Origin of the sequence: Kocuria sp. HSID16901 (genome assembly GCF_003989425.1) — a bacterium.
Lineage (GTDB): Bacteria > Actinomycetota > Actinomycetes > Actinomycetales > Micrococcaceae > Rothia > Rothia massiliensis.
Map to the genome: position 1 here is coordinate 115,343 of NZ_RBLM01000004.1, position 115,343 is coordinate 230,685.

Annotated in this window: 103 protein-coding genes, 2 tRNA genes and 1 riboswitch (2 of these 106 running past the window's edge); of the genes, 42 read left to right on the forward strand and 63 right to left on the reverse strand. The window is 61.9% G+C overall.

All coding sequences use genetic code 11. From position 1 onward, the window contains the following. Both metX and D8M21_RS07160 read right to left on the reverse strand, forming a co-directional pair. On the reverse strand, positions 1-637 hold the 5' portion of the coding sequence (gene metX / locus D8M21_RS07155) for a homoserine O-acetyltransferase MetX (RefSeq protein ID WP_048679408.1). It extends 554 nt beyond the left edge of the window; only the first 637 of its 1,191 coding nucleotides appear in the window; it begins with the start codon at positions 635-637; its stop codon lies off the left edge, out of view. Between the two features lie 15 nt (positions 638-652). Continuing rightward, positions 653-2,047 carry a bifunctional o-acetylhomoserine/o-acetylserine sulfhydrylase gene (locus D8M21_RS07160; protein ID WP_048679410.1) on the reverse strand — a complete coding sequence of 465 codons (1,395 nt, stop codon included), beginning with the start codon at positions 2,045-2,047 and terminating at the stop codon, positions 653-655. Between the two features lie 122 nt (positions 2,048-2,169). Beyond that, positions 2,170-2,283, reverse strand: a riboswitch (SAM riboswitch). Positions 2,284-2,455: 172 nt separating this feature from the next. Here D8M21_RS07160 and D8M21_RS07165 point away from each other — a divergent pair. Together D8M21_RS07165 and D8M21_RS07170 are read left to right on the forward strand one after the other, a co-directional pair. Then, positions 2,456-3,889: an amino acid permease gene (locus D8M21_RS07165; RefSeq protein ID WP_048679413.1), complete on the forward strand. Its 1,434-nt coding sequence runs from the start codon at positions 2,456-2,458 to the stop codon at positions 3,887-3,889. A 41-nt stretch (positions 3,890-3,930) separates the two neighbouring features. After that, positions 3,931-6,153, forward strand: coding sequence for a S9 family peptidase (locus D8M21_RS07170; protein WP_048679415.1), 2,223 nt, complete (start codon positions 3,931-3,933; stop codon positions 6,151-6,153). Positions 6,154-6,238: 85 nt separating this feature from the next. Here the strand turns inward: D8M21_RS07170 and gatB are convergent, their stop codons facing one another. The 9 genes from gatB to D8M21_RS07215 all read right to left on the reverse strand — a co-directional run bounded on the left by gatB (position 6,239) and on the right by D8M21_RS07215 (position 17,065). Beyond that, positions 6,239-7,741, reverse strand: a complete 1,503-nt coding sequence (gene gatB, locus D8M21_RS07175) for an Asp-tRNA(Asn)/Glu-tRNA(Gln) amidotransferase subunit GatB (protein WP_048679417.1) — start codon at positions 7,739-7,741, stop codon at positions 6,239-6,241. Next, on the reverse strand, positions 7,742-9,346 hold the full coding sequence (gene gatA / locus D8M21_RS07180; RefSeq protein ID WP_082156667.1) for an Asp-tRNA(Asn)/Glu-tRNA(Gln) amidotransferase subunit GatA: 1,605 nt from the start codon (positions 9,344-9,346) through the stop codon (positions 7,742-7,744). A 4-nt stretch (positions 9,347-9,350) separates the two neighbouring features. Beyond that, positions 9,351-9,647: an Asp-tRNA(Asn)/Glu-tRNA(Gln) amidotransferase subunit GatC gene (gene gatC, locus D8M21_RS07185; protein ID WP_048679420.1), complete on the reverse strand. Its 297-nt coding sequence runs from the start codon at positions 9,645-9,647 to the stop codon at positions 9,351-9,353. A 268-nt stretch (positions 9,648-9,915) separates the two neighbouring features. Beyond that, the gene (locus D8M21_RS07190) at positions 9,916-10,632 is read right to left on the reverse strand and encodes a transglycosylase family protein (protein WP_446720494.1); all 717 of its coding nucleotides are present in this window, start codon (positions 10,630-10,632) and stop codon (positions 9,916-9,918) included. A gap of 401 nt (positions 10,633-11,033) precedes the next feature. Then, the gene (gene ligA, locus D8M21_RS07195; RefSeq protein WP_048679425.1) at positions 11,034-13,253 is read right to left on the reverse strand and encodes an NAD-dependent DNA ligase LigA; all 2,220 of its coding nucleotides are present in this window, start codon (positions 13,251-13,253) and stop codon (positions 11,034-11,036) included. Between the two features lie 93 nt (positions 13,254-13,346). Continuing rightward, the gene (locus D8M21_RS07200; protein ID WP_065424224.1) at positions 13,347-14,423 is read right to left on the reverse strand and encodes a PP2C family protein-serine/threonine phosphatase; all 1,077 of its coding nucleotides are present in this window, start codon (positions 14,421-14,423) and stop codon (positions 13,347-13,349) included. After that, entirely contained in the window at positions 14,420-15,601 is a 1,182-nt protein-coding gene (locus tag D8M21_RS07205) for an adenylate/guanylate cyclase domain-containing protein (protein ID WP_082156668.1), read from the reverse strand. The genes D8M21_RS07200 and D8M21_RS07205 overlap by 4 nt, the downstream gene beginning before the upstream one ends. A 79-nt stretch (positions 15,602-15,680) precedes the next feature. After that, entirely contained in the window at positions 15,681-16,106 is a 426-nt protein-coding gene (locus D8M21_RS07210) for a PH domain-containing protein (RefSeq protein ID WP_126855762.1), read from the reverse strand. Between the two features lie 65 nt (positions 16,107-16,171). Further along, on the reverse strand, positions 16,172-17,065 hold the full coding sequence (locus D8M21_RS07215; RefSeq protein ID WP_161970375.1) for a biotin--[acetyl-CoA-carboxylase] ligase: 894 nt from the start codon (positions 17,063-17,065) through the stop codon (positions 16,172-16,174). Positions 17,066-17,166: 101 nt separating this feature from the next. On the opposite strand from D8M21_RS07215, the gene D8M21_RS07220 reads away from it, so the two are divergent. From D8M21_RS07220 to D8M21_RS07255, 8 genes are all read left to right on the forward strand, one after another. Then, positions 17,167-17,451 carry a YciI family protein gene (locus D8M21_RS07220; protein ID WP_048679437.1) on the forward strand — a complete coding sequence of 95 codons (285 nt, stop codon included), beginning with the start codon at positions 17,167-17,169 and terminating at the stop codon, positions 17,449-17,451. A 139-nt stretch (positions 17,452-17,590) separates the two neighbouring features. Then, positions 17,591-19,222 (forward strand): acyl-CoA carboxylase subunit beta, encoded by a 1,632-nt coding sequence (locus D8M21_RS07225; protein WP_048679440.1) that lies wholly within the window; start codon positions 17,591-17,593, stop codon positions 19,220-19,222. 9 nt (positions 19,223-19,231) lie between these two features. Continuing rightward, positions 19,232-19,474, forward strand: coding sequence for an acyl-CoA carboxylase subunit epsilon (locus D8M21_RS07230; RefSeq protein ID WP_048679443.1), 243 nt, complete (start codon positions 19,232-19,234; stop codon positions 19,472-19,474). A 156-nt stretch (positions 19,475-19,630) separates the two neighbouring features. After that, a complete protein-coding gene (locus D8M21_RS07235) occupies positions 19,631-21,055 on the forward strand; it encodes a dicarboxylate/amino acid:cation symporter (protein ID WP_238651131.1) in 1,425 nt (474 codons plus the stop codon). Between the two features lie 46 nt (positions 21,056-21,101). Next, positions 21,102-22,625, forward strand: coding sequence for an acetaldehyde dehydrogenase ExaC (gene exaC, locus D8M21_RS07240; protein WP_048679447.1), 1,524 nt, complete (start codon positions 21,102-21,104; stop codon positions 22,623-22,625). Between the two features lie 53 nt (positions 22,626-22,678). Further along, positions 22,679-23,389 (forward strand): Maf family protein, encoded by a 711-nt coding sequence (locus D8M21_RS07245; protein ID WP_238651133.1) that lies wholly within the window; start codon positions 22,679-22,681, stop codon positions 23,387-23,389. Between the two features lie 161 nt (positions 23,390-23,550). Then, positions 23,551-25,260: an acetyl/propionyl/methylcrotonyl-CoA carboxylase subunit alpha gene (locus tag D8M21_RS07250; RefSeq protein WP_238651168.1), complete on the forward strand. Its 1,710-nt coding sequence runs from the start codon at positions 23,551-23,553 to the stop codon at positions 25,258-25,260. Positions 25,261-25,443: 183 nt separating this feature from the next. Next, the gene (locus tag D8M21_RS07255) at positions 25,444-26,871 is read left to right on the forward strand and encodes an MFS transporter (RefSeq protein WP_082156670.1); all 1,428 of its coding nucleotides are present in this window, start codon (positions 25,444-25,446) and stop codon (positions 26,869-26,871) included. Between the two features lie 77 nt (positions 26,872-26,948). Here the strand turns inward: D8M21_RS07255 and D8M21_RS07260 are convergent, their stop codons facing one another. Next, positions 26,949-28,373: an NAD(P)H-quinone dehydrogenase gene (locus tag D8M21_RS07260; protein WP_048680006.1), complete on the reverse strand. Its 1,425-nt coding sequence runs from the start codon at positions 28,371-28,373 to the stop codon at positions 26,949-26,951. 190 nt (positions 28,374-28,563) lie between these two features. Here D8M21_RS07260 and D8M21_RS07265 point away from each other — a divergent pair, with 190 nt between their 5' ends. The 4 genes from D8M21_RS07265 (at position 28,564) to D8M21_RS07280 (ending at position 32,289) form a co-directional block, all read left to right on the forward strand. Further along, on the forward strand, positions 28,564-29,370 hold the full coding sequence (locus D8M21_RS07265) for a purine-nucleoside phosphorylase (protein WP_048680009.1): 807 nt from the start codon (positions 28,564-28,566) through the stop codon (positions 29,368-29,370). A 36-nt stretch (positions 29,371-29,406) separates the two neighbouring features. Then, on the forward strand, positions 29,407-31,143 hold the full coding sequence (locus tag D8M21_RS07270) for a phospho-sugar mutase (RefSeq protein ID WP_048679452.1): 1,737 nt from the start codon (positions 29,407-29,409) through the stop codon (positions 31,141-31,143). Between the two features lie 52 nt (positions 31,144-31,195). After that, on the forward strand, positions 31,196-31,867 hold the full coding sequence (gene deoC, locus D8M21_RS07275; RefSeq protein WP_048679454.1) for a deoxyribose-phosphate aldolase: 672 nt from the start codon (positions 31,196-31,198) through the stop codon (positions 31,865-31,867). A gap of 107 nt (positions 31,868-31,974) precedes the next feature. After that, on the forward strand, positions 31,975-32,289 hold the full coding sequence (locus D8M21_RS07280) for a hypothetical protein (RefSeq protein WP_048679456.1): 315 nt from the start codon (positions 31,975-31,977) through the stop codon (positions 32,287-32,289). A gap of 126 nt (positions 32,290-32,415) precedes the next feature. Here the strand turns inward: D8M21_RS07280 and mfd are convergent, their stop codons facing one another. Continuing rightward, the gene (gene mfd / locus D8M21_RS07285; RefSeq protein WP_048679458.1) at positions 32,416-36,045 is read right to left on the reverse strand and encodes a transcription-repair coupling factor; all 3,630 of its coding nucleotides are present in this window, start codon (positions 36,043-36,045) and stop codon (positions 32,416-32,418) included. Between the two features lie 262 nt (positions 36,046-36,307). Here mfd and D8M21_RS07290 point away from each other — a divergent pair, with 262 nt between their 5' ends. From D8M21_RS07290 to D8M21_RS07305, 4 genes are all read left to right on the forward strand, one after another. After that, positions 36,308-36,808: a DUF2505 domain-containing protein gene (locus tag D8M21_RS07290; RefSeq protein WP_048679460.1), complete on the forward strand. Its 501-nt coding sequence runs from the start codon at positions 36,308-36,310 to the stop codon at positions 36,806-36,808. Between the two features lie 116 nt (positions 36,809-36,924). After that, entirely contained in the window at positions 36,925-38,292 is a 1,368-nt protein-coding gene (gene nhaA / locus D8M21_RS07295; RefSeq protein WP_065424225.1) for a Na+/H+ antiporter NhaA, read from the forward strand. A 57-nt stretch (positions 38,293-38,349) separates the two neighbouring features. Then, on the forward strand, positions 38,350-39,303 hold the full coding sequence (locus tag D8M21_RS07300; RefSeq protein ID WP_048679463.1) for a glycosyltransferase family 2 protein: 954 nt from the start codon (positions 38,350-38,352) through the stop codon (positions 39,301-39,303). Between the two features lie 29 nt (positions 39,304-39,332). Next, positions 39,333-40,163, forward strand: a complete 831-nt coding sequence (locus D8M21_RS07305; protein WP_048679466.1) for a hypothetical protein — start codon at positions 39,333-39,335, stop codon at positions 40,161-40,163. Positions 40,164-40,186: 23 nt separating this feature from the next. Here the strand turns inward: D8M21_RS07305 and sufU are convergent, their stop codons facing one another. The 6 genes from sufU to rfbB all read right to left on the reverse strand — a co-directional run bounded on the left by sufU (position 40,187) and on the right by rfbB (position 46,002). After that, positions 40,187-40,648 (reverse strand): Fe-S cluster assembly sulfur transfer protein SufU, encoded by a 462-nt coding sequence (gene sufU / locus D8M21_RS07310; protein WP_048679469.1) that lies wholly within the window; start codon positions 40,646-40,648, stop codon positions 40,187-40,189. Positions 40,649-40,671: 23 nt separating this feature from the next. Then, a complete protein-coding gene (locus D8M21_RS07315) occupies positions 40,672-41,982 on the reverse strand; it encodes a cysteine desulfurase (protein WP_048680013.1) in 1,311 nt (436 codons plus the stop codon). Between the two features lie 53 nt (positions 41,983-42,035). Continuing rightward, on the reverse strand, positions 42,036-42,614 hold the full coding sequence (gene pth / locus D8M21_RS07320; RefSeq protein WP_048680015.1) for an aminoacyl-tRNA hydrolase: 579 nt from the start codon (positions 42,612-42,614) through the stop codon (positions 42,036-42,038). Positions 42,615-42,749: 135 nt separating this feature from the next. Further along, on the reverse strand, positions 42,750-43,400 hold the full coding sequence (locus tag D8M21_RS07325; protein ID WP_048679473.1) for a 50S ribosomal protein L25/general stress protein Ctc: 651 nt from the start codon (positions 43,398-43,400) through the stop codon (positions 42,750-42,752). Positions 43,401-43,555: 155 nt separating this feature from the next. Then, a complete protein-coding gene (gene rfbD / locus D8M21_RS07330) occupies positions 43,556-45,007 on the reverse strand; it encodes a dTDP-4-dehydrorhamnose reductase (protein WP_048679476.1) in 1,452 nt (483 codons plus the stop codon). Beyond that, a complete protein-coding gene (gene rfbB, locus D8M21_RS07335; RefSeq protein ID WP_048679480.1) occupies positions 45,004-46,002 on the reverse strand; it encodes a dTDP-glucose 4,6-dehydratase in 999 nt (332 codons plus the stop codon). Before rfbB ends, rfbD begins: the two co-directional genes overlap by 4 nt. 119 nt (positions 46,003-46,121) lie before the next feature. Between rfbB and rfbA the strand changes: the two genes are divergently transcribed. Beyond that, positions 46,122-46,985: a glucose-1-phosphate thymidylyltransferase RfbA gene (rfbA, locus tag D8M21_RS07340; RefSeq protein WP_048680018.1), complete on the forward strand. Its 864-nt coding sequence runs from the start codon at positions 46,122-46,124 to the stop codon at positions 46,983-46,985. On the opposite strand, the gene D8M21_RS07345 is transcribed toward rfbA, so the two are convergent. Next, a complete protein-coding gene (locus D8M21_RS07345; RefSeq protein ID WP_161970376.1) occupies positions 46,982-47,470 on the reverse strand; it encodes a VanZ family protein in 489 nt (162 codons plus the stop codon). The two genes, rfbA and D8M21_RS07345, sit on opposite strands and share 4 nt — an antisense overlap. A gap of 194 nt (positions 47,471-47,664) precedes the next feature. Here D8M21_RS07345 and D8M21_RS07350 point away from each other — a divergent pair, with 194 nt between their 5' ends. From D8M21_RS07350 to D8M21_RS07360, 3 genes are all read left to right on the forward strand, one after another. Then, on the forward strand, positions 47,665-49,026 hold the full coding sequence (locus D8M21_RS07350; RefSeq protein ID WP_238651140.1) for a polysaccharide biosynthesis tyrosine autokinase: 1,362 nt from the start codon (positions 47,665-47,667) through the stop codon (positions 49,024-49,026). 83 nt (positions 49,027-49,109) lie between these two features. Continuing rightward, positions 49,110-49,979, forward strand: a complete 870-nt coding sequence (locus D8M21_RS07355) for a nucleotidyltransferase family protein (protein ID WP_048679489.1) — start codon at positions 49,110-49,112, stop codon at positions 49,977-49,979. A 6-nt stretch (positions 49,980-49,985) separates the two neighbouring features. Further along, on the forward strand, positions 49,986-50,276 hold the full coding sequence (locus D8M21_RS07360) for a hypothetical protein (protein ID WP_048679492.1): 291 nt from the start codon (positions 49,986-49,988) through the stop codon (positions 50,274-50,276). On the opposite strand, the gene D8M21_RS07365 is transcribed toward D8M21_RS07360, so the two are convergent. The 12 genes from D8M21_RS07365 to D8M21_RS07420 form a co-directional block, all read right to left on the reverse strand. Then, positions 50,273-51,433, reverse strand: a complete 1,161-nt coding sequence (locus tag D8M21_RS07365) for a glycosyltransferase (RefSeq protein ID WP_048679496.1) — start codon at positions 51,431-51,433, stop codon at positions 50,273-50,275. The two genes, D8M21_RS07360 and D8M21_RS07365, sit on opposite strands and share 4 nt — an antisense overlap. 10 nt (positions 51,434-51,443) lie before the next feature. Next, complete coding sequence (locus tag D8M21_RS07370; protein WP_048679498.1) at positions 51,444-52,394, reverse strand: glycosyltransferase family 2 protein; 951 nt, start codon at positions 52,392-52,394, stop codon at positions 51,444-51,446. Next, positions 52,391-53,500 carry a glycosyltransferase family 4 protein gene (locus tag D8M21_RS07375; RefSeq protein ID WP_048679501.1) on the reverse strand — a complete coding sequence of 370 codons (1,110 nt, stop codon included), beginning with the start codon at positions 53,498-53,500 and terminating at the stop codon, positions 52,391-52,393. The genes D8M21_RS07370 and D8M21_RS07375 overlap by 4 nt, the downstream gene beginning before the upstream one ends. Continuing rightward, entirely contained in the window at positions 53,497-54,738 is a 1,242-nt protein-coding gene (locus tag D8M21_RS07380) for an O-antigen ligase family protein (RefSeq protein ID WP_048679503.1), read from the reverse strand. Before D8M21_RS07380 ends, D8M21_RS07375 begins: the two co-directional genes overlap by 4 nt. After that, on the reverse strand, positions 54,735-55,868 hold the full coding sequence (locus tag D8M21_RS07385; RefSeq protein WP_048679505.1) for a glycosyltransferase family 4 protein: 1,134 nt from the start codon (positions 55,866-55,868) through the stop codon (positions 54,735-54,737). Before D8M21_RS07385 ends, D8M21_RS07380 begins: the two co-directional genes overlap by 4 nt. Next, positions 55,868-58,111: an N-acetylneuraminate synthase family protein gene (locus D8M21_RS07390; protein WP_048679506.1), complete on the reverse strand. Its 2,244-nt coding sequence runs from the start codon at positions 58,109-58,111 to the stop codon at positions 55,868-55,870. The genes D8M21_RS07385 and D8M21_RS07390 overlap by 1 nt, the downstream gene beginning before the upstream one ends. Then, positions 58,108-58,848 carry an acylneuraminate cytidylyltransferase family protein gene (locus tag D8M21_RS07395; protein WP_238651180.1) on the reverse strand — a complete coding sequence of 247 codons (741 nt, stop codon included), beginning with the start codon at positions 58,846-58,848 and terminating at the stop codon, positions 58,108-58,110. The genes D8M21_RS07390 and D8M21_RS07395 overlap by 4 nt, the downstream gene beginning before the upstream one ends. 6 nt (positions 58,849-58,854) lie before the next feature. Next, positions 58,855-59,925 carry a hypothetical protein gene (locus D8M21_RS07400; protein WP_048679509.1) on the reverse strand — a complete coding sequence of 357 codons (1,071 nt, stop codon included), beginning with the start codon at positions 59,923-59,925 and terminating at the stop codon, positions 58,855-58,857. Next, entirely contained in the window at positions 59,922-60,593 is a 672-nt protein-coding gene (locus D8M21_RS07405; RefSeq protein WP_082156674.1) for a glycosyltransferase family 2 protein, read from the reverse strand. The genes D8M21_RS07400 and D8M21_RS07405 overlap by 4 nt, the downstream gene beginning before the upstream one ends. A gap of 118 nt (positions 60,594-60,711) precedes the next feature. After that, on the reverse strand, positions 60,712-61,698 hold the full coding sequence (locus tag D8M21_RS07410; protein ID WP_048679514.1) for a ribose-phosphate diphosphokinase: 987 nt from the start codon (positions 61,696-61,698) through the stop codon (positions 60,712-60,714). A gap of 3 nt (positions 61,699-61,701) precedes the next feature. After that, positions 61,702-63,180: a bifunctional UDP-N-acetylglucosamine diphosphorylase/glucosamine-1-phosphate N-acetyltransferase GlmU gene (gene glmU / locus D8M21_RS07415; RefSeq protein ID WP_274542919.1), complete on the reverse strand. Its 1,479-nt coding sequence runs from the start codon at positions 63,178-63,180 to the stop codon at positions 61,702-61,704. A 53-nt stretch (positions 63,181-63,233) separates the two neighbouring features. Further along, a tRNA-Gln gene (locus tag D8M21_RS07420) sits at positions 63,234-63,304 on the reverse strand. A gap of 88 nt (positions 63,305-63,392) precedes the next feature. On the opposite strand from D8M21_RS07420, the gene D8M21_RS07425 reads away from it, so the two are divergent. Continuing rightward, on the forward strand, positions 63,393-65,207 hold the full coding sequence (locus D8M21_RS07425; RefSeq protein WP_238651142.1) for an ABC-F family ATP-binding cassette domain-containing protein: 1,815 nt from the start codon (positions 63,393-63,395) through the stop codon (positions 65,205-65,207). 198 nt (positions 65,208-65,405) lie between these two features. Continuing rightward, positions 65,406-66,047 carry a hypothetical protein gene (locus D8M21_RS11365; RefSeq protein ID WP_085528656.1) on the forward strand — a complete coding sequence of 214 codons (642 nt, stop codon included), beginning with the start codon at positions 65,406-65,408 and terminating at the stop codon, positions 66,045-66,047. Here the strand turns inward: D8M21_RS11365 and rsmA are convergent. Genes rsmA through D8M21_RS07450 form a run of 4 tightly spaced genes read right to left on the reverse strand, consistent with a single transcriptional unit; the run spans position 66,044 to position 70,044 of the window. Next, positions 66,044-66,964: a 16S rRNA (adenine(1518)-N(6)/adenine(1519)-N(6))-dimethyltransferase RsmA gene (gene rsmA / locus D8M21_RS07435; RefSeq protein ID WP_238651195.1), complete on the reverse strand. Its 921-nt coding sequence runs from the start codon at positions 66,962-66,964 to the stop codon at positions 66,044-66,046. The genes D8M21_RS11365 and rsmA overlap by 4 nt on opposite strands. A 13-nt stretch (positions 66,965-66,977) precedes the next feature. Next, entirely contained in the window at positions 66,978-68,075 is a 1,098-nt protein-coding gene (locus tag D8M21_RS07440; RefSeq protein ID WP_053089956.1) for a TatD family hydrolase, read from the reverse strand. Then, positions 68,075-68,992 (reverse strand): 16S rRNA (cytidine(1402)-2'-O)-methyltransferase, encoded by a 918-nt coding sequence (gene rsmI, locus D8M21_RS07445; protein ID WP_048679525.1) that lies wholly within the window; start codon positions 68,990-68,992, stop codon positions 68,075-68,077. The genes D8M21_RS07440 and rsmI overlap by 1 nt, the downstream gene beginning before the upstream one ends. Before the next feature lie 41 nt (positions 68,993-69,033). Next, positions 69,034-70,044: a CgeB family protein gene (locus tag D8M21_RS07450; protein ID WP_048679528.1), complete on the reverse strand. Its 1,011-nt coding sequence runs from the start codon at positions 70,042-70,044 to the stop codon at positions 69,034-69,036. Between the two features lie 215 nt (positions 70,045-70,259). On the opposite strand from D8M21_RS07450, the gene D8M21_RS07455 reads away from it, so the two are divergent. Next, complete coding sequence (locus tag D8M21_RS07455; RefSeq protein ID WP_048679531.1) at positions 70,260-71,921, forward strand: dolichyl-phosphate-mannose--protein mannosyltransferase; 1,662 nt, start codon at positions 70,260-70,262, stop codon at positions 71,919-71,921. A 46-nt stretch (positions 71,922-71,967) separates the two neighbouring features. Then, positions 71,968-72,564 (forward strand): arsenate reductase/protein-tyrosine-phosphatase family protein, encoded by a 597-nt coding sequence (locus D8M21_RS07460; protein WP_048679534.1) that lies wholly within the window; start codon positions 71,968-71,970, stop codon positions 72,562-72,564. 52 nt (positions 72,565-72,616) lie between these two features. Here D8M21_RS07460 and D8M21_RS07465 read toward each other — a convergent pair whose 3' ends face one another. From D8M21_RS07465 to D8M21_RS11565, 4 genes are all read right to left on the reverse strand, one after another. Further along, the gene (locus D8M21_RS07465; protein ID WP_238651150.1) at positions 72,617-73,630 is read right to left on the reverse strand and encodes a TIGR01906 family membrane protein; all 1,014 of its coding nucleotides are present in this window, start codon (positions 73,628-73,630) and stop codon (positions 72,617-72,619) included. Positions 73,631-73,719: 89 nt separating this feature from the next. After that, a complete protein-coding gene (locus D8M21_RS07470; protein WP_082156676.1) occupies positions 73,720-75,009 on the reverse strand; it encodes a L,D-transpeptidase in 1,290 nt (429 codons plus the stop codon). An 84-nt stretch (positions 75,010-75,093) separates the two neighbouring features. Next, entirely contained in the window at positions 75,094-75,429 is a 336-nt protein-coding gene (locus D8M21_RS07475) for a DUF3499 family protein (protein WP_048679537.1), read from the reverse strand. Between the two features lie 48 nt (positions 75,430-75,477). Beyond that, entirely contained in the window at positions 75,478-76,005 is a 528-nt protein-coding gene (locus tag D8M21_RS11565) for a WhiB family transcriptional regulator (RefSeq protein ID WP_048679541.1), read from the reverse strand. A 180-nt stretch (positions 76,006-76,185) separates the two neighbouring features. On the opposite strand from D8M21_RS11565, the gene D8M21_RS07485 reads away from it, so the two are divergent. After that, complete coding sequence (locus D8M21_RS07485; RefSeq protein WP_126855765.1) at positions 76,186-76,965, forward strand: TIGR03089 family protein; 780 nt, start codon at positions 76,186-76,188, stop codon at positions 76,963-76,965. Positions 76,966-77,030: 65 nt separating this feature from the next. Here the strand turns inward: D8M21_RS07485 and D8M21_RS07490 are convergent, their stop codons facing one another. Beyond that, on the reverse strand, positions 77,031-77,672 hold the full coding sequence (locus tag D8M21_RS07490) for a GtrA family protein (RefSeq protein ID WP_065424226.1): 642 nt from the start codon (positions 77,670-77,672) through the stop codon (positions 77,031-77,033). Between the two features lie 265 nt (positions 77,673-77,937). Between D8M21_RS07490 and D8M21_RS07495 the strand changes: the two genes are divergently transcribed. From D8M21_RS07495 to D8M21_RS07510, 4 genes are all read left to right on the forward strand, one after another. Continuing rightward, the gene (locus tag D8M21_RS07495; RefSeq protein WP_238651197.1) at positions 77,938-79,080 is read left to right on the forward strand and encodes a 5-(carboxyamino)imidazole ribonucleotide synthase; all 1,143 of its coding nucleotides are present in this window, start codon (positions 77,938-77,940) and stop codon (positions 79,078-79,080) included. Between the two features lie 62 nt (positions 79,081-79,142). Continuing rightward, positions 79,143-79,754, forward strand: coding sequence for a 5-(carboxyamino)imidazole ribonucleotide mutase (gene purE, locus D8M21_RS07500; RefSeq protein ID WP_048679549.1), 612 nt, complete (start codon positions 79,143-79,145; stop codon positions 79,752-79,754). 83 nt (positions 79,755-79,837) lie between these two features. Beyond that, on the forward strand, positions 79,838-81,466 hold the full coding sequence (locus tag D8M21_RS07505) for an LCP family protein (protein ID WP_053089958.1): 1,629 nt from the start codon (positions 79,838-79,840) through the stop codon (positions 81,464-81,466). 17 nt (positions 81,467-81,483) lie between these two features. After that, the gene (locus tag D8M21_RS07510; protein ID WP_048679551.1) at positions 81,484-82,488 is read left to right on the forward strand and encodes a lipid II:glycine glycyltransferase FemX; all 1,005 of its coding nucleotides are present in this window, start codon (positions 81,484-81,486) and stop codon (positions 82,486-82,488) included. A gap of 10 nt (positions 82,489-82,498) precedes the next feature. Here D8M21_RS07510 and D8M21_RS07515 read toward each other — a convergent pair whose 3' ends face one another. Continuing rightward, on the reverse strand, positions 82,499-84,253 hold the full coding sequence (locus D8M21_RS07515; RefSeq protein WP_048679553.1) for an ABC transporter ATP-binding protein: 1,755 nt from the start codon (positions 84,251-84,253) through the stop codon (positions 82,499-82,501). A gap of 225 nt (positions 84,254-84,478) precedes the next feature. Beyond that, entirely contained in the window at positions 84,479-85,498 is a 1,020-nt protein-coding gene (glpX, locus tag D8M21_RS07520; RefSeq protein WP_048680042.1) for a class II fructose-bisphosphatase, read from the reverse strand. Positions 85,499-85,728: 230 nt separating this feature from the next. On the opposite strand from glpX, the gene D8M21_RS07525 reads away from it, so the two are divergent. The 7 genes from D8M21_RS07525 (at position 85,729) to D8M21_RS07550 (ending at position 93,609) form a co-directional block, all read left to right on the forward strand. Next, positions 85,729-86,433, forward strand: coding sequence for a DUF4245 domain-containing protein (locus D8M21_RS07525; protein ID WP_161800259.1), 705 nt, complete (start codon positions 85,729-85,731; stop codon positions 86,431-86,433). Positions 86,434-86,505: 72 nt separating this feature from the next. Next, on the forward strand, positions 86,506-87,144 hold the full coding sequence (locus D8M21_RS07530) for a carbonic anhydrase (protein ID WP_048679558.1): 639 nt from the start codon (positions 86,506-86,508) through the stop codon (positions 87,142-87,144). Positions 87,145-87,181: 37 nt separating this feature from the next. Continuing rightward, on the forward strand, positions 87,182-88,588 hold the full coding sequence (locus D8M21_RS07535) for a class II fumarate hydratase (protein ID WP_048679561.1): 1,407 nt from the start codon (positions 87,182-87,184) through the stop codon (positions 88,586-88,588). A gap of 233 nt (positions 88,589-88,821) precedes the next feature. After that, positions 88,822-88,986 (forward strand): hypothetical protein, encoded by a 165-nt coding sequence (locus tag D8M21_RS11270; protein ID WP_153245885.1) that lies wholly within the window; start codon positions 88,822-88,824, stop codon positions 88,984-88,986. 122 nt (positions 88,987-89,108) lie between these two features. Beyond that, a complete protein-coding gene (locus D8M21_RS07540) occupies positions 89,109-89,786 on the forward strand; it encodes a TetR/AcrR family transcriptional regulator (RefSeq protein ID WP_238651154.1) in 678 nt (225 codons plus the stop codon). Between the two features lie 56 nt (positions 89,787-89,842). Next, a complete protein-coding gene (locus D8M21_RS07545; protein ID WP_238651202.1) occupies positions 89,843-91,684 on the forward strand; it encodes an MDR family MFS transporter in 1,842 nt (613 codons plus the stop codon). A 179-nt stretch (positions 91,685-91,863) separates the two neighbouring features. Beyond that, positions 91,864-93,609, forward strand: coding sequence for a pyruvate dehydrogenase (locus tag D8M21_RS07550; protein WP_048679568.1), 1,746 nt, complete (start codon positions 91,864-91,866; stop codon positions 93,607-93,609). 98 nt (positions 93,610-93,707) lie between these two features. Here the strand turns inward: D8M21_RS07550 and D8M21_RS07555 are convergent, their stop codons facing one another. Beyond that, positions 93,708-94,310 (reverse strand): TetR/AcrR family transcriptional regulator, encoded by a 603-nt coding sequence (locus tag D8M21_RS07555; RefSeq protein ID WP_065424228.1) that lies wholly within the window; start codon positions 94,308-94,310, stop codon positions 93,708-93,710. 66 nt (positions 94,311-94,376) lie between these two features. Between D8M21_RS07555 and D8M21_RS07560 the strand changes: the two genes are divergently transcribed. Next, positions 94,377-95,036: a hypothetical protein gene (locus tag D8M21_RS07560; protein ID WP_065424229.1), complete on the forward strand. Its 660-nt coding sequence runs from the start codon at positions 94,377-94,379 to the stop codon at positions 95,034-95,036. Here the strand turns inward: D8M21_RS07560 and D8M21_RS07565 are convergent. The 3 genes from D8M21_RS07565 to D8M21_RS07575 form a co-directional block, all read right to left on the reverse strand. Then, positions 94,967-95,452 (reverse strand): NUDIX hydrolase, encoded by a 486-nt coding sequence (locus tag D8M21_RS07565; protein WP_048679570.1) that lies wholly within the window; start codon positions 95,450-95,452, stop codon positions 94,967-94,969. The two genes, D8M21_RS07560 and D8M21_RS07565, sit on opposite strands and share 70 nt — an antisense overlap. Positions 95,453-95,514: 62 nt before the next feature. Beyond that, the gene (locus D8M21_RS07570) at positions 95,515-96,033 is read right to left on the reverse strand and encodes a prepilin peptidase (protein ID WP_126855767.1); all 519 of its coding nucleotides are present in this window, start codon (positions 96,031-96,033) and stop codon (positions 95,515-95,517) included. Between the two features lie 9 nt (positions 96,034-96,042). Then, complete coding sequence (locus tag D8M21_RS07575) at positions 96,043-96,804, reverse strand: isoprenyl transferase (RefSeq protein WP_048679573.1); 762 nt, start codon at positions 96,802-96,804, stop codon at positions 96,043-96,045. 182 nt (positions 96,805-96,986) lie between these two features. Here D8M21_RS07575 and trhA point away from each other — a divergent pair, with 182 nt between their 5' ends. Continuing rightward, positions 96,987-97,802: a PAQR family membrane homeostasis protein TrhA gene (gene trhA, locus D8M21_RS07580; RefSeq protein ID WP_082156679.1), complete on the forward strand. Its 816-nt coding sequence runs from the start codon at positions 96,987-96,989 to the stop codon at positions 97,800-97,802. A gap of 3 nt (positions 97,803-97,805) precedes the next feature. On the opposite strand, the gene D8M21_RS07585 is transcribed toward trhA, so the two are convergent. Both D8M21_RS07585 and mca read right to left on the reverse strand, forming a co-directional pair. Then, on the reverse strand, positions 97,806-98,144 hold the full coding sequence (locus tag D8M21_RS07585) for a hypothetical protein (RefSeq protein ID WP_048679575.1): 339 nt from the start codon (positions 98,142-98,144) through the stop codon (positions 97,806-97,808). After that, complete coding sequence (gene mca, locus D8M21_RS07590; protein ID WP_048680055.1) at positions 98,141-99,058, reverse strand: mycothiol conjugate amidase Mca; 918 nt, start codon at positions 99,056-99,058, stop codon at positions 98,141-98,143. Before mca ends, D8M21_RS07585 begins: the two co-directional genes overlap by 4 nt. A gap of 160 nt (positions 99,059-99,218) precedes the next feature. Between mca and D8M21_RS07595 the strand changes: the two genes are divergently transcribed. Further along, positions 99,219-99,671 (forward strand): DUF4307 domain-containing protein, encoded by a 453-nt coding sequence (locus D8M21_RS07595; protein ID WP_082156681.1) that lies wholly within the window; start codon positions 99,219-99,221, stop codon positions 99,669-99,671. Between the two features lie 175 nt (positions 99,672-99,846). Next, entirely contained in the window at positions 99,847-100,347 is a 501-nt protein-coding gene (gene greA / locus D8M21_RS07600; RefSeq protein WP_048679578.1) for a transcription elongation factor GreA, read from the forward strand. Between the two features lie 92 nt (positions 100,348-100,439). On the opposite strand, the gene ilvA is transcribed toward greA, so the two are convergent. From ilvA to D8M21_RS07670, 14 genes are all read right to left on the reverse strand, one after another. Continuing rightward, on the reverse strand, positions 100,440-101,690 hold the full coding sequence (gene ilvA, locus D8M21_RS07605; protein WP_048679580.1) for a threonine ammonia-lyase: 1,251 nt from the start codon (positions 101,688-101,690) through the stop codon (positions 100,440-100,442). Between the two features lie 93 nt (positions 101,691-101,783). Then, a complete protein-coding gene (locus D8M21_RS07610; RefSeq protein ID WP_082156682.1) occupies positions 101,784-103,085 on the reverse strand; it encodes an AI-2E family transporter in 1,302 nt (433 codons plus the stop codon). A 100-nt stretch (positions 103,086-103,185) separates the two neighbouring features. Further along, positions 103,186-104,079 carry a Bax inhibitor-1/YccA family protein gene (locus tag D8M21_RS07615; protein WP_048679583.1) on the reverse strand — a complete coding sequence of 298 codons (894 nt, stop codon included), beginning with the start codon at positions 104,077-104,079 and terminating at the stop codon, positions 103,186-103,188. A 160-nt stretch (positions 104,080-104,239) separates the two neighbouring features. Beyond that, positions 104,240-104,313 (reverse strand) — tRNA-Leu (locus D8M21_RS07620). An 84-nt stretch (positions 104,314-104,397) separates the two neighbouring features. Further along, positions 104,398-105,783, reverse strand: coding sequence for an NAD(P)/FAD-dependent oxidoreductase (locus D8M21_RS07625; protein ID WP_048679586.1), 1,386 nt, complete (start codon positions 105,781-105,783; stop codon positions 104,398-104,400). A 101-nt stretch (positions 105,784-105,884) separates the two neighbouring features. Further along, positions 105,885-107,327: a S8 family serine peptidase gene (locus D8M21_RS07630; protein WP_065424230.1), complete on the reverse strand. Its 1,443-nt coding sequence runs from the start codon at positions 107,325-107,327 to the stop codon at positions 105,885-105,887. Between the two features lie 6 nt (positions 107,328-107,333). Next, positions 107,334-108,302, reverse strand: coding sequence for a Ppx/GppA phosphatase family protein (locus tag D8M21_RS07635; protein WP_048679589.1), 969 nt, complete (start codon positions 108,300-108,302; stop codon positions 107,334-107,336). A 15-nt stretch (positions 108,303-108,317) separates the two neighbouring features. Further along, positions 108,318-108,920: a DUF501 domain-containing protein gene (locus D8M21_RS07640; RefSeq protein WP_048679592.1), complete on the reverse strand. Its 603-nt coding sequence runs from the start codon at positions 108,918-108,920 to the stop codon at positions 108,318-108,320. A 37-nt stretch (positions 108,921-108,957) separates the two neighbouring features. Further along, positions 108,958-109,605: an FtsB family cell division protein gene (locus D8M21_RS07645; RefSeq protein WP_048679594.1), complete on the reverse strand. Its 648-nt coding sequence runs from the start codon at positions 109,603-109,605 to the stop codon at positions 108,958-108,960. A 114-nt stretch (positions 109,606-109,719) separates the two neighbouring features. After that, positions 109,720-111,009, reverse strand: a complete 1,290-nt coding sequence (gene eno, locus D8M21_RS07650; protein WP_048679597.1) for a phosphopyruvate hydratase — start codon at positions 111,007-111,009, stop codon at positions 109,720-109,722. Between the two features lie 147 nt (positions 111,010-111,156). Beyond that, positions 111,157-111,999, reverse strand: coding sequence for a MazG nucleotide pyrophosphohydrolase domain-containing protein (locus D8M21_RS07655; RefSeq protein WP_048679600.1), 843 nt, complete (start codon positions 111,997-111,999; stop codon positions 111,157-111,159). Next, positions 111,999-113,243 (reverse strand): adenosine deaminase, encoded by a 1,245-nt coding sequence (locus D8M21_RS07660; RefSeq protein ID WP_048679602.1) that lies wholly within the window; start codon positions 113,241-113,243, stop codon positions 111,999-112,001. Before D8M21_RS07660 ends, D8M21_RS07655 begins: the two co-directional genes overlap by 1 nt. A 39-nt stretch (positions 113,244-113,282) precedes the next feature. Next, positions 113,283-114,920, reverse strand: coding sequence for a hypothetical protein (locus tag D8M21_RS07665; RefSeq protein ID WP_048679605.1), 1,638 nt, complete (start codon positions 114,918-114,920; stop codon positions 113,283-113,285). A 78-nt stretch (positions 114,921-114,998) separates the two neighbouring features. After that, a protein-coding gene (locus tag D8M21_RS07670) for a thymidine phosphorylase (RefSeq protein ID WP_048679607.1) crosses the window boundary here: on the reverse strand, positions 114,999-115,343 show its 3' portion. 963 nt of this gene lie beyond the right edge of the window; the window shows 345 of its 1,308 coding nt (coding positions 964-1,308); the start codon falls outside the window, past its right edge; it ends in the stop codon at positions 114,999-115,001.

The following is a 115,343-nucleotide window of genomic DNA, read 5'->3' on the forward strand; positions in this document are numbered from 1 at the left end:
GAGCCTGCCCCCAAGACAGTTGCTCCGCCGTCGCCTCTGGGCCGCAGGCGATCACGGCACAATGCCCCACCCGTTCAGGGAAGGTCACCGCCCATTCCATCGCCCGTGCCCCGCCCATGGAACCGCCAATCACCAGCGAAAATCGTTCGATCCCGAGGGCATCCGCCAAGACCGCCTCGGCCTTCACGGAATCTCGGATGGTCACGAGAGGGAATCGCGAACCCCACGGTTCGCGATCCGGATCCACGGAGGCGGGCGCCGGAGACGCCGGGCCGGTAGATCCGTAACAACCACCCAGAATATTGGGACACACCACAAAATAGCGGTTAGTGTCGATCGCGGCACCAGGCCCGATCAGGCCCTCCCACCATCCCTCCTGCGCGGCCGCCAGGCGTTGCAGCTCGGGGGTGCTCTCGGAGGCCTGACCGCGGGCAGCGTGGGTGTCGCCGGTGAGGGCGTGCAGCACCAAGACGGCGTTGCTGGCGTCGTCGTTCAGGACTCCCCACGTCTCAAAAAAGAGTTCGGCGTCCGGGATGACCGCACCGCTCTCGAGACGAAGGTCCCCGATGCCGAAGCACCGGGCAACCCCTTCGTCCCACAGCGCGGCCTGGTCCGGCCGGGTACCTGCGATCGTCACTAAACCTCCTGACGCCTAGCGCGTAGCTCCCGCCGAGGCCGCACTCTCAGCGGAAGTGTTGGCCTGCCGCAGTTGCGCGAAGCCGTTGTCCAAGTCCGCGAGGATGTCATCGATATGTTCCAGACCCACGGACAAACGGACGAAGCCCGGCGCCACGCCCGCGTCCCGCAGCTCGCTCTCGGAAAGCTGGGAGTGCGTCGTCGACGCGGGGTGGATGACGAGGGAACGAACGTCACCGATATTGGCCACATTCGAGTGCAAGGTCAGGGAGTCCACAAATCGTTGAGCGGGCTCGGCCCCTCCCTCAACTTCGAATCCCACGATGGCTCCGACGCCGCGGGGGGCGTACTTGAGGCCCCGCTCGTACCAGCGGGAAGATTCGAGGCCGGCATAATGCACCTTGGTCACTTCCGGACGAGCCTCGAGCCACCGCGCCACGGCACGGGCATTCTCGACGTGGCGCTCGATGCGCAAGGACAGCGTCTCCAAGCCAACGGCGATATTGAAAGCGTTGGTCGGCGAAATGGAGGACCCAAGATCCCGCAACAGACTCACGCGAGCGCGCAGGATGTAGGAGAGATTGACCCCGAAAACACCATTCGGACCGAGGTCTTCGCCGAAGACCAAGCCGTGGTAGCTCGGGTCGGGCTGGTTGAACTGCGGGAAACGCTCCGGGTATCGCGAGTAGTCGAAAGCGCCCGAATCGATGATCACGCCACCGAGGCTCGTTCCGTGCCCACCCAGATACTTCGTGGCCGAATGCACGACGACGTCGGCACCCCATTCGAAGGGACGCAACAGATACGGGGTCGGAACGGTGTTGTCCACGATCAACGGAACCTCGGATTCGTGGGCCACCTGAGCGATTCCCTCGATGTCGAGGACATCACTGCGGGGGTTGGGAACCGTCTCACCGTAGAACGCCTTGGTGTTTGGCCGCACGGCGGCTCGCCACGATTCGGGATCGTCGAAGTCCTCAACGAAGGTCGTTTCAATCCCGTAGGTGCCGAGTGTGTGCTTGAGGAGGTTGTAGGTTCCTCCGTACAGGCTCGGGCTTGCGACGATGTGGTCTCCGGCTTGCGCCACGTTGAGGATCGCGATGGTGCTCGCGGCCTGACCCGATGCGACGAGCAAGGCTCCCACGCCGCCTTCGAGGGCAGCTAGCCGGTTCTCGACCGCTTCTTGGGTCGGGTTAGTCAAACGCGAATAGATCGGCCCCAATTCCTTGAGACCAAAGCGATGTGCCGCTTGCTCGGAATTCTGGAAGACGAAGGACGTGGTCTGGTAAATCGGCAGGGCCCGCGCACCGGTCGCGGAGTCAGGCTCCTGGCCCGCGTGAATCTGCTGAGTTTCGAATTTCCAGCCCTGGGGGCTATTCGGCGTAGGAAGGTTGGTCGTTTCCGTGCTCATGTTCTGCTCCTGAGTTATCAAGGGCATGGAGCGACCGGTCTGTGCGTCAGCCCGGGTCAACCCGACATCATCCGATGCACCGGGGAATGCGAAGCTCACTCACGTGATGACCGGGCACACCGCGCCCGCGCTTGTGGCCGCATTTTCACGACCACCTGGTCCTCACCCAGGGCACCCCACCGCGGTTGGAGGGTTGCCGGCCAGCAAGCTGGGGCTTGTCACTGGCTCTCTTGACCTGATTCAAGTTTTCTCCGGGCAGGGGCAACGGGTCAAGCTTGGGCCGGATGCTAAGCGCGCGTGACACGTCGTGACATTTATGACGTGGCTCGGTGCAGTTGCGTAACCTATCCAGAGTCAGATTCAAGGACCGATCGTGAGCCATAACGGTCACGAGCGCAAAGGAAGACCGTGCAAGAACGCAGTTCTACCCCGCAGACCCACTCGTCGGCCACCACCGACCCCGCACCGCAAACCCGGAGCTCGCTCCACCGTGGTCTCACTTTGCGACATATTCGTTTCATCGCTCTCGGTTCCGCCATTGGCACCGGGCTCTTCCTCGGCTCGGCGGACGCGATTCAATTCGCCGGTCCGTCCGTTCTGCTCGCTTACGTGATCGGCGGTGCCGCGGTCTTTATGGTCATGCGTGCCATGGGTGAGATGGCCATGGTGCACCCGGTGCCCGGATCGTTCTCGGATTACGCGACGCAGTACCTCGGCCGCTGGGCCGGATTCGTCACAGGCTGGAGCTTCGCCTTCGAAATGGCTCTCGTCGCGGTGGCCGACGTGACCGCCTTTTCCCTCTATATGCGCTTCTGGTTCCCGGGTTCGCCCAGCTGGGTCTGGATCGTCGCGGTGGTCGCCATCATCATGGGGATCAACCTGACGAAGGTCAAAGTATATGGCGAGGTGGAATTCTGGCTCACCATCGTCAAGGTGGGCGCGATCATCGCGATGATCGTGGGCGGCATCGCGCTCATGATCTTCGGCATCTCCCTGCACGATCAGGTGCAGCCGTCGGTCACCAATTTGTGGGAACAGGGTGGTTTCTTCCCGCACGGATTCACCGGATTCCTTGCGTGCTTCACCGTGGTGATGTTCGCCTTTGGCGGCGTCGAAACCATCGGTATTACCGCGGGGGAAGCGGAGAATCCGGGCAAGTCCATCCCGGGGGCCATCAACACCGTGCCCGTGCGGATTCTCCTGTTCTACGTTCTGGCCATGGGCGTCATCATGTCCCTCTACCCGTGGAGCAGCATCGGTAATGAGGGGTCGCCCTTCGTGCAGATCTTCTCTGGGCTCGGCATTCCTGCGGCGGCACACATCCTCAATGTGGTGGTCCTGACCGCCGCCGTCTCGGCGATTAACTCAGACATCTACGGTGCGGGCCGCATGCTGTTCGGTTTGGCTCAGCGAGGGCTGGCTCCGCGCTCGTTCACTCGAGTCTCACCCGGCGGCACACCCCGAATGACGGTGGCCGCGATGGGTCTCGTGTTGGTCGTGGGTGTGCTCGTCAACATCTTCTTCGAAAACGCTTTCCTCTACGTCGCAACACTCGTCACCTTTGCGACCGTGCTGGTGTGGGTCATGATTCTCGTGACGCACCTTGCGATGCGGCGGCAACGTCGACGCGAAGACACGGGGCCGTCTCCGTTCCCGACGCCGCTGTGGCCGGTTGCCTCGTGGGCGGCTTTGGCATTCATGGTGTTCGTGATCGTCTTGCTCGGGTTCTTCGAGGACACCAGGATGTCTCTGATCATCGGCGCCGTCTGGCTGGTTCTGCTGGCCGTTCTGTACCCGCTGACGCGCCGTTCCAGGCAACGCGCCGAGTCCGCCCAGGGCTGACGGCCGCCAGGCGAGGGTGTGCGGATTACTAGACTGGGCGCATGACTTCAGCTGAATCACGCACCGTGCATGGCCCGCAGTGGAATTCCGCGGCACAGCCGCCCCAAACCCGCAAGGTCCCCACCCAACGGTTGATGCACGGCGATGAATTCGTCGACGACTACGAATGGCTCCGGGCGAAAGACGACCCCGCCGTTCTCGACTATCTGAAGGCCGAGAACGCCTACGCCGAGGCTCTCACCGAGGGCCTCGGGGATCTCCGTTCGTCCATCGTGCAGGAGATCAAGGACCGCACCCAGGAGACGGATCTGTCGGTGCCAAATCGCCTTGGCGATTGGTGGTATTTCCAGCGGACCCGTGAGGGCGCCGACTACGCCATCTTCTGCCGCGTCCCCGCCCACAACACCGGCGACACGGCTCAGGACTGGACCCCGCCACAGGTACCGGTGGATGCGCCCCTGGAGGGCGAAGAGGTCCTGCTGGACTGCAATGAGGTTGCCGCCGACCTGCCGTTCTTCTCGCTGGGGGCTTTCCAGGTGACCCGCGACGGACGCTACCTGACGTATTCCGTGGACGAGACCGGAGATGAACGCTTCGATCAATACGTCAAGGATCTGACGACCGGCACGCTCCTTCCGGATGTCCTCCACGGAGTGTTTGCTGGTGGTTTCCTGACCCCAGACGGCTCTCATGTGATCTATTCCGTGGTCGATTCATCCTGGCGGCCCTACGAGGTTCGCGCGCACCGCTTGGGTACGGATGCCGCGGAGGATATCTCCCTGTGGAACGAGCCCGACGTAGCCCTCTGGCTTGGCGCCGAAGTCGCCTCCGACGAGCAACATCTGATCCTCGATGCCGGATGCTCGGAATACAACGAGACCAGGATCCTTCCGCTCTCGGAGTTGAACGGCCACTCGGCGCCCCGGCCGCGCGTCGTCGTCCCCCGCGAGGAACGGGTGCTCTACGAGGCCGATCCGGTCGATGTTCTCGGCACCACGTACCTGCTCGTGAATCACGATTCGGGTGCCCCCAATGGTGAGTTGCTGGCCGTGGCTCTGGCCGATGCGTGGGAGGCCGGATCGATCGAGGCCTTGCGCCGCGTCGGGACAGTTTTGCTCCCCGGATCCTCCACGCGCCGGATCAACGGCTTCATGGTGAATCGGACCCACCTGGCACTCAGCATGCGTGAGGGCGGTGTTGAAAAGGTTGGGGTGTCCCCGCTGGCCGACGTCGCATCGGCGATCGCCGGCACACCGCTTCCCGCCGTCGTCGAGCCTTTTTCAGCCGATGAGCTCTATACCGCGAAGATCTCCGCGATGTCGCTCCACTCCCCTGTGATTGGCTTGGGGTACATCTCCTACGTGACTCCGTGGCGACGCTACGACTATTTCCCAGAGTCAGACCGACTCGAGTTGCGGCGCGAGACCCCGGTGTTGGGTGGTTTCCGCACCGAAGACTACGTCGCACGCCGCGAGTGGGCCACGGCCCCGGACGGCACCCAAATTCCCGTTTCGGTGGTGCACCGGGCGGACCTCGACCTCACGGTCCCGCACCCGGTACTGCAGTACGGTTACGGTTCCTATGAGGCGAGTTCCAATCCCGGGTTTTCCATTGCCCGGCTGAGTTTGCTGGACCGCGGCGTTGTGTACGTGGTGGCCCATGTGCGCGGCGGTGGCGAGCTGGGGCGCGAGTGGTATCTCCAAGGCAAGAAGCTGAACAAAGAGAACTCGTTTACGGATTTCATCGCCGTCACGGATTACCTGGCGGAACAGCCGTGGGCGGACGAGCAGCACATCGTGGCCGAAGGCGGCTCCGCGGGCGGATTGCTCGTCGGTGCCGTGGCAAACATGGCTCCAGAAAAGTACGCGGGAATCCTTGCCGTCGTGCCATTCGTGGATCCCGTCACCAGCATCTCCGATCCCGAACTGCCCCTGTCGGCCCTGGAATGGGAAGAATGGGGCAATCCCATCGACGACGCCGAGGTGTACCGCTACATGACCGGGTACTCCCCCTACGAAAACGTTCAGGCCGTGGCCTATCCGCCCATTGCGGCGGTGACCAGCCTGAATGACACCCGGGTCCTGTACGTGGAACCGGCCAAGTGGGTTCCCAAACTCCGGTCGATGACCACGGGTGACGCACCCATACTCCTCCGGATCGAAATGGACGGAGGTCATGGCGGCGGATCTGGCCGTTATCGCCGGTGGGAGGACGCCGCGTGGGAGTTCTCCTTCGTCCTGAATTGCTTGGAGATCAGCTCCTAATTCCGCCGAACCATAGAAAAGGCCGTGGAAAGCGCCGCACTCAAAATGCGGTTCTTTCCACGGCCTTCGCTACAGGCGCCGAGTTCTAGCCTTCGACGCCCAATTTCTCGAGAATCAGTTCACGCACGCGACCGGCGTCGGCCTGCCCTCGGGTGGCCTTCATGACCTGGCCGACCACCGCGCCCGCGGCCTGGATTTTTCCTCCACGGATCTTCTCGGCAACGTCGGGCATCGCGGCCAAGGCTTCGTCGACAGCGGTGGATAGTGCACCCTCGTCGGAAACCACCGCGAGTCCGCGCTTCTCCACGACCTCGCTCGGGGAGCCCTCGCCCTCGAGCACGTGTTCCAGCACCTGGCGGGCGATCTTGTCGTTGATCTTGCCTTCCTGGATGAGTCCGTCGAGCTCGACCACGATCTGCGGCGTCGCGCCGACCTCACCGGGCTCCACCTCGCGGGCCTTGGCCAGACGGGAGATTTCACCCATCCACCATTTGCGGGCCACGGGAGCGCTCGCACCGGCGGCAATGGTCTCCTCGATTTCCGTCATGACGCCGGCGTTGACGACGTCGCGGAATTCCTCATCCGAGTAGCCCCACTCGTTCTGCAGACGCCGACGACGCTCTGCCGGAGGCTCCGGAAGCTCGGAACGCAACCGCTCGATCCACTCCTCGTTGGTCACCACGGGAACCAGGTCCGGCTCCGGGAAGTACCGGTAGTCGTCCGCGTCGGACTTCGGCCGGCCCGAGGTGGTCACACGAGTGTCCTCGTGCCAGTGACGGGTTTCCTGAACGATCTTCTCGCCGGCGTCCAAAACGGCGGCGTGACGGCAGATTTCGTAACGTACCGCGCGCTCGACGGAACGCATCGAATTCACGTTCTTGGTTTCCGTGCGGGTTCCGAGCGTGTCGGAGCCCTTGGGCATGAGCGACACGTTGGCATCGCAGCGGACGTTGCCGCGCTCCATACGGGCATCGGAGATACCGAGGTTCTTCACGATCTCGCGGATGGCCGCGACGTATGCCTTCGCCAGCTCCGGCGCGCGCTCCCCCGCGCCACGAATCGGGCGGGTCACAATCTCGATGAGCGGCACGCCGGACCGGTTGTAGTCCACGAGGGAATAGTCCGCACCCTGAATGCGTCCGGCGCCGCCCTTGTGGCTCAGCTTCCCGGCGTCTTCCTCCATGTGCGCGCGCTCGATATCGATGGTGAACGTCGTGCCATCCTCCAGCTGAACATCGACCGAACCGTTTTCGGCGATCGGCTCGTCAAACTGAGAGGTTTGGAAGTTCTTGGGGGTGTCCGGGTAGAAGTAATTCTTCCGAGCGAAATGGCTCACCGGTGCGATATCGCACCCCAAAGCGAGACCCAATTTGATCGCCGACTCGACGGCTTGACCATTGACCTTGGGCAAGACGCCCGGCAGGCCGAGGGAGACCGGGCTGATATTCGTGTTGGGCTCGTCGCCAAAAGCGTTGGGGGCGGCGTCGAACATCTTGGTCTTGGTATTGAGCTCGACGTGGACCTCAAAGCCAAGTACGGGGTCGTACTTAGCCATCGCCTCGTCGAAGGACAGAATTTGATCGGTCATTTACTTGGCACTTCCTTCGGTCCGTGCGGCGATGAGTGACTCCGTGTCGGGCAGCTGATCCAGCAGGGCCCCACCCCACTTCTCCTTCAATGCGGCTTCCAGCCCGGCACCCGCCCGGTACAGTCGAGCGTCTTCCTTGGCCGGAGCCATGAACTGGATGCCCACGGGGAGGCCGTCCTCGTCCGCGAGTCCGCCGGGAAGAGAAATCGAAGGAATTCCGGCGAGGTTGACCGGAATCGTCGCGATGTCGTTGAGATACATTTCCAGCGGATCTTCCGTCTTTGACCCCAGCTTGAAGGCCGTGGTCGGAGAGGTCGGAGACATCAGGACGTCCACCTCCGCGAAGGCATTCGTGAAGTCACGCTGAATCAACGTGCGGACACGTTGCGCCGAACCGTAGTAGGCATCGTAGTAACCCGCCGACAAAGCGTAGGTACCCAAAATGATGCGCCGCTTCGCCTCGGGACCGAACCCTGCGGCGCGCGTGGCCGACATGACCCGCTCGATGGTGACGGGGCCGTCCTTCGGCATTTCGCGTAGGCCGAAGCGGACGCCGTCGTACTTCGCGAGGTTGGAGGAGACCTCCGACGCCATGATGAGGTAGTACGCGCCCAGAGCGTGCTGCAGATTGGGGGTGGAAACCTCGACGACTTCGGCTCCTGCCGCGCGAAGTAGCTCCACCGATTCCTCAAAGCGGCGGGTGACGCCGGCCTGGAAGCCTTCACCGGTCAATTCCTTGACGACGCCGACCTTCAATCCCTGGAGGCCACCGGGCGCGGCACCCTGGTCCGCGGCCTCGACGTAGGCACCGACCGGCTCATTGATCGAGGTTGAGTCCATGGGGTCATAGCCGCCGATGATCTCGTGCAGGACCGCAGAGTCACGCACCGAGCGGCTGACAGGGCCCACCTGGTCCAGCGACGAAGCCATCGCGATGACGCCGTACCGAGACACGGAACCGTACGTGGGCTTAACACCGACGGAACCCGTCACGGCAGCGGGCTGACGGATGGATCCGCCCGTATCCGTGCCGAGGGCGAGCGGAGCTTGGAAGGCAGTGACGGCCGCGGCAGAGCCGCCCCCGGAGCCACCGGGAATCCGGTCCAAGTCCCAGGGATTACGGGTCACGCCAAAGGCGGAATGCTCGGTCGAGGATCCCATGGCAAATTCATCGAGGTTAGTTTTGCCCAGAATCGGCAGGCGCGCCTCACGAATCTTCTGCACCACGGTGCCGTCGTAAGGGCTCATCCAGCCTTCGAGCATCCGAGAGGCCGCCGTGGTCGGCTGCCCCTTGGTCACGATGAGGTCCTTGACCGCGATCGGGACTCCCGCCATGGGCGGCAGATCCTTGCCTGCGGCACGGTCGGCGTCCACCTGACGCGCGGTTTCGAGGGCTTCTTCGCCGCTGACGTTCAAGAACGCGTTCAGTCCGGTTTTGCCCTGGGAACGGTCCTCTTCGGAGATCGGGGTGCCTTCAGTGGCGGCGATCCGGTCCAGATGCGCCTGGGTCAGTTCGACCGAGGTGATCTCGCCGGCGGCCAATTTTTCGGCGGCCTCGGAGGCCGTCAAGGTGATGAGTTCTTGGTTCTTCACGGTGTGGTTCACGCCCCTAGTCTTCGTTCAGGATGGCCGGGACCTTGAACTGTCCGTCCTCGGCATCGGGAGCATTGAGCAGCGCTTCGTCGTTCGTCAGTGTCTCGCCTACGACGTCGTCGCGGAAAGCGTTGGACAACGGGAGCGGGTGCGAAGTCGGAGGAACGTCCTCGATGGGCGCCTCCTGCACCGATTGCACCGCATTGACGATCACATCGAGTTCGGCGGCCATGGAGTCAAGCTCCTGGTCGTCCATCTCGATGTGAGCCAGGGACGCAAGGTGCGCGACCTGGTCACGAGATATGGCAGTCATGAATTCTCCTGCTCGATTGGCGCTGGGACGAGTTGACGTGTACGTCGTGCCGACGCCACCCGATGGGGTGCGCGGCGTCCATCTCAGTCTAGTCACGGCGCGAGCGACCCTAAAATGCCGCCGGACGTGCGGCTCAGCGCCATGGGCGAACACGGGACCTCGAGTAACCCCAGAGAAATACAAAAGTGCCCCGGCCTGCGATGCAGGACGGGGCACTTTCGATGAAGATGACATCCGATCGTCGTTCAGACGATCGCGATCACCGAACTTACGCGGCGGGGATCTCGAGGACCTGGCCGGGGAAGATCAGCGTGGGGTCGGAAACCACCGAGGTGTTAGCGGCGGCCAGGGTCTGCCAATCGATGCCGTGAGCGGCAGCGATCTTGACCATGGTGTCACCGGCAACAACGGTGTAGGAACCAGCCGAAGCGGTCTGAGCCGGGGCGGCAGCCTGGGTCTCAACCGGAGCCTGGTAGGTCTCCTGGACGGGAGCCTGCTGAACCGGAGCCTGCTCGACCGGAGCCTGCTGGGCCTCGGGCTGAGCCGGAGCCTGCTGCTCCTGAGCCGGTGCCTGGTAGGTCTGGGTCTCCTGAGCCTGCGGGGCAGCCTGCTCGGTCGAAGCGGCAGCGGTGTTACCCGTCTCAGCCGGAGCGCCCAAGTGCTGACCGCAGACGGGCCATGCGCCGGCACCCTGGCCAGCCAAGACGCGCTCGGCAACCTGGATCTGCTGATCCTTGGAAGCGCTCTGGGGGTCACCCTGTCCGCCATAAGCGGCCCAGGTGCTGGGGGTGAACTGGAGGCCACCGGAGAAACCGTTGCCGGTGTTGGTGGACCAGTTTCCGCCGGACTCGCACTCGGCGACGGCATCCCAGTTGTTGGCTGCGTTTGCGGGAGCGGTAGCCAACGCGCCGGCGGCTGCACCACCGATCACGAGAGCGGCAGCACCGCGGCGGGCATTACGTCGGAAAGTGGAAGTAGTGTTCACGATGCTCCTGAGGCCACCTAACGCTCCATCCATCCCTGGACTTCGCCGCGCCGTCGTCTACCTATGTGATGTTTAGGTCAAGTTTCAGGTGTCTGCCTTGTAGACGACGTCCGGTGTACGGCAGCACCCAGCATTGTTCTGTGGTTGGCCCCCGCGTACTCGCGTGAGGCCAAGAGCCACCTCTCGGTGGCGAGCTGTTTATAACGATACAGTAACGATTTTGAAGTTCGCAACCAATTTTTTGATGGATGCGTCACTTTTTTCGTGTCGCTTGCGGTTTGATCACGAATTGATCACCGCAAGCACGCGTGCCAGCCTATGGGGGCCACAGGGGCTACGCAAGCCCCCACACCATGGGCTAAATCACAATGTTGTGACCTTTTCGAGACTGTTTCGTGACCTCATTCCCCGCCAATAGCGGGATCCAAGGCCTCTGGGCCGCCCTCCAGGAGCGCCCGAAATTGCTCTGAATCGAGGATAGTCACACCCAGATTTTCGGCTTTATCCCGCTTGCTCCCTGCGTTTTCCCCCGCAACGAGGTAGTCGGTGTTCTTCGACACGGATCCCGAGGGCTTGCCACCGCGGGCAATGATGGCTTCCTTCACGGAATCCCTGGTGAACCCCTCGAGGGTGCCTGTGGCCACGATGGTCAGCCCGTCCAGCACGCGCGGCGTCGAGGCGTCCCTCTCCTCTTCCATGCGAACGCCCGCGGCTGCCCAGCGTTCCACGATCTCCCGGTGCCATTCTTCGGCAAACCATTCCTTGACGGCACGCGCAATGGTGGGGCCCACGCCGTCGGTATCTGCCAGCCGCTCTTCGTCGGCGTCTTGAATTGCGGGGATGGACCCAAATTCGGTGGCCAAGGCACGGGACGCGGTCGGCCCCACATGACGGATGCTCAAGGCCACGAGCACCCGCCACAACGGCTGCTGTTTCGCCCGCTCGATCTGGTCAAACATGCGGACCGTGTTGGCCGTGGGCGAGGAAGGTTTCTTCGCGGTGCCCCGGGTATAGAAATAGGGAACGCGTTCCGTCTCCCCCGTCTCGACGCCCTTTTTCTTCACCGGCCGTTCGATGCGCACGTCGGCGAGGTCCTCGGCTCGGAGGTCAAAAAGTCCCGCAATGCTGGTCAGAGGCGGAATTTCGGGTTCGGCAGGCTGAGTGAGGGCACGAGCGGCTTCCTCCCCCAACGCATCGATGTCGAAAGCACCTCGACCCGCAGTGTGGAACAGCGTCTGCCACAGCTGAGCCGGGCATGAGCGGTGATTGGGGCAGCGGATGTCCACGTCCCCTTCTTTAGCGGGCGCGAGGTCCGTACCGCACGAGGGGCACTGGGTGGGCATCACGAATTCACGTTCCGAGCCGTCTCGCAAAGCGGCAACCGGTCCGACGATTTCTGGAATGACGTCGCCGGCCTTGCGCAACACGACGGTGTCGCCGATTAGCACACCTTTGGCTTTGACCACGTCCTGATTGTGCAAAGTGGCCATCTCGACGGTAGACCCGGCGACTTTAACCGGCTCCATCATTCCGTACGGAGTAACTCGGCCCGTACGGCCAACGCTGACCTGGATGTCCTTGAGCTTGGTGTTGACCTCTTCCGGCGGATATTTATAGGCCACGGCCCAGCGGGGCACACGAGAGGTGTGGCCGAGAAGCTGCTGTGTGCGGAAGTCGTTGACCTTCACGACGATGCCGTCAATTTCGTGCACGAGGTCGTGGCGATGATCGCCGTAGTCGGCAATGAACCCCAGAATCTCGTCCACGGAGTCCAGCAGCCGGGTGTACGGGCTGACGGGAAGGCCCCACGAGGCCAACAACTCATAGGTCTCCGCCTGTGAGGTGGCCTCCAACCCTTCCCGCGCACCGATGCCGTGAACGAACATCGACAGCTTGCGACGGGCGGTGACGCGAGCGTCCTTCTGACGCAAGGAACCCGCGGCGGCGTTGCGAGGGTTGGCGAAGGGCGCCTTCCCCTCTGCAACCAGGGCCTCATTGAGCTCCTTGAAATCGGCCGATGCGATGAAGACCTCGCCCCGCACTTCGATTTCATCGGGCAGATTTTCCCCGCTCAGACGCTGAGGAACCGTGCCAATGGTCGCGACATTGTGGGAGACGTCCTCACCAGTGGTGCCGTCACCGCGCGTAGCGGCTCGAACCAATTCCCCGTTGCGATAGAGGAGATTAACCGCCAGACCATCGATCTTCAGCTCCGTGAGCCAGCGGTTGTGATGACCGGGCCGAACTTCCTCGATGGAAGCCTGCGCCCGCTCGAGCCAGGCGGTGAGCTCGTCAATCGAAAAGACGTCCTCGAGGGAGTACATGCGTTCCAGGTGCTGAACCGCGGCGAAGGCCTCGGATGGTTCCCCGCCCACTTCCTGTGTCGGAGAATCGTTGGCCTTCAACTCGGGGTGTTCCGCCTCGAGTCGTTCGAGGTCCCGGTACAGGGCATCGTATTCGGCGTCCGAAATCCGGGGGGCGTCCTCAACGTAGTACGAGGACCGCGCTTCCCTGACGCTCTGGACCAGCTCGGCGTACCGTTCTTTGAGGCTGTCCTCGGGGACGTCGCGGTGGGACTCGTCGGTGGCTTGATGGGCTCGTCGTTCTTCAGCGCTACTCACAAGAGTCCATTGTTGCGCACGTGACGGATTTCCGCTGGAGAAACCCTCAATGGTGGACGACGCCTCAGCCGGGAGACGTCGCGGCCCGAGCCACTATTTTTCCTCAGATCCGTTCAGTGGCAGTTGCTCGTCCGGAGCCAAGGGACCATCCGGGTTTCCGCCCGTCTTCTGAGGATCGTGGAGATCATTGTTATGCCAACTATCCAGGTCGATGACGCCCTCTTCGGCCTCATCCTGGTGGATCCCGTCGGTGTCGCCGTCGCACCCGTGGTTGACGCAGGAACCCGCAACGACGGCGTCGGCCACGATCACGGAAATGTTGTCACGACCGCCCGAGCGGATCGCCGCGGCTTGCAGGACGTCGGCGGCGTCCTTGGGGTGGGTCACCGTGGAGAGAACCCGTGCCATGTACTCATTGGAGAGTTCCCCAGAAAGCCCGTCGGAGCACATCATCAGACGATCGCCCTCTTTCGCGGGAATGACCCAGAAATCCGGTTCCCAATAGTTCCCGGTACCGAGAGCGCGAGTAATGACATTACGACGCGGGTGGGTCAAGGCTTCCAGGGCGGTGATCTGTCCGGTATCGACGAGATACTGCACCTCGGAGTGATCCACCGTGATTTGTTCGAGGCTGACCCCCTCGATGGGCGTCTGGGAAACCGACGTCGGCTGCTCACTGATCGGCTGATCGGTGTCTCGGCGGAGCCGGTAGGTCCGCGAATCACCCACGTTAAAGATGATCCACATGTTCTGGCCGCCGATCGAAACGAGCCAGGACCCGGTCAGCGTGGTGCCAGCCCGCATCGCGGCGGCGGACTTGATGGATTCGTCGGCCTCACCGATCACGGCCTTCACATCGTTGAGGATCTCCATGATCTTGGCGTTCAAGTTGGAGTTCGCCTTACGACGCCGCTTGAAAATTCCGCGCGAATCATCGGGGTGGTCCCCTGGAGAGTCGACCTCGAAATGAGATTGAGCGAAGACCTCTGAATTGGCCAGGGTATTCACGCACATGGCGCTGGCGACTTCTCCGGCCTCATGTCCACCCATGCCGTCGGCAACCGCGCACAAGTTCCCCTTGGAGATCAGAGAGTCCTCGTTATTAGAACGGTGGTTACCGCGGTTCGTCGTCGCGCCAATGCACGTGGCTAGGTCGAGTGATTCGGTCATTCGAAGTCAATCTCCAATTCTGTTCCCACGCCCGAAGCCAAAGCCACAGGCTGCACCTCTCCGAAACCACGAACGTTGCGAACCCCCTGGGGGTGCACCACAAACCGTTCGTCGCCCTCGAGGACGCGGGCAGTTGATGAGTCAGTCAGAACGGAGCCGGGTTCGGCGAGCGCCACCAGCCGCGAGGCAAGGTTGACGGTCGGGCCGTACACATCTCCAAGTCTGGGCAGGATTCTGCCCCACACAAACGCTACACGTGCTTCGGGAAGGTTGGGATCTTCGCGGATGATCTGGGAGAGCGTGAGGGAGATCCGGGCCGCCGCCTCGGGCGACTCCGTCATGAAAAGTATTTCGTCGCCGACCGTTTTGACGATGCGTCCACCGCCCACCGCCACAACCTCGGCGCATTTTTGCTCGAAGTGCTGTACCAAGCTCGCGAGCGTTTTCTCGCTCATCTGACGCGAGAGGGACGTGAACGAAACGAGGTCGGCGAATCCGATCCCTCGGACCAGCGGCAAGGCCTTGTAATCCATGGCATCTTCTTCGTCGCCGACCACAGATTTCTCGGCCTTGAGAGCCAGTCGGATGACCGCGGCGTTGAGCTGGCGCCGATAGCCGTAGCGAATGAGGTCTTCGAGCTCATTGAGCAGCTCTGGGAGCACGTTGAGCAGCTCCCGACGGGCCTCGGCGTCGTTCATGCCCTGATGGGCGACCATATCCTCGACGAAGGCCTCAACCTGCCACGCCACCATGCGGTCCATCATCTGCCCGACCGAACGGACGATCGACAGCACACCGTCCTCGGTAACGTGACCGCTACGCACCATGGCCGAAACGGTTCCCAACGCTTCGGAATCGGCGCCGGTGAAATAAACGTCCTCTTCCTTGAGATTAGGCATCCCCAAGGCACGCCAGATTTTTCGGGCGGAGAGAAGGGAAATATCGCCGGCATGTGCGGCTTCGCGACGATTCATCCAACGGTTTTCACCGAGAAGTACACGCTCCAAGGCGCCTACAGCGGCCTTAGCGTCGTCCGACTTATACAAGTTCGACTGTGCAGGATTGTGCAGATTAAGCGCGCTCGTCTGCGGGCCGGTATAAACCGGTTTGCCCTCTGGTTCGTCCTGCGGCACTGGCGTGCTCCACCTTTCTCGGCGTTGCTTCAACTTCGGTTCCATGCCCGGGCGCTACGCGCACGTAGACCGGCAGGGATCCGCCTACCTCATGCTACAGATCACAGCGCTCGGGTCGGTAGCGTCAGTAGGTTTGCCCCTGCCAACGCAGGGACTGGACACAGCGTACGTGAGCCTCATGACAAAGTTCTGAGAACTGGCCGGGGTCCTTCTGGCAGGTCAGCTCGTAGGTCTGACCCATGGCCGAGATGCGAATGGTCCCGCACCCGGTCAATTTGCCCTTGCCTCGGGGGCCCACGACGCCGGCGACCGTCTCTAACGGAATGGTGACAGCTCCTCGGCCTCCCCAACCGCGCAACACCACGATTCGGCGGCTGGTCAATGCGTATCCCGTGGTCGCCCACTTCAGGAGGCGCGCGATGGCGTAGATCAGGGCCGCGATCAGAATGATTGGTGCGACGGCGGACCATCCCGGATGAGCCCCCGTAATCACCTGCGTCATATTCGCCAGAAAGATTGCCGCCAAGAGGACCAATGCGGGCTTCAGCAATTTGAGCGGATGAGGCCGGTTACAAGTGATGACGTGCTCGCCGGCGTCCAGTTTTCCCCGATACTTCACCGGGAATCACCGTCCGACCAGCTGCCGCTTTCCGGCCGTAAGTGGACGACGTCGCCCACGCTCACCGTCACGGTGTCTCCGGCGTCCGGACGCACCAGGAGGGATCCGTCGTCGGCAATTCCCACGGCCATCCCCACGAGCGGGGGTTCGGGTTCCACGCGTTCAACACGAACCCGTCGTCCTAGAGTGTCGAGATTCTGACGCACCTGGTCTAGCAAGGACGGATGGCCGCCTACGGCCAGGCTCGGATCGCCCCCTGCTTCCCCAAAGGCGGTCACCATTCGGCGGAATTCGGCGATGACACGAATCAGGATCTCGGTCCGATCCACCGGTCCACCGCACTCCGTCGCGAGGCTCGTCGCGGACTCGAAGGGAAGCTCCTCGGCGTCGATATTGACGTTAATGCCGACCCCGACCACTACGTTCAAGGTGGTGGAATCCACCGGAACCACGCGAGCCAGAATTCCCGCGATTTTTTGTCCGTAGATGAGGACGTCGTTCGGCCATTTCATCGCGGCCGGCAGACTTGTCACCTCTCGCACGGCCGTCCTCGTAGCCAGAGCAAGCATCTGCGTGACCCAATGCAGGGAATCGTTGGGGATGACCGCCTCGCCCCAGCGCGAAGCAACGGCGAAGGAGACGACGGCCGAACTGTATCGCGGGGCGTTCCACACGCGGTCCCGGCGTCCGTGCCCAGATACCTGATGCTCGGTCAGGAGGGCCGTGAGGTGCTCGACCGTCTGACCCGAGGCCCAGCGTCGGACACATTCATCGTTAGTCGAATCAATCTCGTCCAGGAGCTCGACCGGAGCAGATCCGAGCCGTTCGTCTTGCCGCCCTCCAGGCAGGAGACGCTCGGCATCGAGCGGATCTCGAGTCGTGCTCGTCATCGACATGCCTTCTTCCTCATTGGCCCGGATCGTCCGAGAATTCACAGTGCCTCGTGGGTTAGTTTAGACGCGGGACCCAAACACTACCTGGAAGGTTCGCCATGACCCGTTTTGCCGTCCACTACTCATACGGACCTGAGGAGCAGCAGGCTCAACACCGCCCCGAACACCGTGCGTACTTGTCGAGCCTGCTCGAGCAAGGATCCCTCCTGGCCTCCGGCCCGTATACCGACGACGCCGCTGCCGGAGCCCTCCTCATCGTCGAGGCCGAGGATTCCGCGGCCGTTCAGGCCCTCTTGGACCAGGACCCCATGATGATCCACGGCGTGGTGACCGCGCACGAGATTCGCGAATGGAACGTCGTCCTCGGATCCGTCGGCTCGTAGTCACCCCCTCCGGCACGGCGCACGGACCGCGGACTGGGCGTTTGCTACCTTGGTTCAGTAGGTTTGCCCTAGCACTTTCTGCCGGCCGGTTCCGTTTTTCTGAAGGTGCCGCCCTGGACATCTCGCAGCAGAGGACATCATGACCGAAGATCTCACCCGCCAAGCTTCCGCCGACGCGCAGAACGAGACGGGCCCTGACCTGGCCACCACGGCCGGCAAGATCGCCGACTTTTACGCGCGCCGCGAGGATTCTTGGATGCCCACCGGGCCGGGGCCCGTGGAGCGCCAACATTCCCGCGGAAAGAACACCGCGCGTGAACGCATCGAGATGTTCCTGGACGAAGGCTCCTTCGTTGAATTCGACGCTCTCGTTGCACATCAGACCACCGCATTCGGGATGGACAAGAAGCGCCCCACCGGTGATGGCTTGGTCTCGGGGTACGGCACCGTCGACGGGCGATTGGTCGCCATCTACTCGCAAGACTTCACGGTTTACGGCGGTTCCCTCTCTCAGGCCAATGGCGAAAAAATCGTCAAGGTTCAGAAATTTGCCCTGCGCAACGGCTGCCCCGTCGTCGGCATTAACGACGGCGGTGGAGCGCGCATCCAGGAGGGCGTCGCGTCCCTGGCCATGTTTGCCGATATCTTCCGCATGAACGTTCGCGCCTCGGGCGTGGTCCCGCAGATCTCGGTAATTATGGGCCCGTGTGCGGGCGGTGCCGCATACTCCCCCGCGCTCACGGACTACGTGATCATGGTGGACAAAACCTCTCACATGTTCATCACCGGCCCGGACGTCATCAAGACCGTCACGGGTGAAGAGGTGGACATGGAAACCTTGGGTGGCGCCAACTCCCATAACTCCGTGACCGGAACGTCCCATTACCTCGCCGAAGACGAAGAGGACGCTTTCGACTTCCTGCGCGAACTCCTGGAATTCTTGCCGTCGAATAACCTGCAAGACGGCGTCGTTCTGGACCACGACCAGGACCCCGAGGTCACCGTGGACGACACGGATTTGGACACTCTGATCCCGGATTCGGCGAACCAACCGTATGACATGCGGGCCGTCATCGAGACCGTCGTCGACGACGAGCACTTCCTGGAGATGCAGGCCCTGTACGCCCCCAACGTAATGACGGGTTACGCCCGCGTCGAGGGCCGGACGGTGGGCATCGTCGCTAATCAGCCGATGCAATTCGCCGGCACGTTGGACATCGCCGCATCCGAGAAGGCCGCCCGATTTGTGCGGCACTGCGACGCTTTCAACATCCCGATCCTGACATTCGTGGATGTCCCCGGCTTCTTGCCCGGAACCGAGCAGGAATTCAATGGCATCATTCGCCGCGGCGCGAAGCTGATTTTTGCCTATGCCGAAGCGACCGTTCCGTTGATCACCGTCATCACGCGCAAGGCCTACGGTGGTGCGTACATCGTCATGGGTTCCAAGAAACTCGGCGCGGACATCAACCTCGCATGGCCGACGGCTCAAATTGGCGTGATGGGTGCCCAGGGCGCGGTCAACATTCTGTACCGCCGCGATCTCAAGGCGGCAGAGGACAACGGCGACGACGTCGAGGCGCTGCGCCAAGAACTCATCGAAAAATACGAGGAAGAGCTGCTTAACCCTTATCAAGCCGCCGAGCGAGGCTACGTAGACTCGGTCATCGCCCCCTCGGAAACCCGCATCAACATCATCAAGTCGCTGCGGGCCCTCCACGACAAGCGTGCTGCCTTGCCGGCCAAGAAGCACGGCAATATCCCGCTGTAAGGGGAAGTCATGTCTACCGAAGAACACCTCGAGGATCAGACGCCGTTGCTCCGGGTCGTCAAGGGCTCACCCACCGAGGAGGAGCTCGCGGCGCTCACGCTCGTCGTCGCGCACCAGCAACGGTCCACGACCAAGCGTCCGCCAGCGGGCAACCCCATCGCCGAGGTGGGGCGTCTTCTGTCGCGCCGTCAGCGCATCGGTGCGGGCCTCGCTCCCGGGCCGGGTTCGTGGCGCCGCGCCCGACCGCGCTAGCCCCCTATCCGAACCGACGCCTCGGCCGACACGTGAGGCCGTGGAGCGGGCCTAGTTCCGTGGAAAAATATGACCCGGCGCATAGTTCTGCGCAGGGTTGTCATAGTTCGTCGCGAAAAATTCCGACTCTCCGCGAGCGGGCCTAGGGTAGTCCGCATGTCTGATCGCTCCACCTCCTCGCACACCTCCTCGACGGCGCCAGATGCGTCGCGCCGTCGACTCCCCTCCTGGATGACGAACTTCGGTATCCAGATCATCTTGGGCCTCATCATCGGCGTCGGCCTGGGATTCCTGGCCCTCGGCCTCGGCGGCGACGCCGAAGAGCACCCGAACGGCCTGATGACCACGCTCGACACCATCGGTTCGAGCTACGTATCGCTACTCAAAGCAGCCGTGGTGCCCCTCGTGGTGACCGCGGTGATTTCCTCGATCGCCAATCTCAGCGAGGTGACCAACGCGGCCCGCTTGGCCGTGAAGACGCTGCTGTGGTTCGCGGGCACGGCGCTCATCGCGGTGCTCATCGGAATCGTGCTGGGCGTCATCTTCCGGCCCGGCGCCAACACCGGCTTGGCGACTCCCGAGGCCTACTCCGGAACCACGGGCTCGTGGCTCGCGTTCGTCCAGAGCATCATCCCGGAAAACTTCTTGGGTTTGACGGTCAAAACAAAGGAGGCCGACGGCGCGGGCCTGACCTCCACGCCCAATTTCAACGTTCTCCAGATCCTGGTGATCTCCGGCGCGTTGGGTATCGCCGCACTGAAGGTCGGCAAGGCCGCCGAACCGTTCCTGGCCTTCGTCCGGTCCGCACTGGCCGTGATCCAAAAGGTGCTGTGGTGGATCATCCGACTGGCCCCGCTGGGCACCATGGGCCTGATCGGTTCGGCCGTCTTCACCTATGGATGGACCACCATGGGCTCGTTGCTCAAATTCGTGGTGCTGCTCTACGTGGGACTCGCGGTCGTTGGATTCGTCGTCTACCCGCTCTTGGCTAAGGCCAATGGGCTCTCCGCGAAGCAGTTCTTCTCCGGTGTGTGGCCGGCCGCGCAAATCGGCTTCGTCTCACGTTCTTCGATCGGCACGATGCCGGTGACCCAGCGGGTGGCCGAACGAAACTTTGGGGTGCCCCGTGCCTATGCCTCCTTCGCGGTACCTTTCGGTTCCACCACCAAAATGGATGGTTGCGCGGCCGTCTATCCGGCCCTCGCCGCGATCTTCGTGGCACAGTTCTACGGCATCGAGATGCATCTGACGCAATACCTGCTGATCGTGGTGGTTTCCGTCCTGGGCTCGGCGGCGACTGCCGGAACCACCGGCGCCACGGTCATGCTGACGCTGACCCTCTCTACCTTGGGGCTCCCCCTGGACGGCGTCGGCCTTCTCCTGGCCATCGATCCGATCATCGATATGGGGCGAACCGCTCTCAACGTGACGGGGCAGGCCCTGATTCCGGCGATCATTTCACGCCGCGAGGGAATCTTGGATCTGGATCTCTACAACGCACCGCGCTCCAGCGACTGGTTCGAATCTGACCTCTCGGCCGAGGACTACGCAAAGGATGTGGTCAGCACCACTTCGAGGTAGATATAGTGGCGTGCATCACTGATATCTGGACGTCAAAGGAGACACCATGACGGTCTATGCACAGCCCGGCCAGAGCGATTCGCCCGCGGAATTTCGGGGCCGCTACGAAAACTTCATCGGCGGTCAGTGGGTTCCGCCCGTGCGGGGCCAATACTTCGAAAATAAGACTCCGGTCACGGGAGAGGTCTTCACCGAGGTGCCACGTAGCACCGCGGAGGACGTCGAGCTCGCGCTCGACGCCGCATGGAAGGCCTTCCCGGCCTGGGGTCGCACGTCCGTGGCCGAACGCGCTGGTGTTCTCCTGAAGATCGCCGACGCGATGGAGTCCCACCTCGAACGCATCGCCGTCGCGGAAACGTGGGATAACGGCAAGCCGGTTCGTGAGTGCTTGGCCGCGGACATCCCGTTGGCCATCGATCACTTCCGCTATTTCGCCGCGGCGATCCGCACCCAAGAAGGCGGCATCTCCCAACTCGACGACGAGACCACGGCCTACCACTTCCATGAGCCGCTCGGCGTCGTCGGGCAGATTATTCCGTGGAACTTCCCCGTTCTCATGGCCGCGTGGAAGATAGCCCCGGCCCTAGCGGCCGGCAATACCGTGGTACTCAAGCCCGCGGAACAGACCCCCGCCTCGATCCTCGTCGTCGTGGACCTTCTTCAGGACATCCTGCCGGACGGCGTGCTGAATATCGTCAACGGATTCGGCGAGGAAGCCGGAGCTGCCCTGTCCGGCAGCGACCGCATCTGCAAGATCGCCTTCACCGGAGAGACCACCACGGGTTCGACGATCGCGAAGGCCGCCGCCGAACACGTGATTCCGTCGACGCTGGAACTCGGCGGCAAGTCCCCCAATATTTTCTTCGCCGATGTTGCCGACCAAGACGACTCCTTCTACCAAAAGTCCTTGGAAGGCTTTGTCTCCTTCGCCCTGAATCAAGGGGAAGTCTGCACGTGCCCGTCCCGCGCGCTCGTCGAGGAATCGATCTTCGATCAGTTCGTGGGCGACGCCGTCGAGCGTGCCCGGAAAATCATTCAGGGCAACCCCCTCGATACCGAAACTATGGTCGGAGCGCAGGCGTCGGAAGAGCAATTCAAGAAAATCTCTTCGTACCTCAAGAAGGGGCCGGAGGAAGGCGCCGAATTGCTCCTGGGCGGTAACCCGGTCACGCTGGATGGCAACCTCGCCGGGGGCTATTACATTGAGCCCACCATCTTCCGTGGGGACAATTCCATGTGCATTTTCCGGGAGGAGATTTTCGGACCAGTACTCAGCGTGACGTCGTTCAAGAACTACGATGAGGCCATCGCCATCGCGAATGACACCGACTTTGGCCTTGGAGCCGGCGTGTGGACCCGTGGGCAGAACACCGCTTACAGGGCTGGTCGAGCCATCCAGGCCGGGCGCGTGTGGGTCAATAATTACCACACCTATCCCGCGCACGCGGCGTTCGGCGGGTACAAGAAGTCTGGCTACGGTCGCGAGAATCACTTGATGATGCTCGACCACTATCAGCAGACCAAGAACTTGTTGGTCTCCTACTCGGAAAACCCGACCGGTCTTTTCTAAAGGACCGTCCGAAAATCCGTCGGGGTGCGCTGTGCTGGCCTAGACTGGTCAGCGTGCGCACCCCGATGCCTTCGCCCAATAACTCCCTAGAGGACCTTGAGTCCTCCCCTGCGGCCCGCGAACCTCTCTTGGTCTTGGCTTCCCAGTCACCTTCCCGCGCGTCGATCCTGAACGCTTCCGGTATCGCCTTTTCCACGATCGTCTCAGGCGTCGACGAAGACGCCGCCCTCGACCGTGCCGAAAGAGAACGTGGCTCGTCGCTGGGTCCCGCGGAGACCGCCGGTGTACTGGCACGCGCCAAGGCCGAGGCCGTGGCTGAGCTCCCCGAAGCCGCCGGTCACCTGATCTTGGGTTGCGATTCGGTTTTCGAACTCGACGGCGTGAGTTACGGCAAACCGTATGAACCCGACGTCGCGATATCCCGCATTCGCCAGATGAGCGGCCGCACAGGAACTCTCCACACCGGCCACTGGCTCGTGGATTGCCGCACTACGAACCAGGAATCCAACGAAAGCCACGGCGTCGTTCGTTCGGCCGACGTCACCTTCGCCACCATGAGCGACACAGAAATTCGCGCATATGTGGCGACTGAAGAACCCCTCAATGTAGCCGGTTCCTTCACGATCGAAGGATTCGGCGCCGCGTTCATCGCCAACATCAGCGGCGAGTCGCACACCGTCCTGGGCTTGAGCGTCCATGCCCTGCGCGAGCTCTTGGCCAAGCGAGGAATGAATATCACGCAATTGTGGACGCGGAACACTTAGTGATTTGCCGTATTTACTACTAAGCTCGCGTGAGGATTATAAGGAGTACATGAGTGACGAACACTGAGTCAGAGCACACCCCGAACCCGGGCTCCCGCTACACCAGCGGGCCGGTCACCAAGGTCTTGATCGCCAACCGCGGCGAAATCGCCGTTCGCGTGATGCGCGCCGCCGCGGACGAGGGCCTGAAGACCGTGGCAGTTTATGCAGAACCTGACCGTGAAGCTCTCCACGTCAAACTCGCGGATGAGGCGTACTCGCTGGGCGGCTCCACGGCTTCTGACTCGTACCTCGTCATGGACAAAATCATCGACGTCGCCGTGCGTTCGGGTGCCGACTCGATCCACCCGGGTTATGGATTCTTGTCCGAAAACGCCCAATTTGCTCGCGCCGTCATGGACGCCGGGCTCACCTGGATCGGCCCGTCCCCCGACGCGATCACGGAGCTGGGCGACAAGGTGGCCGCGCGCCACCTGGCCGAAAAGGTCGGTGCCCCGCTCGTGCCCGGCACCAAAGACCCCGTGGCAGACGCCCAGGAAATCCTCGACTTCGCCGACCAGCACGGCCTGCCGATCGCCATCAAGGCGGCCTTCGGCGGCGGTGGCCGTGGCATCAAGGTCGCCCGGAGCAAGGAAGAAATTCCCGAACTCTTCGAATCGGCCGTCCGTGAAGCCACAGCGGCCTTCGGTCGCGGCGAATGCTTCATTGAGCGATTCTTGGACGCACCGCGTCACGTCGAGACCCAGTGCCTCGCCGACGCACACGGAAACGTCGTCGTCATCTCGACCCGCGACTGCTCCCTCCAGCGCCGCAACCAGAAGCTCGTGGAGGAAGCTCCCGCCCCGTTCCTCAGCGATGAGCAGTTGGAGCGACTCTATGAGTCCTCCAAGGACATCCTCCGCGCCGCCGAGTACCAGGGCGCGGGAACCTGCGAGTTCCTGGTCGGTCAAGACGGCGTCATCAGCTTCCTTGAGGTCAACACGCGCCTTCAGGTCGAGCACCCCGTCTCGGAAGAGGTCTCGGGGATCGACCTGGTCCGCGAGCAGTTCCGCGTGGCACGCGGCGAAGAGCTCGGATACTCCGATCCGGCCCTCCGCGGTCACTCCTTCGAGTTCCGCATCAACGGCGAAGACCCGGGTCGTAACTTCATGCCCTCCCCCGGCAACGTCGAAACACTCAACGTCCCGTCGGGCCCCGGCATCCGTTGGGACTCCGGTGTGGTCGCGGGTGACGTCATCGGCGGCAACTTCGACTCGATGCTCGCCAAACTGATCGTCACGGGAGACTCCCGCCAGCAGGCCCTCGAACGGTCGCGCCGTGCCTTGGCCGAATTGAGCATCACCGGCATGCCGACGGCGACGACTTTCCACCGGGTCGTGGTTTCCGACCCCGCATTCGCCCCTGAAGACGATGCGCCCTTCACGGTGCACACGCGGTGGATCGAAACCGAATTCAACAACACGATCCAGCCTTACGCGGGTCAGCCCGGTTCGGTTGACGCCGAAGAGGACGATCGCCAGAAGGTCGTCGTCGAGGTGAACGGTAAGCGCTTGGAGGTGCTGATGCCTTCTCTCGGCGACGCGCCCACAAGCTCCAGCAAGCCCGCGAAGTCACGCCAGCGCAAGAACCGCTCCGGCGGCACGGCGGCCCCGACCAGCGGTGACGACCTCACGTCACCGATGCAGGGAACCATCGTGAAGACGGCGGTGAAGGACGGCGCGAAGGTCTCCGAGGGTGATCTGATCGTGGTCCTCGAGGCCATGAAGATGGAGCAGCCGCTCACGGCCCACAAGTCGGGCAAGGTGACCGGCCTTAAGGCCAAGCCCGGCGACACCGTGACCGCCGGTTCGGTCATCGCAACCATCAAGTAAAACCCACACCACGACGGCGCGGCTCTTCCGGGGCCGCGCCGTCGTCGTATCCGAAGCCGGTCACGAAGTGTCCAATATTTGGAATGATTGTCCAGCATCTAAACAGGACTCTTAGGGTAAAAGGCATCACTCGCGCCGTTTCTTGAGCCAGGGACGGCCCCGCCCAACTCGTAAGGAGCCTCGTTGACGACTTCCGAAACCTCCACCGCGACCGAACCGGCCGCATCCCCAGAGAACCTGCAGGCCGCGGTCGAACGAGTTCCGAGGTACCGCATCATTACCGCATCTCTGGTCGGTACCACCATCGAGTTCTACGACTTCTACGTGTACGCGACGGCCGCTGTCGCGGTGTTCCCTGCCCTGTTCTTCACGGGACAAGATGACACCACCAAGCTCCTCGCTTCCATGGCCACCTTCGCCGCCGCGTTCTTGGGCCGCCCCCTGGGCTCCGTGGTGTTTGGGCATTTTGGTGACCGCATCGGTCGAAAGGCAACCCTCGTGGGCGCATTGCTCACCATGGGTCTGGCCACTTTCCTCATCGGATTGCTCCCCACGTATCACCAGATTTCCTTCTGGGCCCCCGCGATCCTGACCATTTTGCGCTTCGCCCAGGGCATGGGACTCGGCGGAGAATGGTCGGGCGCTGCCCTGCTGGCTAGTGAATATGCCAAGCCTGGAAAACGAGCCCAGGCCGCTATGTGGCCCCAGCTCGGCGCACCCCTCGGATTCATCCTGGCCAACGGGTTCGTCCTCTTGCTGACCACGTGGATGAGCTTCGATTCCACCACCGACGCCGCAGCCACCGACTCGCCGTTCCTCGTGTGGGGCTGGCGCATCCCCTTCCTGTTCTCGATCGTCATGATCCTGCTGGGCCTCTACGTCCGCCTCAAGCTCGAAGAAACTCCCGTCTTCCGCCAGTCCGTCCAGCAGGGCGAGAAAGCCAAGGCACCCGTCGTCGACGCTTTCCGGACCGCCTGGAAGCCCATGATCTTGGGAACTTTCGTCATGCTGTCGTGCTACGTGTTGTTCTACCTGCTGACCGCGTGGATCCTGTCCTACGGCATCGGCAATCCGGCCAAGGGTGCCGGTCTCGGCATTCCGTACCACACGTTCCTTAAGGTACAGCTGGTCGCCGTCCTGTTCTTCGCCGCCTTCGTCCCGGTGTCCGGATGGCTCGCGGATAAGATCGGCCGCCGCCGCCAGCAGATTGCCACGAATATCCTGCTCATCGCCTTTGGCTTGAGTTTCGGCATCTTCATGGCGCCGTCCACGATGGGCACGGGGGCTCAGGTGAATATCCCAGGCCTCATCCTCTTCATTTCCATCGGCATGGCGATCATGGGGCTTTCCTTCGGCTCGATGTCCGCCTACCTGCCAGAGCTGTTCCCCACCAACGTCCGGTACACCGGTTCGGGGATCTCGTACAACGTCTCCTCAATCTTGGGTGCGGCCATCACGCCGTACGTGGCCGTGTGGCTCAATTCCCACGGCGGCGTCAGCGCCGTGGGGTGGTACCTGGCGGGTGCCGCGGTCCTCACGCTCGTCGCTCTGTTCATTTCGCATGAGACGCGCGATATTGACCTCACCAAGGTGGGCCAGGAGCGGAAGTAGCCGGCCCGGATCACCAAAAACGCCGCCGCCCTCCATTCCGGAGGGCGGCGGCGTCGTAGTAACGGCAGTCCGTGCGATTAGGTCGGCATGCGGTGCAATCGGCGCGCCGCTTCGGACATCGATCCCGTGAGCGAGGGATACACCGAGAACGAGTCGGCGAATTCGTCCACCGACATCTTGTTATTGACCGCCAGCGAGAGCGAGAAAATCAGCTCGGAGGCGCGGGGGCCGACGACGACGCCGCCAATGATGGTCCCCGACCCCTTGCGGGCAAAGATCTTCACGAATCCGTCCTCGACGGCCATCATCTTGGCTCGCGGATTGGTCGAGAGCGAGAGCATCACGGCATCGGCTTGGTACCGGCCGCTCTCGATGTCGGCCTCGGTGACTCCCACGGTTGCAATCTCCGGGGAGGTGAAGATGTTCGAGGCAACACGATGCTTCTTGAGCGGACCGACCGAGTCACCCAGCAAATGGGCCATGGCGATACGTCCCTGCATCGCCGCGACCGAGGCCAGCGGAAGCACGCCGGTGCAGTCACCGGCGGCGTAGATATTCGACGCCGTTGTTCGGGAGACGCCGTCCACCGCGATGTGCCCCGATTTGGTCACCGCCACGCCGGCATTTTCGAGGCCCAGGTCTGCGGTATTGGGAATAGAGCCGACCGCCATGAGGCAGTGAGAACCGGCGACCTTGCGTCCGTCGGAGAGGGTCACGATGACGCCGTCGCCAGTGTTCTCGGCCGCCGCGGCACGGGATCGAGGCATAACGTTCATGCCTCGGCGATCAAAGACATCCTCGAGCACCTTGGCGGCGTCGGCGTCCTCACCGGGAAGCACCTGATCACGCGAGGAGATGAGCGTGACCTCGGCCCCTAGCCCACGGTATGCCGAGGCGAATTCCGCACCAGTCACACCCGATCCGACCACGATGAGGTGCTCCGGCACCGTTTGAAGCTGGTACAGCTGAGTCCAATTGAAGATCCGATCACCGTCTGGCTTGGCATCCGCGAGCTCGCGGGGGTGAGCGCCAACGCTCAGTAGGACGGCGTGCGTGGACAGGCGATAGGTCAGGTTCTGGCTATCCGAGACCTCTACGGTTCGGTCGTCAATCAAACGGCCTTTCCCCTCGATGACCTTGACCCCGGCCTTTTCCAGGCTGCGGCGAATGTCCTTGGACTGCTCATAGGCGAGGTTCAAGAGGCGACGGTTAACCTTGTCGATGTGGACCTCGAGCTCGACCAGCTCGTCTCCGGCCCGAGTGCGAATCCCCAGCGCGGGGGCCTCGCTGAAGCGATTCATGGTGTCTGCCGAGGCGATCAGGGTCTTCGAGGGGACGACGTCGGTCAGGACGGCCGAACCGCCCATCCCCTTCTCTTCGATGATCGTGACGTCCGCGCCAAGATTGGCCGCGACCAGTGCCGACTCGTAGCCGCCGGGTCCGCCGCCGATGATGATGATCTTCTGGGGTGTAAATGCAGTAGCTTCGCTCACGATGGCCATTCTTCCCCAGCCGGGCAAGTCCGTCCAAGTCAACGGGGAACTCTCGAGGTGAAATTCGCGCGAACCGCCCACGATCGGCTCATACACAAGCCATCTAGCCTCTACCGATCCCCCGACATCCTGCTAGTTTGGACGGGTGAGCACCAGTAAAAATACCCTTCCCGTACGTCTTCCCGGCAACTCCTCGGACATGGCGTTTGAGCCCAACCGTCTTGCCGACGAGGCGGCCGCCTACATCACCGAGCGCACCGGCGTGGACCGCTACGACTACGCACTCACCCTGGGATCTGGCTGGGGTGGCGCCGCGGAACTGATCGGAACCACCGACGCCGTCCTTCAGGCCTCGGACATCCCGGGCTTCCACGCGTCGAGCGTTGCGGGCCATGCCGGCACCATCACCTCCATCACCACCGAAACGGGCAAACACGCCCTCGTGATAGGAGCGCGCACGCATTACTACGAGGGTCGTGGCGTCGACGCCGTGGTCCACGGGGTACGCACCGCCGCCGCTGCCGGATGCTCGACCATGATTCTGACGAATGGCTGCGGCGGGTTGCAGCCGACCTACGCACCGGGCGTTCCCGTATTGATCAGCGATCACATCAACCTCACGGGAGCATCACCCCTGGTGGGCGCGCACTTCGTGGATCTCACCGACCTGTACTCTCCTCGCATTCGCGAGATCGCTCACTCGGTGGACCCCGAGTTGGAGGAAGGGGTGTACATGCAGCTTCCCGGTCCTCACTACGAGACCCCGGCGGAGATTCGGATGGCCCGCACCTTGGGAGCCGATCTCGTGGGCATGTCCACGGCGCTCGAAGCCATCGCCGCTCGGGCCGCGGGGCTCGAAGTCTTCGGGATCTCGTTAGTCACCAACCTGGCCGCGGGCATTTCCGAAACCCCTTTGAACCACCACGAGGTACTCGAGGAAGGCCGCAATGCCGGTCCCCGCATCTCTCGGTTGCTCGCGGACATCATCCACCGATTGGACAGCTGAGCGCACCGCCAGCAGGAAAACAACGAGGTTTATCCCATGACACCGATCAGCGACATTATCGATCACGCCATGCAGTGGGTTCAGGCCGATCCTGACCCCGAGACCCAGCGTGAGCTCTTGGATCTGACCAGCCGCGCCGAAGGCGATGAAGCCGCTGCCGCGCAATTGCGGGACCGATTCTCGGGACATCTGCAATTCGGTACGGCCGGCCTCCGCGCCGCCTTGGGTGCGGGCCCCATGCGGATGAATCGCGCCGTCGTGATTCGCGCGGCCTACGGCGTCGCCGAATACCTCACCGAACGTGCGACCAAGGAAAACTGGGGCACCAAGGTTCGCGCCGTCATCGGCTACGACGCCCGCACCAAATCCGATGCCTTCGCCCGTGACACCGCCGCGGTGTTCACGGCAGCCGGCATGGACGCCTTCTTGATGCCGCTGGCCCTGCCCACGCCCGTCCTGGCGTGGGCCACACGCTTGCTGAAGGCCGACGTCGGCGTGATGGTCACGGCTTCTCATAACCCGCCCGCGGACAACGGCTACAAGGTGTACCTGGGCGGTCGCGCCGTCGGCGAGGACGCCCGGGGAGCCCAGATCGTGCCGCCCACCGATGCCGACATCGCCGGCAAGATCGCGGCCGCTCCCCCGGCGGACCAGATCGAACGCTCCGCATCCGGTTGGACCATGCTTCCCGAACGCATCGCCCGGGACTACGAGCACGAGGTCACGTCGCTGATCCCCGGAATCGCTCCCGATCAACGTTCACTTCGTGTGGTGCTGACACCGATGCACGGAGTGGGCGGCGAAGTCATGTCCTTCGTCCTCGCGCGGGCCGGGTTCGACAAATTGCACGTGGTACCGGAACAAGCGTTGCCGAACCCCAAATTCCCCACGGTGGCCTTTCCGAATCCCGAGGAACCAGGTGCCATGGACTTGGCCCTCGAATTGGCCCGGGACCGCGACGCCGACCTCGTGATCGCCAACGATCCGGACGCCGACCGCGCAGCCTTCGCGATTCCAGACGCACGTCGCGAGGGCGGCTGGCGCATCCTGCGGGGCGATGAAGTCGGAGCGATCCTCGGTCGCGTCATGTTGGAACGCATCCCCTCGACGGGAGGGGCCCGCCCCTTCTTCGCAAATTCGATCGTTTCCTCCCGACTCTTGGGAGCGATGGCGACGGCGCACGGCGTCGGACACCAGCAGACCCTCACCGGTTTCAAGTGGATCGCGCGCGTTCAGGGCCTGGTCTACGGATACGAAGAGGCGCTGGGCTATTGCGTGGCTCCGGACCTCGTCAAAGACAAGGACGGCATCTCCGCGGCCCTGGTGTTGGCCGATCACGCCGCGAAACTGAAAGACGCCGGTAAATCGCTCCTGGACGTCTTGGATGACATCGCGCTTCAACACGGCGTCTACGCGACCGATCAGCTCTCGGTTCGCGTCGACGATCTCGCCCGGATCGACGCCATGATGCAACGGCTGAGGAGCAAGGCCCCCGAACGGCTCGCCGGTTCGCCCGTGGTCGAGTACCGCGACCTGTCCGAAGGTTCCAAAGACCTTCCGCCGACCGACGGTATTCTGTTGCTGACCGAAGACGACAGCCGCGTGATCGTCCGACCATCCGGAACCGAGCCAAAGCTCAAGTGCTACTTGGAGGCCATCGTTCCTGTCGCCGAGCCCGGCGAACTCGAGAACTCCCGCGCGACGGCTTCCGCACGTTTGGCGGATCTCCGCCTCGACGTCACTCGCGCACTCGGCGTCGACACCGAATCCTGATCCACACCCCGTTCCGCTTCCCCAGCGGACCCACCGAATACTGGAGAGCTCCATGACCGAGACCTACACTGCAGAACGCCTTGCTGGCATGATCGACCACACAATCCTGGCAGCGAATGCCCGAGCAACCGACGTCGAGCGCTTGTGCAACGAGGCCCGAGAATTCGGCTTCGCGTCGGTATGCGTCAACCCCGTATGGGCCAGCCTCGTGGCGGATCGGCTCGCCGGTAGCGACGCCGTGGCTTGCGCCGTCGTGGGGTTTCCTTTGGGCGCGACGACGACCGATCAAAAGGTCCACGAAGCCACATCCGCTCTCAACGCCGGTGCCCGCGAGATCGACATGGTCATCAATATCGCTGACGCCCTGGAAGGGGACCGCGAGGCCCTGACCAAGGACATCCGTGCAGTGGCGGAAGCGGTTCATGCTCAGGGCGGCCTCCTGAAAGTCATCATCGAGGCATGTCTGCTCGACGACGATCAGAAAGTCCTCGCTTGTCAGGCTTCCGTGGCTGCTGGCGCGGATTTCGTCAAAACCTCCACCGGGTTCTCGACCGGCGGGGCGACGGTCGAGGACGTCAAGTTAATGCGTCTGACCGTCGGCCCCGACATCGGTGTTAAGGCCTCCGGCGGCATCCGCACCCGTGAAGATGCCCTCGCCATGATCGAGGCAGGTGCCAGCCGCATTGGCGCGTCACAAGGCATCGAGATCATTCGGGCAAGCTAAACGTCTGACTTGCTCCTATACTGGAAGTAGCTCGTCAATAGTCCTCGCGCGACCGAGCAGAGACGCGATCACTCGAGGACATACACACCGTCAGGATTGAGGATTACATGACCCACGCCACCGAATCGGCCTTCCGTAGGGAGGACCAGAAGCCTGCGAACAGCGAGGCCAGCCACCCCAAGGTGCGCAATCACTCCGGTGAAGGCCACCTCGCGTCGAACCTGGTGATGTTCATCTTCTGCATGATCCTGCTCGTCGCCTCGTTCTACTGCTTTGGCCTGTGGATCTCCGATTCGAAGGCTTGGCTTCCCTTTGCCATCGCGATCGTCCTGTACGGTTTGACCTTCTTGGTCCCGTTCCAGTTGCTCAGCAGCAAGACCGCCAAGCATTCGACGTCCGGTAAGGACATCACGCAGCTCTAAAGCATGCCAGCGCACGTGGCATCGTGCTCATGACAATGGCCGGCCCTCCCTTCGGAGAGCCGGCCATTGTTGTGAGGGACGGGAATTCGTGGATTCGGCCGCTCGGGAGGGAGCGGCCTGGCGTGTTTACTCTAGAATCGCTTCGATGAAGGTGCCGACCCACTCGAGGATCGCGTCATCCACGAGGTCTTTGCCGCCCACCGGCGCGGATTTGGGTTTGGGCACCAAGATCTGTTGCTGTTCCGTCCCAGGGACGGTCTTGACGAGGGCCCCCGGGTACATGCGTTGAAGCCGCATTGCCTTGGACTCGGGTAGATCCACCGGATAGAACCGGATCTTCGGGCCCATGACCATGATTTCGGTGAGCCCGGCCGCACGGGCTCTGATCCTCAGGCGAGCAATCTTCAGCAGATTATTCGCCGGTTCCGGAAGGTCCCCGTACCGATCTCGTAGTTCGGCCGCGACGTCTTCCACGGACTGTTCGCTGGATGCCGCGGCGAGGTTGCGGTAGGCCTCCAGACGAAGCCGCTCCCCTGGCACGTAGTCGTGCGGAAGGTGAGCATCCACGGGGAGCTCAATCTTCATTTCCGCGGGCGCTTCCTCTCGTTCGTCACCGCGGTAGTCGGCCACAGCCTCCCCGACCAAACGCAAATACAGATCGAAGCCGACACCCGCAATATGTCCGGACTGCTCTCCACCCAGCAAGTTGCCGGCGCCTCGGATTTCGAGATCCTTCATCGCGAGTTGCATACCCGCCCCCAGCTCGTTGTGGGCCGCCACGGCTTTGAGTCGTTCCAATGCCACCTCGCCCAGCGGCTTCTCGAGCGGGTACAGGAAATACGCGTAGGCACGTTCGCGTCCGCGCCCGACTCGTCCGCGAAGCTGGTGAAGCTGCGACAAACCATAGTTATTCGCGCGGTCGACGATGAGGGTATTGGCGTTGGAGATATCCAACCCGGTCTCGACGATCGTCGTGCAGACCAGCACGTCGAATCGTTTCTCCCAAAAGTCAACAATGATCTGTTCGAGCCGTGCTTCGCTCATCTGGCCGTGTGCCACCGCAATGCGCGCCTCGGGGACCAATTTCTGCAGGTCGGAGGCCACCCGGTCGATCGAGGATACCCGATTGTGCACGTAGAACACCTGGCCTTCGCGCATGAGCTCACGCCGCACGGCCGCGGCCACCTGTTTCTCAGTGTGCTGTCCCACGAAGGTCAACACCGGATGCCGCTCCTCGGGCGGCGTCGCCAAGGTCGACGTTTCCCGAATGCCGGTCAGCGACATCTCTAGCGTGCGGGGAATCGGCGTCGCCGACATCGCCAGAACGTCCACATTGGTGCGTAATGTCTTGAGCTTTTCCTTGTGCTCCACGCCGAACCGCTGTTCCTCGTCAATGATGACCAGTCCCAAATCCTTGAAGTTCACGGCTTGGGACAACAGGCGGTGGGTACCGATGACGACGTCGATCGTGCCATCCGCGATCCCCGACTCGACGGCCTTGGATTCCTTGGCGGTTTGGAACCGAGAAAGGGTGGCTACCCGCACCGGGAACCCGCTAAAACGCTCGGTGAAAGTTTCGGAGTGCTGTTGAGCGAGCAGCGTCGTTGGCACGAGGATCGCGACTTGCTTGCCGTCCTGAACCGCCTTAAAGGCCGCTCGGACGGCGATCTCCGTCTTCCCGTACCCCACGTCGCCGGAGATCAACCGGTCCATCGGGATCTCCTTCTCCATGTCCGATTTGACCTCATTGATGGTCGTCAGCTGGTCAGGAGTCTCGACGTAGGGGAAAGCCTCCTCGAGTTCTCGCTGCCACGGCGTATCTGTGCCAAAGGCGTGTCCCCGTGAGGCCATGCGCGCCGAATAGAGGCGAATGAGGTCGGCCGCAATTTCCTTGACCGCCTTGCGCGCCCGAGATTTAGTCTTCGCCCAGTCAGAGCCACCCATCTTGGAGAGGGTTGGAGCATCTCCACCCACGTAATTGGTCACTTGATCGAGCTGATCGGTCGGCACAAAGAGCCTGTCCCGGGGCGCGCCACGCTTCGAGGAAGCATATTCCAGGACGAGGTATTCCTTCATGGGTTTCGGCTGACCGGGCTTGACCATGGCGCCCGCAATCGGTCGTTGGATCAACTCGACGAATTGGCCGATGCCGTGTTGTTCATGCACCACGTAGTCGCCGGGCTTCAAAGCGAGCGGGTCCACCGCATTGCGACGACGCCGCGCAGGAAGTTTCCGCATGTCTCGGGTGGTGTAGGGGCTAGCCTTGCCCAGCACATCCGCCTCGGTCAGCAACGCAATTTTCGCGTCTTCGAGCACGAATCCCGTTCCATGCGGAGCCGTGGTCAGCTCGATGAGACCGGGCTGCGGTTCGGCTATCAGGTCCTCGCTCCGGGAGGCCGGAAGATCGGCCCCTTGGAACAGCTCGGCCAAACGATTCAGCGGTCCCGGTCCATCGGTGACCGCCACGACCTGCCAGCCTTCGCGCACATGATCACCCACGACCTCCAGCATGGCCTCGACGTTGCCCGCAAAGGTCAGTGGCGCCCTGACGGCGATCGTGAGCGTGTCGACGTCGTCGTCGATCGCGTCGTCGACTCCCAGCGAGGTGATCGACCACCAACCCAGTCCGGCATCCAACGCTTCGTTCCGCGCATCGGCCACGGACATGAAGCTGGCCTGCGCGAGTCCCGTCTCGTTCAGGTCGATGGGGGCCTGTTGGCCGTCGGAGGCTTGTTCCCAGGCGGCCACGAGGAATTCTTCGTTGGTCGCGACGAGGTCGGCCGCTCGGGCACGAACCTTCTCCGGCTCCAGGAGCACCGTCAACGAGTCCTGCGGCAGAGAGGCGACGAGGGTGGTCATGGCATCCACCAGCAACGGCGCCAAGGATTCCATGCCTTCAACGTAAATACCGCCCGCGATGCGCTCCAACATGGATTCGGCGCCGGGGAGCGAATTCTTCAACTGGGCGGCCCGCGACATGACCTGCGGTGTAATCAAAATTTCTCGGCAAGGAGGCGCCACGAGAGAGGTCGGGTCTCCGCCGTCTTGGGGAGTGAAAGTCCGTTGGTCCGCGACGGCGAACCACTTCATTTGGTCGATGTCATCACCGAAGAATTCGATGCGTACCGGGTGATCCTCGACCGGAGAAAAGACATCCAAAATTCCGCCGCGGACCGCGAATTCACCGCGTTTGGTCACCAAATCGACTCGTGAATAGGCCGCCTTGGACAGTGCCTCGATCGTCGCTTCGAAGTCGTGTTCCTCTCCCACGGCCAGGCTCACGGGCTTCATCGAGTCGAGGCTCGCGGAAATGGGTTGCAGCACCGAACGAATCGGTGCAATCACCACGCGCACTGCGTCGTCGGCCTCCGAAAGACGCCGCAACACGGCCAAACGCTGACCGACCGTGTCCGACCGTGGGGACAAGCGTTCGTGCGGCAGGGTCTCCCACGCGGGGAATCGAGTCACGGTGCGCGGGTCCAGATAGGAGCCCAGAATGCCTTCGAGGTCTTCCGCTTCCCGGTCCGTGGCGGTGACGGCGAGGACGACGGGTGCGTGGCCCGAAGCGTGATCGCGAGCGCTTTCCGCTGCGGCCAGACCGTCGGAGATTTGGGCGACCAATGGTGCGCGCAGCCCCTCGGCGGCGCCGATGAGGGTCTCTGCCGACCGTTCCGTGGCCGGTCGGGAGGCCTGGGCGAGCACGTTGGCAAAGGTGGGTTCTTTGGCGAGGGCTTGACGCAACCCGATGAGGCTCATGGCAGAACATTCCTTGGGTGGTGGGGTGAGGCCACTTTTTGGGCGCACGAAGAGGCACCCCACATTTTGCGCGGCCGGGTGGCCAACGTGGGGTGACGGCGGACGTGGTCCGCACGCACCCTACCCTACGCCCAGCCCCCGGCAGGCTTCCACGCCACCAAGCTTCCGGCTTAACTGTTCCCGAGCGCCTCTCTCCCGTTCGTTGGCGAAGCATCGCTAAACTAGGGACAACTCTGTTGACCACCAAGAAATGAGGGCACTCATGGCAATGCAGGAATCCCACACCATCAACGCGCCGATCGACCAGGTTTTGGAGGCCTTCAGCTCGGAGGACTTCGCCCGCCACGTGGCGCAGAAGGCCGGCGTTGGTTTCGAGAGTCTCTCCGTGGACGGCGACCGTTCGTCGGCGTTCACCGTTACAACCGTTCGGTCCGTCGGAGCCGATAAGGTTCCCAGCATCGCCCAGAAGTTCGTGGGCAACGGCGTCAAGCTGACCCAGGTCGACGAATTCAGCGCACCGCAGGGCGATGGCTCGCGCACCGTCGAAACCACCATCGATGTGTCCGGAATGCCGGTTTCCGCAACCGCTCACCAGAACCTCACCTCGAAGGGCGAAACGACCGTCGTGGACGTCAAGGGCGAGGTCAAGGCCAACATTCCGTTGGTGGGTAAGAAGATTTCGGCCGCCGCGGAGCCTTACATCGGCAAGGCCCTGTCGCTTCAGTCCACCACGGCCGAAGCGTGGATCAAGGACCACAACTAATCAGGCCGATCACCCGTTGAAGGGTTGATTCCCTCCCCGCCCGTCCCCACGAGGGTTTCGGGTGGGGAGGCGGCTTGTGACCGCACCGTAGCCCGCGCACCCGATCTAGAGGACTTATGACGACGACGCTGCAGGACGAGGGGTACCATCAGGGCCGTTTTGGGATGAAGCTCCGCGAAGGCAATACCGGCGGTCTGTTGATGATCGCCGCCATGGTTTTGGGGCTTCTTTTCGCCAACACTCCCCTGGCCGACGGCTATTTCGAGGTGCGGGACGCTCATCTCGGTATCCCCGGTGTGGACAGCGCATTCCATACCGTTGGCGAGTGGGCCTCCGAAGGCCTGCTTGCGGTGTTTTTCTTCATGACGGGCTTGGAGCTGAAATCCGAGTTCGTCGATGGCGAGCTTCGACGGATCCGCAAGGCCATCGTGCCCGTTGCGGCCGCATTCGGCGGCGTTGCGGTGCCGGCTGTCCTCTACACCGTTATCAACCTGATGTCCGGCGACGCCGCAACCCTGAAGGGCTGGGCGACCCCTACGGCCACCGACATCGCGTTTGCCGTCTCGGTGCTCGCCGTTGTGGGCTCCGCGTTGCCGACCGCCATGCGGACCTTCCTGCTGACCTTGGCCGTGGTGGACGATCTCATCGCCATCGTCATCATCGCGGTGGTGTATTCCGAAGGTTTCAACGTTCTTTACCTGGCGCTGGCGATTCTCCCGGCCGCCGCGTTTTGGGTCTTGACTCACCGATGGCCGCGCTTCTTCGCGTATAGCCGGTGGGCCGCATGGGTCATCTTGTTGCCGATCGGCATCGTGACCTGGGTCTTGATCTACTCGGCGGGGATCCATGCGACCATCGCCGGTGTGCTCTTGGGCTTCATGGTTCCTGTTTTGCATCGTTCTAAGCCTCGCGCCGGAGAAGCTCCCATCGGACTGGCGCCTCGCCTGTCTCACCGTTTTTCACCGTTGTCGAACGGCATCGCGATTCCCGTCTTCGCTTTCTTTGCCTCGGGCGTGGCCGTTGGCGGATGGAGCGGAGTCATTGACGCGTTCACGGACCCGGTCGCGATCGGCGTCGTCGTGGGGCTGGTTGTGGGGAAGACGATTGGCATCTTCGGGTCGACGTGGGTCTTGACACACGTCAGCTCCGCAGAAATCGATGAGGACATGACCTGGACGGACGTGTTCGGGCTGGCCATGATGGGCGGCATCGGGTTCACGGTAGCGCTATTGGTCGCCGAATTGAGCTTTGGTCTGGGAACCATCCACGACGACCACGCCAAGGTCGGGGTGCTCAGCGGGTCCTTGCTCGCGGCGGTCCTCGGCGGCATTCTGCTGAGCTTCCGCAATGCGCATTACAAACGCCTACGAGCCGCCGGCCACCCCGTCGATACCTACGACGGCGCCCCGCCGGACGCCTCCGAGGCCCACGAGGCGGAAGCGGCCGATACCGAGCCACGTGCTTGGGATCGCCCCCACGGCTGACGCCGACACACGCTTCCTGCATTCTGAAACCACCGACCAGTAGACCCTGGGGAACCCATGCAGAACCACCCGCAGCTTTCCGTCATCGTTCCGTGTCATAACGGCGTTTCAACCTTGCCCATGCTCCTGGAGTCCCTCGAAGATCAACACCTTTCGGTGAACGCCGAAGTTCTCCTGTGCGACAACGGCTCCACCGACGACCTTCGGGGCTTCGTCCGGCGCTGGTCTAGTTCTGTTTTCGACCTGAGGTACGTGGAGGCGAGCGCGCACCGAGGAGCGGCCTTTGCTCGAAACCGAGGGATCTCGGAGGCCCGAGCGGACAAGCTAGCTTTTTGCGACGCAGACGACGCCGTGGGCCCGGTCTGGATGCGCTCAGCGATCGACGCGCTGGACGCCGAACCGGTCGTTAACGGTTCCGCTCTCTCCGTTCCGGCGGACGTCTTCAGGAGCACGAATCGACTCGCCGAGGTCCGTGAGGCCCGGTTGAGGCACGACGTCCCCGGGCACCTTCCGTTGGCAGGAATGGGAGATGTTGCCCCCGCGCTGATGGGAGGCAACTTTGCCGCTCAGAGGACGTATCTCGTCGATCTCGGAGGGTTTGACGCCAGCATGTGGCGCGGCGGAGAAGACAATGATTTGTCCTATCGCATTGCGGCAACCGGCCTGAAATTACGCGAGACCGAAGGTATGGGAATTCTCTATCGAGACCCTGCAAACCTTTCGTCCAGTCTTCTCAAGAGCTTTCAGCACGCCCGGTCGCTGGCGTTGGTCTGCGCGCGTCACGATGCGTGGTCAGAGGCGCGCCCTTACGAGCGCCATCCGCTCGTGACACTCGCTCGGTGCGCTGGTTCATTCGGTAAAATGCTCCTCGGAAAAAAGCAGAAAGACCTCGCATCCGTGGCTTCTAGGGCGAGTACTGCTCTCGGTCTCCTGGACGGCCTGGTTCGTTACACGGTCTTCCGCAGAACCCCCGAGAGCCAGGTGTCCCGGGGGTTGGTCGATGAGGGTTGACCTGTCCGTCTAACCGTCAGGAGATCACCATGACACGCATCTGCCTCGTCAGCGGCGGCGACGAAATCCGGCAACGCTCGTATATCAATCACGCGATCTACGCGCGCGAACACGGCCTGGATTACCGCTTGGAATGCGGCATTGATCCGCAGATCGTTACCAAGTACGACTACAAGATGTCCATCGTCCGCCGCCTGATCCATCAGTACGACTGGCTGGTGTGGATTGACGACGACGCGTACTTCACCGATTTCGAGTCCGACACCCTTCATGAGCTGGTGGAAGAGGCAGAACGCGATGACCAGTTTCTCGTGATCGCGGAGGGCCCCCTAGAACCCAATGGTTTTTGGTCGAAAATTAATACCGGTGTCTTCTTGATCAAGAACTGCCCGGAGAGCGTCACGATGCTCGAAAGTATGTCGGGCGAACCCCTCGAATCCATCCGAGACTGGTGGGATGACGAAGCATACGGGCTTTTCACCAACGGCGACCAAGACCAAATGTGGTGGTATTTGTGCACCACGGGTCTCCTGGAGCGGACAAAAATCGTCGGTCACCGACGTCTCAATTCCCGGGGCCATTATTACGAGAATTCGCTGGACGACGCATTTGTGATGCATTTTTGTGGCTACCCCGACAAGGCCTGGGGCGCGGCCCGATTTGCGCGTCGATTTCCGGATCAAATCGGCCAAGAACTCGTGCCCAAGCATCTCTTGGACAAATATTCCGTGGCCGTGCGCGACCCCCTGGGGCCGACCCAATATTCAATCCGCGACACCAAAATTCGTTCGATCGGTGCCGTCAAGAAGCGGTTGCGTCCGCTCGTGCACGCGTGGCGAGAGCGAAAATCCACGAAGTAGCCCACGTCAGAGCGAACCGGGCGCTAACGAACGACCGTTGCGGCGTCTCGGGAAGCTTCCTCCGCCGCGACCCACGCGAGCATGGCACATTTGACGCGAGCAACGTATTTGGAGACCCCCGCAAAGGCCGCGGCGTCGCCGAGAACCTCCTCGTCGGGCTCTTCCGTACCCCGTGAGCGCAGCATCTGTCGGAAATGATCGACCATGGCGTGAAATTCTTCGAGGGTCATGCCGGGCGACATCTCCGCGAGAACCGAAGCGGCTGCCATCGAAATGGAGCACCCGTCGCCTTCCCACGTCAGGGAGTCGATGCGCTCCCCGCCGTCATCGAGATGCACACGCACGATGATGTCGTCGCCGCACGTGGGGTTGTATTGGTGGTTCTCTGCGACGTGCTGCGCTGGCTTACTCGTGAGCCCTTCCCCGGAACGCTTGCGGGAATGGTCCAGGATGATTTGCTGATACAGCTGTCCAAGATCGCTCATGGGACGAATTCTTTCTGTCGCCGTTAGAGTCCGAAGAAGCCGCGGACGCCGGCGAGTTCTTCAAGGAAACGGTCTACGTCGTCGGTCGTGTTGTACAAATATGCGCTGGCTCGGGTGGACGCGGTGATCCCCAGGGCTCGGTGGAGCGGCTGCGCGCAGTGGTGGCCGACTCGAACCGCAATCCCCCGCGAATCCAGAATCTGTCCGACGTCGTGAGGGTGGACGCCGTCGACGTCGAAAGAGACCAGGCCAGCCCGTTCCGTCCCGGCAGCCGGCCCCAGCAGGCGCACCCCTTCGATGCGTGTAATACCTTCGGCGAGCCGCTGACCGAGTGTGGCCTCCCACTGGCCGATGCGGTTCATACCAACGTTGTTCAGGTACCTGACCGCCGCGGCCCAGGCGACGGCCTGAGAAACCCTTTGCGTTCCGGCCTCAAATTTCATGGGCGGTTCCATGAATTCGGCATCGTCCATTGTCACTCGGGTGATCATGGAACCACCGGTCAGGAACGGTGGCAGATCCTTCAAGAGTTCACGCCGACCATATAAGGCACCGATGCCCGTAGGACCCAGCATCTTGTGGCCGGAGAAGGCCGCGAAGTCCACGTCGAGCTCGTGGAAATTCACCGGCAGGTGCGGGACGGACTGGCAAGCGTCCAGAACGGTCAGGGCCCCGTGCCGTCGGGCGAGGCCGACGAGGCGCGCGACGTCGGTGATGGAACCGAGCACATTCGACACGTGGGTGAAAGCCACCAGTCGAGTACGTGTACCAATCACGGTGTCGGCGGCGTCGTAGTCTAAGAGACCGTCGCTCCCCAGAGGAATGTACCGGAGTGTAGCGCCAGTTCGGGCCGCGAGCTGCTGCCACGGAATCAGGTTGGCGTGATGCTCGATTTCGGTGGTCACAATCTCGTCGCCGGGACCCAGCGCAAAGCGTCGAGCGGATTCACCGCCGAGACCCGCAGAGGCGTTCGAGAGCGAGTACGAGAGCAGGTTGAGAGCTTCGGTGGCGTTGGATGTCCACACCACCTCATCGGTCTGAGCGCCGACGAAATCCGCCAGGATTTGGCGGGCATCTTCGAAGGCGTCCGTGGCTTCCACGGCCAGGCTGTGGGCGCCGCGATGGACGGCAGAATTATTGCGCTCGTAGTAGGCACGCTCGGCGTCGAGCACCTGAACCGGGTTCTGGCTGGTCGCCCCGGTATCGAGGTAGACCAGCCGGTGGCCATCGACCTGGCGGTCGAGAATCGGAAAATCCTGTCGGATCCGTTCGACGGCGGCGTCGTCGAGGGGCTCTGGTACCGGTGGAACGCCCGGTGTGGTCGCATCACTCATACGCACCATCCTAAGTGCCTCGTTCTGGCGAGCCGACCCCACGGACTTACGGCTTAACGGGCGTGAAATTTCTGTTGCGTCTCCGTGAGCCCCGCCGTCATCACCATCTCGACGGCGTCGGCGGCGTCGACCAGCAACATCGGCAATTCCTTGGATTCCGCGCTGGAGAAGCCCTTCAGCACATAATCCGCGGTGTCCATTCGGCCCGGTGGGCGGCCGACTCCTACGCGCACCCGGACGTAATCCTTGGTGGACAAGGCCTTGGAGATGTCGCGAAGCCCGTTGTGTCCACCTTCTCCGCCACCCCGTTTGAGCTTGATGGTGTCGAAAGGAATATCGATTTCGTCATGCACCGCGATCACGTGCTCGGGGTCGACGCCGTAGAACTGCGCGAGCGCAGAGGTCGGGCCGCCGGAGGTATTCATGTAGCCGGTCGATTTCGCGAGAACCACCCGCGGACCACCGATGCCTAAACGCCCCTCAACCACCACGGCTCCTGCTTTGTGACGTTTGAAGGATGCGCCCATGCTGCGGGCGATCGTGTCCACCACCATCTGCCCGACGTTGTGTCGGGTGTCAGCGTACTGCGGGCCGGGATTTCCCAGCCCGATCACGAGCCACGTTTCGCTCACGGTCATGCTCCTCGTTTCCGGTGCGCCGGCCTTGAGCCGGCTCTTTATTCTCTCGTGTTCGGGCTGGATCCCCTACCCAGACACGGGAAAGGCCCGTCGATCGAAACCGACGGGCCTTCCTGAAATGTCGACGAATTACTCGTCGTCGGAGGACTTTTCTTCGGAAGAATCCTCGCTGCTTTCCTCGGAGGACTCCTCGCCCTCTTCGCCTTCTTCGGTGGCCTCTTCCTCGTCGCCGAGATCCTGCTCGACCTCTTCGGAGACGTTCACGATCAGAAGCTCGGGGTCGGAAGCCAACTTGACGCCCTCGGGCAGCTCAAGGTCGGAGGCGAGTACGTGCTCGCCGTCGTTACGGCCTTCGATGTCCACCAGGATTTCCTCGGGAACATCCAGCGCGTCGACGTCCACGAGGACGACCTGCTCCGGCTGGGTCCACAGGTTACCGGGGGCAACCTCACCCTCGACGGTGACGGGGATTTCGACCTCAACACGCTCGCCGCGGCGAACGGTCAGAAGGTCGAGGTGGTAAATCTCCGGACGAATCGCGTGACGCTGGATGTCCTTGATCATCGCCAGGTGATTCTTGCCGTCGATGTCCAAGGACAGAACGGCGTTGGGGTTACGGGCGGCCAGCATGGTCTCGTGGCCGGGAAGAACGATGTGGATCGGCTCTGCCCCGTGGCCGTAAATGACGGCGGGAATCTTGGAGTCGCGACGGATACGGCGAGCAGCGCCCTTGCCGAATTCGTGGCGCTCTTCTGCGGAGAGCTTGGTGCGGTCAGCCATGCTGAACCACCTTTCTTGTCGGAACGAACTGTTTGTGCGCCAAGTTGAAAGCTAACTGGCGCGGTTCCGTACGGGTGAGACCCGCGGTGTTCTCGCTGACCAGCCATCGTCGATCACGGAGGGGAATCCCTCCCTCGCCTTGGCATACCGCACCATTATGCGGCATCGACGGGACCGCTGACAACCTCCAGCCCGCCCAGATATTCCCGGAGTGCTTCGCGATGATCCTTCGGCGTGAATCCGGCTTTCTCGATCGCGGTGAGGTCCAATGCGGAGTTACTCGGCCGCGGGGCCCACACCGAGGTCGTCGCGAAGTATTCCGCCGTGCTGGTGGGCGACACCGACTCGGGGTCATGTCCCGTCAGCCGAAAAACCTCCCTGGCCAACTCGTGCCAGGTGATCACGGGCCCCGAGTTAGACAAGTGGTAAACGCCATATTCGGCTCCACTGGCAAGAAGGTGAAGGATCCCGTCTGCCAGCTCAGCCGCGAACGTCGGCCGCCCCTGCTGATCCGCAACCACCTTGGGGGCGACGCCGCGCTCGGCAAGTTGACGCATGATTCCGACGAAGTTCTTCCCTTCCCCGATCACCCAGCTGGTTCGGACGAGGTAGTGCCGCGGTATCGCGCGCACCGCCATTTCGCCGGCGGCCTTGGACTGGCCGTACACGGACAGTGGCGCAACGGAGTCCTCGGGCGTGTACATCTGATCCTGAGGCTTTTGCCCGTCGAAGACGTAATCGGTAGAGACATGCACCAGCGGTATCCCAGCCTCGCGGGCGACGTCGGCGAGCGCCGAAACCCCAGACGCATTGACCTTCCATGCTTGGGCGCGCCCGTCGGGAGTTTCTGCGGCATCCACGGCCGTCATCGCCGAAGCATTGATAATCCCTCGGTACCCCCGCCACCGGTAAGACTCTTTCCACGATTCAGGATCGCTGAGATCCAGCTCCCGCCGATCCGGCGCATGGAAAGGAATTCCTCGTTCCTTCAAGAGGTGAGTCAGCGCCCGACCCAATTGCCCGCCGGAGCCCACCACCAAATATGGTGCCGGAGCGATCGGAGCGACGTCGGCGAGACGAGGATGGTGGCGGTCTTTATCCGACAGCTCGCACTCGTCCAGGGGAATGGGCCAGTTGATGTCCACGGCCTCGTCGGCAAGATTGAGGAAAGAATATTCCGACTGCGCCTCCGGTGACCAATGGTCATTGACCAGGTACGTATAGGCGGTGTTCTCTTCCAGGGTTTGGAAAGCGTTCCCCACCCCCCGCGGAACAAATACCGCACGGGACGGGGATAATTCGATCGTCACCGAGGCGCCGAAACTTTCCCCTTGGCGCAGGTCCACCCACGCCCCAAAGATCGATCCGGTTGCCACCGAGACGAACTTGTCCCACGGCTCGGCGTGGATTCCACGAATTGTGCCGCGTCGGCCGTTGAACGAAATATTGTTCTGGACCGGCCCAAAATCTGGAAGTCCGGCGGCCAGCATCTTCTCGCGTTGCCAGTTTTCCTTGAACCAACCGCGGTTGTCCCCATGAACCGGAAGCTCCACCACCACGAGGCCGGGAATTGACGTCGTCGTGATGGTCAATTCATTCGAGCTCATTGGCCGGCCTCCGCGTAACGCGTCTCGACGGCAGCTTTCTGCTCTTCCCACCACTGCCGGTTCTCTTGATACCACTCGATGGTGGCCGTGAGGCCAGACTCGAAGTCCTGATGTTGAGGTTCCCATCCGAGCTCTTCGCGGAGTCGACTCGAGTCGATCGCGTATCGCAGGTCGTGTCCGGGCCGGTCCCGCACATGGTCGAATTCGTCGTCCGGCCGTCCCATTAAACGCAGAATGGTTCGCAATACCGTGATGTTGTCCCGCTCGCCGTCCGCGCCAATGAGGTAGGTTTGCCCGCGCGCCCCACGATCGAGAATCAGCTCGACGGCAGCCGAATGGTCAGCGACGTGAATCCAATCCCTCACGTTGCGCCCCTCTCCGTACAGTTTGGGGCGACGCCCCGTGAGGACGTTGGTGATCTGACGAGGAATGAACTTTTCGATGTGCTGATACGGACCATAATTATTGGAGCAGTTGCTCAGGGTCGCGTCGATCCCGAAGGAACGTACCCAGGCTCGCACCAACAAGTCGGATCCGGCCTTCGTGGACGAATAGGGTGACGAAGGGTTGTACGGCGTGGATTCCGTGAATTTCGCGGGGTCGTCATACTCGAGGTCACCAAAAACCTCGTCCGTCGAAATGTGGTGAAACCGGACCGAATGCCGCCGCACCGCTTCGAGCAAAGTGTAGGTGCCGACGAGATTAGTCCGCACGAAAGGCGATGGGTCGGCCAACGAATTGTCGTTATGAGTTTCCGCGGCAAAATGCACCACGGCGTCGGAGGACTGCACAAGATCATCCACCAAGCTCGCATCCGCGATGTCCCCCTGGACCAGCTCGACTCGCTCCCCCGGCAACACGTCCAACGACGAGGCGCTCGCTGCGTACGTCATTTTGTCCAGAACCACGACCCGATGATCCGAATGTTCGACCAGATGATGGACGAAATTCGAGCCGATAAACCCGGCTCCCCCAGTAACCAGAATTGTTCCCATGCAGATGATTCTAGGTCAGCTCTCCCCCGCTGTTCTGCCGAACGGGATATATTGTGGACGATCAATGGGGTCTCTCGGGGGACGAGACCCATTCTGCAGTTCGCGACGAAAGGACGCCGTTGAAGGGCATCATTCTGGCTGGGGGCACGGGAAGCCGACTGCACCCGATCACGCTGGGCATCAGCAAACAACTCACACCGGTATACGACAAGCCGATGATCTACTACCCGCTGTCAACGCTCCTTCTCGCGGGCCTCGACGACATCCTGATCATCACCACCCCCGACGACGCCGCGCAGTTCCGTCGCCTCTTGGGAGACGGCAGCCGATTCGGCATCCACCTCAGTTACGCAGTGCAGGACTCTCCCGATGGGCTGGCCCAAGCATTCATCATCGGCGAGGAACATATCGGTGATGATTCCGTAGCCCTCATTCTCGGAGACAACATCTTCTACGGCCCGGGGCTTGGAACTCAATTGCGTAAATACTCAGATGTTAAGGGTGCGACGGTCTTTGGCTACAGGGTCGCGGACCCTACGGCCTACGGGGTCGTCGAATTCGATGAACAGTGCCGCGCTGTATCCATTGAAGAGAAGCCCAAACTACCCAGGAGTAACTATGCGATTCCCGGGTTGTACTTCTACGACAATCGTGTCGTCCAGATGTCACGGGAATTGACTCCATCGGCTCGTGGAGAACTCGAGATTACCGACCTCAATAATCGGTATCTCGAGTCCGGGGAGCTTCAGGTCGAAATCCTGCCCCGGGGAACCGCCTGGCTGGACACCGGAACCTTCGACTCCCTGGCCGACGCCGCGGCATATGTCCGCACCGTCCAGGCCCGCCAGGGACTTTCCATCGGCTGCCCCGAAGAAATTGCCTGGAGAATGGGATTCCTCGATGACGACGGGTTGCGCAAGAGTGCACAAACACTTCTCAAGAGCGGATACGGAAAGTATCTTTTGGATCTATTAGATAACTAACTATTTTTCGACCATCTACGGCACAATAAACGGAGAATTGCGGCGCCCAATAGCGATCCTACAATTCCTCCGATGGTGTTAAAGACGGCATCGGTTATATCGAATTTTCGTGCACTCAAGAAAAGCAACTGAGTGAGCTCGATGGACATGGCTCCCAGCGCCGAGAGTACCCACCACACCCAAATCCGGAGCCTCGGGGCGACGAGTACGAAGCATGCTGCCAAGGGAACGAAGACCAAGGCATTCATGGTCTGTTCCACATCTTCGGGAGAAATATGACTTCGAAGCCACGGCGTGGGCGTCGCCATGAGCCAGATCTGAATCAAGATGTTGCGGATTTGCCCGCCGTTAGGCCAAAGGAAGCACGCGGCGGCAATCGCGAGCAGGACGGCCAGCACCCCACCGACGACTCGCCGCAACCTAGCCAGCCGACGGGTGTGGCGAAGATCCCTCGGAGCTTCCCCGAAGAACAAGTTTGAGGGCACGGGAATTCCTTCGATGATGTTAGATTGAACTTTGTCCGTGAACGAGCTGAGATCGTCTTTCTCGACGGCCTCATCACGTTTGTAGCAGAACCGCCGCACAATAATCCCTGACAGGGCAGATGGGGCTACCCTCGAGGAACTCAATGACATTACTGGATTTTATTAGGCTTACTAGGGCAAACATAATTTTGCTCGTGGTTGGAATCTTAGTTGGCGCGCTGGTCGGGTACGGGACAACCCTGATCCAGCCCAAGACCTACGCCGCGACCTCCTCGGGGTATGTCACCCTGGGCAAGTCCGAAGATCCCACCACCGGCAGTGCCGGGGAAATTCTTTCTGGCGACGCCGCCGCCCAGTCCAAGGCCAAGGCTTATCTTCCGCTGATCACCAGCGCTCCCGTGGCACAAAAAATCGCTTCCTCGTCGAAAACGAGCCTCGATGCTGCCGCGATCCCCTCTCACCTCGAGCCTTCCGTGGAGGACGGTTCGACGCTGATCCGAGTTCGAGCGACCGCCAGTTCCCCTGAGGACGCCGTGGCATTGGCGAATGCCTCACTCAAGGCAACCGCCGACACCGTCAACGAGATCGATGGTTCACGGTCTGTTCGAGTGATCCCGCTGGATGATGCCCAAAAGCCCGGTTCCCCCGTGGGTCCGAACGTCAAGAAATACGTCTTATTTGGCGCCGCGGCCGGCCTGATCATCGTCTATCTGGTCGTCTTCATCCGTCGTTTCATGGATGTGCGAGTCCGCACCACGAAGGACATGGAAGAATCCACCGGCCTTGGAGTCCTTGGAGTTTTACCCAAGACCAATGCCCTCGATCAGAACAGCTTCTTGGAAGACGCCGCTGACCATCAATCCGCGGAATCTCTCCGTCAGCTGCGCACGAATCTGCGCTTCGTTAGTGTCGACCAGCCGCCGCGTTCGATCATCGTGACTAGCCCCAACCCTGGTGAAGGCAAGTCAACGGTCACGTCATCCTTGGCGCACGCCTTTGCCAAGGCCGGCCAGCCCACGGTCCTGATCGATGCCGATCTGCGCCGCCCGACGATCGCCAAGATTTTCGGTATCGATAGCGGCGTCGGTCTCTCGCAGGTTCTCTCAGGCCAGGTCGGCATCGAGGAGGCCATCCAGCGGTTCCACGAGAGCGAGCTTTACGTCGTGCCCGCCGGTCGCATCCCACCGAATCCCTCCGAGTTGCTCGGCTCTGCCAAGATGCGCAAGCTCATCGAAGAACTCGCTCGGGAGTACCTGGTGCTCATCGACGCCCCGCCGTTGTTGCCCGTGACCGATGGGTCTTTGCTCTCCACGAGTGTTGACGGCGCCATCTTGGTCACCAAGGTGGGGTCCACCCGGAGGGATCAGGCAGAAGGCGCGAAGGCCATGATCGACAAGGTCCAGGGCAACGTCTTGGGCGCCGTCATGAACATGGCCCCGGCCAAGGGCATCGGCTCGCAGTATTACGGCTTCGGCTACGGCGGCTACCGTTCGGAGTACAAGTCGTACTACGGCCGCTCGGGCCAGGGCTCCGAGTCGGCGGGTACCAAAAAATAGTCATCTAAGGATTGCCGCCACCGAACATCGGGGGCGGCAATCCTTCTCCGCAAGGCCACCTGGGCATCGGTGAGGAGGATTCCGTGGACGCATACGAGGTGGGCGATCGGATCAAGCTGGGCCATGCCGCCCTGCAATCTCTCGCCGATCAGGCCGATGTGGACCTGATCCATATCAAGGGGTATGCCACCGAAGATGGTTTGTACCCGCCGCTGCGTACCAGCAGCGACGCCGACGTCCTAGTTCGCCCCAGACACGTGGCACGTTTCGTCGAGGCCATCAGAAACAGAGGCTGGGAAGAAGTGGCCAGCTTCGAATCTGGGTCCGCGTTTCATCATGCCGCCACGTACCGACACGACTGGTGGGGTCCGGTAGACGTGCATCGTCTCTTCCCGGGATTACAAGAGGACCCAGATACCGCCTTTGAACGGCTCTGGGAAGATCGCCAAAAGGCTCAGATCGCTCATTTCCCGTGTACCGTCTTGAGCCACCTCGATCAGGTACTTTTCGTCCTATTGCACACGGTCCGCGATGGCTCCCGAGGAAACCACGATTCGGCGCATCTCCACAAGATCCTCTCCGAAAAAGACTTCGAACGGCTCTCCCAACGAGCCAAGGAGCTTCGCGCCGAGGTCGGATTCGCCGCCTGGCGCGGCACACTTGATGAATACCGTGGCCACCCCGACTACCTCCTGTGGAAGTACATGATGGACGGCGGATCGCGCCTCACCGAATGGCGAGCTCGCCTGGCCGCCGAAAGAACTCTTCGAGGCAAAGCAACCACTCTCGGCCGCGCTTTCCTGGTCAACACGGATCATCTGGCCATGAAGTTGGGGCACACTCCCACTCGTGGAGAAATCACCAAACAATGGTTTGTCCGGCTCGGTCTGGGAACCCGCGATGTCACCCGGGGCGCCCTACAACGCATCACGCCAAAGTCTCGAAGGGGATAAAAGTTCATGCGAATTGCCGACGACGTCGCTTGGGTCCGGTCCAGCTCCGAGGCCAGGGACTATTGCCTCGTCGCGAAGGTCCCCTCCCAGATGCCCTTAGAGCTCAAGGGCTCGGCCATCTACCTGTGGGAGTGCTGGGCCGCAGGAATGGACTTCGAGGAGTCCGTGACGGTTCTTGCCGAGATGTTCTCGGAAGATCCCCAGACGGTGCGCGCCCAGGCGAGCCAGACGTATCAGCACTTGCTGGACCACGGTCTGCTCGTCGAGGACCCCGCTGGAGATTGCGCAGCGGACTAGCTCACATGCTCGTCGAGGTAGGCCTTGATCTCGCGTTCAAAACGGGCGTAGCCAAAAGTTTCCGCGTGGTCACGGATCGCCTGGGGATCAAACTGGCCCCCGTCAAAGGACTCTAGGGCTTCCCGGATGTCCGCGGGCCAGGGCTTCTCGATGTACACCCCGGTTTCCCCCGGGCGAATGGTGTCCAAGAATCCTCCGGCATGCAGCGCGATGGTCGGCTTGCCAAAGGCCGCGCCCTCCAACGGGGTAATGCCGAAATCTTCGTAGGAAACCGCGAGAACGGCCGCACAATGTGCGTAGGCCCATCGCATCTGGGATTCAGCCAACCCGCCGACTAGCCGCACGTTGTCAGGGAGGTTCTGCCTCAGCTCTTTTTCCATCGGCCCCGCCCCGATCACGAGGAGACGGTAAGACGTCCCACGCACGGCGTCGATGGCGTGCTGAATGTTTTTATAGGGAAGCAACCGAGAGACGATGAGAAAGAAGTCTCCGTTCTCCCACTCAACGCCGGGAATTCGCTCTTGGTCGGCGTCGCGGTCCACGCTGTGTGGTGGGAAGATCGTGGGAGCCTCGATCCCATACACGGAGGCGATGCGGCGCTGAACGACCGTCGAATTGGCAATGTACGGCTGATGGCGTTGACGCGCGGACCAGCGGTCCCAACGCGTGAGGCTGGGCCGCAGCGCCGCGAGTACCTTCGCCGTCAGCCCGCCTTCGGCCTTGTCGCCAAGGTACTGGTCGCTGAGGTACAGCCACCGTGCCGGGCTGTGGCAGTAGACCACGCTGCGGCCCGTGGCCTGAAATCCGTGGGCCCACCCCGTGCTGGAAACGATGGTCAATGGTGCCGGGACCCTAAGGAGTCCGGCGGCCAAGGGCAGCAGCGGCAGGGCCAAGCGATGCCGGCGTCGCAAGAAGGCAACCTTATTGAGAGGAGACGTGACGATGTGAGCGTCACGGAATTCCGGGAACGTCGTCTCTGGGTCATACATGGTCGTATAAATGGGGGCTTCGGGGAAGGCACGGTGCAAAGCGAGCACGACCCGTTCGGCGCCGCCGCGCTGCGTCAGGTAGTCGTGGGCAATCGCGATCGGCACATGCGACCGGGGCGACGAATGACGTCGCAACGCCCGTCCGAGCCTGGTCAGGGTCACGTACATGGCTGGCTCCTCAGAAGGTCGTGCGGGCGCGGCCCGGGTGGCGGATTCCGGAGAGTCCGGCGGCTTCGACGCACAGCGCTACGAGCTTGCGGCCCAATGTCGCGGGAAGTACCGGAAGTAACCGATCAACGAGGCGAGACACGGCTCGGGCAACGGGTTCGGTCATGACGGTGGCCAGCGAACGGACCGCCCAGCCCCAGGGTCCTCCGGGTTTATGGGGCGGGCCGAGGGCTTCGCCGCCGTGGGTGAGCACGAAGATTTCGCGTGCGGCACCGGAGTGAAGGGATCGCAGAGTGCGCCCCTCAGCGGTGAGGGCGGGTCCGTGGTGTTTTGCCGTCAGCGACGGGTCGATGCGAACCGACATTCCGGAGGCCGCTAACCGGTAGCCCATGTCGACGTCTTCCCAGCCGTAACGACGATAGGCCTCGTCGTAGCCGCCGACACGTTGATAGGCCGCGCGGGTGGCCGAACAGTTGGCCGCCCAAAATTTCCAGTGCGTATCGGGGGAACTCCGACGGGCCTCGGCGATGAACGCATCATTGGCCGGGCGGCCGTATGCCTGGGCGTAGGCCCCATCCGGAAATATATTGGTGGTCAGCCCAACCACAGCCGATAAGTCTCGTCCTCGATGAGCGTGAATGTGGCGGTCCACAAAGTCGGGGCGCGGTTCGAGGTCGTCGTCGCAACGGATGATGACGCGACCGCGAGCCATCTCGATTCCTTGGTTGAGTGCTCGAGATCGTCCCTGATTCTCCTCGAAGCGGTGCACTCGAAGCGTCTCGAATCCATCCGCCTGGTATTGCTGGACCAGCGTCAGGGTGTCGTCAATGTCTCCGTCGATCACCACGATGACTTCGAAGTCCGACCGCGTTTGATTCCGCAGGGCATCGAGGGGAAAGTGCAGGCGCGCACGTCCACCGCGGGTCGGGATGACGACGGATGCGGCTGGTTCTGCGGTCACGGACGATTCCTTTCGGCACGAGAAGTGAAGGGAAGGTGCAGACGATCCGCCAGTTCTCGAGTGCGGACCGCACCGGCCCCGGGCGATAAGCGCTCCGCCCAACGCTCGTAGGACATGTGAGTCGCCTGGGAGAGGCGGAGCGGGTCTTCCGTCATGACGTGATGGAGATTTTCCAGGGTGTGCGCCAGGGCTTCACTATCTCGGGCGGGATAGACCCACTCATGGTGATTCCCGACGACGTCAGGTAATCCGCCGTCGTCGCTGACCACCAAGGGCATGCGAGCGCTCATGGCTTCGGCCGCCACCAAGCCGAAGACCTCTCCCCACTCCGACGGAACGCACAAGACATCGATCGTCGGATAGAAATCCCGCGGGGCAATGAATCCGTGGCGTACCACGGTGCCCTCCGGCAGGTCGTCAAGGGCTTGCTCCACTCGGCGTGATTCCTCGTCGCTCACGTGTGCCGAACCGCCGCTGAGATGCAGCTCGACGGTCAACCCGTTCTCTTGCACTCGTCGAACCGCGGCGGCCAGTGTGACCACGCCTTTCAACGTCGAGATCCGGCCCATAAACCCAATTCTGAGGGTGGGATTGTTCGTGGGACCCGCGGATCGCGGCGTCGCCTCGACGCGTGGGACCCAATTCGGAAAGGCCTGGAACCCGGTGACTTCTTGCGCCGCAAAGTGTGATGGAACCAGTCGCGCTCGAGCACCGAAGGAGGCCACTCGTGCCAGCAGGCGTTGGAAACCCACGGGGATTTGATGCAGGTGGACAATGCGTCGCGGGTGCAAACTCATGGCAAAGGATGGAACGAGCCCGTTGCACCAGACCCAGTCACGGCGGTGGCGAATGCCAAAGAGCGTCAACTTGAGCAGGTAGTCCCGGCGGCTAGACGCAGCCAGCTCGACGACGTCGAACCCTTCGGCCCGCGCACGGGCCACAGTGTCCCCTGGAGAGCTCGGGCCAACGATCGTCGCTTCCCGACCCGAATCACGCAGAGCGTGCGCGATAGAGAACATCATGTTCTCGCCGCCAGAGATATCGCCGTTATTGGTGGCGATGTAGATGCGTCGTGTTCCTTTCGCGGATGCTCTTGAAGGCTTCACTTTCGCCCCAGGCCCGTCGCTGTTCCGGACGATGAGCGTATGTTCAACAGTCCCGGAGCTTGAGTACCCGCTGCTTCGTCTTCATGGCGTGCAGCACGAATTCCGGCTGCCATCACGAAGGCCCAGGACGTGGTCAAAAAGACGTCGCCGAGCTTCCACGCACAGATGAGGACGGCAAGGGCTCCCGCTTGGACGATCACACGTTCCGTGGTGGTGGCTCCTGAGCGTAGAAGGCGCCCTCCCACGAACACCGTGAATCCCACAACAGCAATCAGGAGGACGAAGCCTCCCTCGATCTGGAGTTGCCAATATCCGTTATGGAAATACCAGGTGTGTTCCTCCATGACAACGGTGGCTTGGCTCAAACCTCGGCCGTACCACGGCGAATCCTGAAGCTTGGCGAAGGAAGCGGCATCAATGCGGTCACGAAGAGCATCGGTGCCGGTCCGGTCCGAAAAGACGCCGATCCGGGCGAAGTTCTTTTCGACGTTATCCACGAGCCACATGATCACGAGGGCACCAATGACCTTGAACGGTAACGACACCCTGCGAGAGAAGAGCATCCACAAGACCGCGACGGCGTAGGCGGCTAGCGAGGTTCGAGATCCCGTCAGCCACAGGGGTACCCCCAGCCCCACGAAAATGGCGATCCCGACGCGCCGATGCTCGTATGCAATCAACGCCAGCACGGCTCCCACCGCGTAGTTGAGACCGGCCTGGTTCTTGTCTCCAAAAATTCCCGTGAGATATCCGCCGTACGTGTTCGACGTCAATCCCAGATAGAACAACAGAACGTTGATCACCAACATCGCGATGAACCCGCGAATCACGGACCGGAAGTGGAGCCGGCCCGAGGCGAGGACCAGCGCGAAGATCACCACGCTACCCACTCGGAATATTCGTCGGGTCCATTCTCCTGTGGTGGCGTACCCCGCCACCATCGAAACCACCACGGCGAACCCGAGTCCAAGAGACAACACCACGAGCCACCAACGGACGTCGGAGGAGAAGGTGTATCGGGGGCGGCGCAAGAAGGCCACACCCACCCCAAGGAGGACGGCTACATACGTGATGGGGAGCTGCCCCGGCAGGCCAGGAGCCGAGGTGCCCACGAAGGCAGCCATGCACCCGATCATGAACTCGAGCAAGCGCAACGATCCGGCTTCGGACACGACCGTCTCACGGGCCCGCGTCAACAGGCTCCGTGACGTCGGATCGAGTTCCTTGCGAACGGTCATACTCCACTTCCCCCACAGCGTTCTCGATGCTGATCGCTCGAATAGGCGTCGGCTATGGCGGCCGTCATTTCATCGATGGTCGTGAGATCCCCCGATTCGACGGCGCCAGCAGATAACGCCGCCTCCATATCACGTGCCAATCCGTGAAGACTCATCTTACCGTGCAGTAACCTTTCGCGCGGCAGAATTTCGGCATTTCCTCCGACGTCATTCGCCACCACCGTGACCCGTGCGGCTACGGCATCAAGCAATGTATAGGAGTAGTTCTCCCAAGCCGAGATTTGCACCAAAACATCAGCCTCCGCCATCGCTTCCACGGGATCCATGAACCCAGCGAATTCCACGGAGTCTTCCAACCGTAGCCCCCGTACGAGGCCGCGAAGGGAATCCCGGAGCGGCCCGTCTCCGGCGATGACTAGGCGTGCGTCGCGTCGCTGCTTCTGGACCAGTGCAAAGGCGCGAATGACGTCGTCGAGGCGCTTTTCCTCGGCGAGTCTCGACAATGTGAGGAAAGTAGGCCTTGGGTCAGGGAGCTTGCTCGTCCGGCGTTCCTCCACTTGCTTGCGAATCCGGCCGGCGTCTACTCCGTTCCGAATGACTCGGACCCTCGTTGCTCGCCACTTGGAGATCATCACACGACGAGTCGACTCGCATACCGCGATCTTCCGGTCGGTCACGCGCAAACGGGCGCCGTGAAGCATGCGCATCATCAAGCCCCTCCAACGCCGAGATTGATAGGTCGAGTCCTCCGGCGCAATGCCGTGTTCCGTCGTCGCCAGCAGCGGTGTGGGGTATCCACCGGCGAGAAAAGCTCGAACCTTGAGGTAACCCACCACCGACGCCGCAACCACGTCGGCGAAAGCCAAGTGGGAATGCACGAGATCCGGGGACAGTTCCGCGATCGTCGAGCGGAGCGTCCTCACCGATCTCACGTAACCGTGCCCCGTTCCGAAAGGCCCTGTGAGCACACGAACGCCGCGTTCCCGTAGCCGGTCCGCGAGCGCTCCCGCCGGGCACAGGACCACGACTTCCCATCCCGGGATTCCTCGTTCGGTTACGTCCAAGACGTGCCGGGCAACCCCTCCAATTTCCGGTACGGGCACCAACCAGAGTGCACGGGAACGGCTCATCAGATCCACTTCTCCAAACGCTCCAATGCGGTGAAGAAACCCTCCCCGTTATTGACGTGACCCTGCCAGATTTCGGGGATGAATGAGGCCTTCGGTGCCAGACGCCGGAGTTGGGCCCCGAGTGCCGCCCAGTCGACGTCGCCCTCGCCTACCTGCACGCCTTCACCATCGACTCCAGTGCCGTCCACGAGGTGCAAGTGAATGGATTCCGGGGCGAGCATTTCCACGGCTTCGGAGAGCGGCAGACCCAGGAAGTTCGCGGCCAAGACGGTGTGGCTGATATCCAGGCACAGGGCTGTCCCGGTCGCGCGTGCGAATTCGGCCGTGTCCTGGGGATCCAAGAAGAGATTGTGGAACTGTTGGCCTCCCATGAGCCACGGGAACGGCGGCAAGGTCTGCGCGGCAAGGCGCACTCCCGAAGTATCCAGCCGTTTCAAGGCTTCCGCGATGCGCTCATACTTGACCGCCCGCTCACCCGCGGAAATATGGCCGTCCTTAGTGAAGCCACCCATCGTGACGACCATGATCGGGTCGTCGTCCACGGTAAAGTACTGGGTCAGGCTCCTGGTGATGTCGATGGTGCGCTGAACCTCGGCGATCGAGCGTTCCCAATGCTCGGCCTCAGGAGAGGCGAGATCAACGAGGAAGTCCCCCGAGAATAGGTCGGGCAAATGCGTCGTAAAAGACATCTCGAGCTTGTGGTCGAAGACGTCCTCAACGTTGATCTCCAGATCCTTATAGGAAAAATGGAATTCCAAAAAGTCCGGGGTCGAGTGCTCGATCAGCCCGCGGAAGTCGTGATACCGAACCGGCAGGCCCCACGGTCGGTCAAAGCTGAAACCGCCTCGTCGAATTGCGGCATCTTTGAGGTCGCCCTCGTAGAAGAAATCCCCTTGCGCAACCGAGCGGTGAAGCGTGCGGCCGATCAGGGCGTTCAGAGCATTCGGTTGCAGCCCTCGCCCCGGGGACTTCACCGTGACGTCCTCGGCGGTGACGACGTCGCCCACCGACAAATCTCGCGTGGCCACCAGAGATTTCGCCAAGTTCACGCGATTCATGTGCTCGCCCGTGGACACCGCCCGGGGCCCCGCCGAGCCGATGGAGGCTTCGACGTCGCGAATGTTTCGGACCATGGCCGCGAATTCTTCGGGAAGGAGCGATACTTGGTGGTCGTTACCTTCCAAGGATTTGTCCACCGTGAAGTGCTTTTCGATAATTTTGGCCCCGCGAGCGACTGCGGCAACGGCCACATGGTAGCCACGCTCATGCCCCGAATAACCAACCAGGCACTGGCCAAGTTCTGCCAGTCGGTCCATGTATGCGAGGTTGACGTCCTTGTACGGCGCCGGATAGGTGGATTGGCACTGCAGGAGAGCAAAGCTCGCTCCGGTCTGCCGCAAGAGTTCCACGGAACCCAAGATTTCGTCTTCCCGAGACATTCCGGTCGAAACCAGCAGCGGCACGCCCCGCCGGCCCATCTCGCGTAGCAATTCGTGGTTGGTCAGGTCTGCGGAGGCAACCTTAAGCCCCGGAATGCCGTATTCCACCAGCGCGTCCAGAGAGGGAACGTCCCACGGGGTGCACAGCACATCGATATCGCGCTGTTTACAGTGGTCGAAGACGTCGTACATTTGCTCGACGGACAGGGAGAACTTCGACAGAAGGTCCAGCGTGTATTGCGCGCCCAGGTCCTCGCCAGCTGATTTACCCCCGGACTGACGGTAAAGAGCGTCCATATCCCGTAGCTGGAACTTTACGGCGTCGGCCCCCGAATCCACGGCGAGATCGACGAGCCGTTTAGCGAGGTCCGGATCGCCCTGGTGGTTATTGCCGATCTCGGCAATGACGAACGCCGGGTGATCCTTACTGATCGTGTGACGTCCGATTTTCAATGAATCTGAGGAGTCTTGGGCAATCCCGATGAGATGACCGCGCTCGTCGATGAGCGGTAGATGCTCGATTCCGTGACCGAAGAGTCCCCTCAATTCGGCCGGTTCGCTCGTGTGGGAACACGTGCGCGGTTGCCGATTGGCCACCTGCAGGCACGCCGTGGTGAGGTCCGCGTCGGGATGAGCCAGGAGCCAACGGCGGAAGTCTCCGTCGGTCAGGGAACCCTCGAGGATTCCCGAAGCATCCACACAAAAAACGATTCGGTGACCATTGGCCGAAATCTTTTGCAGGGCGGTGAGCACCGAATCTTCCGAAAACACCACATAGGGAGTGACATTGCGCTCGATAATCACTGGTTGAATCCTTCGCTGGAGTGATTTGGGTAGGTTTCTCGAAGCTGTGCTTCCGCGACGGCGAAATCGATGGGCGTATCGATATCCACTCCCTCGATTTCATCCATGATGAACAGTTCGATCTTTCCGCCGAGGCGGTTATGGAGCCGGTCATATATCCCGGCAGAGGTGACGTAGAGGGAGCCGTTTTCCCTGTAGCGGTAGGTCTCGCGGGTCAGCTCTTGACGGCGCGGCCGATTCATCACGTCGTATTCCGCTCGTGGGGTTTCTCCGGCCGCCCAAATAAAAGGCCCCTGCGGTATGACGCCGACCATCGAGTCTGCCTCGCTGGCAAGGAAATCGCGGACCGCCCGCGCAATGGTGCCGGGCAAACGCAACGGCGACGTTGCTTGCAACAACACCACGGCATCGGGGTCGAATCCACGGTCGCGATATTCCGCCATGGCATGTTCAATGACGGGCTCTGTTGCGGTGGTGTCTTCCGCGAGTTCGGCCGGACGCATGAATGGAACTTCGGCCCCGGCCTCCCTCGCGATCTGGGCGAGTTCCTGATCATCCGTTGAAACGACGACGCGGAAATCGACCTCGCCGTGTACGTCGCGCTGCGCTTGAAGCGCCTGCATCACGGTCCATTCCACCAGTGGCCGGCCCGCAATCGGCAGCAGATTCTTGCGACGTATGCCTTTGGAACCGCCCCTCACGGGGATAACACACAGGATGTTCTTCATGGAGTCCATCACTTCTCAATTCGATTGGCAGACAATGTCCGCGATACGTCGGGCCGGTGCCTCGACCGGTTGAGCCGGAGGCGGAGTCGGCTCTTCACCCCACGGTCTCATGTCGTAACGTTGCCAGAACTCGTTTAGCCATGCCGGCGGACGACGGTGGTACACCCAGGCGTCGAGGCCGCGAGCCGCAGCCTCGAGAACGCCGGTTGAGAAGGTGGACACCACCGGCGCGCGAAGATCCGTCAAGGCTCGTCCCGACCGATCGAAGGGAATGCCCGCGCGTTCCCACCATTGGTGAACGGTCCGAGAGGCAATGTCCCTTTCCCCGGGATGCGGCCGGTAGATCGCCCCCACGTCCCGGCAAAAACGGTAGGTCGATTGAATGAGGGACATCCGATCAAGCTCCACCCCGTGGAGTTGCCCCAGGAACACCGGAGCCACGCCGCTACTGCTCGTAACCGGCACAAGTTGGGCCGATTCGTACAAGAGCTGAGAGCCGACCGCATGCACCTCGACGTCGTCCCGCCCGCTGGCCCAGAAGCCACCGTCCGCTTCTGAAAATGCGAGAACTCGCGCGTCCGAGGGAAGCGGCGGAGCCTTGGGTGTGAGGAGGCCATGTTGGACAACCCAAATGGCGAGGCCCCGATCTTGCGCCCATGCATTCGAAACGCCTCCGACCGGGAGGTAATGCCCTGTGCTCATGACGCCGGATACACCGGACAACGTGCCGCCCGATTGCGCCTGCTCGCGTAGGGCTTTAGCCGTTCGCGGAAGCCGCCGAGCCGTCCAGCCCCCGCCCGGCAGGTGCTCCGTAACCTCAGCCGGCGCCAAGACACCCACGGGGAGCCTGCCCACTAGCTGCTCTAGCGGCTTGATCAGGGCAGCGATTTTCGTGGGGGTGGTGGCGTCGAGGGCGAGCAGTAATGCAGGGGCCTCAGCCTGGGTATGCATCGTCATGAATTCCGGTGCGGCGGTCCGACGCCGTGCCACGGAAATCACGGAAGCCTTGGCTTCACGCAGGAGGTGACGACGCCGTTGCCATGTTTGCCATGCCGCCAAGTCCTTGGGGTGATCTAAGGGAGTCATGAGTGTTCTCCTTCGTCACGAAGCACGCCCTCGTTGGCCTTGGAGTACGTGCCGTCAGACGAAACCAGGGCGCGTTCTTCCCGCCATCCGCCGATCTTCCGTACCGGCTCCACCGGGATCGCCATACACGCGCCCATGACCCAATCGACCGGCCTGATAGCACCCGCCGTGCACCGAGTGTCATGGCCTACGACCTCATGCCACCACCGCGTGCGACGGATTGGCCCCGGGAGTGCCAGCCACTCCACGGCCTGGCTCCTCACGGTCGGACGGTGCCGGCCAGCCCACTGGGAACGCCCTTGTCCATTAACTACGTGAGGTGAGACTACGGCCCGTCCAAAACGTTGCGCATCATGCACAAAGTCTCGGACAAAATCGCGCGAAATGGTCAGATCGCTGTTGAGAACCAGGGCGACCTCACAGGAGGCAACTTTCAAGCCAGTGTTAACGGCGGCCCCGAAACCCCCGTTTTCCGGACGGCGTATGACGCGACACGGCTTTGGCAAGGCCGGAAGAGGCTCCGGAGAGTGATCGTCGACGACGATGACTTCAACCTTCGTAGACTCCCTCTTCCCCGCCAGGATGGAATCCACCAGAGAAAGGGTGGGCCGAGGGTCTCCGAAATGCGGAATGATGATCGACACTTCGTTCACGAGGCCCTCACCCACGAGGGTCTAGCCGCGTCCCGGACGTACGCGGTTGTCAGTGACATGGTTGTTTTACCCCCACTAAAACAATGCCAAGGCATCCATCGGACCCCCATCCGACGGATGCCTCACGACCTAATTATCCAACTCCTCCGAAGAGGCTCGTCACCGAGCCGTCCTCGAATACTTCCTTGATCGCGCGGGCAATCAGCGGAGCGATCGAGAGGACCGTCAGGTTTTCGAATTGATGCTCTTCCGGAACGGGAAGAGTGTTGGTCACGATGACCTCGGACGCCCCCGATTGGGACAAGCGCTCGCACGCCGGACCCGAGAAAACGGGGTGAGTAGCGGCGATGATGACGTCCTTAGCGCCGGCCTCCTGCAAGACGTTCACGGCCCCGGAAATCGTTCCACCGGTGTCGATCATATCGTCGATGAGCACGCAGGAACGTCCCTCGATGTCGCCGACGACCGTCTTTGAGACGGCCTGGTTCGGGACGGAAATGTCGCGTGTCTTGTGAACGAACGCGAGTGGTGCGCCGCCCAACAACTCGGACCATTGTTCCGCCACACGCACACGTCCGGTATCCGGAGAAACAACCGTGACGTTATCGAGATCGAAACCGCGAGACTTCACGTAACCGGCCAACAGCGGGATGGCCATCAAGTGATCCACAGGGCCATCAAAGAAGCCCTGGATTTGCGAGGTATGCAGGTCGACGCTCATGATGCGGTCGGCACCGGCGGTCTTATAGAGGTCCGCAATCAAGCGTGCGGAGATCGGCTCGCGACCCTTGTGCTTTTTGTCTTGCCGGGCATAGGGATAGAACGGCGCGATGACGGTGATACGACGCGCGGACGCCCGCTTGAGTGCATCGATCATGATGAGCTGTTCCATCAGCCACTGGTTGATGGGCATGGGATGGGACTGCATCACAAAGCAATCCGCTCCGCGCACTGAACCTTCGAAACGCACGTACGTCTCGCCGTTGGCGAAGTCGTATGCCGAGGTGGGCAGGAGATCGCACTCCAGTTCCCCGGCCACCGCCTCGGCCAGCTCGGGGTGAGCACGTCCCGTCACCAGGACCATCTTCTTCTCACCCGGATTCGTCATGGTCTGGGTCATGGGTTAGCCTGCCTCGATGCTTTCGTCGGCATTCCGTTCACGAACACGACGTGCAGCCTCAGCGGCCGCCGTTCCCGATCGTTTCTTTTCGACCCAGCCCTCGATATTGCGCTGGGGAGCCTCATTAATGGCGAGCGCCCCGGCGGGGACGTCCTTGCGGATCACCGTTCCCGCGCCTGAATAGGCGCCGTCGCCTACGGTGACCGGAGCGACGTACATGTTGTCGGACCCCATGCGTACATGAGAACCGATGACGCTACGGTGCTTATTCACGCCGTCGTAATTGACAAAAATGGAAGCCGCACCGATATTCGAGTTCTCACCGATCTCGACGTCGCCTAGGTAAGAAAGATGCGGAACTTTGGTTCCCTGCCCAATCTCCGCGTTCTTCGTCTCGCAGAAGGCGCCAATCTTGCCTTTTCCGCCCAAGACGGTTCCCGGTCGCAAGTAAGTGAACGGCCCGACGGTCGCGCCTTCCCCGATCACGGAGTCCGAGCCGTGGACGCGTGTGACGGTGGCATGTTGTTCGATGCGGACGTCGGTGAGTGTGGAATCTGGCCCGACGGTCGCGCCCGTCCCAATCGACGTGTCTCCGTGCAGCTGAGTGCCGGGCAGGATCGTGACATCGTTCTCGATCGTCACGGTGGTATCGATCCAGGTGGTGGCGGGATCAACGATCGTCACGCCGTTGCGCATGTGGCGTTCGGTGATGCGCTCGTTGAGAATCTTGCCCAACTGAGACAGCTGGACACGATCGTTGGCACCCTCGACCTCCCAGCGATCCTCGATCGTCAAAGCCGAGGTGCGGTGGCCGTTATCTCGCGCAATGGAGAGCACGTCCGTCAGATACTTCTCCGCTTGGGCATTATCTGTGGTCACGGACCGAAGAGATTCACGAAGGACCGCGGCGTCGAAGGCGTAGATACCTGAATTGACCTCAGTCAGGGCGAGCTGCTCAGGAGTTGCGTCCTTAGCTTCGACAATCGCCGTGACCTCTCCGCCTTCATTGCGGATGATTCGTCCGTACCCGCCGGGAGATTCGAGATTGGTCGTAAGGACCGTAACGGCGTTGTCTTGCTCACGGTGATAGCGCGTCAAGTCGCTGATCGTGGCGGAAGTTAGAAGGGGAACGTCACCGTACGTCACAATCACGGTTCCCTGGATGTCGCCGCCCCCCAACGCGTCCAGAGCATCTACGGCTACTTCAACGGCGCGGCCGGTTCCGGGAACCTCGTCTTGGTCAACGATGCGCACCTGATCGTCGAAATCCGTCACCTGCTGCACCACGAGATCCCGCTGGTGCCGCACGACGACGGCGAGGTGCTCGGGTGACAGTTCCCGTGCCGTCGCGATCGCGTGCTGAACCATCGAACGCCCACCGATGGGGTGCATGACCTTAGGGAGCGAGGACTTCATGCGAGTCCCAGCTCCGGCCGCCAACACGATAACTGCGGAGGGTGATTCCTGAGTGCCGAAGGTCAAGAGAGTGAGACTCCTCGAAATGGATGATGTCGATGCGGAGGGCATCAATGTCGCTCCGCCTCTAGGACTCGAACCTAGACTAACGGCTCCAAAGGCCGCTGTGCTGCCATTACACCAAGGCGGATTGTCACATGGGCCATCAGCCCCGGACGGTTACTCATCGTATCAAAGCATTTGCGTGGTTCTGCGCGCAGACGGCAAACACGTAGGCTATGGACGTGGCACATCTACTCGGCGGCGAATCGCTTCATATTCAGTTCCCCACTCGCACCGTCTTCGAAGGCGTGACCGTGGGGGTCTCCGAAGGCGATCGCATTGGAATCGTAGGGCGGAACGGCGACGGTAAGTCCACGCTTCTATCCCTTCTGGCGCAACGCATCCATCCTGATGATGGACGCGTGACGGTGCGTTCCGGGGTCCGAGTGGGCTACTTGGATCAGTCGGATGTACTCGACGATGATCACACTGTGGGCTTCGCCATGGTGGGTGATACTCCCGAATACGAATGGGCCTCCGACCCTAAGATCCGCGACATCATTTCCGGCCTGGTCCAGGACCTCGACTGGACCGCACCCGTCAACTCCCTCTCCGGCGGCCAGCGACGCCGCGTCGCCTTGGCACAGTTGCTCATCGGCGATTGGGACGTGCTCATGTTGGATGAGCCCACCAACCACCTCGACGTCGGAGCGATTACCTGGCTGGCTCGTCACCTCAATCAGCGATGGCCCAAGAATCAGGGCGGACTTCTGACGGTGACCCACGACCGGTGGTTCTTGGACGAAATCTGCACCCAAACGTGGGAGGTTCACGACGGCGTCGTCGAACCCTTCGAGGGAGGCTACGCCGCGTACATCCTGCAACGCGTGGAACGTGATCGACAGGCCGCGGCCGCCGAAGCCAAGAGGCAGAACCTGATGCGCAAAGAGCTGGCGTGGCTTCGCCGCGGCGCTCCGGCACGCACATCAAAACCCAAGTTCCGCATCGACGCCGCCAACGAACTCATCAACGATGTTCCTCCGGTCCGAGACACTGTGGCCCTCTCTCAAATGGCCGTGACCCGGCTGGGGAAAGACGTCGTGGATCTCGAGGATGTGTCCGTGAGTTACCCGCTACCCCACGGCGGCGAAAAGAAGGTCCTCCAGAGCGTCACGTGGCGGATTGCGCCCGGGGAACGTACGGGGATTCTCGGCGTCAATGGCGCTGGAAAGTCGACGTTATTGGGCCTGGTCACCGGCGAGGTCACGCCGAGCACCGGCCGCGTGAAGACTGGCTCCACGGTGCGTGTTGCGACGCTGACCCAACAATTGGACGAGTTGAAGGACATCGAAAACGACCGCGTTTCTGACGTGATCGGTCGGAAGCGCAGTAGCTACATGGCCGACGGCAAGGAGATGACGCCGGGGCAGTTGTTGGAGCGCCTCGGATTCACGAACGCTCAGCTGTCCACGCCGGTTAGAGACCTCTCGGGTGGCCAGCGACGACGTCTGCAGTTGCTCCTCATTTTGTTGGATGAGCCCAACGTTTTGATTCTGGACGAGCCGTCGAATGACCTCGACACTGACATGCTCGCGGCCATGGAGGATCTCCTCGATACCTGGCCGGGCACGCTCCTGGTGGTCTCCCACGACCGTTACCTCATGGAACGCGTCACCGATCAGCAGTACGCCGTGATGGACGGCCATTTCAGGCATGTTCCGGGCGGTGTGGATCAGTACCTCCAGTTGCAGGAAGAGTCGGAAGCACGGGCCCGCAACGCCACAGAACCGGCACCCGCCGTCGCTCAGGACGGTCCCGCTTCGCGATATTCCGGCGCAGAGATTCGCGAGGCCCAAAAGGAAATCAAGGCCATCGATCGCAAGTTGAATCGGCTGAGTGAATCTCGGCGCGCCTTGCACGAGGAGATGGCCGCCCATGACCAATCCGACTATGAAGGTCTGGCCGCCTTTGGACGTCAGGCACAGGACATCCAGGACCAGATCGACGAGTTGGAAATGCGCTGGCTCGAACTTTCGGAGATTACCGGATAGCGTTTCTGTACTCAGGCGTATCAGTAGCCGAGACAAGCTCCGTTTCCCCTAGACGGTAGGAACTTTGACCGTTAGCGTGGGCAACGTCTTATCTCAGGATTTGTCCAAAAGAACCACTAAATGTGGACGATCCCTGTCACCCATTGGTGCGCCTCCGCGCCCTCCAGACGGCAGGCCGCCATTTCGAAGAATCGAGGCGTGGACGTTTCCGAACGATGGATCGTCTCCATCGACCAAGTTCAGGAGCCACTCATGGAACATACGCAATTATCCCGTCGAGACATCGCCAAGGGTGCGGCTTGGTCGGCGCCTTTGGTTGCCACAACCGCCGCAATCCCCGCCTACGCAGCCTCCCCAACGAACCCAGATTTGGCTGTGCTCTTCGACGGTGGTGGCGGTTCAGACGGTTACTTCAACAGCGCCTACTTGAATTTGGGCGTCCCTGCCTCGGACACTCCCATCACCACGCAGGCACCCATCACGATGGTCATCGATGTCGTCGGGCTGAATCCCAATGCCACGGACGAGCGTTCCATGACCTTCGGTAGCAGCTTCGGTTCGGTGTCCCGAGGTAGCTACAATTCATCGACCTTCACCACCACGATTACCTGGACTATTCCGGAAAACACGCAGCTGCCCGTAGCCAAGAGGGGCTCCGGCGCCGTCAACGTTCTTTTCACTTTTCGCGACGGAGCGTCAAGCAAAGGCAGGATTACCAACAAGATCATCATTCGGAGCGTGTCCGGCGGCACCATCGTCAGTCCTCAGACGGTGCCGATCGACTCCAGCGTCGTTCGCGACGCCAACCAAGGAGCCGTCAGCCCCAACGGAATCTACTAGGAAGGTTTATCCCCTAGCGATGATCCGCGAGGGGTTGCCACGCTTTCGTCGAGCTCCAGCTTTTCTCCCCGGTCCTTTTCGGCGGCCTGAGCTATGCGGATGAATTGATGCACATCCAACCGTTCCCCCCGCAATGCGGGGTCTACCCCTGCGGCTTCGAGTATGTGGCCGGAGCGTTGCGACGAACCGGCCCAGCCGGCGAGTGCGGCTCGTAGGGTCTTGCGCCTCTGGGCAAACGCGGCATCGATGACGTCGAAGAGCACCGACCGATCCACCTCGGCGAGCGGTTCCGGACGACGGGTGAAAGATACGAGCCCAGAACGAATCTTGGGCGCTGGCCAGAACACGTTGGTACCGATCACCCCCGCCTTAGCGATTTCGGCAAACCACGACGCTTTAACGGAAGGCACTCCGTACGTCTTGCTTCCAGGAGCAGCCGCAAGCCGATCGGCCACCTCGTCCTGAACCATCACGAGTCCATGCGTCAGCGACGGAAACTGCGCCAGGAGGTGAAGCAGTACGGGCACGGCCACGTTATACGGGAGGTTCGCCACCAAGGCCGTCGGCTCGTGGGGAAGCTGCTGGACTCGCATGGCATCCGAGAGCACGACGTCGAGTCGATCTGCCTTGTCGGGGCGGAAGCGCTGGGCGGTCTCTGGCAGTTGTTTCGCGAGTGGCGGGTCGATCTCGACGGCAACCACACGATCGGCAGCATCCAAGAGACCCAACGTCAGGGAACCTAACCCGGGACCCACTTCCAGCACCGTTTCTTCCGGCCGGACCTTCGCGGTGGAGATGATGCGTCGGATCGTGTTGGGGTCGATCACAAAGTTCTGACCGAGTGTTTTCGTGGGGCGGATGCCGGCGCGCTCGGCGAGATCTCGGATCTCTGCGGCTCCCAATAGCGGTTGTTCCATCACGTCCCGAATTCTACAGACCATCCACCGAGCGACCCGTGGCGTCACGGCTGAACTCACCGAAGCCCCACGAGCCATAGACGCTGAGGGCGTTCTCGCGAATCTGGAGGCAGAGCTCAGCGAGGTCCTGGTCCCGCCTCTGCGCCATGTACCGAACCGTGTAATTGGTCATATACGAGGCATTGGGCCGTCCTCGGTACGGGTGCGGCGTCAGGAACGGGGCATCGGTCTCGGCGAGAATGAGGTCTGGGCGAGCCATGTCCAGGGATTCCTGAACGGCGTGGGAATTCTTGAAGGTCACGGTTCCCGCGAAGGACATATACCAACCCTCGTCGTTGCACACTTCGGCCAGCTCGGGCCCACCGGAGTAGCAATGGAAGACCGTGCGCTCCGGGGCGCCTTCTTCTCGCAGAATGGCGACGACGTCGTCGTGGGCGTCGCGGTCGTGGATTTGCAGGGCCAGACCCAACTCTTTGGCCAGGCGAATGTGACGGCGAAAACTGTCTTGCTGGGCCTCCCGACCATCCGGCTCAGTCCGAAAATAGTCCAGTCCGGTCTCTCCGATGGCGCGAACGCGTGAGGAGGACGACGCCATGTCGGCGAGCGCGTCCATGGCGGCATCGAGCTTTCCGGAAGCGGCTAGCCCTGGAGCCTCATTCGGATGAATCGCCACAGCGGCGAGCACACGCTGATCCGTCTCAGCGGCCGTCACCGCGTAGGCCGAGGATTCGAGGTCACAACCGACCTGAACAATCGCACCAATACCGGCGGCCTCACCCGTGTCCAAGGCATCGCGAGCTGAGACGTCCACCTCTCCATCCAGCAAATCCATGTGGGTGTGATCGTCCACGATAGCTACGGGTAGAGGTTCTGGCGCGGGAGGAAACACCAGGTTCCGTGAGCGGCCGTCCTCTCCCGAGATTCCGCGCCGTCGAGTGCCCTCCCCCGACTCTTCCTCAGCCACGCCAACATAACGCTCAGCCTGATACGCCGGAGGCGTGGCTCCCGGTTCCTGGTGCGGGCGGTCGCGAGGCTCCGGCCAGAGCGTGGATAGGAGCTTTTGAGCGTCGGGTGACAGGTGGCGCCAGTGAGTTTCGTGGTTCGTACACATCAGCGGAGCGTTCCTCCCTCGTGAGTGTCGTCCTGATCGGACCGCCGCGCCAATACGGCTTCGTACAGATCTCTCTTGCCGACCTGGTGCTGGGCGGCGACGTCGTTCACCGCCGCCTTCAACCGTGAACCCGCGGCGACTAAATCCTCGACGTCATCCACGAGGGCCTCGGGCCGTGCCGCTTCCGGTTCGGGGGCGCCCGCAACCACCACGGCGATTTCTCCGCGAACCTGATGCTGGTCTGCCCACATGAAGAGTTCCCCGAGGGTGCCGCGAAGGGTCTCTTCGTGGAGTTTGGTCAGTTCTCGGGAAACCGACGCTCGCCGCTCGTCTCCGAAGGACTCCACGAGGGCGCCCAGCATGGCATCCAGACGATGAGGTGCCTCGTAGAAAACCATGGTGCGAGGTTCAGTCGCCAATTGCGCGAGTCGGGATTTGCGTTCGGAGGCCTTCCGGGGAATGAAGCCCTCAAACGTAAAACGGTCGGTCGGTAGCCCCGAGACTGCGAGTGCTGCAAGAACCGCAGAGGGGCCAGGAGCGCAGGTGACGGTCAGACCGGCCGCAACCGCCTGCTCAACCACGCGAAATCCAGGATCGGAAACCGTCGGCATGCCGGCATCGGACATCAGCAGAACCGTTTTACCTTCGGCAATGTCCGCCGTCAGCTCTTGGGCCCGGCGGGACTCGTTGTGGTCGTGATTCGTCACGACGCGTCCGGACACGGTCACGCCGAGGCCCGAGGCCAATGTACGCAAGCGCCGGGTGTCCTCCACGGCGATGACGTCGGCGCTCGACAAATACTCCTTGAGCCGTTCGCTGGCGTCTCGAAGATTGCCAATCGGGGTGGCGGCGAGGACAAGCTGCCCCTCGGACGCCGTATCCGTAGCGTGGTCAGGTATTTCCGTTGTCGAGTTCACCCACCCAGCCTAGCCAATGGGCGCGGCCGGCCGAACCATTCCTACCAGAGTTCCTGGATGGCCCTGGCCCGATGGACCAGAGTGTGTTCGGCCAACGTACGACGCCGCGCTTCGGTCCGGATGGAGTCCGCCCACCGTGGATCGGCCTGAATCTTGGAGATGTGTTCCCGAGCTTCGTCCACGGAGGAAAAGGTCAAAATCTCCCGTCCAGGCTCGTAGGCCTCGGCGACGTCGGCACGATCGCAAAGCTGGACGGCCCCTGCGCCAGCGGCTTCGAAGGTACGCATCGTGAAACCGTCTTGGTCACCGTGGATGTTGAGCGTCGCGAGGCTATCGCGCATAGTCGCGTAGGCGTGGGCCCGGTCCAGGTCCCTCCCGGAGGGCACGTCGGGGCGATCGCCACCCCAGGTTCTGAGCCGATCTCGCACATCATGGGACCAATCACGGCCATAGGTTTTGACCCGGAATCCCCGGCCATACAGGCCCTCAATCATCGCTTGCCTCTTGGGGTACCGGGCTCCGATGTGGGTGATTTCGGGGGCAAAGGGCAAGGTCGGGAACTCGAGAAGATGGTCGAACCCCATGGGAACGTAGGTCGCGGAAATCCCGCTCTCTCGAAAAGCCTCAACGTCCAAAGCGGAATAGCTGGCGACCTGCGGAATCTCACGGAGCCGTTCGGGCTTCCACCGCGTTCGCCGCACCTCGTCCCAGAGCCACAAGACCACCGGGATTTTCCGGGTTTCCAGTTCCTGCCACACGTCGGGGTGCAAGACGTCGCCCTTGATCACCAGCACGAGGTCCGGCTTGACCTCGCGCAGGGTCGTCAAAATTCCCGCGTTGGCGTATTCCTCTCGACGTTGAGTGGTATCCCGGCCAAGGCGTTCCGGAAGCTCGAAGCGCACCTTGTTTTTGACCTTCTGGGAAAGGCTGGCAAATCGATCATAGAGATGGGTGTGCGTCTGGAAACCCAGTTCTTCGAAGGCAGCGGCAAACGCGACATCGTAATCATGAAAGGCAGGGCTCAAGATGAGCAGACGGTGCGAAGCCTTCACGAAAAGTCCTCCCGACTCATACGTACCGGGGAACCTACCCCCGAAGATTCTGTGACGAACAACGGCCCTCCGTAGGTTAGGGGCCCGTGAACCCGCGAACTACAACCGGGCGATCGGCCTTTTACTATATCGAGATTCTTGAGGCTCCCGCGCCCTGACCGTCTAAGGCTTTCCACAGGCGACATAGCGTCGGCCAACAGCTGCACTCCCGTAGCATGGGGTGGGTGAGAACCCACGTTGACGACTCGACCACGCGTACCGGCCGCACGTCCCGTTCCACAGGGCGTTCCAAGACGGCTCCGCGATTCCTACCGGAACATTTCAGCGTGGATGCTCTGCAGGAGCGTTTGCGCGTGACCCCGGCGTACCTGCCCCGATTCTGGTGGATCGGGCCCGCCGTCGTCATGGTGGTGGCCGCCTTGCTGCGGTTCGTGGACATTGCCCACCCCCAGGCGATGGCCTTTGACGAAACCTATTACGCCAAGGACGCGTACTCGTTGTTCCATTTCGGCTACGAGCGTCAGTGGCCCGAGAACGCCAACGACTCTTTCCTCGCGGGCAACCCCGTACAGCCTTCCGACCATCCCGAGTATGTGGTGCACCCTCCCTTGGGCAAGTGGATGATTGCCCTCGGAATGTTCCTCTTCGGCGACAACAACCCTCTGGGCTGGCGATTCTCGGCCGCCGTCTTCGGCACTCTTTCCATCGCCATCCTCATGTGGCTGGCCTGGATGATGTTCCGTTCCATCACCCTCTCGTCCATCGCCGGTTTCCTCATGGCGATTGACGGTCTCCACATCGTGCAGTCCCGTTTGGCGCTGTTGGATATTTTCCAAATGTTTTGGCTGGTGTTGGCCTTTGCCCTGCTCGTGGCCGACCGAATATCGAGCCGACGCCGCCTTGCCCGCCGCGTATCGCAAGCTGCCGACGGCGGAGTTCCTCACTCATCGGTTCTCACGTTTGGCCCCTGGCTGGGCCTCCGATGGTGGCGCGTAGCGGCGGGCGTGGCCTGCGGAGCGGCCGTCGCCGTCAAGTGGAATTCGCTGTTCTTCGTCGCGATCTTTGGCATCCTGACGGTGCTGTGGGACATCACGGCCCGCCGAGTCGTCGGCACGCGAAGCTGGTTTACCGGAGCCCTGATCAAGGACGCCTGGGCCGCGTTCATTTCGGTCGTCGTCATTGGCCTGGGCACGTATCTGGTCACATGGATCGGGTGGTTCGCTTCCTCCGATGCCTTCAACCGCCATTGGGCCGACCAGCACCCCGGGGAAGGCGTCCGCTGGCTTCCGGCGCCATTGCGGAGCCTGTGGGAGTACCACGTGGAGGCATATTCCTTCCACACCCACCTGGATACGCCGCACACCTATATGTCGCCGGCCTGGCAGTGGCTAATCCTGGGCCGCCCCACCTCGTATTACTACCAGTCCTACGACGCGGGCCAATCAGGCTGCATGACCGATCACTGCTCCGCTGCGATCCTGAACGTCGGGAACCCATTGATCTGGTGGTCTTCGGCGGCAGCCATGATCTTCGTCCTGATCTGGTGGATCATCAAGCGCGACTGGCGCATGGGTGCGATCTTCTTGGTCTTCGCGGTGGGCTATCTACCCTGGTTCGCTTACCCTGAACGCACGACGTTCTATTTCTACGCGCTCTCTTTCCTGCCGTGGCTGATTCTCGGTTTGACGGCGGTTCTCGGGCTGGGCTTGGGCCGCCCCGGAGATTCGGTCCGACGGCGCCGGCTCGGGATCATCGTCGTCGGCGTCTTCGTGATCGCGGCCCTCTTGATTTCCAATTTCTTCTGGCCGATCTGGACGGGGCAAACTATCCCTTACGATCACTGGCGCTGGCGCATGTGGTTCGACGCCTGGATCTGATGAAACCGTGGCATGATCGCCACCTCGCACCTCAGAGGAGAAACTTGTGAACAGTCGCGTGAGCCGAAGGTTGGCCACACACGTCGGCGGCCCCACACCCTTCGGCGTTCTGTTCGTTTGCACAGGAAACATCGCGCGTTCTGCATCCTCAGAACTCATCGCCCGGCACCAGTGCGAATCCAGTCCTCAACTCGAATTCGCGAGCGCCGGAACGGCCGCCGTGGTCGGGTCGCCGGTTGCCCCGGAGATGGGCGCAGAATTGGAGCGCCGAGGAGTTCCCTTCGACGGCCATCGGGGCCAACAGCTCGTGGGTGACATGGTGAGCCACGCCGACATCGTGTTGGTCATGGAGACCCATCATCGGCAGTGGATCCTCGATGAATGGCCAGGCGCCGTCGGCACCACGTTTTTGCTCAAGCACGCGGCACGTGAACTTGCGGCTGGCTTTGATCCCGCATCGGCCCCAGTGGACCCCGCCGCGTGGCTGCGGACGTATTCTTCCAAGGCCCAGCCAGACGACGGCATCTCTGACCCTTTCCGTAAGGGAGACGCCGCCGCACGTGTTGCGATGACCGAGATTGAGGCGGCCCTCAACCAGCTTCTTCCCGTTGTGGAGCAGTGGGTCTCACTGACCCGGAACTGATATTGGCGCGGCGTCCGTGCGCGGTGAAGTTACAGCGCGGCCTCAATGTGCCTCACGCGCTAAGTCGGTCCCGAAGCTCTTGTCGTTCGTGGATACGCTTCAACGCGCGTTGACGACGTCCCGCGGTGGGCCACGTCAGGATCAGAAGAATGGCACTGATCAGAACGGCCACACCGGCGACCACCACGGCGGAATCCACCCAGAATGTTTCGGGATACAACCGAATCAAGCTGTCCGATTCGCGGAAGGCCCAGTTTCCTCCGGAGAAGAAGATCTCGTGGAACGTGGTGAAAAAGGCCTCCCACCCAAGGAGCGCCATGACGGCGAGGACCACCAGGAGCGCGAGGGTGAGCCAGGCCCCCAGGAATAGACTCTTACGGATCGCTCCGGGGGCACGACGCCGCAATCCCATCGAGCTCAGGAGCGCCACCAACGCCACGACCCCGACGGCCAGCATCGACCACAACATGACGTGCTTGACGTCGGTCATGTGCTGAACTTCGGTCGGCAGGAACACGGTTTCGCCGCGCGGAGTGACGACGTCGCTCAGGTAGCGCGAGGGAGCAAAGTTCAGGATGTAATTCAGTCCGTAGGAGCCGAAGGTCATCCGGTCATCGGTGGTGAACCCGAAGGAGTCTGTGGGAAAACCGGGGCGGTGGTATTCGAACCACAGGAACGCCGGGGTGGCCACGAGCCGGATACCCAGCATCAGTGTCACGAGCGGAACCGCCACGGTCATCAGGCAACGCCGGAGCCCGAGGGCCCTGGGACGATCTTCGAGAGCGTCCTCCCTCGCCGTGACCCGACGGCTCCCCCGCTCCCCGTCCCGAGAACTTGTTTCGGGTTCAGAGCGCCGTCCGGTGGTGCCAGAGTCAGAAGAAGGGGTGGCTCCTGCTGTCGCCACATCCTCGGCGGCGGGATTCCGTACACTCGCCCCGCCGCGAGGCCGGTCGTCACGCTGCTGCCGCTCCTGCGGGGCAACGGCCGGCACCAAAGAGTCCCACTCCTGGCGGGGAGAATCCGCCCATGGAGCCTCGTGATCATCGGGACGGGATGGGACGGACATACTTCTCCTCACTCGGTATGCGACCACGGGTTCCCCCACGGGACATCACGGCCCCTTTGAAAGACCAGAGTGGCGTACTGGTTATGGGTTTACCAGTTACCCTTCCACTTCGTGTCCGTGTAGTGCTCCCACGGGATATTCCAGTCACCATACCCGTTATCCGGGTCGGCTTGGCCATAGCCGGTATTTTCCGTTTCCACGACGTCGCCAACCATGAACGTGTCGAAGAAGTATTCCGCGTCATCCGGCAACAGGCCAATGCACCCGTGAGAGATATTCGCGACGCCCACGTACGCGTACGCTGACGGCTCCGCTTGGTGAACGAAGGCACCGCTGCTCGTCAGGCGGTTCGTGTTCGTCGCCTCGAAGGTCTCATACCAGTGCGGGTCACCCTTCTTGATGCCGAGGGTTGACGCGTCAAACTTGTATTTCTTGGACTGCTCCATGATGACGAGCTTGCCCGTTACCGACGGCCACTCCGGGTCGCCCAAGGTCACCAATGCCTCGCGCACCTTGCGGTCGTTGACGTACATCGTCATCTTCTTGGTGTTGTTATCCACGTAGGCATAGTGCTTGTCGCCGGTCTTGAACGTGACCTGGTAATTCTGGTTTCCGATTTGGCCGTTGCCAAGGTCCTTGCCCAGAAGGTTCGCCTCGATGGTGATCTCCGAATTGGGCGCCCACAGGTCCTCCGGTCGGTAACGGACCATGGTGTCCTTGTACCACCGGAACCGACCGGGTCCCATGCCGCCGCCCGTCACGGTGATCGCCTTTTCGATCTCTGCGCGGTTAACCACCGGTTCAGAAAAATTGAATTCGATGACCTGGCCCGTGCCGTACGTCTTGCCCTGTTGAACATTGATCTTGGCATCGGCTTCGTTGGCCGCCACGACGGTCGTAAAGGTGCTCTCCCCGTCCTTCGAGGATTTGCCCTCGGTGACGGTGTACTTGACCGTGTACGAGGTATCGAAATCCAGGGGGCCTTCGGAGGTCCACGTCAGTCCGTCCTCGGAGATGTTGCCCTTCACGGGGTCATTTCCGCCCTCGACGGAGACCTTGGACATCTTGCCCTGCTGGGTGGTCACGGTCACCGGGGCCACGGGATTAACTTCTTGGGCATCGGCAGCCGGCGTAACCGTCACCTTCGGCTCGAAGGGCTTGGCAGACGCCGATCCCGAGGAGGAAGAGGACGAGGCGCTTTGTGACGAACCGGAGTTACCGGAGTCATTCGAACACGCCGAGAGGAATGCCGCCGAGAAGATTCCCAGAGCACCGCCAGCGACGGCCTTGCGACGGCTCATCATCCGATTCGTCGCTCCGCCCTCTGCGGGGTTTCCATCAAACCCCTGAACGCCCTGTTCGTGACGGTTTCTCGACATAGAGTCAGCCAAAATTGTGGTTTCCTTCCGAGGCTCGGAATATAGGGCGACCGCGTTCCCTTGCACGGTCGTCCTGAATGATTTTTAGGCGCGCGGATCCAGCCCGCGCATAAAGTGGAGCGTCCTCACGTTATCCGGAATATCCGGATGGTCCTCACCCGCCGTCGAACCGACGGAGGGGTGAGCTTCGTCCCCCATCGACGAATGAGGAGAATCGTCGATGTCTAACCGCACAATATCCCATCCCCGGGGTGCCGTCAGACGCATCGCGTGCGTCGCGCACATGTCATAGGCGTGGGGCTCAACACGAGTCGCTAGCGGCCCGATCACCACCGTGGACTCGGAGTAGGCGTACGTCAAGGTGTAAGTTGCCTCGCGCTGACACATCATGCGCGAGCACATACGAAAGTTCTCAGTCATGGGAATCCAGATGCTACCCGCCCCACCTGGGAGCGGGATGAATCAACGTTAGCTGGCGCGCTTACGCAACCGGCGACGTTCGCGTTCGGACAGGCCGCCCCAAATGCCGAAGCGCTCGTCCCGAGCCAGCGCATAGTCCAGGCATGCCTGGCTCACCGGGCACTCGGAGCACACGCGCTTAGCATCTCGCGTTGAGCCTCCCTTTTCCGGGAAGAATGCTTCAGGATCTGTTTGGGCGCACAAGGCATCGGCTTGCCACGCCAGTTCGCCCTCGTCGTCGTCCGTGCCGTACTGACCGGCGGCCGCCTGCCACATTTTGAGGACGTCAGGGTCGGAGGAAAACAGATCGACGCGATGGTTTTCGGAAGTTTCACTCGATACTTCGGAACGTTTCGAGGTATCGTCAGCCACGGCCAGTAGTGCGGTCGCCTGGTCTTCCAGGCTCTGTGCCGAATGAGGGTGAGCGCCTTGCGGGTCCGCGGGATCGACGTACCAGTCGGCCGGAACGGTCTGGCGAACACCCGTCCTCCCCTCGGAAGTGGGTGATGTGCTTCGGTGCCGCACTGCTTCGCCCATGCTCGTCCTTTCCTTGCGCCCCCAAGATGCGCATCGGTTTCGTGGAAAATTCCACTCATAATTACATCCGTGTAATCACCTCACGTCAAGCGGCAGTGTGATTCAAATGTCAAGCATTCACGCCAATTTGCACGTTATTCGGCGTGTCACGTGCGTCTCAACCCCAGTTAGACTCGGTTCATGAGCCAATTCGCCACCGCCTCAAGCTGGGCCAATCTTGAAACCTTTTCGCGTGCGCTCGCTTCCTCATCCCAACCGGCCATCGTGTGGTACGGACTCAACGGTGAGCGGGTCGAACTCTCGGGCAAGGTTTTGGAGAATTGGATTGCCAAATCCGCGAATCTTTTCGTCGATGAGCTCGATGCCGCCCACGGAGACGTGCTGACCCTCCATGCTCCCCCGCATTGGCGGTCCATCGCGGCGGCCTTGGGCGCACTGCGCGCTGGGTGCCGCTTGAGCACTCGGGAAGATTCGGCGTTCTGGCTCGGATTTGACCACGATTCGGCCGCCGAACGGGCCGAGGTCGCGATCTATATGGGACGCTCCGCACTCGCCATGGCGTACGACGGCGACGCGCAGGATTTCCCGGAGGGTTCCGTCGACTATTGCGCCGAGATTCGGAGCTTTGGGGATGTTTTTGATCCCCTGGATTCCGTGCCGTCGTCCCACGTGGTGAGCGACTCCTCAGACGAGGCGAAGGAGTCGGAATGGACCCTTCGCAGCTGGCTCCAGCGAGCTGCACATTGGGCCGACGATCTTCACGACGTGCGCGAACAAGGGATCGCTCTGACCGCCCCCACAGAGAACCTGACGGCAGACTTCCTCGCCTGGTGTTGCGGCGTCATGGCAAGTGGTCACACTCTCGTTCTGGTAGACGGCTCCGTGGCCTCGAACGAGGAGCGCATGGAGTCCATCACCCGCGACGAGCGCGCCACTCGTTCGGTGTCAGGGCCTCGATAGGTCCACGCCGGGCACGTGCAGGCGGAGTCCACGAGGGCGACCACCCCGCGTGCAGGTGCGAGGCTTTAAGAGTCGTAGCGGCCGGCGTCGTGATGGGTTCCGCGCTCCGAGTCCTCGGGACGTCCGTGACCCGCCCCTCGAGAGCGGCGCGAGACTTCTCGTGCATCCAACGAACCGGTGACGATTTCGGTCGCTTCGGTCACGAAACGCCCCACACGCTCTTCCCGGGTCAGGTTGTCTTCGGATACCGCTGCCTTTGACTTGGACTCGTCCCCGTACACCCAGAAACGGTAAGCGAAGTACCGCACGATTGTCCCCAAGATGGTGCCGATGATCGTGCCCGAAATGAAGGATGCTTCCTTCGAGGTCATGCCCAAGACATAGAAGGTGAACAGCACGCACCCGGACTCCACGCCGATGCCGATGAGGTTCACGACGGCAAACTGGATAGCCTCGCGGAGTTTATTCTCCTGGCGCTTGTCGCGGAAGGTCCAGAGCCGATTGACGATCCACGAGAAAAGGGTCGCGACGACGCCCGCAATAAACTTCGCTTTGACGTGGCCTTCCGCCTCGAAGACCGTATTCATCAGAAGTAGCGTGACTCCGGCGTTGACGACGAACGCCAAAGCGCCAACAATCCCGAACTTGAGGACTTCCTTCAGGAATAGGTCCCACAGTCCACGGACTTTCTCAGCAATGGGCGACACACAGACTCCACAGGTTTGGGGGCAAAAAGGCCACAACACCGACGGGTTTCCAGGCTCGGAATACCCACCATGTTGTTGTACGGGGCCCACCGTCAGACGGCGACTCCCTCGGCTCACGGTGAGTCTACCTGCGGCGTCGTCAATTACCGCGCAGGAAAATGACTCATACGTCACCTCGATCCGGCGCACCAGGTAGCCTGGACCTGTGAACTTTCCTAGTACCGGTCCCATTGTCGGCGTCATCGGCGGCGGGCAGCTCGCCCGCATGATGGCCCCCGTTGCCAGCGAACTCGGAATCGAGCTGCGTGTCCTCGCGGAATCCCCCGGAGCGTGCGCTGCGGCCGTCGTCCCGACCTCTCCCGTCGGCGACTACACCGACCTCACGACCCTCCGCGACTTTGCCGAGGGCGTCGACGTCGTCACGTTCGATCACGAACACGTCCCGACCGAACATCTGAGGGCGCTTTTGGCCGACGGCGTTTCCGTGCACCCGGGACCCAACGCCTTGATTCATGCGCAAGACAAGATCGAAATGCGCCGGGCCGTGGACAGACTCGGCCTGCCAAATCCTCGGTGGGCCGCCGTCACGTCCCCCGAAGAGTTGCGGGAATTCGGTGAGTCCGCGGGATGGCCGGTGGTACTCAAAACTCCGCGTGGCGGCTACGACGGAAAAGGCGTGATGCTCGTCGAATCCTACGAGGTTGATTCGGACGAGGTTGCTTCCTGGTTCCAACGAGCAGTAGACGCCGGCTGGAACGAGGCAGCCCTCCTCGCAGAAGAGAAGGTCGACTTTTCCCGCGAATTGTCGGCGCTGGTTGCTCGGCGTCCAAGTGGACATATCCGGGCCTGGGATGTCGCGGAATCCATTCAGGTGAATTCGGTCTGTGACGAAGTGATCGTCCCGGCCCCGAACTTGAGCGAAGACATCTCGGCCGCAGCGACCGACGCCGCAAAACGCCTGGCCGACGAGCTCGGTGTCACCGGCGTGATGGCCGCCGAACTCTTCGAGACGCCCGGTCGCGGTCAAGGATTCCTCGTCAATGAATTGGCGATGCGCCCCCACAATTCCGGGCACTGGACCCAAGACGGTTCGGTGACCAGCCAATTCGAGCAGCATCTTCGGGCTGTTCTGGATCTCCCCCTTGGATCCACCGAGCGAGTGGCCCCCGCGACCGTCATGAAAAATTTCTTGGGCGGTTCAAACCCCAATCTCTTCGCGGCCTACCCCAGTGTCATGTCGGAGTATCCCCGAGCCAAGATCCACACGTACGGAAAATCTGTGCGGCCGGACCGAAAGGTCGGGCATGTCAACGTCACGGGCGACATTGCCGACGTTGAGGAGTTACGAGCCATCGCTCGCGGCGCTGCGGACGGTATTCGTGACTATCCCACTCCAGAACTGGACTAACACCACCGTCGTTTACGAGGCGGTCGAGACAAACCAGCCTCCCCTCTCACGAAGGAGTACACATGAGCCCCACGCAGGAAGCACCGATGGTTGGCCTCGTCATGGGATCGGATTCGGACTGGCCCACCCTGGAAGCGGCGGCCGACGTTCTCGACGAATTCGGCATCTCCTACGAAGCACGCGTGGTTTCGGCGCATCGGATGCCTGAGGAAATGATCGAGTACGGCAAGCAGGCCGAAGCTCGCGGCCTGCGCGTCATCATCGCCGGCGCGGGAGGAGCCGCCCACCTACCCGGCATGCTGGCCTCGGTGACCGTATTGCCCGTGATCGGTGTGCCGGTTCAGCTCAAGACACTGGACGGCATGGATTCACTGTTGTCGATCGTTCAGATGCCCGCGGGGGTTCCGGTCGCCACGGTGTCCATCAATGGCGCACGAAACGCCGGGCTACTGGCGGCGCGCATTCTCGGAGCAGCCTCGACACACGAGGGCGAGGAAATTCGCCGGGACCTTTCCAACTTTGCCCAGAACCTTGGGGAGGCCGCGAGAGACAAGGGCGCCGCCTTGAGCGCGAAGGTCGCGGCGCGCAAAGCGCAGGACACCGATGAAAGTTCGGTCTCGCCCATGAGCGCCACACCGGCCACGGATGGGCCCACAGGCGGCTACGCTCCGTAAGCTGAAACGGACCAGACTTCCCCGCGTGGTTATCTCTATTTCCGGGTAAATGTGCACGTCAGACGGTAGGATCGAGCTCGATCATGACTACTCCCCGCAGCAACCAGGACCATCCCGATCACATCGAGGCCGCACGCGGACTCGATGACGGCATCGGTAGCACCCGCATGACGGATCCCCTGAGGAATCCACGTGCAGGAGGTTCCGTCACGCGAACCAAACGCGCCTGGTTGTTGCTGGTGTTAACCACCCTGATCCCCGGATCCGCACAGTTGGTCGCGGGGCATCGCAAGCTCGGGCGCATCGGCCTGACCGTCACGCTCACCGTCTGGGCGCTGATCATTCTGCTGTTGCTGGTGACCCTGATCCACCGTGCGTGGGTCATTGAGCTGTTCACCGGTCAATTCATGTCGATGGTGTTGGTCATCGTCCTCATTGCGCTCGCGCTTTTTTGGGCCTTCCTCTTTTTCGACACCCTCCGGCTGATCCGTCCTGTACTCCTCGCCAAGGGGATGCGGCCGGCCGTCATCATCGGTTTCGTGGTCTTATTATTCGTGACCGCCGGTGGCGTGGGATATTCCGCCTACCTGGTGGGAGTAGGACGCGGTGCCGTCAGCAATATCTTTGCCTCGGGTGGCAAGGTCAAGCCCGTCGACGGCCGATACAACTTCCTGCTGATGGGCGGAGATGCCGGTAGCGACCGCGTCGGGCGGCGCCCGGATTCCATGACGGTCTTCAGCGTGGACGCCAAGACTGGCCAAGCCGTCACCATCTCGTTGCCTCGCAATACTCAGAACGCCCAGTTCTCCAAGGACTCACCCCTGTGGAAGGTGTACCCGGACGGCTTCAACTGCGGGGACGAATGCATTCTGAATGCTCTGTACCCCGACGTCGCCAATAACCACAAGGACCTCTACCCCAATGCCGCAGATCCCGGTGCCGAGGCCATGAAGGACGCGGCCGAGGGAATCACCGGTTTGCCGATCCAGGCCTACGTCCTGGTGGACATGGACGGTTTCGCCAACCTCATTGATGCCATGGGCGGCATCGACATCAAGGTCGGAGGTCGAGTCCCGATCGGTGGTGGCCACAACGAGATCACCGGCGAAAAGAATCCCATCGACGGATATATCGAACCGGGCGAACAGCACCTGGATGGCTACCATGCGCTGTGGTACGGACGCTCCCGCGAAGGTGCCTCTGATTATGACCGCGAGGCCCGCCAGAGGTGCGTCCAATCCGCGATGCTCAAACAACTCGATCCAGCCACGGTGCTGACTCGGTTCCAGGACATTTCGAACGCTGGGCAGAAGATCATCGAAACCGACATCCCGGAAAAGCAGCTGTCGAGCTTCGTCGATCTTGGCATCAAGTCGAAGGATCACTCGTTGATCCAGTACGGCATGGCGCCGCCCTATTTCCCAGATTCCTTCCCGACCTACCCAGACTTCGACCAGTTCCACTCCTCCGTTTCCAAGGTCATCAGCGACTCGAAGGACGGGAAAACCCCGGACACCAACGCGGGCAACAGCCCCCAGGCCGCTGGGTCCGGTGCGGGAGTGGCCCCGGTGTCCGCCGTCTCCCCGATGTCGCTCCTGCAACCGCTCGGCGTCACGGCCGCACAGACTGATACCGCCAAGGCCACGGCCCCCTCGGTCGACGTCCAGCTCACGGCCGAGCTCACCGAGAACGGCACCTGTTCGGTCCCCTAGGTCTTAGGATGGAGAGAATGAGCACGATTCTGCAGTCAGAAGCATGGGCCACCTTTCAGCGCGACCTCGGACACGACGTCATCCAGCACACCGGCGATGGATATTCCTACCTCGCGATCGTTGAAGGCGGTCGAGCGGGCAAATATCTTTACTGCCCCTATGGCCCCGTCGCGGAATCGGCTCAGGCCTTCACTCGGGCACTGGACGACCTCAAGAGGCTCGCGGCCCGCAAGAAGTGCCTCTTCGTGCGCGTTGAGCCGGCCTCCCCGGAGATGTTCCCGAAGGGAGTAGATCCGGTGGATGACCTCACCAGCCGCGGCATGTTCTTGGCACAACGCCAAATTCAGCCCAGCCACACGTGGATGGTTGACCTCACACAGGACGAGGACGCTCTGCTCCAGGGGATGAAATCCACCAACCGGAACCTTCACCGGAATATCCACAAAAAGGGCGTGACCTTCGAAGAGTCTCACGACCCCGCCGACGTCGCGGTCTTGCTGAAATACCTCCATCAAACCGCCGAGCGCGTGGGATTCAATCGCCAGCAGGACGCCTACCTCACCCAAGCGGCAAAGTCCCTTTTCCCGCTGGACGCAGCCTCGGTCTACCTGATCCGCGTCGAAGGAGAGCCCATCGGTGCCGCCATGGTGTACGACTCGGAAGATACCCGCACCTATGCGCACGCCTCGATGTCTTTCGAGCACCGTCGCTTGAGCGCCAATAATCCGCTCGTTTCCACCATGATGCTCGATGCCAAGGCCAAAGGCTTGAAGCGTTTCGACATGTTCGGAATTGCCCCCGACGACGAGCCGGACCATCCGTGGGCCGGATTCACCGGATTCAAGAAGTCCTTTGGCGGCTACGCCGTGACGACGCCGGGAACTTGGGATCTGCCCGTCAGCCTCCCCGCCTACCGGGCCTTCCGGGCCGCCTACGCGCTCCGGGACAAGGGCCTTCCCCGCGCCAAGAGGCTCGCCTCACGTGCGGTTGGCGCGGTGCGCTCCCTCGTTACCCGGAGCTGACGGCGCGCCCCTAGACGCCGAGGTCCCCGAGGGCCACCAGGCGAGCGAATTCCGGTTCGGTGTCCTTCAGCTGCGACATCGACCCCCGACCCTGGAGCTGTCCCCGAGCGAAGAACAGAATCTCGTCCGCATTCTTGACGGTCGAGAGTCGGTGGGCGATCACGATGACCGTCATGTGCCCCCGGAGAGCCTCGATGGTTTCGGTGATCTCGTGCTCGGTTTCGTTGTCCAGGGCGCTAGTCGCCTCGTCCAGAATGAGGACTCGCGGTTTCCGATACAACGCCCTGGCGATGCCAATGCGTTGCGTCTGACCGCCCGAGAGCCGCGCACCGGCGTCTCCCACCATCGAATCGAGTCCATCCGGCAGGTCACGGAGGAGCGGTTCAAGCTGGGATTGGCGAACGACCTCATCGAGCCACGCGTCGTCGACCATGTCTCGGGGCTCGCCGAACGTGATGAGGTCTCGAACGCTCGCGTCCCAGAGGTAAACCTTCTGGGAGACCATCGCGACGTTGCTCAACCAGGACCTCGGATGGGTGGAAATGTCGACGCCGCCCACCGTCACCGTGCCGCCGGTGGGCTCATAGAGCCCCGCCAGAATATCGGCGAAGGTCGTTTTCCCGGCGCCTGAGGTGCCCACCAAAGCGACGGTATGGCCTCGCGGAATCGTCACGTTCACGCCCTTCAAGACAGGCCGTGGGGAATCCGAATAGCTGAAGGTCAGGTCCTTCACGACGATGTCCTCGTCCGGAACCTCCACGATCTGTTCGTCCCGTGAGGAGCTGCTGGCCTGGTCCGCTTCTAGCTCCTCGATGTCCGCCGCAACATCCGCCAACGACGGCGCCCCGGCACGCACCTGATTCACCGTGGCCACCACGCGGTTCAAGGCCGGGACCACACGCATCGCGGCGGCCGCGAAAACCGCCAGGAGCCCAAAGGCCGTGTTTTGATCTCGGATGACGAAGAGCAGGATCGCCACGACCAAAATCCCGAAGATCATGACGACCTCCAGAAGGTATTTGGGCAGCTCCCCCATCACGCGGAGGAAACTTTGGTAACCGGCGTACTCAACTCGGTTCTTCCGGAACGACTCGGCGAAGTATTCCTCTCGCTGAAAGATTCGGGACTCGCGAAAACCCTCGATCGCGGGATTGAGGTATCCAAAAGCCTCCATGTCCCGCAGGTACGCCGAGTGCGCGTGTTTGAGGGAGTACGGTTTGAGCACGCGAGCGAGCAAGAAGGCCGAGCCGCCAAAAATCACCACTGCGGCCAAGGCGGCCACCGGCGACATCACGGTAATCGTGAGAAGGATGAGAACGATCGTCATCCCGTCCACGGCGATCGTGATGTAGCCCAGAAGAACACTCTCAAAGACCTGAGCGATGCCGCGGGTAAGTATCTGCAGCATCCCTGCTTTCGAACGCTGACGGTGCCGGGCGTACGGGGCATCGAGGTATCGCTCCAGGACTTCCGCCTCGGTTGCCGAACGCGCATATTCGATTTCTCGAATGGTCCAGCGGCGGATCACGATGATGGCCGCATTTTTGATGAGAAAAGCGAGACCCACACCGAGGGCCAAAGCGAGCAAGATGGTCTTGCGGTCATCCGTGCCGAGGATCGGCACAAGGTATCGGGAGATCAGGCCGGGTAATCCGTCCCCGGCCGCGATGACCTGCGTGAGGGGCAGCATCGCCGCAACCGCAACCATGTCTAGCAATGATGCCGCAAAAGCGGCGATGAACATCGTGACGATGCGTGAGCGCATCCGCCACGGAACCAATCGAAATACGACTCGCAGTCTGCGGTAATCGTCCCTCACGGACAGCCCGCTCCCCTTGCCTCGAGCCACAACATCCCCCTATGAAGTCTCTCCAGGACGACCCCGCCGAAAATTGGCGGCGTCACCGAGCACAAGACCTTACCGCAACGGCCCGGAAGCGCGGCGTGAGCCACCGCATTTCCGGGCCGTTGGCGGGCCTTGGGGACGAAGTTACCGCTGATACTTATCCCACTTGGAGGCGACGTGTTCTGCCTCGACCATGCGAACGGTTCCCGACTTGGACCGCATCACGATCGACTGAGTCGTGATGCTCGGGCCCGAGTAGCGGACGCCGCGCAAGAGGTCTCCGTCGGTCACACCGGTAGCCGCGAAGAAGCAGTTATCGCTGGTCACGAGCTCATCGGTGGTGAGCACGGCCTCCAGATCATGGCCGGCGTCGAGGGCCTTCTGTTTCTCTTCGTCGTCCTTCGGCGCCAATCGTCCCTGGATCACACCGCCCGTGGCCTTGATCGCACACGCGGCCACGATGCCTTCGGGGGTTCCACCGGTGCCGATCATGACGTCGACGCCGGTTCCCTGACGACACGCGGCGATGGCGCCGGCGACGTCGCCGTCGAGAATCATGCGGGTTCGCGCGCCGGTAGCCCGAATTTCCTCCACCAACTTGGCGTGACGGGGCCGATCCAGGACGCAGACGGTCAGCTGGTTAATGCGCTTCCGCTTGGCCTTGGCCACCAGGTGAAGATTTTGCTTGACCGGCAGACGGAGGTCCACCAGGTCGGCAGCCTCAGGCCCGGTCACGAGTTTTTCCATGTAGAACACGGCGGACGGGTCAAACATTGATCCGCCATCGGCCACGGCGATGACCGACAGCGCATTGTTCATACCCAAAGCGGTCAAGCGCGTTCCGTCGACGGGGTCCACCGCGACGTCGAGAGCAGGCCCGTCGCCGTCGCCCAGCTCCTCGCCGTTGAAGAGCATGGGGGCTTCGTCCTTCTCACCCTCACCAATGACCACGGTTCCGTTGAAGTGGACCGTGGAGAGCATCTTGCGCATCGCGTCGACCGCGGCACCGTCTGCCGAATTCTTATCTCCTGCGCCTACCCAGTTGCCGCCCGCAATGGCCGCGGCCTCGGTCACTCGAACCAGCTCGAGCGCAAGGTTGCGATCGGCCTGGTTATTCTGATCGTTGACTTCCGACACAGAGTTCCTCGCCTTCGAAGTTGTCATCCGCGGCCAGCGCATATTTGGTCGCTCGCCGCGTGGTCTCCCGGACGGTGCATCGCACGCCGGGTGCGATTCCAGCTTACTGGTCCGTCCCGCGGCTCAGGGACTCTCCGATTCATGTGACACGGATTTGCGGCACATTGAATGAACTCATCCTCGGTATCACGTGGGAGATCCCCGGATATCGGTGTCCCAGCTTGGACGCCGCCACAGCCTGCGGCACAATGGGCGGAGTGAGCCAATCCAGTCCCGAGCATTCCGATCCGCAAACCGACGGCACCGCCACTACTGCGCAACCCGCCGCCGGAGAGGACACTCCGGTCACGCCGCAACTGACGGAATCCCAAGCCAAGCGCATCAATACGCCCGTCCGCGCGATGGTTTTCTCGATGATCGCCCTGCTGCTGATCCTGCTCCCGTTTCTCTGGCTGGTCCCTCGGCCCGACAAAGAGTCGTATCGCCCCCAGGTGGATCTGACCAAAACCGCCCAGGAAGCGAGCGAGGCCGCCGGCTACCCGGTGGTCGCTCCAAGCTTGGACGAACCCTGGCATGCCAATTTCGCCCGCTGGAACTCGGGTTCGACGGACGGCGTTCCCTTCTGGGAGACCGGCTTCGTCACACCCTCTCAAGGGTTCATCACGATTTCTCAAACCAATAAGGCCAATCCCACCTGGACGGCGCAGAAGACGAATGGCGCCCCGGCGACGGGCCACCAAGACATTCACGGCGTGGATTGGGAAACCCACGTCAAGCCCGGTAAAGATAACGATTCCGCCGGGACCTCCTATGTCGCGACGATTCAGGGCACCACCGTTGTGCTCTCCGGAGACGCCACGAAGGACGAATTCTCGACCATGGCCGAAAACGCCGTCTCGTCCGTGAAGGATTCGTCACAACCGGCGAGTCCTTCAGCATCTCACACGCCCGACCAGAACTGACCTGCCCTACCATCAAAGGGCAGGGCCATCCGTAGCGTAGGCCTCACCCATCCCCGTCGAAAGCTCTTCCAGATGACGAATTCACCTCTGCAGCTCACCCCCCAGCAAGCGTGGCAACGCCTGACCGAGGGCAACGCTCGGTTCGTCTCGGGAACGAGCGACCACCCCAATCAGGACGCGGCACGCCGCGAATCGCTCACCGGCGGGCAGAATCCCTTCGCCGTGATCTTCGGCTGTTCGGACTCTCGGCTGGCCGCAGAGATTATCTTCGACCTCGGTCTCGGTGACACCTTTGTGGTGCGGACGGCCGGCCAGGTGCTCGGAAACGCGGCCATGGGTTCCCTCGAATACAGCATCACGGACCTCCGAGTCCCCCTGATTGTGGTTCTGGGACACGACTCATGCGGCGCGGTCACTGCGGCAAAGCAGTCGTACGAATCCGGCACCATGCCCGGTGGGTTCGTGCGAAACCTGGTGGAAGAGATCATGCCCGCCGTCATCGAGACCGAGCGCAATTCCGACGACGCCGAGGTAAACGTCAACGACATGGTCCGCACGAATACCCGGCAGACCGCCGAACGGATGATCGACCAGTCCAAAATCATTTCTCAAGCCGTCGCCGAAGGAAGCACCGCCGTGGTGGGGATGTTCTACCACTTGCACGAGGGAAAAGCGGAACTCGTCTATTCCTCGCACGATTTGGACGCATAAGCGGAAAACCAGCCCATGAGTTGCCTAAACTGAACCCATGGCTGAAAATACAGAATTCCGCATTGAACACGACACGATGGGCGAGGTCCGAGTACCGGCCGAAGCCCTGTACCGCGCCCAAACTCAGCGCGCCGTAGAAAACTTTCCGATTTCGGGCAAGACACTGGAGTCTGCCCACATCGCCGCTCTGGCCCGCGTCAAAAAAGCGGCAGCCCAGGCCAACGTGGAACTCGGCGTCTTGGACGCCGATCGTGCTCAGGCCATCCGCGACGCCGCCGATGAGGTCATCGCCCATCAGCACGACGGCGAATTCCCGATCGACGTCTTCCAGACCGGTTCCGGAACCTCGTCCAATATGAATACCAATGAGGTGCTGGCCACCCTCGCAAGCCGTGCGCTCAAATCCAAGGGCATCGAGGTTCACCCGAACGACCACGTCAACGCGTCGCAGTCCTCCAACGACGTCTTCCCGACGTCGGTTCACGTGGCGGTGACGGGAGCCTTGATCAACGACCTCAAACCGGCCCTCGATGTCCTGGCCTCCTCCCTCGAAAAGAAGGCTCAGGAATTCTCCGACGTCGTGAAGTCGGGTCGCACCCACCTCATGGACGCGACCCCCGTGACCCTCGGCCAGGAGTTTTCCGGTTACGCCGCACAGGTTCGTTACGGCATCGAGCGCATCGACGCGGCTTTGCCCCGCGTCGCGGAGGTTCCGCTCGGCGGAACGGCCGTCGGGACCGGCATCAACACCCCGGATGGTTTCTCGGCCCGCGTTATTGAGTTGCTCGCCGAAGAAACGGGCCTTCCGATTACCGAGGCACGGAATCACTTTGAGGCGCAGGCCAACCGCGACGGATTGGTCGAGGCCTCGGGCCAGCTGCGAGGCATCGCGTACTCGCTCATGAAGATCTGCAACGACATCCGCTGGATGGGGTCCGGGCCCAATACCGGCCTCGGCGAATTGCGCATCCCGGATCTTCAGCCCGGTTCATCGATCATGCCCGGCAAGGTCAACCCGGTCATCTGTGAGGCCGTCATTCAGGTGGCCGCTCAGGTCATTGGCAACGACACCGCCGTCGCACTCTCTTCGACCAACGGCGCCTTCGAGCTCAACGTCGGCATTCCGGTCATGGCTGCCAACTTGCTCGAGTCGATTCGCTTGCTGAGCAATTCGTCCCGTGTCATGGCCGACAAGATGATTACGGGTCTCGAGGCAAACGAGGAGCGCGCGCGCTTCCTGGCCGAAGCCTCGCCCTCGACCGTGACCCCCATGAATAAGCTCATCGGCTACGAGGCTGCCGCCAAGATCGCCAAATACTCCGTCTCGCACAAGACGACGGTGCGCGAAGCCGTCGTCGCCTTGGGGTATGTGGAACGCGGAGAGGTGACCGAAGAGCAGCTGGATGAAGCGCTCGACGTGACCAAGATGCTCGGTAACCACTAGGCTTCACGAACACGTGCTTCGGCACGTCTCGAGGGTCGGCGTCGTCGTGAACTTCCCGCAATTCCACGACGGCGTCGGCCCTCTTCCATGCCTCCAGACCGGTGGAACGTGAAGGGTAGAGCCAGCTCTGCCCAAGTTCAGATGTAGCTCTGCTCCCCCGGAACGGCGGGGTCCGTACAGTCGAAGACATCAAGCAGGACGTTGCTTGACGGCTCGACCGAAAGGACCACATCATGATCTTCCGCTTGTTCTCCACGGACACTGCTCACCACGCAGCTCGCGACACGAACGACTTCTCGTTCAGCGACGCGGACATGGATCAGATGACCATGGCCATGGGAATGTCCACGTTGACGTACACAGCAACAGCATTGCCTTCGATCCCGATGGCCGCGTAGCCCGCGACGTCACCCGACGGATGCCGCGCCGATTCTTCGGCGCGGCTTTTTGTGTCTCAAGATGTCCAAGCTCACAGTGCCAGCAATTGCACACCAGAGGCCTGAGTGCAAAAATACACTGTGTGGTCGATAGTGAAACTAACCTTCCGCGCGCCTGCGCCGAAAGTCTTCGGGAGCGCAAAAGACTAGAGACGCGCAATTCCATCCATGAGGCGTGCTTGAACCTCGCGGAGGAACGCGGATACACCGGTTTCACGGTCGATGAAGCAGCAGAGAAGGCGGGAATCTCCCGCCGCACATTCTTCAATTACTTTTCGAGCAAAGAAGATGCCCTGTTCGACTTCGACTCCGAAGATCTTCCCGAGGAGTATCGCCAAAAGTACCTGGACGAAACCTATGCGACACCCGAATGTTCCGTGGTTTTGGAAATGGTACGCATGTACGCCGACGTCGAGCAGTCCCGGCTGGTTGGCTTCCAGCCGTCCCGGATGCGCCGCATCCGGCACATCATTCAGGACAACCCCAAACTCATCGAGTACTTCATCAAGAAAGCGGATGCCAATTTCCAAGACCGTTCCGAGCTTTTGAAACGCCGCCACCCTGGGCTCTCGGAGAGTCAGCGCCTCGTGGCCCTCAAAACGGTCGAAAGCATCCGCCACCACTACATCGAAGGAATTACCGACTCCGAACCGTTCGAATACGGCTCGGAACGACTCATCCACACGTACGACGAACTCATGGACGTGGCTTTTCAGCCGTTCGGAACGTCGATTCAGCACAACGCACAGGAGAAATCGTGACTCAATCCACCGAAACGGACCGCGCCGCGTCCAGAAAGACGCGGCGCAAGGACCAGCTGACCGATTCCAACGGCAAATTCCTGCTGACCAAGCGCCGGATTTGGACCATTTTCGGGGCCCTTCTGGTCGCCATGTTCCTCGCGTCGATGGACCAAACCATCGTCTCGACGGCCATGCCGACCATCGTTGGCGACCTCGGCGGCGTCGAGCACCAAACCTGGGTGACGACCGCTTACCTGTTGGCCTCGACCCTGGTCATGCCGATCTACGGTAAGTTCGGCGACACGTTGGGCCGCCGAAACCTCTTCCTCATCGCCCTGACCATCTTCACGGGCGCTTCACTCGTCATCTCGTTCTCCACGAGCTTCTGGTTCTTCGTGATTTTCCGCGCCATCCAGGGCCTGGGCGGCGGTGGCCTCATGATCCTCGCCCAAGCGATCATCGGTGACATCATTCCGGCCAAGGAACGCGGTCGCTACATGGGCGTCATGGGGTCCGTTTTCGGCATGTCCGCCGTGATCGCCCCGTTGCTCGGCGGATTCTTCGTGGATCACCTGACCTGGCAGTGGTGCTTTTACGTCAACGTTCCCCTCGGCATCATCGCCTTGATCGTGGCGTTGATTTACCTCAAGTTGCCGTCCCATAAGGCACAACATCGCATCGATATTCTGGGCGTCATTTTCCTGTCCATCACCACCACCTGCCTCATCTTCTTCACCGACTTCGGTGGATCCAATGATCACGGCTGGAGTGTACTGGAAACCTGGATGTGGGGCGCCGGCGCCCTGGTGGCGGGTTGCGTCTTCGTGCTGGTTGAATCTAAGGCCAGCGACCCCGTGATTCCGCTGACCCTGTTCAAGAACCGCATCTTTATCATCGCGACGGCCATCGGCTTCTTCCTCGGTATGTGCATGTTTGCCGCGCTGGCCTTCATCCCCACCTTCTTGCAGATGTCCACCGGCACCTCGGCGGCCGCCTCCGGTCTTTTGATGCTGCCGATGATGGCGGGGCTCATGCTGACCTCGATCCTCTCCGGTAACTTGATCTCCAAGACGGGGAAGTACAAGATGTACCCGATTCTCGGGACGCTGATCACGGCAGCGGTCATGGTCTGGATGACATCCCTCTCGGCGGACACCGCCGTGTGGATCATCTGCACGATGCTCTTCGCCTTTGGCGTGGGTCTGGGACTCATCATGCAGGTCGTCGTCCTGGTGGTGCAGAACTCGGTTCCGTTTACCCAGCTTGGCACCGCAACCAGTGCGAACAACTACTTCCGCGAGATGGGCTCCTCGGTTGGCGTGGCCATCTTCGGCGCGATGTTCACCTCGCATTTGTCCGAAAAGCTGACGGATCTGTTCAGTTCCCTCCCGCCCCAGGCCGCCAAGGCAGCGCAGGGCAGTGGCGTGGGTGGCGACGCCGCGTCGTCGCTGACCCCGTCCATGCTGAACAAAATGCCGGATTTCTTGAAGGACGGCGTCGTGAAGGCCTATGCCGAATCATTGGCTCCGGTCTTCTGGTACCTGCTGCCCTTCATGGCCTTGGCCTTCATCCTGTCGCTCTTCCTCAAGGAGATTCCGCTTCGATCGGTCTCCGGCATGGTGGCTCGCGGAGAAGCCATCGACGGCGAAGAGGCCGAGCAGGCTTATCAAAATCTGCATACGGGCCAGTTCCCGGTCGTCCCGATCACCGGATCCACGCGCGTGGTGTCCTCCTCTGAGGATTCCTCCGGCTCCGAATCATCTCGGAACGGCGACGCAACGGCCCACCAGGAGGACGAGCCCGGCGAGGGGGCATCCAACGACGCGACGACCGCTACGCATCGCGGCCGCCACGTCTCGGACTCCCCCGTGGATGCCGTGCCGGACACCTCGAACCGTGATGTGAGAGACTCCTAGCAATAGGCCACGTCACTAAATTCGCCCTTGTCAGGCGGTCAAAATGAGATTTCGCCCCGAACCTTCGTGATCCCGATCAAATGAAGGCTCGGGGCGGAATAGCTTCCAGCCTGACCTGGTTACATGAGCTGAATAGGGATCACGTGGTCCCGAGCCGATCGACAAGGAATCGAGGAACTGTGAAACTCGCAGAACAGATCGTCCAACAACTGATCGAAGCCGGTGTTCATCGCATTTACGGCATCGTCGGTGACTCTCTCAACCCCATCGTCGACGCGGTCCGGGCAACCGGTGGTGCTAAGAAGGGCGGCATTGACTGGGTGCATGTCCGCCACGAGGAAGCTGCGGCATTTGCCGCCGGAGCGGAAGCACAGCTGACCGGCGAGCTCGCCGTGTGCGCCGGCTCGTGTGGCCCCGGCAACCTTCACCTCATCAACGGTCTCTTCGACGCCAACCGCTCGAAGGCACCGGTTCTGGCCATCGCATCGCAGATTCCCAGCGTGCAGATCGGCCAGGGCTATTTCCAGGAGACTCATCCGGAACGCCTGTACGAAGAGTGCTCGGTCTACAACGAACTCATCTCGACGACGGATCAGGCTCCCCGCGTGCTGGCCTCGGCGATTCGCTACGCCGTGGGCAAGTCCGGAGTTTCCGTCGTGACCTTGCCCGGCGATTTGGCCGATGAAGACTCCAGCGCGGAAGCCCCGAAGATCGGAACGCTTCGCCGTTCCCCCAAGGTCCCCGAGGACTCCACCATCGCCGAGTTCGCCGAGGCCATCAACGCTGCCGAAAAGGTCGCGCTGTTCGTCGGTGCCGGCGCCAAGGGTGCACACGACACCGTGATCGAATTGGCCGACAAGGTGGGTGCGCCGATCGGCCACTCGCTACGCGGCAAGGATTTCATCCAGTACGACAATCCCTTCGACGTCGGCATGACGGGCCTGTTGGGCTACGGCGCGGCGGCCGAAGGTATTCACGACGCCGACCTCATGATCATGCTCGGCACGGACTTCCCCTACGACCAGTTCTTGCCAGACACCAAGACCATCCAGGTCGACACGGCCCCTGAACACATGGGCCGCCGCACCGACGTGGATCTCCAGATCGAGGGCAACGTCTTGGAGACTCTGCAGAAGGTCTTGCCGCTCGTGCAGCGCAAGTCCAACCGCAAGTTCCTGGAGAAGCTCCTCAAGCGCCACGACACCATCATGAACAAGGCCGTCGGCGCCTACACGCGCAACGTGGAGAAGCACAAGCCGATCCACCCGGAATACGCGGCTTCGCTGCTTGACCAGGTGGCCGACAAGGACGCCATCTTCACCGCCGACACGGGCATGTGCAACGTCTGGTCCGCTCGGTACATCAACCCGTTGGGCACCCGTCGCCTGATCGGTTCCTACCTCCACGGGTCGATGGCGAATGCCTTGCCGCAGGCCGTGGGCGCTCAGGTCGCCTACCCGGATCGCCAGGTCATCTCGATGTCCGGCGACGGCGGACTCTCGATGCTCATGGGCGAGCTCGCAACCGCCGCGATGTACCAGCTTCCGCTGAACATCGTCGTCTTCAACAACTCGACCTTGGGCATGGTCAAGATGGAGATGATGGTCGACGGGTTGCAGGACTTCGGAGTGGATGTTCCGGACATCAACTATGCCGACGTCGCCAAGGCCATGGGCTTCCACGCGGAACGCGTCACGGACCCGAAGAAGCTCAAGAAGGCTTACGAGGACGCCCTGTCCCACAAGGGCCCGAGCGTCATCGAGGTCATCACGGATCCGCTGGCCCTTTCGGTTCCTCCGCAGATCGACAACAGCATGGTCTTCGGATTCGCGACGGCCATGTCCAAGATCGTCTTCAACCGCGGTGCGGGCGAAGCCGTCTCGATGGCCCGTTCCAACCTGCGCAACATTAATGCCCTGAGGTAGAACTCTCGCGGCTTGCCGTAGCCCCGATCTTTCGTCCCCGCGACGAAAGATCGGGGCTTTTTTCGCCCACGCTCCGCACATCACCGCCGGAGGTCGGGCTACCTGGCCGCTGCGATCCGGTCGAGTTCCTGTCGCAGAATGACGAGGGTTTCCTCGGAACGCTCCGGATCCACCAACAAATGAAGCGCCAACCCGTCGATCAGGGCATGCAACCGAGCCCCCGCACGATGGTCCCCCTCGCCCTTCAGGGCCGCCGTGAAGCCCATTTCGCGACCCTGGAGACGCTCTACCTGGATCACGCACGCGGAGCGCAAGGCGAGGGTTGCTTCATTGCGAATACGTGTCAGCTCGGGCAACACCGGCGCTTCGGCAATCAAGGCGAGGTTTACTTCTAGCTCCGCCCGACGCTGAGAATCCAACGGCAAAAATTCCGAGAGCACCCTCTCCGCGTGCTCTTTCGGATCGTCTCCCCGAGGAATGGCCCGCGCCCTATCGGTCGCCGCTTTCAACATGAGTCGCGCGGAGAATTCCACCAATTCCGCGCGCGTCGGGAACACGTGACGGAGCGAGCCGACGGCGACACCCGCCCGGTCTGCCACGTTCCGCACGGAGACCGCCGCGACGCCGTCCTCGACGATGGTCTCCCACACGGCTTCGGCGAGCTGCTCCTTGCGGGCATTTTTGTCGATTTTTTTGGGCACTCCCACATGGTAGTACAACCGTGCTAGTATCCGTAATTAGCACAGTCGTACCACAAAGGAGTTCCCGTGATCGTCGCAACCATCGTGGCCTGCGAGATTGGTTTTTGGGTCTTTCTCTTAGCAGGCCTTTCCGCCCGCTACGTGCTAAGGCGGCCCCGCTTAGGCCTCATACTGTTAGCGATAGCTCCGCTCGTCGACGTGGTTCTCCTCTCCGTCACGGTCGCCGACCTACGGGGCGGCGGACAAGCTTCCTTCGCACACACTCTGTCGGCTTACTACATCGGCATTTCCGTGGCCTTCGGCCACACCCTCGTGGCCTGGGCGGACCGAAAATTCGCCCGGCGGTTTGGTCGCGAAGGCGACTCCCCCACCAAGTCCAAGCCTCGTCGGCTATACGGCCGGGAACATATCCGCGAACAGTGGAAGGGCACGGTGCAAGTGTGGGTGGCGGCGCTCATCTCGGCCGGCATTCTCGCCGGGATGGTGTGGATGGTTGGTCAACCGGAGCAGACCAAAGCGCTCTCCGATGGCCTGCGCCCCATCGGTGTCGTCGTGATGATCGACCTCATCATCACGGTCAGCTACACGATCTGGCCTCGCCGAGCCCCATCCGCGAACTCACAGCATGCGCTGGACGGTCTGCCGCGAGAGCCCTCTCAGCCTTCCAGTCCGTCCACGGAGAATTCCGCGGGGCCGGAGCACTCCACCGCCGAGCGGATCCGGTAGAGCATCCTCTCGCTCATCTCGGGAAGGTCCTGGAGGGAGAACCACTGAACGTCCATGGATTCTTCGTCGTTGACGTGTGCCGTTCCGGCCACGTATCGGCATCGGAAAGTCAGGTCGAGAAATTGCGCGTGGTCGCCGTTGGGGAAGGTCTGCGGCGGATTGGCCTTGACCGAGGCCAAGTATTCGACGCGGATTTCCACACCGGCCTCTTCCTCGGCCTCGCGGATCGCCGTCACGGCAGGTTCCTCCCCCGGATCGACGATCCCCGTGATCGGGGTCCAAGCACCGTTATCCGACCGCCGGCACAAGAGGATTCGTTGATTTTCATCCAGAATGACGGCCGTGACACCGGGCATCCAGAGGAGGTCGTGGCCAATCTTCTCGCGAATCTGCACCACGAATTCGGGCGTTGGCATGGGAACTCCTCACTTGCCGGCGTCGATACTCCAACCACCCTACCGGGGCTGGGACAAGCCGTTCAGGAAGATCCGATACACCACACCGCGCCCGCCGCCAGGAACATCCAGGGCCCGAGGGGTAGATAAGCATCGCCACGCACCCGACCCGCCACCAAGAGGGCCACGGCCCATAGACCGGCCGCGATAAAAGAGAATGCCACCCAAGCCACAGCGTGCAGGACCGAGAGAAATCCGCAGGCCCAGCCCAGTATGGGCGCGAGGACGACGTCGCCGCGCCCCAGAGCGCCTCCACCGAGCCAACGCGAGATCACGAAAACGCCCCAGGCCAGGATGGCTCCGGCCAGGGCGGTGATAACCCGGCGGGGTTCCGAAGCCGTCACGGCGGCCGCACCCAGGCTGAACACTCCTATGGGATACAGGGGCAGAGTCAGCTTCCGAGGAAGACGGTGGCTGATCGCATCCACCCAGGCGAGGCGGCCACCCAACGTCATGTAGGCCAGAAGGCACGGGAGAACGCACACCGCAGCGAGTTTCCCCTCAGGTCCCGCCTCCCACCACGAGCACAGCGTGGCACCCACGGCACGCCCTTAAGACCCGAATCGACGCTGCCGACCCGCGAAGTCCCTCAAAGCTCGGAGGAAATCCACTCGCCGAAAATCCGGCCACAAGGCTTCACAGAAATAGAACTCGCTGTAGGCCGACTGCCACATCATGAATCCGGAGAGCCGCTGTTCGCCGGAGGTGCGAATCACCAGGTCGGGGTCCGGCTGTCCCCGCGTATAGAGGTAGCTTGAGATGTCCTCCGAGGTCAGACGATCGGCGATTTCTTCGGTGCTTTGACCTTCTGCGGCGGCGTCGCGCAGGAGTTCCCTCACCGCATCGACGATCTCTTGACGCCCTCCATAGCCCACCGCAATGTTCACGTGCAGGCCTTCGACCTCGGCGGTCTGCTCGGTGACGTCTTGCAAAATCGACGGGAGATCATCCGGCAAGAGGTCCAAGGCGCCCACGGGCTGCAGACGAGCGATCTGGCTTTCTCCAAGCTCTCGCAGCAGGTCTTGGATGACACCGAGGAGGTCTCCCAATTCGGAGGCCGGACGCTTGAGATTCTCCGTGGAGAGCATGTACAACGTCACGACGCCGATCTTCAGTTCCCGGCACCAGCCGAGAAATTCGATGATCCGTTCGGCGCCCTTCTGATGACCATGCTTGGTGGTTTGCCCCATGAGGGCGGCCCACCGCCGGTTTCCGTCCACCATGACGCCGACGTGCTGCGGCAGGCGATCCGCAGGGATGGAAGCCGTGAGATTCCGCTCGTACACGCTGTACAGAGGCTTTGAAAGCTTCATGGCTGTCCTTCGGATCGTCGAGGCTGGGAGCCTGTCGCACTGGACCTTCCAGCGAGTTCGCGTTCCTTAACCGTACCCGTTCGTGCCGACGTTCGATGCCGATTCCACAGCCACGGAGCAAACCACCAGGGGCCAGGAATAGAATGATTCGAACGTTAAGGGTTCGAGAGGGGCATCAGCATATGAGTTCGTCGGGCCGGCCTTCTCCTTCTGAGGAGCATCGACCAACGTCTGGCGGAAGCCACTCGACGGCGCCTCGCGAAGGGACCGAGGCACCGTGGGGCGAACGCGCGCGCGAAGCGACCCGCATCGCTTCGTCCCACATTGAAGACGCCGCCAACCGCGCCGCGCAGGGTTTCCACGAGATTCTCGAACGGAAACCGCTCTGGCGTGGCTGGATCCACGCGTCTTTCGCCCCAGTAGCCTTCGCGGCAGGCATTGTGCTGATCGTTTTGGCGGGTGGAGGCGCGGTGTCCGCCGCATGCGCCGTCTTCGGTGCCACGAGCGTGATCTTGTTCGGGGTTTCAGGCATGTACCACCGAGCCTATTGGCGGGGCCGGACCCGGATGACGTTCAAAAGATTGGATCACTCCAATATTTCGCTCATCATAGCGGGAACCTATACCCCGTTGGCCCTGGTCATGCTGGACCAACCCAAAACGGCAATCCTGCTCTGGAGCATCTGGGCCTGCGCGGTGCTCTTGATCCTCTTTCGGGTGTTCTGGACCGGTGCCCCTCGAATGCTCTACACGCCGTTGTACGTCGTCATGGGGCTCATGGCGCTGTTTTTCCTGGGCGACTTCTGGTCGGTCAGCCCCACGGCAACGCTGTTGATTTGCGCTGGCGGAGTGTTTTACATCGTCGGGGCCGTTTTCTACGCCCTTAAACGACCCGCGCTCTCACCGCGGGTCTTTGGCTTCCACGAGCTCTTCCACGTGTGCACCATCTTTGGCTTCGCCTGCCACTACACGGCCGTCGTGTTTGCGCTGTACGCCTAAGGGTCAGCGGCGTTCCGGGTCGACGCCGGGAGTTCCGTTGACGTTCGTGCGCGCCTGCACGGAGTCATGTCCGGCATCCGCGAGATCCTCGGATGAACCGTCGACTTGTTCAGCTTCTCGTCGCTCTTCCTCGCGCGCCATCGCGTAATCGAACCTATTTTTCAAGCGTCGCTGACGCCGCGTGTGGTCCAAGCCCACCAAAATGATGAGCACCGCGAGGAGCAACGTGATGAGGAAGCCGATGACCCCGGGCGAGACCTGATTGGCGTCCAAACCTGGTTTGAGGCTCGGCGATTCATCGGCTGCCAGGACGAAATTCGCTACATTGACTGCCACCATCATTGGCCTGATACACCTTCCCCAGCACCTGAAGCTGTGCCGGACAGGTCGATTCCGGCATCGAGGCTGTGTTCCGGAAGGGTCGACTCGACCCGGCTCGCCGCGAGGACGTAGTCCTCATACGGCCAAATTTCCCGTTGAAAATCCGTGGACACGGCGAAGAAGAACCCGGTGGGGTCCACCTGCGAAGTGTGCGACTTTAACGCGGCGTCTCGAACCTCGAAATAGTCTCCGCACGGAATCTGCGTGGTGGTCTCGTGCCGCGAAACCGGCGGGGCGCCTTCTGGCTCCGATTCGGCCAAACGCGCCATGAACTCGGCATAGGGCGAGTCCATGCCTCGCTCCTCTAACGCGTGGTGCAGGGCCAGGAAGCGGTCGGTATTGAACGCCATGTCGTAGTACAGCTTGGAGGGCTCCCACGGCGTGCCCTCGCCCAAGTAGCGGCGAGGATCCCCCGAGGCTTCCCAGGCCTCCGTGGCCACTTTATGGGCCATGATGTGGTCCGGATGCGGATAGCCGCCGTTCTCGTCGTAGGCGAGCAACACGTGAGGCCGAAATTCACGAACCACCCGAATGAGTGGGGCCGCGGCACGTTCCAGCGGCGTCGTCGCGAAGCATCCCCACGGCAACGGGGGTAGCGGGTCACCTTCCGGCAGTCCGGAATCCATGAAGCCCAACCACCGGTGTTCCACGCCCAGAGCTGCTTGGGCATTGGCCATCTCACGACGACGCAGCCCCGGAAGGTCCCAATGAGCTCGCGGATTCTCCTCGACGGCCGGATTCAAAATCGACCCTCGTTCTCCGCCGGTGCATGAAACCACCATCACGCGTGCACCGCGCCGAGCGTAGGCGGCCATGGTGGCGGCACCCTTGCTGGACTCGTCGTCAGGGTGCGCATGTACCGCGAGGATTCTCAATCCGCTGTAGTCGTCCCCGAGCGTGGGCGCGCTTGAGTTTGTCGCCGCGGCGGAGCCGGGTTCCTGAGCGGTTGTCACGTACGGACACCTCATTCTTTTCGATACAGTAGAGAGTGCTTCAGGGCCGTCCATCAGATTCTCCCGAGAACGTCTCACCGACGTGGTCGACCCGCAGATCAACGGACAGGTTTTCCCCACATTGACCACACCCACTCTAGACCAGCGTTATGGCACATCGCGTCCCCACCGTCGCCTTTCGCGACGAGCTTGGTGGGTCATTGTGGGAGCGCTAGTGGCCGTGGGAGTACTCCTTGCCGCTTGGATCGCGTATGGAAACTCACGTGCGCCAACCTTTAAAGAGGTCAGTTTCGACGATTCCCGAGCGACCGACGTCACCTTGGATTTCGACCTGACCAAGGAACCGGAAGATACGGTCACGTGCGCGGTGCAGGCCTTGAACGACCAACACGCGATCGTCGGTTGGAAGGAAGTCACCATCGGCCACGTGCCCGAGGATCAACTCCGCGAAAAAACCTCGCCACACCGCGTCAATCTTCGCACCACGTCACAAGCTCATACAGCTACCGTCGATTCCTGTTGGACAACAAGATAAGCAAACTGTCTTTCCCTTCCGCGAGGCGGTCGCTATAGTAGGAGTTTGACTTCTCCCGCCACGGGTATGCCCGGGCGGGTTTTATCTATCTGTCAAGACGTCGCGGGCAGGGCCGACCTCCCGCTGGAACCACCGCGGAAGGCCCGCGGGTGCAGCGTCGCATCAAGGAGACAAAATGTCGGAAGAGACCACCGAGAACGGCACGTGGCTGACCCAGGAGGCGTACGACCGCCTGCAAGCCGAGCTGGAGGAGCGCGAGGGTCCTAAGCGTCAGGACATCGTGGACCGCATCGAAGCCGCCCGCGAAGAGGGCGACCTCCGTGAGAACGGTGGCTACCACGCGGCCAAGGAAGAGCAGGGCAAAAACGAGGGCCGCATCGCCCAGTTGCGCTACCTGCTCGAGAATGCAGAGGTAGGCGCCAAGCCCGAAGATAACGGCATCGTCGAGTCCGGAATGCTCGTCGAGGCGGAAATCGGTGGCAAGAAGATCACCTTCCTGCTGGGAAGCCGCGAAGTCGCCGAGACCCTTGCCGGAGACCAGGACATCCAGGTCTTCTCCGAGAAGTCCCCCATGGGACAGGCCATCACCGGCCACAAGGTGGGCGACCAGCTCAGCTACAAGGCACCCAACGGGAAAGAAATCTCCCTCAAGGTGCTCTCGGCTAAGCCGTACTAAGCGTCCTCAATGTCACCAAAGGGGCCGGTTTTCGCACACAGCGAAAACCGGCCCCTTCGCGTAGTTCAGAGAGAACCGTGGGGTTTGGTGAGTCAGCCCACGACCATCGGCTTGAACCCTTCGGCTTCCAGGGCCTGTAGGACTTCGTTACTGTGTTCTTCGCCCTTGGTTTCCATATCGATGGTGATCGACACGTCTCCCATGGAGAGCGAACCACCGACGCGGGTGTGATCGACCCCCGTGACGTTCGCGTCGCATTCCGAGATGATCCGAGAAATATCGCGTAGCTCGCCCGGGTGGTCGGTGAGCATGATCTTGACCGTGAGGTACCGGCCGGCCGCCGAGAGACCTCGCTGAATGACCTTCAGCATGAGCATGGGGTCAATATTTCCCCCGGACAGCAGGCAGACGGTCGAGCCCAAATTTCCGTACTTTTCATTGAGCTTGCCATTCATCAGGGCCGCCACACCCACGGCTCCGGCCGGCTCGACGACCAACTTGTTGCGTTCGATGAGGAAGATCAGGGCTCGAGCGAGGTCGTCTTCGGTGACCGTCACGACGTCGTCCACCAGCTCCTTGATGATGGAGAACGGCAACTGTCCCGGACGCCCCACCGCGATGCCGTCCGCGATGGTGGAGACCTTCTTGAGGGGTACCAAGGCATCCGCAGCCAGCGACGGCGGATAGGCGGCGGCGTGCTCGGCCTGCACCCCGATCACCCGGATCTTCTTGCCCGTCTTCGCTTCGTGGTGCTTCGCGGCAATCGCGACGCCCGCCAGCAGGCCTCCCCCACCGACGCCGGTGATGATCGTATCGACCTCCGGAACCTGCTCGATGATTTCCAGACCCAATGTCCCCTGGCCCGCAATGATGTGCTTGTTATCAAACGGGTGCACGAACACCGCGCCGGTCTCTTCGGCGTAGCGCTGTGCTTCCGCGAGGGCTTCGTCCACCGTGTTTCCGTGCAGGATCACGCGAGCGCCATGGCCCTGTGTTGCGGCGATCTTCGGCAAAGCGGCGCCCTGAGGCATATAGATGCGCGCATCGATCCCGAGCTTGGAGGCGGCCAATGCCACGCCTTGAGCGTGGTTGCCCGCGGACGCGGCGACGACGCCACGAGCTTTCTCCTCGTCGCTGAGTTGGGCAATACGGTTGTACGCACCACGAACCTTGAATGAACCGGACCGTTGGAGGTTCTCGCACTTGAAGTGAACCGGCGACCCGATTTTGCGTTCCATGGCCCGGGAGTGGGCGATGGGCGTCCGTTCAATAATCCTTCCCACGAGCGCGGCGGCCTGCTCGACGTCGTCGATCTGGACGGGGAGATTCTCCAAAGGATTCACTGGTTCAACCTTCATTCTGTGCATGAAGCCCCACCAGGTCGGTAGGGCTTCACGGTCAATCTACTGTCACTCGGGATGAGTCGTCGAGGTCGGCTAGGACGCGTCCGACCCATGAGATGCGGTCGGCTTCTCCGAGTCCGAATCGGAATCGGTCACCGACTTTTTGGCTTCCTTGAGCTTCGCCTTAGCCTTCTGGGCGGCAGACTTCTTCTCCCGCTTCTCAATTTCCCATTGATAGGCAAACGGGGTCGTCCGAATGTTCTCGTCGTGCTCCCATCCGCGGTTAGCCAGGTAGCGAACCACGGTGTTGACGACGGCGAGCACCGGGACAGCAAAGAGGGCGCCCAAGATGCCCAAGACGGTGGACCCGAGGGCGACCGCGAGGACCACGGCAAGCGGGTGCAAAGACACCGCACGGCCCATGACGAGCGGCTGAAGAATATGCGACTCGATCTGCTGAACCAAGAGCACCGCAATCAACATGATCAAGGCGTTGATCGGGCCATTGGCCACCAAGGCCAGCAGCACAGCGATGACCCCGGAGAACAGCGCACCAATCACGGGGATGAACGAGCTGAGGAAAACAAGCACGCCCAGCGGGAAAGCCAGCGGCACCCCGAGAATCAATGCGGCGATGCCAATACCCAGGGCATCCACGAAGGCCACCAATACCTGGACACGTGTGTAGGAAACCAGCGAATGCCAGCCTCGGCGTCCGGCACCGTTAACGGCTTTCTGTGCCTTGCGAGGAATCAGCTTGACCAAGAAGAGCCAGATACGCTCTCCCTCCAGCAAGAAGAAGATCAAGGTGAAGAGCGCGATGAGCAGCCCGGTGCCGATCTCACCAGCGGTCGATCCCGCAGCCGCCGCGCCGCTCAGCAATTGGCTCGAATTATCCTTGGCGGCTTTGGTCACCGAGCTGATGGCGTTGTCGACCTGATCCACCGAGAGCTGCAACGGGCCATCCGACAGCCACGTCATGAGCTGGTGGTAGCCAGAGACCACCTGGTCCGAAAGCTCGGAGAAGCCCTTGACCATTTGCTGACCCACCAGGGCAAGCAAACCCAAGACCACAATGATGGCACCCAACTCCACGATCGCCGTCGCGATGCCTGCGCCGACCTTCCTGCGGCGAAGCCACAGAACAAACGGGGAAAGGAGGCCCGCGATGAGGGCGGCCACAAGGACTGCCGTGATGATGGTGCTGACGGACCGGCTGAGGTACACCAACACCCCTGCCATCGTGAGAATGACGATGAGCCGCCAGGACCACGCGGCCGCCACGTTCAGGCCATACGGAATATCGGGATTGCGGAAACGGTCCGCCGATCCCCCGCCGTGGTCCAGGTGGGACTCAGGGGAAGAATCTGAGGTCGCTCGAGAGGTCGAAGTCATAGGTTTCATCATAGGGGCTATACCAAGCGCCTCAACACAAAGCGGGACCCCGCCCGAAGGTGAGGTCCCGCTTTAGTCCGAGGCTGAGCTCGGGTAAAAGCTAGTTTCGCGGCATAAAGTAGCTGGCGAGGCGGAGGATCTCCACGTAGAGCCAGACGACGGTGAGGATCAGGCCGAAGGCCAGACGCCACGATTCCTGCTGCGGGATGCCGGCCTTGAGGGCGCCGTCGATGTGCTGGAAGTCGGAGATCAGGCACACGCACGCCATGACCACGGCGAGCAGGCCAATGATCACGCCCAACGGGATACCGAAAACGGTGATGTCACGCATCGAGCTACCCGTGAAGGCGCCGTACACGATGTTGCCTACCATGAAGACGAGGTAGGCGATCATGCCGATGCCCACGACCTTGGCGACCTTGCCCGAAATGCGCACACCCTTGGCAAACAAGGCCAGCATTCCCAGGAAGACGACGAGCGTGGAGACCACGGCCATCAAGACGATTCCACCGAATTGCGATTCGAAGGACTTAGACAATGCCCCGAGGAAAGCGCCTTCACACACCGAATACGCGATGATGAGGCCCGGCGAGACCTTCTTCTTGAAGATGACGACCATCGCCAGAACGAAGCCGATGATGCCGAAAACTATGCCGATCATGCCAAGGAACCAGCCGACCGCTCCGCCAACGGCGATCAGGCCGAGCATGCTGAGGGTCTTGACCACGACGTCGTCCATCGTGGCGCGCTGAGTTTCCTGCGGGCCGGCCGACGGCGCGTTGTACATCTGGTTCAGGGACGCCGCGTCGTGCCCCTGTCCGTACTGTTGCTGCCCGTAGCCGCCCTGCTGGGCATAACCTGCGGACTGACCGTACTGGCCCTGTTGGCCGTAGGCCGTTTGCTGACCGTAACCGGCGTACTGGCCGGCGTGAGCGTAGTCGTTGCGCTGCGCATCTTGATCCATGCGCCTGATCAGGGGATTTCCACGTCCCATGGGATTCCTCAATTCTCAAGCGGTGGTTCACATCGGCCACGCGTAGGACAAAGTGTGCGAGCCGGAACGAACCGGTGTTCCCTCAAGTCTACAGGCCGGAATCTCGGGACGGGAGCGTCTACGGTGTGCGTACGCTCAGAGAAAATTGAACAATCTACGGTGCCCCAGGTGGGACTCGAACCCACACTGAACGGATTTTAAGTCCGCTGCCTCTGCCGATTGGGCTACTGGGGCGAGAGCACCCCGCATCATTGTGAGCAATGATGCGGGGTGGCGTCCTCGCTGTCCCGCCGTGAGACGGGACGGCACATGATGATATTACAGGTGCGCCTTGGTTTCCTTGGGTGCCGTGTTGGTGGCTTCCTGGAAAGGCAAGCGCGGTTCACGCTCGTTACGGATCGGCGAGGTATCGCGGCCGAACACCAGGCTGAGCAACCAGTTGGCCGCCACGCGAGTGGTGCGCTCGACGGTCGGAATGGCCATGCCGTGGTAGCCACGGTGCATGAGCCACGCCAAGGGGCCTTCGAACGAACGCCCCTTGATGTTCGCGACGCCCTTGTAGGAACCGAGACCGGCAACCGCGCCGATGTTCTCGTGGTAGTAATCCTTGAGCTCGCCACCGTTGCGTGCTGCCAGCAAGTTTGCGGCCAAGGTCAGTGCCTGGCGCGAAGCGTGCTGAGCGTTGGGGACGCAGAATCCGCCGGGGCCCTTGCCCGTGAGATCCGGGACGGCGGCGTTGTCGCCAGCGGCCCAAGCGCCCTCGATCACTCCGTCGTCGCCGGTGACCCGCAGGTCGGCGCCCACACGAACACGTCCGCGTTCGTCGATCGGAAGGCTCGAGTTCTTGAGGAACGGCGCGGCCATAACACCGGCGGTCCAGATGAGGGTCTGCGTTTCGACCTCGCCCGCCGGGGACTTATCCGCCATGTTGATGAGCTTGCAGGTGTCGCCGTCGACCTCACCCAAAGAGGTGTTCAGCAAGACCTCGATGCCGCGGGAGCGCAGGTGCGCCACCACAGATTCGGCGCGGTCCTCGGGGACCTCCGGCATGATTCGGCCCATGGCCTCGACCATGACGAAGCGCAGGTCGGAAACGCGGAGGCGGGAGTTCCGGGAAACGGCGTCACGAGCCATATCTTCCAGCTCGGCGATCGTCTCGACACCGGCGAACCCGCCGCCCACGACCACGAAGGTCAGGGCGCGACGACGCGCGTTCTCGTCCTTTAGCAACGAAGCGGTCTCGATGCGATCCAGCACCCAGTTGCGCACGTGCACGGCTTCTTCGATGGTCTTCATGCCGATGGCGTTTTCGGCCAGGCCCGGAATGGGGAAAGCACGGGTCACGGAACCGGCCGCGACGACGATCTGGTCGTACTTCAACTCGTAGGTGTCGCCGTCGTCGTTGGCACGGAGCGTAGCGGTCTTGGCGTGGTGATCGATGTTCTCCACGCGGGCACCGAGGATTTCACAACCGCTGAGATGCTGCCGCAGCGGCACCACGGCGTGACGGCCCTCGATCTGGCCGGCCGCAACCTCGGGAAGGAAGGGCTGGTAGGTCAGGTAAGGGTTCGGGTCGACCACGGTCACGACGCCGCCGGAAGCCTTGATCGCAGACTGAATCTGCTTGGCGACGGTGAAGCCCACGTAGCCGCCACCGACGATCAGGACACGAGGGCGATCGTTCGCCACTTGATTAAAAGACATGGTAAAAATGCTACTCCCTTTGGTTTCGTGCGGGATTCGACAATCTCGATTTCCCATGATGCCACCGAAATGATGGCGCCGCTATCTGACAATCCACAGGATTACGCCCGTGGTCCCCAAAAATCCGTGGACCGGCGTTGCGATTCACCGTCGGAGTTGCGCCGTCTGCGGCCCCACCCCCAGTATTCCACTATCGCGCGGTGCGGCGGGTGAGGCGGCGACCCGAGGATCCGACGCAATCGCGCTACGGTGCCCGCGGCGATCAGCCACATCCATGCGGCCACCGCCACGAGCAGAATGACGGGAAGCAAGAGTTTGACCTCCGAGGTCGGCTGAGGTTGAGGCGCGGCCACCGGGTCGATTTTCTCCCCCACCGCGTGCTCCGCTTCCGGTGGTTGACTCGGCTCATCCGTCGGCACGGCCCGCCGGTGAATCTTGGCCCAGGCTTCGACGGAACCAAGGGGGTTCTCGTGAACGCCCCCGACGTCCTCCTCGCGGGTCAACGCGGCGGCCGGATCCACCGCACCAAACCCATACTCCGGGTCACGTCCAGGAGCACCCTGATCTTTCGCCGTGGAAATGAGCCGCTGAATGATCTGAGAGGCGGATTCGTCCGGAAACTTCTGCCGCATCAGTGCGACGACGCCCGAAACCATCGGCGCCGACCCGGAGGTTCCCGACCACAGCCCGTACTGGTTATTCGGCATAGCGCCGATGAGATCCTCGCTGGGCGCCGCGACGGCGATGGAGATCCCCTGCGAGGACGAATCCCACGAGGCACGGCCCGACCTGTCGATCCCACCGACCGAGACGACGCCCGGGATGGTCGACGGAGCGCCCACTTGGGTCACCCCGGATCCACGGTTTCCCGCCGAGGCCACCACCACGACGTCGTGGTCTTGCGCGTATTGAAAGGCCGAGTCCCAGGATTCCGGCCAGGTGGTTTTTGAGGACCCGATCGACAGGTTGATGACTTGGGCCCCGGAGTCCACCGCCTGTTTGACGGCCCGCGGAATCTGATCGTCTACACTCACCCCACCGGGATTCTCGGTGCCCAACCACGTGGAAATCGGGATGATCGACGCTTCCGGTGCCACACCGATGACGCCAGCACCCTGCCCCGGTTCGCCCTTCGGCGCCTGGTCAGCGTCACGGCCCGCATGCCCATGCCCAGCGATCATCGACGCCACCAGCGTCCCGTGTTCAGGCTCAGCTCCGATGGGTTTCCATCCATCAGCGCTGCCGCCTCCGGACACGTCGTGTCCCTTTTCGACGGAGCCTTGTAAGTCCGGATGATGAGCGTCCACGCCCGTATCGATCACGGCAACTTTGACGCCCTTCCCGGTGGACTTCTTCCACGCGTTCCGGATACCCAGTTCGTCGAGCCAGTACTCGTGATTGCGCACGTCGTCGCCGTGGGAGGGACCCGCCGTGGCCGAAGGTGCCGGGCCGGGTTCCGCTGTCGCTACGGGCACCAAGCCCACGGCAAGGATCCCGGAGACGATCAGCGCACCGGTGGCCCGGATCGTGCGCCTCATCGTCATGACGCGCTACTTTCTGGACGCGGCAACGGAGAGGGCGATGCCGTCCAAAATGTCGTGTTCGCTGGTGATCGCCGTCGTAATGCGTCCGTCGGTCAGCTCGCTCACACGCTCGGCGATCCGAGACCAAATTTGAGCGCCGGCGCCAATGACGTCGGCGCGACCTTCATGCATAAAGCCCAGGGCTCGTCGCTGAGAGGTGGTCATCGTGGTCAGCTCGCGCGCCGCAGATACCACCTCAGTAATCGGCATCTCGTGGCCATGAATGCGGTCGGCGTCATAGGACTCTAGACCGAGTGCTTGGGCGGTGACGGTCGTGACCGAGCCGGCAACCCCGATGAGACGCGTGGCGGTGCCCACCGGAACGGAGTCGAGGACCGTGGTGATCGCGGCATCGACGTCGTGCACGAGGCGCCGAATTTGCCCTTCGGCCGGCGGGTTCGAGCTCAGGTGGCGCTCCGTCAGCCGCACACTTCCGATGTTGACCGACCGGGAGGCGACGACGCCGTTGTCGTCACCCAACACGAACTCGGTCGATCCGCCTCCGACGTCGACGACGAGCGATCGCCCCGACCCTGCGGCGTCGATGGTTGCCGCCGCGCCCAAGAAGGACAACTCGGCTTCCTCCGTGCCGGAAATAACTTCGGGAACGACTCCGCCCAAACGATCGGATATTCCCTGGATGAAGGCCTGCCGGTTTCCAGCGTCGCGCGTGGCGCTCGTAGCGACCATTCGAACGTGCTTGACCTTGTGCTTCTTCAGCAACGACGCGTAATCATCCGCCGCCTCAAAGGTGCGGTCCAGGGCTGCTTGGGAGAGCCACCCCGTAGCGTCGACTCCTTCGCCCAGCCGCACAATGCGCATCTGCCGTACGACGTCCTGAATCTTCGGATGCGTGCCCTCGGCCGGATGCTTCTCGATCTCGGCGATCAACAACCTGATCGAATTGGTCCCACAGTCAATGGCGCCTACGCGCATGAGTTCTTCGTCCCCCTAGGACTCTTCAACGGTCGTCGTATCCTCGCGCCACGACGGGTCGCACGCGCACTGATCGGGCGTCCACCACTGCTCAATCGCGCGCAGAGTTTGATCCCCCATGGGATTAATACCAGTTCCCACGGAGAGCGTGTGACCCAAGACGGCGTGGAGGCACTTAACCCGTTCGGGCATGCCTCCGGCCGAGATTCCATCGATTTCCGGAACCGGGTCCGTACCTGAAGCAACGCGAATGCGCTCCCTTTCGGCCAGGTAATTCCGGTGAGCAGCCCCATAAGCTGCGGCGAGTTCTGGATTCTCGGCGATGCTGTCGGTCATCTCGTACATCAGTCCGGCAGCCTCAAGCCTCGAGGCCGCTTGAGTAATCACGGGGTGCGCCAGGTAGAAGACCGTCGGGAACGGGCTGCCGTTCGCGAGTCGAGGCGCGGTCGCCGCCACGAGAGGGTTACCGCACACGCAGCGCGCCGGGATTTCGACGACGTCGCGGACGGGACGTCCCAGCTGACGCGAAAGGACCTGAAGGTCCCGCGGTGTAGGAGCGAGCGTCGTCGCCGTCACGCCAAAGCCATGAGGCTCGTGGTCCTGAAAATTCTGGGGCACGGGTTTCCTTCTCGGGAGATGCGAGCAGATGGTGATGCTAGTGCGAGGCTTCGGTCAAGGAAGACCACAGGTTGACGCCCCACGAGGGAGGCATCTCCGAGGACGCCTCGGCCGAATCATCCTTCGGCTGCTGGCTGCTTTGATCCTTCCCGGAGACCACATAGGGCGTCTCCCCCGGGTTCACGTAGAACAGCCGTTCGCGAGCCTGCTGCCGAACGTAGTCGTCGTCGTTCCACTGGCTCTCTTGCTTCTTGAGGTCCGATTGCTCCGACTTGAGCTGGTCGATATTTTGCTCGAGGCTCGCGATTTCGGCCTGCTGCGAGAAATATCGGTGGACGGTCGGCGCCAGCGGAATGACGAGCGCGAGAACCACGAGCAGCAGAAGTACAGTACGCCCGGAGAAGCTCCTGGCGGCAACGGGTTCACGGGGTTCATCGACGTCACCCCAATTTTCCTCACCGAGGCCCTTTTCTAGGGGGCGACCCTCGTCGTCGACATCGGCACGTTCGACGACGCGGCGGGGCTGCCGAGTCCCGAAACCCATGAAGTCATCCGCAGGAGAGCGGAGTTCTTCAGACCTCGAGTCTACGGATTCGTCAGCACGGCGACGACGCTTGCGGGGCCGCCGCTTCTTAGCCTGACCCACTCCGAGGTACGTCGACGCGGCGGAGAAGGGATTCTTCATGGCGTATGACCTCTCGGGTGGGGAAGCTGAAGGACGTGAGTTCACTCTACCGAAAGACGCCCCGCCCCGGAGAACCCGGGACGGGGCGTCGCGTCGTCTACCAGTGACGAGAAATTACTTCGCGGTGAACCGCGGGAAGGCAGCGGCGCCCGCGTACGTTGCCGCGCGACCGAGTTCCTCCTCGATGCGGAGCAACTGGTTGTACTTCGCCACACGCTCGGAACGAGCCGGGGCACCGGTCTTGATCTGGCCGGCGTTGGTCGCCACGGCGATGTCGGCAATCGTGGTGTCCTCGGTCTCTCCGGAACGGTGCGAGACCATACAACGGAACTCGTTGGTCTGAGCCATCGTGATTGCGTCAAAGGTTTCGGTCAGCGAACCGATCTGGTTGACCTTGACCAGCAACGCGTTGGCGGCGCCCAGCTCGATACCCTTGCCGAGACGCTCGGGGTTGGTCACGAAGAGGTCGTCGCCCACGATCTGAACTTTGTCGCCCAGTTCGGCGGTAATGGTCTTGTAACCCTCCCAGTCGTCCTCGTCGAGCGGATCCTCGATCGAAACGAGCGGGTAGGCCTCCACGAGCTCACCGTAGTAGGCGGACATTTCCTGTGCCGTCTTGCGGGTTCCCTCGAAGCTGTAGGTGTTGTCGTCCTTGTTGAAGAACTCGGAGGACGCGACATCGAGGGCCAGGGCGATGTCCTTGCCGGGGGTGTATCCGGCCTTCTTGATCGCGTCGAGAATCAGGTCCAAGGCCGCGCGGTTGGAATCCAGGTTCGGGGCGAATCCGCCCTCGTCACCCAGGCCGGTGGCCAGGCCACGATCCTTCAAGACCGACTTCAGGCTGTGGTAAACCTCGGCACCGTAGCGCAGGGCTTCAGAGAAGGTCGGCGCGCCGATCGGAGCGATCATGAACTCCTGGATGTCCACATTCGAGTCCGCGTGCGAACCACCATTGAGGATGTTCATCATCGGGACGGGCAGCACGTGGGCGTTCGGCCCGCCCAAGTACTTGTACAGGGGCAATACCGCAGAATCGGCGGCGGCGCGGGCAACGGCCAGGGAAACACCCAGGATCGCGTTGGCGCCGAGCTTGCCCTTATTATCGGTGCCGTCGAGTTCAAGCATCGCCTCGTCGATGATGCGCTGATCGGTCGCGTCGAGGCCGATGACGACCTCGGAGATCTCGTCAATCACGGCACGGACGGCATCGAGCACGCCCTTGCCGAGGTAGACGGAAGAGTCGCCATCGCGGCGCTCCACAGCTTCGAATTCGCCGGTGGAAGCTCCCGAGGGAACGGCCGCGCGGCCAAAGCCGCCGTCTTCAAGCAAAACCTCAACCTCGACGGTGGGATTGCCTCGTGAATCAAGAATTTGACGGGCGTGAACGTCGATGATGATCGCCATCTGAATGCTCCTTTTGCATCGTGAATGATGGATGGGCTGTTCCTGATCGAGCTTCAACTATGTCGAGGGAAATCGTCCATGACTCCCACGATATCGGCTTGATCTCGGATTCCATGATACCGATTTCCCACATGTTCACACATAAACTCAGGTGATCCCACGTGAAGAATCGGTAAATTCGCGGACGGCGCGGCGCAGAGCCTTTTCCGGATCTACACCACGACGTCGTGCCGCGGCCACCAGGCCCAATAATTCGTGGCCAAGGAGTTCTTCCTCGGCCTCGCTCGAGCCAGGCGCTACGGATTCTGGGGAAACCTGCGAGCCTGCGGTGGTTTCCGAGGCCGACGACGATCCGTCGGCACGTTCTGATCCACTCCAGTGCCCACGTTCGTCCGGGAGAGGGAGGCTCGCCTTGGCCGCCTTGTTAAGTGTCTTTTCGGCGAGAGCCAGAGCCGGCAACGCCGGCGGGATGCCATCAAAGGGATCGCGGCGCTCGGGCTTTTCCGCCCGCTTGATCTCGTCCCAGCGACGGGTGAGATCCTCTAATTCAGCGTTGCCGAGAGGAGCGGTGTCCCCCGATTCACCCGAGCCTTCCCGTCGACCGGGCAACTCGGCTGCTCCCGGCTCACCCTCAGGAGAGGCTTGGCCGGTGAAGACGTGAGGGTGGCGCCGAAGGAGTTTTTCGTTGAGTCCACGCACCACGTCGGCGATCCCGAACCCACCGCGCTCGGCCTCTTGAGCCACAAGCGCGTGGAACACGACCTGAAGCAATACGTCACCGAGTTCTTCTCGCAGCAACGAGAAGTCCACGCCATCGGTGGACTCGATGGCTTCCACGACCTCATAAGACTCTTCGATGAGGTAGCGAACCAGAGATTCGTGCGTCTGTTCCCTGTCCCAGGGACACCCTCCGGGCGCACGGAGGCGATCCATGATGTCTATCAGGCGGGAAAACTCCTCCGCCGCCACTGCGGTTGCTGGCTGATTCACTAGCCCACCACCGGCGCGTCCGAGTATCCTGCCATCACACGTTCGACGATCTCATCTTGTTCCTCGAGCGGAAGGAACGTTGCGTTGGCCGCATTGAGAGTGATTTCGAGGAAGTCTTCGCGCTCGTACCCGAATTCTTCGGCGAGCTTGAGGAATTCGTGGGTCATTGAGGTTCGTGACATCAACCGGTTATCCGGGTTCACGGTGACCGCAAATTCCAGGCTTCGGAGCAGTTCAATCGGATGTTCTCGGTAGGTTCTCGCCCAGTGGTCGGCCGTTGGCTCGGTCGGCTGAGGTTTCCCCACCTCTCCGACCCGCGGCGCGGCGTCCGTCTGCAGATTCGAACAGGGGCACATTTCCAACGCGATGTGTCGGTCGCGAACCCAGGCGGCGACCTCACCCATCCGGTACAAGGACGAAGCAGGCACCAGAGAAATGTCGTGACTTGTCGGAAGGCGGGAGACGTTATCCGCAAGTTCACCGTCCCGCTGACGCCGAACGACGTCTTCCAGAATGCGTACGCCATGGCCAATCCGGAGGGCCCGTCCCTCGACCACGGCCTGGCGGATAGATTCGACGCCGTCGGCCTCTCCCGCGTGCAGGGTGACCGGCAGGAAATGCTGTGCGCAGTACTCGAGGGCTTCCCGATGCTTGCTCGGCGGAAAGCCCAGCTCCGGTCCAGCGAGGTCGAATCCTACGACCCCGCGACGACGATTCCGCACGGCCGCCTGAGCAATCTCGAGGGAGCGGTCGGTATGCCGCATCGCGCACAATATCTGCCGCACGGTGATCGTCGCACCGCGTTCGGCCGCTGCCTCTTCACCCAGGGCAAGCCCTCGGGCCACCGCAGCGATGGCGGAATCGATGTCCAGGCCGTCGCCGAGATGCTGCTCAGGAGCCCAACGAACCTCGCCATAAACGATTCCGTCCGCGGCGGCGTCGAGCACGTATTCCCGAGCCACCCGAGTGAGTGCTGAGGCGCTCTGGAGTACGGCAACGGTGTGTTCGAAGGTGGCCAGATACCGCTCGAGAGATCGGGAATTCGCCGACTCCACAAACCACCGCTCGAGGGCCGCGGGGTCGGTGGCGGGCAGCTCGTGCCCCGCCTCCGCCGCGAGCTCAACAATGGTTTGAGGGCGCAATGCGCCGTCGAGATGGTCGTGCAGGCAAACCTTTGGCAAGGCCGCAATCCAGCCGACGTCGTAGGAGATATCGAACAGCGGCGTGACCACCTGCGCACTCATCGCGAAGCGTTCCTTCGACTCATTGCTGGCATGACCTGACTAGAGGCTCCACTGGGTCAGAGCGTCCGTCATGTGTTCGGGAATGTTGGCGCCCGTACGCGGGAACATCCGAAGCTCCTCGATGTACTGCTGGGCCGGCAACCGGTCCTTGTACTTGACGAAGCTTTCCTCGTCCTCGTAGGAGAAGGACACCTGCGGAGGCACACCAGGGGTGAAACGGAACATCATCGCGATGGGTGAGCCGAAGCCTTCCTGATACGAATCGGACTTGAGCTCCAAGATGTGGAGGGCTTCCTCCGGGACGATGTCGAAGGTCTTCCGCTGATCCCAGAAACCGTTCCGGCGCACGTGGGTCAGGGCATCGTAATAGGAGCCCAGAGCACGGACGCGGATCAGAACCGTCGAGACGTCGCGAGACGAACCCTCCGGCCCGAAGAGCTTCTTCTGGGCCTCACGCATGCGCTGCAGAACATCCGCTTCGGTCAACACCAGGTTGCCGGGTGCAAGCTGAGTGGTCGAGGGCTTCTGCGGCGCAGGCTGAGCCGAGCTCGAGTACGACGGCGAAACGTCGGTCTGGTCCGCCGTCGAAGGAACGGAGTCCGGTAGGTCTGCGGCAACCGACGACGCGGAGGCCGTCTCGGGGCGATCTGACTCGCCATCCCACTGACCGTCGTCGACGACCGAGGGAACCTCTTGCGAACCCTTCGACGATGTGGCGTCGGTTTCTTTCGTGCCCTTCGCGGCTGCTCCGGCGGCTACACCCGCGGCGGCACCAGTTGCCCCGCCGACGACGGCGCCGGTAGCGGCAGCTTTGGAGCCGCCCTTTGAGGAATCGTTCTCGGCGTCCGGGGTGCCCTGAACGGCAGGCTTCTCCGTTACTGGGGCCTTGGCATCGGTGCCCGAGGCCCCGGCGCCCTTCGCAGGGGCCGTTTGAGCTTCACCCTTCGGCGTGGAAGCTGGGGCATCCGTCACGGAGCCGCGCGATTCCGAGCCGGAAACCACCGTCGCGGTGGCCGGGCTGGACGTGATTTTGCCCTCGTCGGCAGACTGCGCGGTGGGCGTACCCAGAACCTCGTTCTGCTCCTGACCCTGAGTCGCGGCCGCCGAGGTGCTCTGAGCATTCTCCGACGCCTGGGGCTTAGCGGCGACGGGACGTTCTACGTCGGTCGGCTTAGCCGTGGCCGCGTCTTTGCCACCCTGGGCGAAGGTGCTCCGCACCACCTGGGTGTAGCCTTCGCGGACCTGCTCGTCGCTGTTCGGGTAGGTGTATTCGATCTCCACCGAGCGCTTCCCGTCGCGCACCGAGGAAATCATGATCTCGGCGCGGCGCCACGGACCATTCTCGCTGGCCTGGCCCGCGGTGTAGAGCTTGGCGACCGGGTCGAACCAGGTCGACTCGGTGTCCACGGTGACCTTGCGCTCGGGCTTCTCGCTCGGCTCCATCACGGCGGTCATTTCGTTGCCGTGCTGGTTGAGCTGCAACGTGGCCACCCGATGCGACTCCATGAGCTTGACGAGCTCGGGCAGACCGTTGGTCGTCGGCAGCTCAGGGCGGTCCGGAAGAGCTCGGACCTTCGAGGACGATGAGGCATCGTCCTGCTGCGCTGCGTCGATCGACTCGTTGGCCGAACCCTGCGCGTCGTCGTCTGAGTTCTTGCGGAAAAGCTTGAAAGCCACGACTCACCTGTGTTTCTGCGCCTACGTCAGACGCGCTCGAGAAGTGCCCCATTCGACGCGGGGCAAGGACTTTTGGACCTATTCTGCCGACAGTCTACCGAGGATCAGCGCTCTTTCGGCACCAGCTGAATTGTCCGTGGCGATCTCATAGGAATCAGCCAGGGATTCCAGGGCTCGGTCGAAGCGTTCCGGGGTGTCGGTCAAGAGGGTCATGAGAGGTTGCCCCTGGCGCACGGTGTCGCCCGGCTTGGCGTGCAAACGCACCCCGGCACCGGCCTGTACCGGATCTTCTTTGCGAGAGCGCCCCGCACCAAGTCGCCACGAAGCGACCCCCACGGCGAGCGCGTCAAGCCGACGTAATGTTCCGCTTTCCGGCGCGGTCACGACGTGGGATTCGCGCGCCACGGGCAATGCGGCGTCGGG

What these genes read in the sequence shown, in the direction of transcription:
- D8M21_RS07315 (WP_048680013.1), bottom strand. Translation starts at nt 41,982, where the DNA reads ATGAGTGATGCGACCACACCGGGCGTTCCACCGGTACCAGAGCCCCTC.
- sufU (WP_048679469.1), bottom strand. Translation starts at nt 40,648, where the DNA reads ATGAGCGATCTTGGACAGCTGTATCAGCAAATCATCCTGGACCATTCC.
- mfd (WP_048679458.1), bottom strand. Translation starts at nt 36,045, where the DNA reads ATGAGCCTCATCGGGTTGCGTCAAGCCCTCGCCAAAGAACCCACCTTT.
- D8M21_RS07515 (WP_048679553.1), bottom strand. Translation starts at nt 84,253, where the DNA reads ATGCGCTCACGCATCGTCACGATGTTCATCGCCGCTTTTGCGGCATCA.
- D8M21_RS07325 (WP_048679473.1), bottom strand. Translation starts at nt 43,400, where the DNA reads ATGGCTGACCGCACCAAGCTCTCCGCAGAAGAGCGCCACGAATTCGGC.
- D8M21_RS07455 (WP_048679531.1), top strand. Translation starts at nt 70,260, where the DNA reads ATGGGGTGGGTGAGAACCCACGTTGACGACTCGACCACGCGTACCGGC.
- D8M21_RS07385 (WP_048679505.1), bottom strand. Translation starts at nt 55,868, where the DNA reads ATGAGCCGTTCCCGTGCACTCTGGTTGGTGCCCGTACCGGAAATTGGA.
- D8M21_RS07465 (WP_238651150.1), bottom strand. Translation starts at nt 73,630, where the DNA reads ATGTCCGTCCCATCCCGTCCCGATGATCACGAGGCTCCATGGGCGGAT.
- D8M21_RS07265 (WP_048680009.1), top strand. Translation starts at nt 28,564, where the DNA reads ATGGCGTTTGAGCCCAACCGTCTTGCCGACGAGGCGGCCGCCTACATC.
- D8M21_RS07505 (WP_053089958.1), top strand. Translation starts at nt 79,838, where the DNA reads ATGACTACTCCCCGCAGCAACCAGGACCATCCCGATCACATCGAGGCC.
- deoC (WP_048679454.1), top strand. Translation starts at nt 31,196, where the DNA reads ATGACCGAGACCTACACTGCAGAACGCCTTGCTGGCATGATCGACCAC.
- D8M21_RS07215 (WP_161970375.1), bottom strand. Translation starts at nt 17,065, where the DNA reads ATGACGAGCACGACTCGAGATCCGCTCGATGCCGAGCGTCTCCTGCCT.
- D8M21_RS07300 (WP_048679463.1), top strand. Translation starts at nt 38,350, where the DNA reads ATGCAGAACCACCCGCAGCTTTCCGTCATCGTTCCGTGTCATAACGGC.
- D8M21_RS07510 (WP_048679551.1), top strand. Translation starts at nt 81,484, where the DNA reads ATGAGCACGATTCTGCAGTCAGAAGCATGGGCCACCTTTCAGCGCGAC.
- D8M21_RS07530 (WP_048679558.1), top strand. Translation starts at nt 86,506, where the DNA reads ATGACGAATTCACCTCTGCAGCTCACCCCCCAGCAAGCGTGGCAACGC.
- D8M21_RS07160 (WP_048679410.1), bottom strand. Translation starts at nt 2,047, where the DNA reads ATGAGCACGGAAACGACCAACCTTCCTACGCCGAATAGCCCCCAGGGC.
- D8M21_RS11565 (WP_048679541.1), bottom strand. Translation starts at nt 76,005, where the DNA reads ATGGGCGAAGCAGTGCGGCACCGAAGCACATCACCCACTTCCGAGGGG.
- D8M21_RS07410 (WP_048679514.1), bottom strand. Translation starts at nt 61,698, where the DNA reads ATGACCCAGACCATGACGAATCCGGGTGAGAAGAAGATGGTCCTGGTG.
- eno (WP_048679597.1), bottom strand. Translation starts at nt 111,009, where the DNA reads ATGGCGATCATCATCGACGTTCACGCCCGTCAAATTCTTGATTCACGA.
- D8M21_RS07565 (WP_048679570.1), bottom strand. Translation starts at nt 95,452, where the DNA reads ATGCCAACGCCCGAATTCGTGGTGCAGATTCGCGAGAAGATTGGCCAC.
- D8M21_RS07395 (WP_238651180.1), bottom strand. Translation starts at nt 58,848, where the DNA reads ATGGACTCCATGAAGAACATCCTGTGTGTTATCCCCGTGAGGGGCGGT.
- D8M21_RS07200 (WP_065424224.1), bottom strand. Translation starts at nt 14,423, where the DNA reads ATGACCGAATCACTCGACCTAGCCACGTGCATTGGCGCGACGACGAAC.
- D8M21_RS07440 (WP_053089956.1), bottom strand. Translation starts at nt 68,075, where the DNA reads ATGTGTACGAACCACGAAACTCACTGGCGCCACCTGTCACCCGACGCT.
- rfbB (WP_048679480.1), bottom strand. Translation starts at nt 46,002, where the DNA reads ATGGGAACAATTCTGGTTACTGGGGGAGCCGGGTTTATCGGCTCGAAT.
- D8M21_RS07660 (WP_048679602.1), bottom strand. Translation starts at nt 113,243, where the DNA reads ATGAGTGCGCAGGTGGTCACGCCGCTGTTCGATATCTCCTACGACGTC.
- gatC (WP_048679420.1), bottom strand. Translation starts at nt 9,647, where the DNA reads ATGACTGCCATATCTCGTGACCAGGTCGCGCACCTTGCGTCCCTGGCT.
- D8M21_RS07250 (WP_238651168.1), top strand. Translation starts at nt 23,551, where the DNA reads ATGCGCGCCGCCGCGGACGAGGGCCTGAAGACCGTGGCAGTTTATGCA.
- D8M21_RS07230 (WP_048679443.1), top strand. Translation starts at nt 19,232, where the DNA reads ATGTCTACCGAAGAACACCTCGAGGATCAGACGCCGTTGCTCCGGGTC.
- D8M21_RS07220 (WP_048679437.1), top strand. Translation starts at nt 17,167, where the DNA reads ATGACCCGTTTTGCCGTCCACTACTCATACGGACCTGAGGAGCAGCAG.
- D8M21_RS07485 (WP_126855765.1), top strand. Translation starts at nt 76,186, where the DNA reads ATGAGCCAATTCGCCACCGCCTCAAGCTGGGCCAATCTTGAAACCTTT.
- D8M21_RS07425 (WP_238651142.1), top strand. Translation starts at nt 63,393, where the DNA reads ATGGACGTGGCACATCTACTCGGCGGCGAATCGCTTCATATTCAGTTC.
- D8M21_RS07305 (WP_048679466.1), top strand. Translation starts at nt 39,333, where the DNA reads ATGACACGCATCTGCCTCGTCAGCGGCGGCGACGAAATCCGGCAACGC.
- trhA (WP_082156679.1), top strand. Translation starts at nt 96,987, where the DNA reads ATGAGTTCGTCGGGCCGGCCTTCTCCTTCTGAGGAGCATCGACCAACG.
- D8M21_RS07625 (WP_048679586.1), bottom strand. Translation starts at nt 105,783, where the DNA reads ATGTCTTTTAATCAAGTGGCGAACGATCGCCCTCGTGTCCTGATCGTC.
- D8M21_RS07615 (WP_048679583.1), bottom strand. Translation starts at nt 104,079, where the DNA reads ATGGGACGTGGAAATCCCCTGATCAGGCGCATGGATCAAGATGCGCAG.
- D8M21_RS07575 (WP_048679573.1), bottom strand. Translation starts at nt 96,804, where the DNA reads ATGAAGCTTTCAAAGCCTCTGTACAGCGTGTACGAGCGGAATCTCACG.
- D8M21_RS07645 (WP_048679594.1), bottom strand. Translation starts at nt 109,605, where the DNA reads ATGAAGAATCCCTTCTCCGCCGCGTCGACGTACCTCGGAGTGGGTCAG.
- D8M21_RS07225 (WP_048679440.1), top strand. Translation starts at nt 17,591, where the DNA reads ATGACCGAAGATCTCACCCGCCAAGCTTCCGCCGACGCGCAGAACGAG.
- D8M21_RS07380 (WP_048679503.1), bottom strand. Translation starts at nt 54,738, where the DNA reads ATGACCGTTCGCAAGGAACTCGATCCGACGTCACGGAGCCTGTTGACG.
- gatB (WP_048679417.1), bottom strand. Translation starts at nt 7,741, where the DNA reads ATGACCGATCAAATTCTGTCCTTCGACGAGGCGATGGCTAAGTACGAC.
- rsmA (WP_238651195.1), bottom strand. Translation starts at nt 66,964, where the DNA reads ATGGAACAACCGCTATTGGGAGCCGCAGAGATCCGAGATCTCGCCGAG.
- D8M21_RS07475 (WP_048679537.1), bottom strand. Translation starts at nt 75,429, where the DNA reads ATGACTGAGAACTTTCGTATGTGCTCGCGCATGATGTGTCAGCGCGAG.
- glpX (WP_048680042.1), bottom strand. Translation starts at nt 85,498, where the DNA reads ATGACAACTTCGAAGGCGAGGAACTCTGTGTCGGAAGTCAACGATCAG.
- D8M21_RS07470 (WP_082156676.1), bottom strand. Translation starts at nt 75,009, where the DNA reads ATGTCGAGAAACCGTCACGAACAGGGCGTTCAGGGGTTTGATGGAAAC.
- D8M21_RS07630 (WP_065424230.1), bottom strand. Translation starts at nt 107,327, where the DNA reads ATGACGATGAGGCGCACGATCCGGGCCACCGGTGCGCTGATCGTCTCC.
- D8M21_RS07170 (WP_048679415.1), top strand. Translation starts at nt 3,931, where the DNA reads ATGACTTCAGCTGAATCACGCACCGTGCATGGCCCGCAGTGGAATTCC.
- greA (WP_048679578.1), top strand. Translation starts at nt 99,847, where the DNA reads ATGTCGGAAGAGACCACCGAGAACGGCACGTGGCTGACCCAGGAGGCG.
- D8M21_RS07260 (WP_048680006.1), bottom strand. Translation starts at nt 28,373, where the DNA reads ATGGCCATCGTGAGCGAAGCTACTGCATTTACACCCCAGAAGATCATC.
- D8M21_RS07635 (WP_048679589.1), bottom strand. Translation starts at nt 108,302, where the DNA reads ATGCGCGTAGGCGCCATTGACTGTGGGACCAATTCGATCAGGTTGTTG.
- D8M21_RS07400 (WP_048679509.1), bottom strand. Translation starts at nt 59,925, where the DNA reads ATGACTCCCTTAGATCACCCCAAGGACTTGGCGGCATGGCAAACATGG.
- D8M21_RS07495 (WP_238651197.1), top strand. Translation starts at nt 77,938, where the DNA reads ATGATGGCCCCCGTTGCCAGCGAACTCGGAATCGAGCTGCGTGTCCTC.
- D8M21_RS11270 (WP_153245885.1), top strand. Translation starts at nt 88,822, where the DNA reads ATGATCTTCCGCTTGTTCTCCACGGACACTGCTCACCACGCAGCTCGC.
- D8M21_RS07360 (WP_048679492.1), top strand. Translation starts at nt 49,986, where the DNA reads ATGCGAATTGCCGACGACGTCGCTTGGGTCCGGTCCAGCTCCGAGGCC.
- D8M21_RS07235 (WP_238651131.1), top strand. Translation starts at nt 19,631, where the DNA reads ATGTCTGATCGCTCCACCTCCTCGCACACCTCCTCGACGGCGCCAGAT.
- D8M21_RS07585 (WP_048679575.1), bottom strand. Translation starts at nt 98,144, where the DNA reads ATGATGGTGGCAGTCAATGTAGCGAATTTCGTCCTGGCAGCCGATGAA.
- D8M21_RS07365 (WP_048679496.1), bottom strand. Translation starts at nt 51,433, where the DNA reads ATGTACGTGACCCTGACCAGGCTCGGACGGGCGTTGCGACGTCATTCG.
- D8M21_RS07290 (WP_048679460.1), top strand. Translation starts at nt 36,308, where the DNA reads ATGGCAATGCAGGAATCCCACACCATCAACGCGCCGATCGACCAGGTT.
- exaC (WP_048679447.1), top strand. Translation starts at nt 21,102, where the DNA reads ATGACGGTCTATGCACAGCCCGGCCAGAGCGATTCGCCCGCGGAATTT.
- D8M21_RS07280 (WP_048679456.1), top strand. Translation starts at nt 31,975, where the DNA reads ATGACCCACGCCACCGAATCGGCCTTCCGTAGGGAGGACCAGAAGCCT.
- nhaA (WP_065424225.1), top strand. Translation starts at nt 36,925, where the DNA reads ATGACGACGACGCTGCAGGACGAGGGGTACCATCAGGGCCGTTTTGGG.
- D8M21_RS07270 (WP_048679452.1), top strand. Translation starts at nt 29,407, where the DNA reads ATGACACCGATCAGCGACATTATCGATCACGCCATGCAGTGGGTTCAG.
- rfbD (WP_048679476.1), bottom strand. Translation starts at nt 45,007, where the DNA reads ATGAGCTCGAATGAATTGACCATCACGACGACGTCAATTCCCGGCCTC.
- D8M21_RS07610 (WP_082156682.1), bottom strand. Translation starts at nt 103,085, where the DNA reads ATGACTTCGACCTCTCGAGCGACCTCAGATTCTTCCCCTGAGTCCCAC.
- purE (WP_048679549.1), top strand. Translation starts at nt 79,143, where the DNA reads ATGAGCCCCACGCAGGAAGCACCGATGGTTGGCCTCGTCATGGGATCG.
- D8M21_RS07535 (WP_048679561.1), top strand. Translation starts at nt 87,182, where the DNA reads ATGGCTGAAAATACAGAATTCCGCATTGAACACGACACGATGGGCGAG.
- D8M21_RS07205 (WP_082156668.1), bottom strand. Translation starts at nt 15,601, where the DNA reads ATGGAACCGAAGTTGAAGCAACGCCGAGAAAGGTGGAGCACGCCAGTG.